This window comes from Nonomuraea sp. IBHARD001, from assembly GCF_056106265.1.
Genome location: NZ_JBWBBW010000002.1, coordinates 2,267,991 through 2,379,113 on the forward strand (window position 1 = coordinate 2,267,991; position 111,123 = coordinate 2,379,113).

Annotated in this window: 107 protein-coding genes, 1 tRNA gene and 1 pseudogene (2 of these 109 running past the window's edge); 60 read left to right on the forward strand and 49 right to left on the reverse strand. The window is 70.7% G+C overall.

What is annotated here, in order from left to right; translation table 11 throughout:
• The 4 genes from ACTWNK_RS12510 to ACTWNK_RS12525 all read right to left on the reverse strand — a co-directional run.
• A protein-coding gene (locus ACTWNK_RS12510) for an FtsX-like permease family protein (RefSeq protein ID WP_474304077.1) crosses the window boundary here: on the reverse strand, positions 1–851 show its 5' portion. It extends 1,612 nt beyond the left edge of the window; 851 of the gene's 2,463 nt are visible here — the first part of the coding sequence; it begins with the start codon at positions 849–851; its stop codon lies beyond the left edge, outside the window.
• Positions 848–3,943: an FtsX-like permease family protein gene (locus ACTWNK_RS12515; RefSeq protein ID WP_474304078.1), complete on the reverse strand. Its 3,096-nt coding sequence runs from the start codon at positions 3,941–3,943 to the stop codon at positions 848–850. Before ACTWNK_RS12515 ends, ACTWNK_RS12510 begins: the two co-directional genes overlap by 4 nt.
• 303 nt (positions 3,944–4,246) lie before the next feature.
• The gene (rpsT, locus tag ACTWNK_RS12520) at positions 4,247–4,519 is read right to left on the reverse strand and encodes a 30S ribosomal protein S20 (protein ID WP_474304079.1); all 273 of its coding nucleotides are present in this window, start codon (positions 4,517–4,519) and stop codon (positions 4,247–4,249) included.
• Between the two features lie 140 nt (positions 4,520–4,659).
• Entirely contained in the window at positions 4,660–5,658 is a 999-nt protein-coding gene (locus ACTWNK_RS12525; RefSeq protein WP_474304080.1) for a glycoside hydrolase family 18 protein, read from the reverse strand.
• Between the two features lie 73 nt (positions 5,659–5,731).
• Between ACTWNK_RS12525 and lepA the strand changes: the two genes are divergently transcribed.
• On the forward strand, positions 5,732–7,558 hold the full coding sequence (gene lepA, locus ACTWNK_RS12530; RefSeq protein ID WP_474304081.1) for a translation elongation factor 4: 1,827 nt from the start codon (positions 5,732–5,734) through the stop codon (positions 7,556–7,558).
• A 5-nt stretch (positions 7,559–7,563) separates the two neighbouring features.
• On the opposite strand, the gene ACTWNK_RS12535 is transcribed toward lepA, so the two are convergent.
• Positions 7,564–8,523, reverse strand: a complete 960-nt coding sequence (locus ACTWNK_RS12535; protein WP_474304082.1) for a GlxA family transcriptional regulator — start codon at positions 8,521–8,523, stop codon at positions 7,564–7,566.
• Positions 8,524–8,607: 84 nt separating this feature from the next.
• Here ACTWNK_RS12535 and ACTWNK_RS12540 point away from each other — a divergent pair, with 84 nt between their 5' ends.
• A complete protein-coding gene (locus tag ACTWNK_RS12540; protein WP_474304083.1) occupies positions 8,608–9,057 on the forward strand; it encodes a nuclear transport factor 2 family protein in 450 nt (149 codons plus the stop codon).
• A 301-nt stretch (positions 9,058–9,358) separates the two neighbouring features.
• Here the strand turns inward: ACTWNK_RS12540 and ACTWNK_RS12545 are convergent, their stop codons facing one another.
• Positions 9,359–10,615 (reverse strand): glycoside hydrolase family 18 protein, encoded by a 1,257-nt coding sequence (locus ACTWNK_RS12545; protein ID WP_474304084.1) that lies wholly within the window; start codon positions 10,613–10,615, stop codon positions 9,359–9,361.
• A gap of 142 nt (positions 10,616–10,757) precedes the next feature.
• On the opposite strand from ACTWNK_RS12545, the gene hemW reads away from it, so the two are divergent.
• Positions 10,758–11,975 carry a radical SAM family heme chaperone HemW gene (gene hemW / locus ACTWNK_RS12550; protein ID WP_474304085.1) on the forward strand — a complete coding sequence of 406 codons (1,218 nt, stop codon included), beginning with the start codon at positions 10,758–10,760 and terminating at the stop codon, positions 11,973–11,975.
• A 136-nt stretch (positions 11,976–12,111) separates the two neighbouring features.
• Here the strand turns inward: hemW and ACTWNK_RS12555 are convergent, their stop codons facing one another.
• Genes ACTWNK_RS12555 through ACTWNK_RS12565 form a run of 3 tightly spaced genes read right to left on the reverse strand, consistent with a single transcriptional unit; the run spans position 12,112 to position 14,529 of the window.
• Complete coding sequence (locus ACTWNK_RS12555) at positions 12,112–12,792, reverse strand: DUF4870 domain-containing protein (protein WP_474304086.1); 681 nt, start codon at positions 12,790–12,792, stop codon at positions 12,112–12,114.
• A gap of 33 nt (positions 12,793–12,825) precedes the next feature.
• Positions 12,826–13,644 carry a DUF3097 domain-containing protein gene (locus ACTWNK_RS12560; RefSeq protein ID WP_474304087.1) on the reverse strand — a complete coding sequence of 273 codons (819 nt, stop codon included), beginning with the start codon at positions 13,642–13,644 and terminating at the stop codon, positions 12,826–12,828.
• A gap of 24 nt (positions 13,645–13,668) precedes the next feature.
• Positions 13,669–14,529 (reverse strand): hypothetical protein, encoded by an 861-nt coding sequence (locus ACTWNK_RS12565; protein WP_474304088.1) that lies wholly within the window; start codon positions 14,527–14,529, stop codon positions 13,669–13,671.
• Between the two features lie 180 nt (positions 14,530–14,709).
• On the opposite strand from ACTWNK_RS12565, the gene hrcA reads away from it, so the two are divergent.
• From hrcA to ACTWNK_RS12580, 3 genes are all read left to right on the forward strand, one after another.
• Entirely contained in the window at positions 14,710–15,726 is a 1,017-nt protein-coding gene (hrcA, locus tag ACTWNK_RS12570; protein WP_474304089.1) for a heat-inducible transcriptional repressor HrcA, read from the forward strand.
• 11 nt (positions 15,727–15,737) lie between these two features.
• Positions 15,738–16,871 carry a molecular chaperone DnaJ gene (gene dnaJ / locus ACTWNK_RS12575; RefSeq protein WP_474304090.1) on the forward strand — a complete coding sequence of 378 codons (1,134 nt, stop codon included), beginning with the start codon at positions 15,738–15,740 and terminating at the stop codon, positions 16,869–16,871.
• 100 nt (positions 16,872–16,971) lie between these two features.
• Complete coding sequence (locus ACTWNK_RS12580; protein ID WP_474304091.1) at positions 16,972–17,709, forward strand: 16S rRNA (uracil(1498)-N(3))-methyltransferase; 738 nt, start codon at positions 16,972–16,974, stop codon at positions 17,707–17,709.
• Positions 17,710–17,736: 27 nt separating this feature from the next.
• Here ACTWNK_RS12580 and ACTWNK_RS12585 read toward each other — a convergent pair whose 3' ends face one another.
• Positions 17,737–18,366 (reverse strand): hypothetical protein, encoded by a 630-nt coding sequence (locus ACTWNK_RS12585; RefSeq protein ID WP_474304092.1) that lies wholly within the window; start codon positions 18,364–18,366, stop codon positions 17,737–17,739.
• Positions 18,363–18,842, reverse strand: a complete 480-nt coding sequence (locus ACTWNK_RS12590; RefSeq protein ID WP_474310899.1) for a SigE family RNA polymerase sigma factor — start codon at positions 18,840–18,842, stop codon at positions 18,363–18,365. Before ACTWNK_RS12590 ends, ACTWNK_RS12585 begins: the two co-directional genes overlap by 4 nt.
• Positions 18,843–19,221: 379 nt before the next feature.
• Between ACTWNK_RS12590 and ACTWNK_RS12595 the strand changes: the two genes are divergently transcribed.
• The 9 genes from ACTWNK_RS12595 to ACTWNK_RS12635 all read left to right on the forward strand — a co-directional run bounded on the left by ACTWNK_RS12595 (position 19,222) and on the right by ACTWNK_RS12635 (position 26,387).
• Positions 19,222–19,566, forward strand: coding sequence for a histidine triad nucleotide-binding protein (locus ACTWNK_RS12595; protein WP_474304093.1), 345 nt, complete (start codon positions 19,222–19,224; stop codon positions 19,564–19,566).
• Between the two features lie 117 nt (positions 19,567–19,683).
• Positions 19,684–20,721, forward strand: coding sequence for a PhoH family protein (locus tag ACTWNK_RS12600; protein WP_474304094.1), 1,038 nt, complete (start codon positions 19,684–19,686; stop codon positions 20,719–20,721).
• The gene (gene ybeY / locus ACTWNK_RS12605; protein ID WP_474304095.1) at positions 20,718–21,194 is read left to right on the forward strand and encodes an rRNA maturation RNase YbeY; all 477 of its coding nucleotides are present in this window, start codon (positions 20,718–20,720) and stop codon (positions 21,192–21,194) included. Before ACTWNK_RS12600 ends, ybeY begins: the two co-directional genes overlap by 4 nt.
• Positions 21,191–22,492: a hemolysin family protein gene (locus ACTWNK_RS12610; protein WP_474304096.1), complete on the forward strand. Its 1,302-nt coding sequence runs from the start codon at positions 21,191–21,193 to the stop codon at positions 22,490–22,492. The genes ybeY and ACTWNK_RS12610 overlap by 4 nt, the downstream gene beginning before the upstream one ends.
• Positions 22,493–22,912: 420 nt before the next feature.
• The gene (locus tag ACTWNK_RS12615; protein ID WP_474304097.1) at positions 22,913–23,572 is read left to right on the forward strand and encodes a hypothetical protein; all 660 of its coding nucleotides are present in this window, start codon (positions 22,913–22,915) and stop codon (positions 23,570–23,572) included.
• Positions 23,573–23,627: 55 nt separating this feature from the next.
• A complete protein-coding gene (locus ACTWNK_RS12620) occupies positions 23,628–23,960 on the forward strand; it encodes a cytidine deaminase (RefSeq protein ID WP_474304098.1) in 333 nt (110 codons plus the stop codon).
• Positions 23,961–23,967: 7 nt separating this feature from the next.
• Entirely contained in the window at positions 23,968–24,447 is a 480-nt protein-coding gene (locus ACTWNK_RS12625) for an NUDIX domain-containing protein (RefSeq protein ID WP_474304099.1), read from the forward strand.
• A gap of 49 nt (positions 24,448–24,496) precedes the next feature.
• Positions 24,497–25,417, forward strand: coding sequence for a GTPase Era (gene era / locus ACTWNK_RS12630; RefSeq protein WP_474304100.1), 921 nt, complete (start codon positions 24,497–24,499; stop codon positions 25,415–25,417).
• Positions 25,418–25,457: 40 nt separating this feature from the next.
• Positions 25,458–26,387 carry a TAXI family TRAP transporter solute-binding subunit gene (locus ACTWNK_RS12635; protein ID WP_474304101.1) on the forward strand — a complete coding sequence of 310 codons (930 nt, stop codon included), beginning with the start codon at positions 25,458–25,460 and terminating at the stop codon, positions 26,385–26,387.
• Between the two features lie 41 nt (positions 26,388–26,428).
• On the opposite strand, the gene ACTWNK_RS12640 is transcribed toward ACTWNK_RS12635, so the two are convergent.
• The 6 genes from ACTWNK_RS12640 to ACTWNK_RS12665 all read right to left on the reverse strand — a co-directional run bounded on the left by ACTWNK_RS12640 (position 26,429) and on the right by ACTWNK_RS12665 (position 32,951).
• Positions 26,429–27,781, reverse strand: a complete 1,353-nt coding sequence (locus tag ACTWNK_RS12640; RefSeq protein ID WP_474304102.1) for a sensor histidine kinase — start codon at positions 27,779–27,781, stop codon at positions 26,429–26,431.
• A complete protein-coding gene (locus ACTWNK_RS12645; protein WP_474304103.1) occupies positions 27,778–28,443 on the reverse strand; it encodes a response regulator transcription factor in 666 nt (221 codons plus the stop codon). The genes ACTWNK_RS12640 and ACTWNK_RS12645 overlap by 4 nt, the downstream gene beginning before the upstream one ends.
• 9 nt (positions 28,444–28,452) lie before the next feature.
• Positions 28,453–29,763, reverse strand: coding sequence for an MFS transporter (locus ACTWNK_RS12650; RefSeq protein WP_474304104.1), 1,311 nt, complete (start codon positions 29,761–29,763; stop codon positions 28,453–28,455).
• Positions 29,764–29,857: 94 nt separating this feature from the next.
• Positions 29,858–31,666 (reverse strand): serine/threonine protein kinase, encoded by a 1,809-nt coding sequence (locus ACTWNK_RS12655; protein ID WP_474304105.1) that lies wholly within the window; start codon positions 31,664–31,666, stop codon positions 29,858–29,860.
• A 48-nt stretch (positions 31,667–31,714) separates the two neighbouring features.
• The gene (locus ACTWNK_RS12660; protein ID WP_474304106.1) at positions 31,715–32,674 is read right to left on the reverse strand and encodes a GNAT family N-acetyltransferase; all 960 of its coding nucleotides are present in this window, start codon (positions 32,672–32,674) and stop codon (positions 31,715–31,717) included.
• Between the two features lie 31 nt (positions 32,675–32,705).
• On the reverse strand, positions 32,706–32,951 hold the full coding sequence (locus tag ACTWNK_RS12665) for a DUF2630 family protein (RefSeq protein WP_474304107.1): 246 nt from the start codon (positions 32,949–32,951) through the stop codon (positions 32,706–32,708).
• 200 nt (positions 32,952–33,151) lie between these two features.
• Between ACTWNK_RS12665 and leuA the strand changes: the two genes are divergently transcribed.
• Positions 33,152–34,858 (forward strand): 2-isopropylmalate synthase, encoded by a 1,707-nt coding sequence (gene leuA, locus ACTWNK_RS12670; protein ID WP_474304108.1) that lies wholly within the window; start codon positions 33,152–33,154, stop codon positions 34,856–34,858.
• Between the two features lie 105 nt (positions 34,859–34,963).
• On the opposite strand, the gene ACTWNK_RS12675 is transcribed toward leuA, so the two are convergent.
• The gene (locus ACTWNK_RS12675) at positions 34,964–35,656 is read right to left on the reverse strand and encodes a TetR/AcrR family transcriptional regulator (protein WP_474304109.1); all 693 of its coding nucleotides are present in this window, start codon (positions 35,654–35,656) and stop codon (positions 34,964–34,966) included.
• Positions 35,657–35,725: 69 nt separating this feature from the next.
• Here ACTWNK_RS12675 and ACTWNK_RS12680 point away from each other — a divergent pair, with 69 nt between their 5' ends.
• Genes ACTWNK_RS12680 through ACTWNK_RS12690 form a run of 3 tightly spaced genes read left to right on the forward strand, consistent with a single transcriptional unit; the run spans position 35,726 to position 37,862 of the window.
• Positions 35,726–36,070, forward strand: coding sequence for a YrdB family protein (locus ACTWNK_RS12680; protein WP_474304110.1), 345 nt, complete (start codon positions 35,726–35,728; stop codon positions 36,068–36,070).
• A 2-nt stretch (positions 36,071–36,072) separates the two neighbouring features.
• Positions 36,073–36,975 (forward strand): NAD-dependent epimerase/dehydratase family protein, encoded by a 903-nt coding sequence (locus ACTWNK_RS12685; protein ID WP_474304111.1) that lies wholly within the window; start codon positions 36,073–36,075, stop codon positions 36,973–36,975.
• Positions 36,972–37,862 carry a Gfo/Idh/MocA family protein gene (locus ACTWNK_RS12690; protein WP_474304112.1) on the forward strand — a complete coding sequence of 297 codons (891 nt, stop codon included), beginning with the start codon at positions 36,972–36,974 and terminating at the stop codon, positions 37,860–37,862. Before ACTWNK_RS12685 ends, ACTWNK_RS12690 begins: the two co-directional genes overlap by 4 nt.
• On the opposite strand, the gene ACTWNK_RS12695 is transcribed toward ACTWNK_RS12690, so the two are convergent.
• From ACTWNK_RS12695 to ACTWNK_RS12710, 4 genes are all read right to left on the reverse strand, one after another.
• Positions 37,855–38,841: a trypsin-like serine peptidase gene (locus tag ACTWNK_RS12695; RefSeq protein ID WP_474304113.1), complete on the reverse strand. Its 987-nt coding sequence runs from the start codon at positions 38,839–38,841 to the stop codon at positions 37,855–37,857. The genes ACTWNK_RS12690 and ACTWNK_RS12695 overlap by 8 nt on opposite strands.
• Before the next feature lie 126 nt (positions 38,842–38,967).
• Positions 38,968–39,978 carry an acetamidase/formamidase family protein gene (locus tag ACTWNK_RS12700; RefSeq protein ID WP_474304114.1) on the reverse strand — a complete coding sequence of 337 codons (1,011 nt, stop codon included), beginning with the start codon at positions 39,976–39,978 and terminating at the stop codon, positions 38,968–38,970.
• Entirely contained in the window at positions 39,978–41,348 is a 1,371-nt protein-coding gene (locus ACTWNK_RS12705; RefSeq protein ID WP_474304115.1) for an APC family permease, read from the reverse strand. Before ACTWNK_RS12705 ends, ACTWNK_RS12700 begins: the two co-directional genes overlap by 1 nt.
• A 70-nt stretch (positions 41,349–41,418) precedes the next feature.
• Positions 41,419–42,504: a substrate-binding domain-containing protein gene (locus tag ACTWNK_RS12710; RefSeq protein ID WP_474304116.1), complete on the reverse strand. Its 1,086-nt coding sequence runs from the start codon at positions 42,502–42,504 to the stop codon at positions 41,419–41,421.
• A 56-nt stretch (positions 42,505–42,560) separates the two neighbouring features.
• Here ACTWNK_RS12710 and ACTWNK_RS12715 point away from each other — a divergent pair, with 56 nt between their 5' ends.
• Positions 42,561–42,989, forward strand: coding sequence for a MarR family winged helix-turn-helix transcriptional regulator (locus tag ACTWNK_RS12715; protein WP_474304117.1), 429 nt, complete (start codon positions 42,561–42,563; stop codon positions 42,987–42,989).
• 63 nt (positions 42,990–43,052) lie between these two features.
• On the opposite strand, the gene ACTWNK_RS12720 is transcribed toward ACTWNK_RS12715, so the two are convergent.
• Positions 43,053–44,330 (reverse strand): Glu/Leu/Phe/Val family dehydrogenase, encoded by a 1,278-nt coding sequence (locus ACTWNK_RS12720; protein ID WP_474304118.1) that lies wholly within the window; start codon positions 44,328–44,330, stop codon positions 43,053–43,055.
• A 184-nt stretch (positions 44,331–44,514) separates the two neighbouring features.
• Here ACTWNK_RS12720 and ACTWNK_RS12725 point away from each other — a divergent pair, with 184 nt between their 5' ends.
• The 3 genes from ACTWNK_RS12725 (at position 44,515) to ACTWNK_RS12735 (ending at position 47,793) form a co-directional block, all read left to right on the forward strand.
• Complete coding sequence (locus tag ACTWNK_RS12725; protein WP_474304119.1) at positions 44,515–46,047, forward strand: alkaline phosphatase D family protein; 1,533 nt, start codon at positions 44,515–44,517, stop codon at positions 46,045–46,047.
• Positions 46,048–46,136: 89 nt separating this feature from the next.
• Positions 46,137–46,760: an RNA polymerase sigma factor gene (locus tag ACTWNK_RS12730; RefSeq protein ID WP_474304120.1), complete on the forward strand. Its 624-nt coding sequence runs from the start codon at positions 46,137–46,139 to the stop codon at positions 46,758–46,760.
• Positions 46,753–47,793 (forward strand): hypothetical protein, encoded by a 1,041-nt coding sequence (locus ACTWNK_RS12735; RefSeq protein WP_474304121.1) that lies wholly within the window; start codon positions 46,753–46,755, stop codon positions 47,791–47,793. The genes ACTWNK_RS12730 and ACTWNK_RS12735 overlap by 8 nt, the downstream gene beginning before the upstream one ends.
• A 62-nt stretch (positions 47,794–47,855) precedes the next feature.
• On the opposite strand, the gene rocD is transcribed toward ACTWNK_RS12735, so the two are convergent.
• The 4 genes and pseudogenes from rocD to ACTWNK_RS12755 form a co-directional block, all read right to left on the reverse strand.
• Positions 47,856–49,064: an ornithine--oxo-acid transaminase gene (rocD, locus tag ACTWNK_RS12740; RefSeq protein WP_474304122.1), complete on the reverse strand. Its 1,209-nt coding sequence runs from the start codon at positions 49,062–49,064 to the stop codon at positions 47,856–47,858.
• A 25-nt stretch (positions 49,065–49,089) separates the two neighbouring features.
• Positions 49,090–49,884 carry a dimethylargininase gene (ddaH, locus tag ACTWNK_RS12745; protein ID WP_474304123.1) on the reverse strand — a complete coding sequence of 265 codons (795 nt, stop codon included), beginning with the start codon at positions 49,882–49,884 and terminating at the stop codon, positions 49,090–49,092.
• 277 nt (positions 49,885–50,161) lie between these two features.
• Positions 50,162–50,596: pseudogene (locus tag ACTWNK_RS12750) on the reverse strand (Lrp/AsnC family transcriptional regulator); the annotation flags it as partial.
• 21 nt (positions 50,597–50,617) lie between these two features.
• Positions 50,618–51,601, reverse strand: coding sequence for an isopenicillin N synthase family dioxygenase (locus ACTWNK_RS12755; protein WP_474304124.1), 984 nt, complete (start codon positions 51,599–51,601; stop codon positions 50,618–50,620).
• A 111-nt stretch (positions 51,602–51,712) separates the two neighbouring features.
• Between ACTWNK_RS12755 and ngcE the strand changes: the two genes are divergently transcribed.
• The 4 genes from ngcE to ACTWNK_RS12775 are packed head-to-tail and all read left to right on the forward strand — an operon-like array spanning position 51,713 to position 55,825.
• On the forward strand, positions 51,713–53,149 hold the full coding sequence (ngcE, locus tag ACTWNK_RS12760) for an N-acetylglucosamine/diacetylchitobiose ABC transporter substrate-binding protein (RefSeq protein WP_474304125.1): 1,437 nt from the start codon (positions 51,713–51,715) through the stop codon (positions 53,147–53,149).
• A gap of 28 nt (positions 53,150–53,177) precedes the next feature.
• On the forward strand, positions 53,178–54,368 hold the full coding sequence (locus tag ACTWNK_RS12765; protein ID WP_474304126.1) for an ROK family transcriptional regulator: 1,191 nt from the start codon (positions 53,178–53,180) through the stop codon (positions 54,366–54,368).
• A 2-nt stretch (positions 54,369–54,370) separates the two neighbouring features.
• The gene (locus tag ACTWNK_RS12770; RefSeq protein ID WP_474304127.1) at positions 54,371–55,192 is read left to right on the forward strand and encodes a PIG-L deacetylase family protein; all 822 of its coding nucleotides are present in this window, start codon (positions 54,371–54,373) and stop codon (positions 55,190–55,192) included.
• Positions 55,193–55,219: 27 nt separating this feature from the next.
• On the forward strand, positions 55,220–55,825 hold the full coding sequence (locus tag ACTWNK_RS12775; RefSeq protein WP_474304128.1) for an ASCH domain-containing protein: 606 nt from the start codon (positions 55,220–55,222) through the stop codon (positions 55,823–55,825).
• On the opposite strand, the gene ACTWNK_RS12780 is transcribed toward ACTWNK_RS12775, so the two are convergent.
• On the reverse strand, positions 55,738–56,172 hold the full coding sequence (locus ACTWNK_RS12780) for a MerR family transcriptional regulator (protein ID WP_474304129.1): 435 nt from the start codon (positions 56,170–56,172) through the stop codon (positions 55,738–55,740). The two genes, ACTWNK_RS12775 and ACTWNK_RS12780, sit on opposite strands and share 88 nt — an antisense overlap.
• A gap of 82 nt (positions 56,173–56,254) precedes the next feature.
• Here ACTWNK_RS12780 and ACTWNK_RS12785 point away from each other — a divergent pair, with 82 nt between their 5' ends.
• Complete coding sequence (locus tag ACTWNK_RS12785) at positions 56,255–57,649, forward strand: MFS transporter (RefSeq protein ID WP_474304130.1); 1,395 nt, start codon at positions 56,255–56,257, stop codon at positions 57,647–57,649.
• A 41-nt stretch (positions 57,650–57,690) separates the two neighbouring features.
• Here ACTWNK_RS12785 and ACTWNK_RS12790 read toward each other — a convergent pair whose 3' ends face one another.
• Positions 57,691–58,494 (reverse strand): hypothetical protein, encoded by an 804-nt coding sequence (locus tag ACTWNK_RS12790; RefSeq protein ID WP_474304131.1) that lies wholly within the window; start codon positions 58,492–58,494, stop codon positions 57,691–57,693.
• Positions 58,495–58,538: 44 nt separating this feature from the next.
• Here ACTWNK_RS12790 and ACTWNK_RS12795 point away from each other — a divergent pair, with 44 nt between their 5' ends.
• On the forward strand, positions 58,539–59,372 hold the full coding sequence (locus ACTWNK_RS12795; RefSeq protein ID WP_474304132.1) for an alpha/beta hydrolase family protein: 834 nt from the start codon (positions 58,539–58,541) through the stop codon (positions 59,370–59,372).
• Between the two features lie 58 nt (positions 59,373–59,430).
• On the opposite strand, the gene ACTWNK_RS12800 is transcribed toward ACTWNK_RS12795, so the two are convergent.
• Together ACTWNK_RS12800 and ACTWNK_RS12805 are read right to left on the reverse strand one after the other, a co-directional pair.
• On the reverse strand, positions 59,431–60,150 hold the full coding sequence (locus ACTWNK_RS12800) for a DUF5941 domain-containing protein (RefSeq protein WP_474304133.1): 720 nt from the start codon (positions 60,148–60,150) through the stop codon (positions 59,431–59,433).
• The gene (locus tag ACTWNK_RS12805; protein WP_474304134.1) at positions 60,147–61,628 is read right to left on the reverse strand and encodes a CDP-alcohol phosphatidyltransferase family protein; all 1,482 of its coding nucleotides are present in this window, start codon (positions 61,626–61,628) and stop codon (positions 60,147–60,149) included. The genes ACTWNK_RS12800 and ACTWNK_RS12805 overlap by 4 nt, the downstream gene beginning before the upstream one ends.
• Before the next feature lie 141 nt (positions 61,629–61,769).
• Here ACTWNK_RS12805 and recO point away from each other — a divergent pair, with 141 nt between their 5' ends.
• Both recO and ACTWNK_RS12815 read left to right on the forward strand, forming a co-directional pair.
• Entirely contained in the window at positions 61,770–62,507 is a 738-nt protein-coding gene (recO, locus tag ACTWNK_RS12810; RefSeq protein WP_474304135.1) for a DNA repair protein RecO, read from the forward strand.
• Entirely contained in the window at positions 62,504–63,277 is a 774-nt protein-coding gene (locus tag ACTWNK_RS12815; protein WP_474304136.1) for an isoprenyl transferase, read from the forward strand. Before recO ends, ACTWNK_RS12815 begins: the two co-directional genes overlap by 4 nt.
• A gap of 4 nt (positions 63,278–63,281) precedes the next feature.
• Here the strand turns inward: ACTWNK_RS12815 and ACTWNK_RS12820 are convergent, their stop codons facing one another.
• The 6 genes from ACTWNK_RS12820 to ACTWNK_RS12845 all read right to left on the reverse strand — a co-directional run bounded on the left by ACTWNK_RS12820 (position 63,282) and on the right by ACTWNK_RS12845 (position 67,295).
• Entirely contained in the window at positions 63,282–63,830 is a 549-nt protein-coding gene (locus ACTWNK_RS12820) for a CGNR zinc finger domain-containing protein (RefSeq protein WP_474304137.1), read from the reverse strand.
• Between the two features lie 147 nt (positions 63,831–63,977).
• Entirely contained in the window at positions 63,978–64,367 is a 390-nt protein-coding gene (locus ACTWNK_RS12825) for a Fur family transcriptional regulator (protein WP_474304138.1), read from the reverse strand.
• Complete coding sequence (locus ACTWNK_RS12830; RefSeq protein WP_474304139.1) at positions 64,364–65,197, reverse strand: metal ABC transporter permease; 834 nt, start codon at positions 65,195–65,197, stop codon at positions 64,364–64,366. The genes ACTWNK_RS12825 and ACTWNK_RS12830 overlap by 4 nt, the downstream gene beginning before the upstream one ends.
• Positions 65,194–65,937 (reverse strand): metal ABC transporter ATP-binding protein, encoded by a 744-nt coding sequence (locus ACTWNK_RS12835; protein ID WP_474310901.1) that lies wholly within the window; start codon positions 65,935–65,937, stop codon positions 65,194–65,196. Before ACTWNK_RS12835 ends, ACTWNK_RS12830 begins: the two co-directional genes overlap by 4 nt.
• A 20-nt stretch (positions 65,938–65,957) precedes the next feature.
• Entirely contained in the window at positions 65,958–66,905 is a 948-nt protein-coding gene (locus ACTWNK_RS12840) for a metal ABC transporter substrate-binding protein (protein WP_474304140.1), read from the reverse strand.
• Positions 66,906–66,947: 42 nt separating this feature from the next.
• Positions 66,948–67,295 (reverse strand): DUF6703 family protein, encoded by a 348-nt coding sequence (locus ACTWNK_RS12845; RefSeq protein ID WP_474304141.1) that lies wholly within the window; start codon positions 67,293–67,295, stop codon positions 66,948–66,950.
• A gap of 100 nt (positions 67,296–67,395) precedes the next feature.
• On the opposite strand from ACTWNK_RS12845, the gene ACTWNK_RS12850 reads away from it, so the two are divergent.
• The 3 genes from ACTWNK_RS12850 (at position 67,396) to ACTWNK_RS12860 (ending at position 70,342) form a co-directional block, all read left to right on the forward strand.
• Positions 67,396–68,541 carry a BtrH N-terminal domain-containing protein gene (locus ACTWNK_RS12850; protein WP_474304142.1) on the forward strand — a complete coding sequence of 382 codons (1,146 nt, stop codon included), beginning with the start codon at positions 67,396–67,398 and terminating at the stop codon, positions 68,539–68,541.
• 13 nt (positions 68,542–68,554) lie between these two features.
• Positions 68,555–68,848 (forward strand): antibiotic biosynthesis monooxygenase family protein, encoded by a 294-nt coding sequence (locus ACTWNK_RS12855; RefSeq protein WP_474304143.1) that lies wholly within the window; start codon positions 68,555–68,557, stop codon positions 68,846–68,848.
• A 108-nt stretch (positions 68,849–68,956) separates the two neighbouring features.
• The gene (locus tag ACTWNK_RS12860; protein ID WP_474304144.1) at positions 68,957–70,342 is read left to right on the forward strand and encodes a glycine--tRNA ligase; all 1,386 of its coding nucleotides are present in this window, start codon (positions 68,957–68,959) and stop codon (positions 70,340–70,342) included.
• A gap of 46 nt (positions 70,343–70,388) precedes the next feature.
• Here the strand turns inward: ACTWNK_RS12860 and ACTWNK_RS12865 are convergent, their stop codons facing one another.
• A complete protein-coding gene (locus ACTWNK_RS12865) occupies positions 70,389–71,069 on the reverse strand; it encodes a DUF4190 domain-containing protein (RefSeq protein ID WP_474304145.1) in 681 nt (226 codons plus the stop codon).
• On the reverse strand, positions 71,066–71,650 hold the full coding sequence (locus tag ACTWNK_RS12870) for a hypothetical protein (protein ID WP_474304146.1): 585 nt from the start codon (positions 71,648–71,650) through the stop codon (positions 71,066–71,068). The genes ACTWNK_RS12865 and ACTWNK_RS12870 overlap by 4 nt, the downstream gene beginning before the upstream one ends.
• Before the next feature lie 302 nt (positions 71,651–71,952).
• Between ACTWNK_RS12870 and ppdK the strand changes: the two genes are divergently transcribed.
• Positions 71,953–74,586 (forward strand): pyruvate, phosphate dikinase, encoded by a 2,634-nt coding sequence (ppdK, locus tag ACTWNK_RS12875; protein ID WP_474304147.1) that lies wholly within the window; start codon positions 71,953–71,955, stop codon positions 74,584–74,586.
• A gap of 48 nt (positions 74,587–74,634) precedes the next feature.
• Here ppdK and ACTWNK_RS12880 read toward each other — a convergent pair whose 3' ends face one another.
• Positions 74,635–76,110: a M48 family metallopeptidase gene (locus tag ACTWNK_RS12880; protein WP_474304148.1), complete on the reverse strand. Its 1,476-nt coding sequence runs from the start codon at positions 76,108–76,110 to the stop codon at positions 74,635–74,637.
• Between the two features lie 167 nt (positions 76,111–76,277).
• Between ACTWNK_RS12880 and ACTWNK_RS12885 the strand changes: the two genes are divergently transcribed.
• Together ACTWNK_RS12885 and ACTWNK_RS12890 are read left to right on the forward strand one after the other, a co-directional pair.
• Positions 76,278–77,501, forward strand: a complete 1,224-nt coding sequence (locus ACTWNK_RS12885; protein WP_474304149.1) for a deoxyguanosinetriphosphate triphosphohydrolase — start codon at positions 76,278–76,280, stop codon at positions 77,499–77,501.
• 60 nt (positions 77,502–77,561) lie between these two features.
• The gene (locus tag ACTWNK_RS12890) at positions 77,562–78,713 is read left to right on the forward strand and encodes an NAD(P)/FAD-dependent oxidoreductase (RefSeq protein WP_474304150.1); all 1,152 of its coding nucleotides are present in this window, start codon (positions 77,562–77,564) and stop codon (positions 78,711–78,713) included.
• On the opposite strand, the gene ACTWNK_RS12895 is transcribed toward ACTWNK_RS12890, so the two are convergent.
• On the reverse strand, positions 78,710–79,585 hold the full coding sequence (locus ACTWNK_RS12895) for a M23 family metallopeptidase (RefSeq protein WP_474310902.1): 876 nt from the start codon (positions 79,583–79,585) through the stop codon (positions 78,710–78,712). The two genes, ACTWNK_RS12890 and ACTWNK_RS12895, sit on opposite strands and share 4 nt — an antisense overlap.
• 211 nt (positions 79,586–79,796) lie before the next feature.
• Between ACTWNK_RS12895 and dnaG the strand changes: the two genes are divergently transcribed.
• Positions 79,797–81,650, forward strand: a complete 1,854-nt coding sequence (dnaG, locus tag ACTWNK_RS12900; RefSeq protein WP_474304151.1) for a DNA primase — start codon at positions 79,797–79,799, stop codon at positions 81,648–81,650.
• A gap of 201 nt (positions 81,651–81,851) precedes the next feature.
• A complete protein-coding gene (gene rpoD / locus ACTWNK_RS12905; protein ID WP_474304152.1) occupies positions 81,852–82,955 on the forward strand; it encodes an RNA polymerase sigma factor RpoD in 1,104 nt (367 codons plus the stop codon).
• Positions 82,956–83,034: 79 nt separating this feature from the next.
• Here rpoD and ACTWNK_RS12910 read toward each other — a convergent pair whose 3' ends face one another.
• Positions 83,035–83,454 (reverse strand): VOC family protein, encoded by a 420-nt coding sequence (locus ACTWNK_RS12910; RefSeq protein WP_474304153.1) that lies wholly within the window; start codon positions 83,452–83,454, stop codon positions 83,035–83,037.
• A gap of 119 nt (positions 83,455–83,573) precedes the next feature.
• Between ACTWNK_RS12910 and ACTWNK_RS12915 the strand changes: the two genes are divergently transcribed.
• The 3 genes from ACTWNK_RS12915 (at position 83,574) to ACTWNK_RS12925 (ending at position 86,533) form a co-directional block, all read left to right on the forward strand.
• The gene (locus ACTWNK_RS12915) at positions 83,574–84,530 is read left to right on the forward strand and encodes a phosphotransferase family protein (RefSeq protein ID WP_474304154.1); all 957 of its coding nucleotides are present in this window, start codon (positions 83,574–83,576) and stop codon (positions 84,528–84,530) included.
• A 199-nt stretch (positions 84,531–84,729) separates the two neighbouring features.
• The gene (locus ACTWNK_RS12920) at positions 84,730–86,022 is read left to right on the forward strand and encodes an amylo-alpha-1,6-glucosidase (protein WP_474304155.1); all 1,293 of its coding nucleotides are present in this window, start codon (positions 84,730–84,732) and stop codon (positions 86,020–86,022) included.
• 34 nt (positions 86,023–86,056) lie between these two features.
• The gene (locus ACTWNK_RS12925; RefSeq protein WP_474304156.1) at positions 86,057–86,533 is read left to right on the forward strand and encodes a hypothetical protein; all 477 of its coding nucleotides are present in this window, start codon (positions 86,057–86,059) and stop codon (positions 86,531–86,533) included.
• Between the two features lie 148 nt (positions 86,534–86,681).
• Here ACTWNK_RS12925 and ACTWNK_RS12930 read toward each other — a convergent pair whose 3' ends face one another.
• Complete coding sequence (locus ACTWNK_RS12930) at positions 86,682–87,011, reverse strand: YtxH domain-containing protein (protein WP_474304157.1); 330 nt, start codon at positions 87,009–87,011, stop codon at positions 86,682–86,684.
• A gap of 124 nt (positions 87,012–87,135) precedes the next feature.
• Here ACTWNK_RS12930 and ACTWNK_RS12935 point away from each other — a divergent pair.
• Together ACTWNK_RS12935 and ACTWNK_RS12940 are read left to right on the forward strand one after the other, a co-directional pair.
• A tRNA-Asn gene (locus tag ACTWNK_RS12935) sits at positions 87,136–87,208 on the forward strand.
• 354 nt (positions 87,209–87,562) lie between these two features.
• Positions 87,563–88,726 carry a nitric oxide synthase oxygenase gene (locus ACTWNK_RS12940; RefSeq protein WP_474304158.1) on the forward strand — a complete coding sequence of 388 codons (1,164 nt, stop codon included), beginning with the start codon at positions 87,563–87,565 and terminating at the stop codon, positions 88,724–88,726.
• Positions 88,727–88,732: 6 nt separating this feature from the next.
• Here ACTWNK_RS12940 and ACTWNK_RS12945 read toward each other — a convergent pair whose 3' ends face one another.
• Complete coding sequence (locus tag ACTWNK_RS12945; RefSeq protein ID WP_474304159.1) at positions 88,733–89,938, reverse strand: hypothetical protein; 1,206 nt, start codon at positions 89,936–89,938, stop codon at positions 88,733–88,735.
• 286 nt (positions 89,939–90,224) lie between these two features.
• Between ACTWNK_RS12945 and ACTWNK_RS12950 the strand changes: the two genes are divergently transcribed.
• From ACTWNK_RS12950 to ACTWNK_RS12980, 7 genes are all read left to right on the forward strand, one after another.
• Complete coding sequence (locus tag ACTWNK_RS12950) at positions 90,225–91,646, forward strand: amidase (protein ID WP_474304160.1); 1,422 nt, start codon at positions 90,225–90,227, stop codon at positions 91,644–91,646.
• Positions 91,647–91,665: 19 nt separating this feature from the next.
• Positions 91,666–92,439, forward strand: coding sequence for an enoyl-CoA hydratase-related protein (locus ACTWNK_RS12955; RefSeq protein WP_474304161.1), 774 nt, complete (start codon positions 91,666–91,668; stop codon positions 92,437–92,439).
• A 168-nt stretch (positions 92,440–92,607) separates the two neighbouring features.
• Positions 92,608–93,531: a glutathione S-transferase C-terminal domain-containing protein gene (locus ACTWNK_RS12960; RefSeq protein ID WP_474304162.1), complete on the forward strand. Its 924-nt coding sequence runs from the start codon at positions 92,608–92,610 to the stop codon at positions 93,529–93,531.
• Positions 93,532–93,579: 48 nt separating this feature from the next.
• Complete coding sequence (locus tag ACTWNK_RS12965) at positions 93,580–95,211, forward strand: ABC transporter substrate-binding protein (protein WP_474304163.1); 1,632 nt, start codon at positions 93,580–93,582, stop codon at positions 95,209–95,211.
• Positions 95,208–96,224, forward strand: a complete 1,017-nt coding sequence (locus tag ACTWNK_RS12970) for an ABC transporter permease (protein WP_474304164.1) — start codon at positions 95,208–95,210, stop codon at positions 96,222–96,224. The genes ACTWNK_RS12965 and ACTWNK_RS12970 overlap by 4 nt, the downstream gene beginning before the upstream one ends.
• Complete coding sequence (locus ACTWNK_RS12975; RefSeq protein WP_474304165.1) at positions 96,221–97,069, forward strand: ABC transporter permease; 849 nt, start codon at positions 96,221–96,223, stop codon at positions 97,067–97,069. The genes ACTWNK_RS12970 and ACTWNK_RS12975 overlap by 4 nt, the downstream gene beginning before the upstream one ends.
• Positions 97,066–98,685, forward strand: coding sequence for a dipeptide ABC transporter ATP-binding protein (locus ACTWNK_RS12980; RefSeq protein ID WP_474304166.1), 1,620 nt, complete (start codon positions 97,066–97,068; stop codon positions 98,683–98,685). Before ACTWNK_RS12975 ends, ACTWNK_RS12980 begins: the two co-directional genes overlap by 4 nt.
• A 3-nt stretch (positions 98,686–98,688) precedes the next feature.
• Here ACTWNK_RS12980 and galK read toward each other — a convergent pair whose 3' ends face one another.
• The gene (galK, locus tag ACTWNK_RS12985; protein ID WP_474304167.1) at positions 98,689–99,849 is read right to left on the reverse strand and encodes a galactokinase; all 1,161 of its coding nucleotides are present in this window, start codon (positions 99,847–99,849) and stop codon (positions 98,689–98,691) included.
• A gap of 55 nt (positions 99,850–99,904) precedes the next feature.
• On the opposite strand from galK, the gene ACTWNK_RS12990 reads away from it, so the two are divergent.
• From ACTWNK_RS12990 to ACTWNK_RS13000, 3 genes are all read left to right on the forward strand, one after another.
• Positions 99,905–100,687, forward strand: a complete 783-nt coding sequence (locus ACTWNK_RS12990) for a 1-aminocyclopropane-1-carboxylate deaminase/D-cysteine desulfhydrase (protein ID WP_474304168.1) — start codon at positions 99,905–99,907, stop codon at positions 100,685–100,687.
• Between the two features lie 50 nt (positions 100,688–100,737).
• Complete coding sequence (locus tag ACTWNK_RS12995; RefSeq protein ID WP_474304169.1) at positions 100,738–101,241, forward strand: DinB family protein; 504 nt, start codon at positions 100,738–100,740, stop codon at positions 101,239–101,241.
• A 98-nt stretch (positions 101,242–101,339) separates the two neighbouring features.
• Complete coding sequence (locus ACTWNK_RS13000) at positions 101,340–103,709, forward strand: FdhF/YdeP family oxidoreductase (RefSeq protein ID WP_474304170.1); 2,370 nt, start codon at positions 101,340–101,342, stop codon at positions 103,707–103,709.
• On the opposite strand, the gene ACTWNK_RS13005 is transcribed toward ACTWNK_RS13000, so the two are convergent.
• Positions 103,669–104,274, reverse strand: a complete 606-nt coding sequence (locus ACTWNK_RS13005; RefSeq protein WP_474304171.1) for a hypothetical protein — start codon at positions 104,272–104,274, stop codon at positions 103,669–103,671. The genes ACTWNK_RS13000 and ACTWNK_RS13005 overlap by 41 nt on opposite strands.
• Positions 104,275–104,368: 94 nt before the next feature.
• Between ACTWNK_RS13005 and ACTWNK_RS13010 the strand changes: the two genes are divergently transcribed.
• The 3 genes from ACTWNK_RS13010 to ACTWNK_RS13020 all read left to right on the forward strand — a co-directional run bounded on the left by ACTWNK_RS13010 (position 104,369) and on the right by ACTWNK_RS13020 (position 106,732).
• Positions 104,369–104,977 carry a TetR/AcrR family transcriptional regulator gene (locus tag ACTWNK_RS13010; RefSeq protein ID WP_474304172.1) on the forward strand — a complete coding sequence of 203 codons (609 nt, stop codon included), beginning with the start codon at positions 104,369–104,371 and terminating at the stop codon, positions 104,975–104,977.
• 64 nt (positions 104,978–105,041) lie between these two features.
• Positions 105,042–106,187 carry an acyl-CoA dehydrogenase family protein gene (locus tag ACTWNK_RS13015; RefSeq protein WP_474304173.1) on the forward strand — a complete coding sequence of 382 codons (1,146 nt, stop codon included), beginning with the start codon at positions 105,042–105,044 and terminating at the stop codon, positions 106,185–106,187.
• Between the two features lie 56 nt (positions 106,188–106,243).
• Positions 106,244–106,732 carry a hypothetical protein gene (locus ACTWNK_RS13020; protein ID WP_474304174.1) on the forward strand — a complete coding sequence of 163 codons (489 nt, stop codon included), beginning with the start codon at positions 106,244–106,246 and terminating at the stop codon, positions 106,730–106,732.
• On the opposite strand, the gene ACTWNK_RS13025 is transcribed toward ACTWNK_RS13020, so the two are convergent.
• The gene (locus ACTWNK_RS13025; RefSeq protein ID WP_474304175.1) at positions 106,729–107,655 is read right to left on the reverse strand and encodes a LysR family transcriptional regulator; all 927 of its coding nucleotides are present in this window, start codon (positions 107,653–107,655) and stop codon (positions 106,729–106,731) included. The two genes, ACTWNK_RS13020 and ACTWNK_RS13025, sit on opposite strands and share 4 nt — an antisense overlap.
• A gap of 93 nt (positions 107,656–107,748) precedes the next feature.
• Between ACTWNK_RS13025 and ACTWNK_RS13030 the strand changes: the two genes are divergently transcribed.
• The 3 genes from ACTWNK_RS13030 to ACTWNK_RS13040 all read left to right on the forward strand — a co-directional run bounded on the left by ACTWNK_RS13030 (position 107,749) and on the right by ACTWNK_RS13040 (position 110,668).
• Positions 107,749–108,453, forward strand: coding sequence for an MBL fold metallo-hydrolase (locus ACTWNK_RS13030; RefSeq protein WP_474304176.1), 705 nt, complete (start codon positions 107,749–107,751; stop codon positions 108,451–108,453).
• Between the two features lie 1,022 nt (positions 108,454–109,475).
• Positions 109,476–109,751: a hypothetical protein gene (locus ACTWNK_RS13035; RefSeq protein WP_474304177.1), complete on the forward strand. Its 276-nt coding sequence runs from the start codon at positions 109,476–109,478 to the stop codon at positions 109,749–109,751.
• A gap of 473 nt (positions 109,752–110,224) precedes the next feature.
• Entirely contained in the window at positions 110,225–110,668 is a 444-nt protein-coding gene (locus tag ACTWNK_RS13040; RefSeq protein WP_474304178.1) for a DUF6941 family protein, read from the forward strand.
• 80 nt (positions 110,669–110,748) lie between these two features.
• Here the strand turns inward: ACTWNK_RS13040 and ACTWNK_RS13045 are convergent, their stop codons facing one another.
• A complete protein-coding gene (locus ACTWNK_RS13045; RefSeq protein WP_474304179.1) occupies positions 110,749–111,075 on the reverse strand; it encodes a hypothetical protein in 327 nt (108 codons plus the stop codon).
• Positions 111,076–111,112: 37 nt separating this feature from the next.
• Positions 111,113–111,123: the end of a hypothetical protein gene (locus ACTWNK_RS13050; RefSeq protein ID WP_474304180.1), read on the reverse strand. Its footprint extends 166 nt past the window's final position; 11 of the gene's 177 nt are visible here — the last part of the coding sequence; its start codon lies off the right edge, out of view — the gene reads right to left on this strand; its stop codon occupies positions 111,113–111,115.

A 111,123-nucleotide genomic window follows, 5' to 3' on the forward strand; every position in this document is an offset into this window, starting at 1 on the left:
GCGTAACCGCCGGGACCGAGCGGCTCCACCTTGACGGCACGCGCGAAGTCCTGCACGGCCTGGGAGGCGGTCGCGGCCGTCCGCACGTCGGCGGAGACGGGGTCGACCGCGATCACCCAGCTGAGGCCGAACCTGATCTCACCGGGATCGATCGTGGCGTAGGCGGTGTCGGAGACGACGGCGCTGATGTGGTTCTCGTCGTAGCCGCCCTCCGGCACCGAGATCAGCCTGACCTGGGTGACGTCCGCGTTGTGCTGCCAGTAGCGGTCGGCCGGGTCCTTGACCTCGAAGACACCGCTGACCTGGGCGATGAGCCCGCCGGGCGTGCCCAGGGTCACCGTCGAGCCGGTCGGCAGCTTGAGCAGCTCCGACGCCTGCCTGGCCAGCGCCACCTGCAGCGGCCCGCCGCCGCCCGACGAGCCGGGCGGTCCGCCCTCGACCCATCGCACCCGCTCGCCGAGACCGGACAGCCAGGCCGGGTTGACGAAGGTGTGATCGATGCCCTGGCCCTTGATCACGGGAATGTTGGCCGACCTGGCCGCCTGGTGGCTGTGCAGCGGCCGGTCGGTCACCTGGCGCAGCCCGGCGGGCAGCAGCGCCCTGAACCTCGCCTGGAGCGCCGCGAACTGCGACGCGGTGCGCGGCTCGCCGGGCTGGCCGTAGGCGCGCATCGACACCGTGAGGTCCGAGCGCGCGGCCTCGGTCGTGCTCAGCAACCGGCCCAGCGCCTCGTCGTATGCGCCCTGCGCGGCCCTCGGCAGCGCGCCGACGAGCAGGGACGCGCTCAGCACCAGGACGGCCAGCACGGCCGCCGCGCCCGCGTGCGTCCGCAGCAGCAGCAGCGCCTTCACTTGTCCTCCCCGATGAGCAGCGCACCGCCGAGCCCGCGCCTGCGCAGGTTCCCGGCGAGCGCGGCGACGATGAGCAGCAGCACGGCCGCGACGGCGGCCAGCATCGCGAGCGTCCAGGTCAGCGGGATGTCCAGCAGCACCCCTGGCGTGACGGCCGCGGCCTGGCCGGTGAGCACGATCCTCGGCACCACGAGCGCGGCCACCACGACGGCCAGCCCGCTCCCGGCCACCAGCGACAGCCCGATGACGAACGTCTGCTCGATCGCCAGCAGCCCGAACACCTGACGGAAGCTCACCCCGAGCGCCCGCAGGATCGCGAACTCGCCGAGCCGTTCGCGCGCCGCCACGGTCGCGTTGACCAGGAAGCCGAGCGCGGCGAAGATCAGCGCGGCCAGGAAGCCGAGCACCAGCGCGCCCTGCAGGCCACCGGCCAGCGGGTCGTCGCGCAGTTTGACGGTCAGCTCGCCGAGGCTGACCACGGAGGCGCTCCACTCGGGATGGCCGCGCACGGCCTCGGCCGCACGCTCGTCGCCGCCGGTCGCCAGCCACCACTCGGTCGCGGGCCGCACCCTGCTCAGCAGCGTCTCCCTGGCCTGCAGCGTGGTCCAGTCGGCCAGGACCGCGGGCTTGCCGGTCGGCGCCGCGGGCAGCGAGTCGACGATGCCCGCCACGCGCACACTGGTCGGCACCCGGTCCAGCGTGACGCGTGCGGTCTGGCCCCGGATCAGCTTCAGCTCGGCGGCGAGTTCGGCGCTCAGCACGACGGGCAGGGGAGCGGCGAGTGTGTCGGCGAACGAGGCTCCGGCCAGCACGTGCACCGGACGCGGATCGGCCGAGGTGCGGCCGCCTGCCGCGTCGAGGGTGAAGCCGTCAGGCTCGCGCACGAGCTGGTCGCGGCCGGGCGTGAGGCTGCCGTGCGTCCACTGGGCGCCCTGCGGCGAGCCGATGCCCTCGACCGTGACGCTCAGCGGGCCGCGCACGGCGTGGAAAGTGAAGCCGCGCACGGTCAGCGCCTGCGCCGGGCGGCCGGACCTGCCGCTCAGCTCCTTGAGGTCGAACGTGTTCACGCCCGGCCGCAGCCTGATCTCGCGCCACACGCCGAGCGCGTCGGTCACGGTGAGCGCCATCTGCGTGCCCTCGTAGCCGGTGTTCAGCCGCACGGTGAGGCGTTCGGGCAGCGGCAGTCCGGCCGGGGGCGTCCTGGCCGTGCCCAGCGCCCTGCCGAGGTCGGCGACCGAGTCCTGCGACAGGTCGGGGCGCAGGCGCATGAGGCCGTCGAGCTTGGCGGCGTCGAGTGCGACCAGCGTCGCCTCCTCGCCGCCGAAGTCGGCCGCGCCCCTGAAGGCCGGGCTGATCGCCCGGACGCCCGGCAGCGCCGCGAACGTCGGGCCCCGGCCGAACACCCCCAGCTCGGGCCCCTCGGGCAGGTCGGCGATCCGCAGGTCGGCCCCGGCCTGGTGCCTGGCCTGGTCGGCCTGCGAGGTACGCCAGGTGGCGGTCGTCGCCAGCGACACCACGCCGATCGCGATCGCCATCGTGAGCAGCAGCGCGGGCCCCGCGTACCTGAGCGGCCTGCGGCTGACCTGCCACGCGCCGAGCGCGGGAGCCAGCGACGCGCCCTTGGAGGTGATCTTCTCGGCCAGCGCCGAGATCCGCGGCACCAGCCTGAGCCCGAGCATGCCCCCGCACAGCAGCGCCAGCGCCGGACCCGAGATGATCAGCGGGTCGATCCCGAGCTCCCCGCCCGCCGTCGCCGTGACCGGCGCCCCGTAGTGCCGCAGTTGCCAGATCGCCAGCCCCGCCACCCCGAGCAGGATCACATCGGCCCCCGCCCGCTGCACCAGCCCCCGCGCCCCGCCCCGCCCGCGCGCGGTCTGCTCCTCCACATAGGTACGGCGAGCCCCGCGCAACGCCGGAAGCGCCAGCAGGGCCGCCGCGGCGACGGCCACCCCGAACGACACGGCGAACGCGGCCGGATCCACGCCGGGCGTCAGCCGTACCCCGGTGGCGGCCAGCCAGGGCGCCTGCCCGACCAGGGCCAGCAGGGGCGGCGCGAGGAAGGGCGCGACGAGCGCGCACGGCAGGGCGACCAGGAGCATCTCGGCGGCGGCCAGTGCGGCCAGCCTGCCGGTCCCGGCGCCGCGTGAGCGCAGCAGCGCCACCTCCATGCGCCGATGGTCGGCCAGCAGCCTGGCGGTCAGCATCAGCGCGTACGCGGCCAGCAGGAGGAGCTGCACCACGGGGATGAGCATGGTCGAGCGGGCCACGAGCGCGGCGGTGTAGAGCTGGCCGAGCATCTCGGGCAACCGGCTGCTGGCCCCGCAGTTGCCGCATCCCGCCTGGTCGAGACGCTGTTTGAGCGAGCCGACCTCGGCGGCGAACGAGCGCAGCCGCTCGTGGTCGAGTGCGCGCAGGTCGGGGACGACCAGCCAGGTCGGGCTCAGCGAGGCGGTGTCGAAACGGCTCAGGAAGGTGGCGCGCGGCACGACGAGCGGTCCGTGCGTGGTGTACCCGCCGACCTCGATGCCCCTGGCCAGCAGCGGTTCGGTGAGCCAGCGGTCGTCGTGCGGGTCGGTGAGCTGGTAGACGCCCGAGACCAGGACGCGCAGCGGCTCGTGGCTGATCCTGCTGTCGGTGGTGATGCTCTGCCCGGCCTTGAGACCGAGTGCGGAGGCGGCGGGCTGGGAGATCGCGGCCTGGAGCACCTCGCCGGGCGCCGACTCGGCCGGCCATGCGCCTTCGAGCAGTCTGGCCCGGTCGGCGAGGCCGTCGTGGCTGGCGAAGCGCAGCAGTTCGGGCGTCTGGCGGCTCTCGTGGCCGGGCACGACGTAGGACTCCGACATCACACTGGTCGTGGTCTCGACGGGCACGCCCGCGTACGTCCGGGCGACCTGGGCCCTGATCAGGGCGTCGACCTTCGCGAAGTCCTGCGCGCGAACCGGCGCGGTCAGCACTGCCGAACTCGTCGCCACCGATGCGCTCGCCATCGTGTGCCTGACGCCCGCGGAGGTGACGGAACCCGCGTACATGGTCAGGGCGACGAGCGTGGTGGTGGCCAGCAGAATGGAGCCGAAGGCGGCCAGGAGCAGCATGGGCTCACTGAACGCACGTCTCACCAGAAATGGAACTCGCCCCCGCATACGGTTACTTTTGGGACTGGAGGCGGCTCACGGCAAGAGGTCCTGGAAAACGGTGATGGACCCGGAACCCAGGCGTGATGTTGAAATCGTGACATCACATTGATCGAATCGGCATGCGCGGCTGTCATGCGGCCCGTCAACCGGGGGGCGACATGCGAAAAACGCCGCACCCCGGAATCGGAGTGCGGCGCTCGGAGCTCGCGTCAAGCGGGCCCTTGAGGCCGGAGCGGCCTGGTGGACCTGCCTGGCGTGGACCTACTTGGCGGCCGTGAGGGCCGCGGCCTGCTGCGCGATCGCGGACTTGCGGTTGGCAGCCTGGTTCTTGTGGATGACGCCCTTGCTGACGGCCTTGTCCAGCTGGCGGGCGGCAGCCTGCTGCAGAACCTTGGCCTCGTCGGCGTTGCCCTGCTCGGCGGCCTCGCGGAACTTCCGGATGGCCGTCTTCAGGGAAGACTTGACAGCCTTGTTGCGCAGACGAGCCTTCTCGTTCTGCTTGTTGCGCTTGATCTGGGACTTGATGTTCGCCACGAAGAAGCCTCGGTGAAGGTCAGATGTCGGATGGGGCGCGCGGGCTCGTGAGAGGGCGCGCCACACGCAGTTGAACAGGTTACCAAAATTCCAGGTCGGTGCTCAAATCAACGGCCCGGGCATAAGCCTGCGATGCGAGTCTACCCGGCCCTGAACCAGCCTTCGTCGTACTCCGCCCAGTCCTCCTCGGTAGCCGCGAAGTCGACATACATCGCAAGACCGAACGAAACTCTCGATCTACCTCGGTCGGTGACGGCCAGCCTGGTCGCCTCCGCCGCGATCGCGACGCTCTCGGCCGCGTCCAGATAGGCGACGCCGTGGTCGTGGTAGGCCGGGGCGCCGATGAGCAGGGTCTTGTCCTCGGGCACCAGGTCGAGGCCGAGCGCCGCCTGCCGTACGACGTGTCCGCCGTACAGGCCGCCGGTCGGCATGAAGGAGTCGTAGGTCATGACGGCGACCTGGTCGACCCGGGCGACGACGTCGGAGAAGTAGCCCTGGGACCAGTACTTGTCGTGGCCGGTGACGACGCGGGCGGCCGGGCGCATCAGGGGATAGGGCTCGATCTGCGGTGTCGAGGTCGACAGCAGCCGGGTCAGCGGCCTGGTGCGCTCCAGCAGGTCGAGGAACTCCTCGTCGTCGTCGCCGATCGGCTCGAAGTTGTAGTGGACGCCGTCGAAGCCCAGAGCCGTCACGGCCTTGACGCCGGTGAGGATGTTCTGCCGCGTGGTGGCGTCGTCGAGGTCGAGCACGCCGTTGACCTTCTGCCCGAGCCAGGCCGACACCCGTACGCCCGGCAGATGGCGGCGTACGGCGGCCAGGAACTCGGCCGCCTTCGGGTAGCGGCTCTCGCCGAGCGTCCCGTCCCGGTTGAAGGGACCGGCGTGCACGTAGAGATCCTTCACCCCCGTACGGCTCAGCCGCGCGGCGAGCGCCCGCACGTCCTCGTCGTTCTTGCGGCCGTCCACCCACATGTGTCCCATCCACAGGGCGTCGTTGCCGGTGCTCTTCGCCCATGTCGCGGGACTGCCGGTAAACTGCAGGAGGTGCGTGGCGGCCAGCAGGCCGGCCGACGCGACCACGAGGGCCACGACCAGCGCGATCAGGCGCAGGGCGTGGCGAACGACGGTCCGGATTCTCATCCGGACATGTCACCATGAAGATTGGCTGGCTTGCCAGCCATGATCGTCATCAATCCTGTCGAAACGGACTTCGGTGCGCACTCAGCCTGGCCAGACCGATCCTTCGGTGATCCGCAACTTCTGCATCATCGCGCATATCGACCACGGCAAGTCCACGCTTGCCGATCGGATGCTGCAGATCACCGGCGTGGTCGACGACCGGTCCATGCGCGCCCAGTATCTCGACCGGATGGACATCGAGCGCGAACGCGGCATCACGATCAAGTCGCAGGCCGTGCGGCTGCCGTGGGACGGCCATGTGCTCAACATGATCGACACGCCGGGTCACGTCGACTTCACCTACGAGGTCTCGCGCTCGCTGCAGGCGTGCGAGGGCGCGATCCTGCTGGTCGACGCCGCCCAGGGCATCGAGGCGCAGACGCTGGCCAACCTCTACCTGGCCATGAACAACGACCTCACGATCATCCCGGTGCTCAACAAGATCGACCTTCCGGCCGCCCAGCCGGAGAAGTTCGCCGACGAGATCGCGGGCCTCATCGGCTGCGACCCCGCCGACGTGCTCAAGGTCTCGGGCAAGACCGGTGTGGGCGTGCGGGAGCTGCTCGACCACGTCGTGGCGACCGTGCCCGCGCCCGTCGGCGTCGCCGACGCGCCCGCGCGTGCGCTGATCTTCGACTCGGTCTACGACACCTACCGGGGCGTCGTCACCTATGTCCGGGTCGTCGACGGTCATCTCGGCAAGCGCGAGCGCATCCTCATGATGTCGACCGGCGCCACGCACGAGACGCTGGAGATCGGCGTCATCTCGCCCGAGCCCAAGGTCGCCGACAAGGGGCTCGGCGTGGGCGAGGTCGGCTATCTGATCACCGGCGTGAAGGACGTGCGCCAGTCGCGGGTGGGCGACACCGTCACCTCCAGCGTGAAGCCGGCCCCCGAGGCGCTGGCCGGATACGACCATCCCAAGCCGATGGTGTTCTCCGGCCTCTACCCGATCGACGGCGACGAGTACCCCGAGCTGCGCGAGGCCCTGGACAAGCTCCAGCTCAACGACGCGGCCCTCATCTACGAGCCGGAGACCTCGGCCGCGCTCGGCTTCGGCTTCCGCGTCGGCTTCCTCGGCCTGCTGCACATGGAGATCGTCAGGGAGCGACTTGAGCGTGAGTTCGGCCTGTCGCTGATCTCCACCGCGCCCAACGTGATCTACCGGGTCGTCATGGAGGACGGCAAGGAGCTCACCGTCACCAATCCGTCGGAGTTCCCGTCCGGCAAGATCGACAAGGTCTTCGAGCCGGTCACCAAATCGACGATCCTGGCGCCCGCCGAGTTCATCGGCGCGATCATGGAGATCTGCCAGGGCAGGCGCGGGCAGTTGCTCGGCATGGACTACCTGTCGGAGGACCGGGTCGAGATCCGCTACACGCTGCCGCTCGGCGAGATCATCTTCGACTTCTTCGACCAGCTCAAGTCGCGCACGCGGGGCTACGCCTCGCTCGACTACGAGCCGTCGGGGGAGCTGGAGTCCGAGCTGGTCAAGGTGGACATCCTGCTCCAGGGCGAGGCCGTCGACGCCTTCTCCGCCATCGTGCACAAGGACAAGGCCTATGCCTACGGCGTGGAGATGGCCAAGAAGCTGCGCGAGCTGATCCCCAGGCAGCAGTTCGAGGTGCCGATCCAGGCCGCGATCGGCGCCAGGGTCATCGCACGCGAGAACATCAGGGCCATCCGCAAGGACGTCCTGGCCAAGTGCTACGGCGGCGACATCTCGCGTAAGCGCAAGCTGCTGGAGAAGCAGAAGGAAGGCAAGAAGCGGATGAAGATGGTGGGCCGCGTCGAGGTCCCCCAGGAGGCCTTCGTCGCCGCCCTCTCCACCGACTCCAGTGCGGACAAGACCAAGAAGTAACCCGCTCAGCCCTCCCGGGCCGTGCGGAAGCGGGCGCGGTAGGCCGACGGCGTGACGCCGAGGTGGCGGACGAAGGCGCGGCGCAGGGACTCGTCGCTGCCGAGCCCGGAGCGCCAGGCCGCCTCGGTGACGCCCGCGCCCTGCGCCAGCAGGGTCTTGGCCGCCTCCACCCGCACCTGTTCGACGTACGCGCCCGGCGTGCTGCCGATCCGCTCGCCGAACAGCCGGGTCAGATGCCTGACGCTCAGTCCGCCGCGTGCGGCCATGGCGGGCAGGGAGTGGTCGGCGGCCGGATCGGCGGCCACCGCGTCGAGCAGGACGCGCAGCCCGTCGTGCCGTGGGCTCGGCGTGCGCGAGGCCACGGAGAACTGCGACTGCCCGCCCGGCCGCCGCAGGAACACCACCAGGTCGCGGGCCACCTCCCTGGCCAGGTCCGCCCCCTCGTCCGCCTCCACCATCGCCAGGCTCAGGTCGATGCCGGCGCTCACCCCCGCCGAGGTGAGCACGTGCCCGTCGCGCACGTAGATGGCGTCGGGTTCGACGCGCACCGAAGGATGCAGGGCCGCCAGCGCCGCCGCGTGCCGCCAGTGCGTGGTCGCGCGCCTGCCGTCGAGCAGGCCGGTCCGCGCCAGTGCGAACGCGCCCGTGCACACCGACGCCACCCTCGCCTTCCCCCGTGCCGCCTCCGACACCGCGGGCACGAGCGCGTCGTCGTCGGCCATGCGCGGCAGCCTGGGCGAGCCCGGCACGATCAGCGTGTGCGCCTCCTCCAGGTCGGCCACCGACCCCGCCACCTCGATCCGCAGCCCGGCAGCCGTCGTCACCGCCGCGCCCGTCGGCGAGTACACCGCCACCTCGTAGGGCCCGCCGAGCGACGCCGCCGTGCTGAACACCTCCAAGGGCGCGCTCACGTCCAGCAACCGCACACCGTCGTAGCCGAGCACCGCGATCCGCCTCGTCGTCATGCGGTCCAGCCTATGGCCGAATCTGTGGGATGTACGGCCTGATGGCCATGGAGGCGGATGTCCGCCGGCGGCAGGCTTGTCACCATGAACACGAACATCACGCCCTTCACCCTGCACAGCGCCAAGGCCAAGGTCCAGGCGGCCGAGAACGCATGGAACACGCGAGATCCGCAACGGGTCGCGCAGGCCTACTCCCTGGACTCGGTCTGGCGCAACCGGGATCGTCTGGTCACCGGCCGGGCCGAGATCGAGGCGTTCCTCACCGAGAAGTGGCAGCGGGAGGCCGACTACGCCCTGCGCAAGGAGCTGTGGGCCTTCGGCGACGACAGGATCGCGGTCCGCTTCCAGTACGAATGGCGTGACGCGCAGGGGGAGGGCGGCTGGTGGCGCAGCTACGGCAACGAGCTGTGGGAGTTCGACGCCGACGGCCTGATGCGCAGGCGCGAGGCGAGCATCAACGACGTGTCCATCGACGTGACCGACCGCCGCATCTTCGGGCCGCGCACGCAGGAGGAGACGCTCCCGCTGTGGTAGCGGGCCGGGCCCTGGCGGAGGAACGCCAAAGCCCTGCGCGTGGGCGCGGGCACACGCAGGGCTTGTCTTGGGTGTCCTGCCGCCCGCGACCGAAGGGCCGCGGGCTTGGAAACGCGGGGGGCGGAGAGAACCCAGTGCCTCCGCCCCCCGCGTGTCTGGGGGTCCGCCGACCGGGGCTGGGGGGTGAGGCCCCGGGCGGCGGAGGTGGCCGGGTCGCGACAACCCGGCCACGGTGTCCGGCGGCGGCGGGAGCGCACCGGACTGGTCCGTCAGGCGCGAGAGGCGCCGGTCGTGCGGCCCGCTAGCGCAGGATGCGCCAGAGGGCGGTGGTGAGGGAGGCCTTGTTGTCGTCCTGGTCGATGGACCACATCATGGAGCCGCCGAGACCCTTGACGCGGACGTACAGGGCCTTCGCGCTGACGGTCGTCGGGTCGTCGTAGGACCAGAACTCGTTGCCGTCGTAGATCCAGTTGGTGCCCGAGAGAATGTCGCGGTAGCGCTTGCCGGGCTTGTTGACGAGGTCCTTGTAGTCCTCGGCGCCTGCCGCCCACTTGCCGGGGGCGGGGCCGGTGGCCGGACGGTAGAGGCCGTCGCCGCCCTTGACGCCGGTCCAGCCCTGGCCGTACGCGGGGACGCCGACGACGAGCTTGCGGGCGGGCGCGCCGCGCTTCAGGTAGTCGCGCACCGTCTGGTCGAGGCTGTAGCGCACCGGGTTGGGGTCACGCCTGTCGGTGAACAGGTTGCCGTTGTGCCCGGTCTGCTTCTCCCACGTGCCGTGCAGGTCGTAGCCCTGGACGGTGGCGAAGTCGAAGTGCTTGAACAGCTTGCTGACCTCGAAGCCGGCGTCGATCTTGGCGGCGGCGGCGGGCAGGTAGGCCGTCAGCTCGTTCTTGCGCGAGTGCGCGTTCATCTGGGAGCGGAGCTCGGCGACGAAGGCGGTGAAGTTCTGCTTGTCCTCGGGCCTGATGACGTTGCCGTCGTTGCCGGAGGAGCCGGGCCACTCCCAGTCGAGGTCGATGCCGTCGAACACACCCGCGCCCGCGCCGGGCGCGGCGCCGGGCAGGTTGCCCTTGAGCCAAAGGTCGATGCAGGAGGCGGCGAGCTTGGAGCGTCCCTCGGCGGTGAGCACCGCGTCGGAGAACCACTTCGAGCCGCTCCAGCCGCCCAGGGAGATGAGGACCTTGAGGTTCTTGTGCTTGGCCTTGAGCTTCTTCAGCTGGTTCATGTTGCCGCTGATCGGCTGGTCGGCCACGTCCTCCTTGCCGTCAACGCTCTGGTCGGCGGGGACCGGGCGCTGCCAATCGGCCCACGGGTCGGAGGAGTAGCAGTTACCCTCGGCGTTGACGAAGCCGAACGCGTAGTTGATGTGGGTCAGCTTCGCCGCGGCGCCGCTCACGTCCATGTCCTTGACGTGGTAGTTGCGGCCGTAGATGCCCCACTGGATGAAGTAGGCCACACGCTTGAAGCCGTGGCCGCCGGTGGACTGCTGCGCCTCGGCGGGCACCGCGACGGCCGTGAGGCCGACGGCGAGGGAGATTGCTAAGAGAACCTTTTTCACGGGCTGCTCCCAGGGGGGTACTTATAGGAAACTTTCCTTTAAGTTTCACCGGATGCTAAGGCCGGTCGATCGGCCCGTCAATGGCTAACGGGCATGCGTCCGCACGGTCGGCGCATCACCGCTGGAACGGCAGACTTGAGGGGTGCCATCCACCCTTCCCGACGGCGAGCGGGCCCCAGAATCCGGCGAGTTGCCCGCCGCCTCCACGGCCGGTCTCGGCGAGCGGCCGTTCGGCTTCTATGTCCACGTGCCGTTCTGCGTGACCCGCTGCGGCTACTGCGACTTCAACACCTACACCGCCTCCGAGCTCGGCCCCGGCGCCTCGCACCGCGACTACGCCGACACCGCCATCGAGGAGGTACGGCTGGCGCGACGCGTGCTCGGCGAGCGGGAGCTCCCGGTGCGGACGGTGTTCTTCGGCGGCGGCACCCCGACCCTGCTGCCCGCGGCCGACCTGACCAGGATCCTCGCGGCCATCGACGAGGAGTTCGGTCTCGCGCCGGGCGCCGAGGTCACGACGGAGGCCAATCCCGAGTCGGTCGACCCCGCCTACCTCGCGCACCTGCGCGCCGGAGGGTTCAACCGGGTCAGCTTCGGCATGCAGAGCGCGCGCGAACACGTCCTGAAGGTCCTCGACAGGCACCACACGCCCGGCCGCGCCGCCCAGGCCGTGGCCGAGGCGAAGGCGGCGGGCTTCGAGCACGTCAACCTCGACCTGATCTACAGCACGCCCGGCGAGAGCGACGACGACTGGCGCGCCTCCCTGGCCGCGGCGATCGCGGCCGGGCCCGACCACGTCTCCGCGTACTCCCTCATCGTCGAGGACGGCACCAGGCTGGCGGCCAGGATCAGGCGCGGTGAGCTGCCGATGCCCGACGACGACGTCGCGGCCGATCGCTACCTCATCGCCGAGCGGATGCTGAGCGAGGCCGGGTTCGAGTGGTACGAGGTGTCCAACTGGGCCACGTCGGAGGCCGGGCGCTGCCGCCACAACCTGTTGTACTGGACGGGCGGCGACTGGTGGGCCGTCGGGCCCGGCGCGCACAGCCATGTCGGCGGCACCCGCTGGTGGAACGTCAAGCATCCGGCCGCCTACGCCCAGCGCATGGCCGCGGGCCTCTCGCCCGCCCACGCGCGCGAGGTGCTGTCGGAGCAGGACAGGCAGGTCGAACGGCTGATGCTGGAGGTCAGGCTGATCTCCGGCTATCCGCTGGCCGACGTGGCGCCGGAGGCGCGCACCGCCGTCGCGTCGGCGCTGGCCAAGGGCCTGCTGCAGGTCGAGCCGTTCAAGGCCGGGCGCATCGTGCTCACGCTCGAAGGCCGCCTGCTGGCCGACGCGCTCATCCGCGACCTGACCTAGACACGCGAAACCTGGACACGCGAAACCTGGACACGCGAAACCTGGACACGCGAAACCTGGACACGCGAAACCTGGACACGCGAAACCTGGACACGCGAAGGCCCCCTCGGCCGAGGGGGCCTTCGCGTGGTGGCGCTCAGCTGACGAAGCGGAAGTTGATCGGGTAGCGGTAGTTCGCGCCCTTGTTGGCGGCGACCGCAGCCATGATCATGAAAATCAGCGAGCCGATCCACACGATCGGGAAGAGGATCATGCCGATCAGCACGAACGACAGCAGGAAGGAGACCATGTACGCGATGAAGAGCGTGATCTGGAAGTTCAGCGCCTCGGCCGACTGGTCGCGCACATAGGGCGACTCGTCCTTCTTCACCAAGTACAGCACCAGCGGGCCGACGAACGAGGTCAGCAGGCCCAGCAGGTGGGCGAGCATCGCCATCATCGTGTCGTCGCTGCCCGGCCTGGGCCCGTACCTGCCGGGCACGTGCGGCTGGCCGTACCCGGCGGGCTGTGCGCCGTAGCCGGGAGGCTGCTGGTAACCGGGCTGGCTGTAGCCCTGCTGGCCGTATCCGGGCTGGCCGTATCCGGGCTGGCTGTAACCCTGCTGACCGTAGCCCTGCTGGCCGTAACCGGGGGCGCTCGGGGGCTGCTGGCTGTAGCCGGGGGGAGGCGGGTAGGCCTGCTGGCCGTAGGAGGGGGCGCTGGGGGGCTGCTGGCCGTAGGCGTAGGGCTGCTGCGGGCCGCTCTGCTGGTACGGGGGCGGCGCCTGGCGAGTGGCGTCGTCGTCCGGGATGTCGGGGCGATCCTGGCTCTCGCTCATGGCTGTGCTCCTAAATACGAGGTCACTTCGAGGCTATCCCGCTTCGTCCGGGGTTGTGACGAAGTCAATGAGTTCTTCCACCCGGCCCAGCAGCTCAGGCTCCAGGTCCGAGTACGTCGACACCGAGCCGAGAATGCGCCGCCACGCCTGCGCGGGCTCCATCCGCCAGCCGAGCGCCGCGAGCACGCCCTCCTTCCACGGCACCCCGCGCGGAACGTCCGGCCAGGCCGCGATCCGCAGCACCGAAGGCTTCACCGCCTGCCACACGTCGATGTACGGATGCCCGGCGACGAGCACGTACGGGGAGGTGACACGGGCGGCGATCCTGCTCTCCTTGGAGCCGGTCACCAGATGGTCGACCAGCACGCCGAGCCTGCGTCCGGGGCCGGGCTCGAACTCCTCGACGATGGCGGGCAGGTCGTCGACCCCTTCGAGGTACTCCACGACCACGCCTTCGACCCTGAGGTCGTGGCCCCAGATCTTCTCCACCAGGGCGGCGTCGTGCACACCTTCGACGTAGATGCGGCTCTCCCTGGCCACCCTGGCCCGATGGCCCTCGACCACGGTCGAGCCCGACGCGCTGCGCCTGGCCCCGGCGGGCGCTGGCGCCGCCGGGCGTACCAGCGTCACCACCTTGCCCTCCAGCAGGAAGGCGGCGGGCTCCAGCGGGAACAACCGCCGTCGCCCGAACCTGTCCTCCAGCGTCACCGCGGCCTTGTCACAGGCCACCACGGCGCCGCAGAAGCCGCTGTCGGCGTCCTCGACGACGAGATCGGGCTCGGCGGGCACCTGCGGGATCTGGCCACGCTTCGGTCGCCGCCAGTCGCCGGCGAGAACGTCACGGTCGTACATAACCGGGCACGCTAGCAAACCGGCTTACAACCGGCCTGCAAGCCGCTTGCGCGCGTTGTTGCGCCTGACCACGATCACGATGTTGAGCACGATCGCGAACACGATGCCGGCCAGCGGGATCGCGAACAGGGCGATCGTGCCGCCGACCAGGCCGCCCGCCGCCGTCGCCGCGAGCTCGCGGCCCATGCCGAACCGCGTGTCGCCCTGCTCCTGGGTGACGCACGTGACCTGGTACTCGCCCTTGCTCGGCACGCCGACGCGAAGGATCATCTCCCAGGTGTCGCCGTTGAGGGACACGGTCTGGTCGGTGGTGGTGTTCTCCAGTTCGCCCTTGTCGATGCGGCACTCGTAGTGCACGACCGAGCTGCTGCTCAGGTAGAGCGCCGGGCTGTCGGCCGGGTCGAGCGTGAGTGTGACCGTCTCGCCCGAGGCGAACGTCCTGGTCGGCGCCGCTCCGCTGACCGAGCTGACCAGACCGGTGACGAAGCCGACGATGCCCAGGATCACGCAGACGACCGCGACGCCCCACCCGACCGCGATCCACCAGGCGGCCGGCTTGACCTTGGGGGCCGGGGCCCCGCCGTAGGGGTTGTGGCCGAACTGCGGCGCGCCGTACGGAGGCTGCTGGCCGTATTGCGGCTGACCGTAAGGGCCCTGCTGGTAGGCGCCCTGCTGCTGGTAGGGGCCCTGCTGGCCGTAGCCGGGCGCGCTCGGGGGCTGCTGGCCGTACTGCGGGGCGCCGAACTGGGGCTGCTGCTGCGGGGGAGGGGCGTAGCCGGGCTGGCCGTACGGCTGGCCCTGGGGGGCGCCGGGGGCCGGGTTCTCACCCGAGGATGGAGGGAAGCGGCGGGTGGAGTCGTCCACCGGCTGAGAATCGTCGGTCATGGGCAAATTGTGCTGCCTGGGGCTTGTGGCTGGATAGCAGGTGACTTATCGCCTACGGGTTCCGTGTTATCGCACCTTGTGGGCGAGAGCCGTACACTTGGCACTCGGGAACACAGAGTGCTAGGGCAGGCGTTTTCCCAGGACCTGAAGTTCCCGGCGTCTAGGCAAGGAGGTGGGCACGTGCTCGACGATCGCAAGCTTGCGGTGCTCCGGGCCATTGTCGAGGACTACGTCTCCACCAACGAGCCGGTCGGGTCCAAGGCACTGGCCGAGCGCCACAACCTGAACGTCTCCCCGGCCACCGTGCGCAACGACATGGCCGCGCTGGAGGAGCAGGGCTACATCGCCCAGCCGCACACCAGCGCGGGGCGCGTGCCGACCGACAAGGGCTACCGGCTCTTCGTCGACAGGCTCTCGCAGGTCAAGCCGCTGTCGGGGGCCGAGCGCCGGGCCATCGAGACCTTCCTGGCCGGTGCGGTCGACCTCGACGACGTGGTGATGCGCACGGTGCGGCTGCTCGCGCAGCTCACCCGCCAGGTCGCCGTCGTGCAGTACCCCGCGCTGACGCACTCCACGGTCAGGCACGTCGAGCTGGTGCCGCTGACCGAGCGCAGGCTGATGTTCGTCCTGATCACCAACACGGGACGGGTCGAGCAGCGGGTGGTCGAGCTCTACGAGAGTTTCGACGAGTCGCGCATCGCCCATCTGCGGGCCATGCTCAACACCTGCCTCGACGGGTGTGCGCTGAGCGGTGTGCCCGAGGTGATCGCCGACCTGCCCGAGCGTCTTCCCGCCGCCGACAGGCCGGTCGCGGCGACGGTGCTCTCGGTGTTGCTGGAGACCCTGGTCGACCGGCACGACGAGAAGATCGTTTTCGCCGGTGCGGCCAATCTCGCGGGGGCCGACTTCACCACCGGGCTCCGCGACGTGCTGGAGGCGCTGGAGGAGCAGGTCGTGCTGATGCGCCTGCTCGGCGAGACCTCCGACGCGCCGTCCGCGCTCACCGTGCGGATCGGCTCGGAAAACCCCTACACCGGTCTACGCGGCACGTCCATCGTCGCGACCGGATACGGTTCAGGCGACAAGCAACTGGCACGTCTCGGCGTGCTGGGGCCGACGCGGATGGACTACCCCGTGACGATGGGCGCCGTGCGCGCAGTGGCACGCTACGTCAGCCAGATCCTGGCTGCTTCATAAGAGGGCGATAAGTGGCAAACAGCGACTACTACGGCACCCTCGGGGTGCGTCGTGACGCCAGTCCGGACGACATCAAGAAGGCGTACCGGCGACTGGCTCGCGAGCTGCACCCCGATGTGAACCCCGACCCTGCGACCCAGGAGCGGTTCAAGGAGATCACCCAGGCCTACGAGGTCCTGTCCGATCCCAGCAAGCGGCAGATGTACGACATGGGCGGCGACCCCTTCGGCGGCTCCGGTGCGGGCGCGGGAGGATTCGGTGCGGGCTTCCCCTTCAGCGACATCATGGACGCCTTCTTCGGCGCGGCCGGTGGCACCAGGGGCCCGCGTTCCAGGGCCAGGCGAGGCCGCAACAACACGATCAGGCTCGAACTCGACCTGAACGAGACCGCTTTCGGCTGCACGCGTGAGCTCCAGGTCGACACGGCCGTGACCTGCGAGGTCTGCCAGGGCGTCGGAGCCGCCGCGGGCACCCACCCCGACACCTGCGACATGTGTCAGGGCCGGGGCGAGATCCAGCAGGTCACCCGGTCCTTCCTGGGCCAGGTCATGACCTCGCGCCCCTGCCCCCAGTGCAACGGCTTCGGCTCGATCATCCGTCACCCCTGCCTGGAGTGCTCGGGCGAGGGCCGGGTGCGCACCCGTCGCACGATCAAGGTCCGCATCCCCGCGGGCGTCGAGGACGGCACCCACATCCAGCTCGCGGGCGAGGGCGAGGTCGGCCCCGGCGGCGGACCGCCCGGCGACCTGTTCCTTGAGATCGTCGAACGCCCGCACGAGATCTTCGAGCGCCGTGGCGACGACCTGCACTGCACGGTCCAGATCCCGATGACCGCCGCCGCGCTCGGCACCATCCTCACCGTCGAGACCCTCGACGGCTCCGAGGAGATCGACGTGCGTCCCGGCACCCAGTCCGGCCAGGTCATCTCCATGTACGGCCGGGGCGTGCAGCGCCTCACCGACACCAGCAGGGGCGACCTGCTGATCCACGTCAATGTGGAGACGCCCGCGCGCCTGGACGCCGAGCAGGAGGAGCTGCTGCGCCAGCTGTCGGTGCTGCGCGGCGAGGAGCGCCCGCCCGGCAAGTTCGCACCCGGGCAGCAGGGCTTCTTCTCGCGCCTCAGAGACGCCTTCAACGGGCGCTGAGTACCTTTCGATCCATGGGTGACGCCCCTGCCGGGTGGGCGGGGGAGTCGCCCATCGTCGTTTCTTCGTGGTTGTCGCATCGGGTCTGGTGGGGGTCGGCGTGAGCGTTCCTGTGTTTCTGGCCGAGCGGGCGCAGTTCGCGTCCGAGGTGTTCGTCCTGGGCGGGCCCGAGGGCAGGCACGCCGCCGCCGTACGCCGGATGCGGGCGGGCGAGCGGCTCGACGTGACCGACGGGGCGGGAGCGGTCGCCGAGTGCGTGGTGCGCACGGCGGCCAAGGACGGGCTGGAGCTGGAGGTCGTCGGCAGGCGTGAGGTGGCGCCGCCGTCGCCCCGGCTGGTGGTGGTCCAGGGGCTGCCCAAGGGCGAGCGTGGCGAGCTCGCGGTGGAGATGATGACCGAGGTGGGCGTCGACGCCGTCGTGCCCTGGTCGGCCTCGCGCTGCGTCACCCAGTGGAAGGGCGAGCGCGCGGCCAGGTCGCTGGCCAAGTGGCGTGCCGCCGCGCGTGAGGCCGGTAAGCAGGCCAGGCGCTTTCACGCCCTGCACGTGTACGAACCGGCGAGCACCGCCCAGGTGGCGACCCTGCTCAAGGGCGCCGGGCTCGGCCTCGTCCTGCACGAGGAGGCGAGCACGGGCCTGTCGGGCGTGCCGCTGCCCGGCCCCGGACAGGGCGACGTCGTGCTCGTCGTGGGGCCCGAGGGAGGCATCGCCGACGACGAGCTCACCGCGTTCGCCTCGGCCGGAGGCGTGGCGACGCTGCTGGGCGACACGGTCCTGCGCACGTCGACGGCGGGTGTGGCGGCGGCGGCCGTACTGCTGGCGCGCACCGGGCGCTGGTAGGCCCGGTCCGGCGGTGCGGCGGCGGGGTCAGCCGCCGGTCAGGATCGGGGTGGCGATCTCCGAGGGGTCGGGGGTCGGGTCCTCGGCCGGGCACTCGTCGGCGGGGCAGCCGCCGCGCGGGTCGACCAGGGACTCCGAAGGCGTGGGCGTCGGGGCGGCCGGGCACTCGGGGGCGAGCGGCGGATCGGGCTCGATCTGCGGCAGCTCGTCCGTCGGGCAGGACGGCGTGGGCTTGGGCGTCGGCTTGGGCGCGGGACGGGTCGTGGACTCGCTGGTCGCGCCCGGCTCGGGAGCCTTGCTCGTCTGCAGGGGCGCCACGATCGCCGGGTCGCTCGGCTTGGGCGCCTGCCTGCTGGGAGGCGGCGGCTTGTGCGTGGCCGACTTCTCCTTGGGCGTCTCGGAGGTGCCTTGGTCGGCGGGTGCGATCCTGACGATGTTCTCGCGCAGTTGCGGGACGGCCATCACGATCGTGGCCGCGACGACTACCGCACCGGCGGCCGCTGCGGCGGCCCGCCACCAAAACAACCCCCGCAGGCCGCGACGCTCGATGCGGGCGCGGATGATCCCCAGCCCTTCGGGAGAGGGCACAACCGCGTCCGCCTCCGCGCGGAGCACACGGCGCAGGATGTCGCCGTGCTCGTCAGAGGGATAGGTCATGAGATCTTCTCCAGTACGGAACGCAGTGCGGCCATCCCCCGTGCGGTATGGCTCTTGACTGCGCCCTTGCTGATCCCCATCGCGTTGGCGATCTCCGCCTCGGACAGGTCACCGTAGTAACGAAGGACGAGGGCCTCTCTCTGGCGCGTCGGCAGGGTCCTGAGCGCCTCGATGACGGCCGAGCGCTCGAGCTCGCCGATGGCGCCGTTCTCGGCGCTCGGGGCGTCAGGAAGGCCCTTGGGTGCGTACTTCTCGACTACCGCGCGGTGACGCAGCACGGAACGAGACCGGTTGACGACAGATTGCCGCAGGTAGGCCAGTGCTTTGTCGGGGTCGCGAAGCCGACGCCAGGCGCCATGGATGGCGACGAACGCGTCTTGCACGACTTCCTCCGCAGTTGCTATGTCACGTACTAGCAACACAGCGAGACGCACCAATGACCGAAAGTGCGCACTGTAAAGCGCAGTAACAGCCATATCGGCGTCCCACCCGACTTGCACCGCCCCCAGCGACCTGTCGGCCAGAAGGGTTTCGGTGGTCACATCAGTGGGACGCGTAGCCTTGCCAGAGGGTTTACGCTCTTCCGGTTCCTTAGGGGGCATGACCCAGTCGTGTCCTCGCCAGGTGGCCTCGCCCGACCCTGAGTTGTCTGGTTTTTCGGTGAAGTGTCGCACACACACCCTAACCGGGGGGATCTTTGCTTGCATCTGAGGATGCATTACCGATTGGCAACATGGTCCTTGATACGCGGAATGTTTGAGTGCTGTCTTACATGCCGTCTCTTTGGCGGGGTTTGAGGTCATGGAGAGAGGCGGGAGATGGAGGCGGCGAACGCCGTCCCGATAGGGTGCCCGGGTGACCGACTGTCTCTTCTGCAGGATCGTGGCCAAGGAGATCCCGGCCGACATCGTCCACGAGACCGACCGGGTTCTCGCCTTTCGCGACATCAACCCGCAGGCGCCCACGCATGTGCTCGTGATACCCAAGGCGCACCACGCCGACGCGGCGGCGCTCGCGGCGGCCGACGACGGCCTGGCCGACGCCGTGCTCAAGGCCGCGCACGCCGTGGCCGAGCTCGACGGTGTGGCGGGCGGCGGCTACCGGATCGTGTTCAACACCGGCGAAGGGGCGGGGCAGACCGTCTTCCACGTGCACGCCCACGTGCTCGGCGGACGCTCGCTGACCTGGCCTCCCGGCTGAGTCCCGGGCGCGGTGGGCGCGGCCGATATCCAGAGGAGTTGTGTCGGTCGGCCCGGCTACCATGGACGCAGGAAGACCTCAAGACGAGACCGGAGGCATCAGGCCCCAGGCCTGCCCATGTCCGAGCCACACGATTCCCGCCGCACCGCACCGCCTTCGCGTACCCAGGCCAAGGTGGTCATCCCGGACGGATACCCGATGGTCACCCTCCTCGGCTCGCGTGACGAGTTGCTGAAGGTGATCGAGAGCGCCTATCGCGCCGACATCCACGTCCGTGGCAACGAGATCACCATCACCGGCAGCCCCGAGGAGAGCAGCGCCGTCGTGCGCGTCTTCGAGGAGCTGGTCGAGCTGCTCGGCAACGGCACCGAGCTGAGCCCCGACTCCGTCGAGCGGGTCATCGCGATGCTTCGCATGGCCTCCGACCGGCCCGCCGAGGTGCTCTCCCTCGACATCGTCTCCTCGCGGGGACGCACGATCCGGCCCAAGACGGCCAACCAGAAGCGCTATGTCGACGCGATCGACAAGCACACCATCGTCTTCGGCATCGGCCCGGCCGGCACCGGCAAGACGTATCTGGCCATGGCCAAGGCGGTGCGCGCCCTGCAGAACAAGGACGTCAACCGCATCATCCTGACGCGTCCGGCCGTGGAGGCGGGCGAGCGTCTCGGCTTCCTGCCGGGCACGCTCTACGAGAAGATCGACCCCTATCTGCGCCCGCTCTACGACGCGCTGCACGACATGGTCGACCCCGACTCGATACCCAAGCTGACCGCGGCGGGCACGATCGAGGTGGCCCCGCTGGCCTACATGCGAGGGCGCACGCTCAACGACGCCTTCATCATCCTCGACGAGGCGCAGAACACCTCGCCCGAGCAGATGAAGATGTTCCTGACCAGGCTCGGCTTCAACTCCAAGATCGTCGTGACCGGCGACGTGACCCAGATCGACCTGCCGAGCGGCACCCAGAGCGGCCTGCGCGTCGTCCAGGACATCCTCGAAGGCATCCCCGACATCCACTTCTCCCAGCTGACCAGCGCCGACGTCGTGCGGCACCGCCTGGTCGGCGACATCGTCGACGCCTACGGGCGCTTCGACGCCCAGCAGGAGCTGGAGCCCAAGCCGATCAGGCGAGGCACCGGAGGCCGCCGATGAGCGTCGAAGTGGCCAACGAGTCGGGCGTCGCGGTCGACGAGGCCATGCTGGCCGAGCTCGCCACGTTCGTGCTCGGCGAGATGGGCATCAACCCGCTCGCCGAGATGTCGATCCTGGTGGTCGACGAGGAGGCGATGGCGGACCTGCACGAGAAGTGGATGGGCGAGCCCGGCCCCACCGACGTGCTGGCCTTCCCCATGGACGAGATCAGGCCGGGAGGCGGCGCGCGGGGCGAGTCCGACGCGCCCGCCGACCCCGCCCTGGTCGGCGACGTCGTGCTCTGTCCCGCCGTCGCCGCCCGCCAGGCCAAGGAGGCGGGCCACAGCACCCAGGACGAGCTCGAACTGCTCTGCACCCACGGCATCCTGCACCTGCTCGGCTACGACCATGCCGAGCCCGAGGAGCACAAGGAGATGTTCGGGCTGCAGGGCGAGCTGCTCAAGGCGTGGCAGGAGGTGCGCACCCAGCGGTGAGTCCCTGGTTGCCCTCGGCCGTCGTCCTCGTGGTGATCGGCGGCCTGATCGCTAGTGCGGAGACCGCTCTCACGCGCATCTCCAGGGTGCGCGCCGAGGAGTTCGCCCGCGAGGGCAGACGCGGCGCCCGGCACCTGCAGCTCATCGTCGCCGACCCGCCCCGCTACCTCAACCTGCTGCTCCTGCTCAGGCTGACCTGCGAGCTGGTCGCCACGGTGATCGCCACCCTGCTCTTCATCGACCTGCTGGGCGACCAGGGCTGGGCCTATGCCGCAGCCGCGGGCGTCATGGTCGTGGTGAGCTATGTCATCGTCGGCGTCTCGCCGCGTACCCTCGGCCGTCAGCACGCCGAGCCCATCGCCCTGGCCAGCGCGCCCGTCGTCTACGGGCTGACCCGTATCTTCGGGCCGCTGCCCAAGCTGCTCATCCTGCTCGGCAATGCCGTGACGCCGGGCAAGGGTTTCCGCGAAGGGCCCTTCACCTCGGAGGCCGAGCTGCGCGACCTGGTCGACCTGGCCGAGGAACGCAGGGTGATCGAGCCGGACGAGCGGGAGATGATCCACTCGGTGTTCGAGCTCGGCGACACGCTCGTGCGCGAGGTCATGGTGCCGCGCACCGACATGGTCTTCATCGAGCGCGGCAAGACGCTGGAGCAGGCGCTCTCGCTGGCCCTGCGCAGCGGCTTCTCCCGTATCCCCGTGGTCGGCGAGAACGAGGACGACGTCATCGGCATCGCCTACCTCAAGGACATCGTGCTGCGCGCCCAGGACTCGGGCGAGGACGGCATGGGCGCCCGCGTCGACTCGCTCATGCGCCCGGCGACCTACGTGCCGGAGAGCAAGCCGATCGACCAGCTCCTGCGCGAGATGCAGGCCCGCCAGATCCACCAGGCGATCGTCATCGACGAGTACGGCGGCACCGCCGGTCTGGTCACGATCGAGGACGTCCTCGAGGAGATCGTCGGAGAGATCGCCGACGAGTACGACCAGGAGGCGCCGCGCGTCGAATGGCAGGGCGACGGCTCGGTCAGGGTGACAGCGAGGATGCCGGTGAGCGAGCTCGGCGAGCTGTTCGACCTGGAGATCGAGGTCGACGACGTCGAGACCGTCGGCGGCCTGCTGGCCCACGCGCTCGGCCGGGTGCCGATCGCCGGGTCGACGGCCGTGGTCCAGGGCCTGTCCCTCACGGCCGAGAGCCTGGCCGGACGGCGCAACCGGATCAGCACGGTCGTGGTGCGCAGGGTGACCCCGCCGAGGGCCGAGTCCGACGAGGAACCGATAGCCGCAGACCAGGACTGATCACTCCATGTGCTGCAATTGCCACTCGATTGGCGAAAAGCCGCGAATCACGCAAGCGTTCTACAAGTGCTTTGCAAGCGGGTCCGTGCATCCTTGAGACATGGCACCCGGTGCGGTGGGTGCCACCGAAGAAGTCACCCGATCGCCGGGAGGGGTTCGCGGCGAAAGGGTGACGGCTTGGGGGGGAAGCGGCGTCCGATCTGCTAGCCGATCGTGGCGTTGCTTGACTTCAGGGCTCGCGTTTACCGGGTGTTTTGCCCGGCGACGCGGGCCCTAAGTGCTTTCTGGGGTTCTCTCGAACTCTTAGCGCTTTCTGTCACTGATGTGTCGTCTTAACGGACTATTGGCGACTGTGGTGGATTGCCGTATTCGGTGGCCGGGCAGGTACGTCATCGGCGTGAGCGATCATCGGGGGAGATCATGACGCGCGGACTGCGGACCATCGGCCTGGCTCTGGCCACGATGTTGCTCGCCGGCAACCTGGCCGGATGCGGCTCGGGCGAGAGCGGATTCGCCGACGCCGGCGCGAGCGCGGAACTCGTGGCGCTGCGCGGCATCCTCAAGGCCAGGCCCGCCCTGCCCGACGGCTTCTCGCTGCGGGCGCGTGACGCCTGGACGGCGCCTTTCAAGCCGGCGGGCAAGGACTGCAGGGCGCTGCTCGACCCCGCCACCGGCCATCCGCCCCTGCGCGCCCTCCAGGCGACGGCGGCGGCCAGCTACCAGGGCGACGTGCTCGGCGAGGTCGCCGCGGTCGGCCTGGCCACCTACTCGGGCGAGGAGGCGGCCTGGCACCTTGAAGACCTGGGCAAGGCGATGGCCAAGTGCGTCTCGGCAGGCACCGGCGCGCCCGGCGCGAGCACGGAGTTCACGGTGAGCGACCTGGCCGTGCAGGGCGTGGGCGAGCAGGCCGTGGGACGACGCCTCCGGGGCCGGCTCAACGGGTATCCGTACGAGGTGAACGTCATCCTGGCCCGTACGGGGGACCGGCTGGTGTCCGTCGTGCACACGGGGCTGGCCAAGGCGGACCCGGCCCGGACGCAGGCGCTGGCCAGGAGCGTGGTGGGCGAGGCCTCCTCCTGAGGCCGTGCCCCGGCTCGGGTGATTCTCCGGCTGGGCGGAGCCGTAGGCTTGGGGGGTGACTGAGACTGCGGCGCTCGACCCCGAGGACAACAAGATCATTGTGCTGGCCCGTTCGGCCAGGGCGCGCAACGGCGCCGAGCAGGGTGCGGCCGTGCGTGACGAGACCGGGCGCACCTACGCCGCCACGAATGTGGCACTCGACTCGCTCACCCTGTCGGCCGTGCAGGTCGCCGTGGCCACCGCGGTCTCCAGCGGTGCGCGATCGCTGGAGGCGGCGGCGCTGGTCGTGGCCGACGGAGGGCCGAGCGAGGCGGACACGGCGGTGGTGCGCGAGCTCGGGGCCAAGGAGCTGTTCGTGGCCGGTCCCGACGGCGTGCTGCGCGGCTGACATGCCCATGTCGCCCTACCTCGCCGACCTGCGCACCATCGTCGGCGACGCGCTGCTGCTCCTGCCCGCCGTCACCGGATGCGTCTTCGACGCCGAAGGCAGGCTGCTCATCGCCAAGCACGCCGACGGGGGCGGCTGGGCCCCGCCGGGCGGCGGCATCGACCCGGACGAACGCCCGATCGACGCGGTCGTGCGCGAACTCCAGGAGGAGGTCGGCCTCGACGTGACCGTCGAAGGGCTGATCGGCGCCTACGGCGGGCCGGAGTTCAGGACCGTCTACCCCAACGGCCATCGGGTCGCCTATGTCAACACCGTCTACGCCTGCACGGTCGGCGGCGGCGCACTCACCCCGGACGCGGTCGAGATCACCGATGCGCGCTTCGTGCACGAGGCCGAGATCGGCGACTTCAGCATGCCGTCGTGGACGCCGCACGTGCTGCCGGACGCGTTCGCCTGGCAGCGCGCCCACCTGGCGGACCGGGCGTGAGGGGGTGGCGTGGCCCGAGCGCAGGCCCGGATGGGTCACAATTTAAGACGTGACTTCGCCAGACAGTGATCAGCCTGCCCACCGCGCCGGATTCGCCTGCTTCGTGGGTCGGCCCAACGTAGGCAAGTCCACGCTCATGAACGCCCTGGTCGGCACGAAGGTGGCCATCACCTCGTCCAAGCCGCAGACCACCCGCCGGGTGATCCGCGGCATCGTGCACCGGCCCGACGCCCAGCTCATCATCGTCGACACGCCGGGCCTGCACCGCCCGCGCACCCTGCTCGGGGAGCGGCTCGACAGCCTGGTGCTGTCGACGCTCACCGAGGTCGACGTGATCGGCTTCTGCGTGCCCGCCAACGAGGCCATCGGCAAGGGCGACAGGTTCATCGCCGAGAAGCTCGCCGCCGTGAAGAAGACGCCGGTCGTCGCCGTCGTCACCAAGACCGACCTGGCCTCGCGTGAGCAGATCGCCGAGCAGCTTCTCGCGGTCTCGCAGATCGCGGAGTTCGCGGCCATCGTCCCGGTCTCGGCGCAGGCGGGCGACCAGCTCGACGTCGTACGCGACCTGCTCATCGAGCACCTGCCGATCTCGCCTCCGCTCTACGAGGGCGGGCAGCTCACCGACGAGCCCGAGCAGGTGCTGGTCGGCGAGCTGATCAGGGAGGCGTCGCTGGAGGGCGTGCGGGACGAGCTGCCGCACTCGATCGCGGTCGTCGTCGACGAGATGCTGCCGAGGGAGGGGCGCGACGACCTGCTGGACATCTACGCGCACATGTTCGTCGAGCGGCCCTCGCAGAAGGCGATCATCATCGGGCACAAGGGCGAGCGGCTGCGTGACGTCGGCACCCGTGCGCGCAAGCAGATCGAGGCCCTGCTCGGCACCCGGGTCTATCTCGACCTGCGCGTGAGTGTGGCCAAGGACTGGCAACGCGACCCCAAGCAGCTACGCCGCCTGGGCTTCTACGACTGATCGACGCCTGCCGCCTCCGATGCGGGGCTAGCCTGGTGGGGTGGTGGTGACCCGCAGGGTGGTGCTGGGTGCGGCGGTCGTGCTCGCCGGGTGTGCGGCGGCGCCCTACGCGGGGCCCGAGTTGCGGCTGGCCACCGGGCCGCCGGGCGGGCCCTACGGGATTCTCGGGGAACGGCTGGCCGCCGAGCTGCGCAGGGGCGGGCTGCCCGTGCGGGCGCGCGCCACGGCCGCGAGTGTCGAGAACCTGACCATGCTCGCCGACGGCCGGGCCGACCTGGCCTTCGCCCTGGCCGACAGCGCCGCAGACGCCGTCGCGGGCGCGGGCCCCTTCCGCGGGCCGCAGCCGGTCGCGGCCCTGGCCAGGATGTACCTCAACTACGTTCACCTGCTCACGCCGGCGACCTCGTCCCTGCGCACGCCCGCCGACCTGGCCGGGCACGCGGTCTCGGTCGGCGCCGAAGGATCGGGTACGGCACGCACGGCCGAACGGGTGCTCACCGCCGCCGGGCTCGCCGAGCCGATCGTCACGCATCGGCTGGGGCTCGACCCGTCGATCAAGGCACTGGTGTCCGGGCGGGTGGCGGCGTTCTTCTGGTCGGGCGGCGTGCCCACTCCGGCCGTGGCCGCCCTGGCCCGGCGCACCGCCGTACGCCTGGTGCCGCTGGGTGACCTGGTGGGGCCACTGCGCCGGGCGCACGGTCCCGTGTACGAGAGCGCGTCGACCCCCGTCGGCGCGTACGGCCAGAGCGCCCAGGTGGCGACGATCGGCACGCCGAGCTACCTGGTGTGCCGTGCCGCGCTGCCCGCCGACGTCGCCGGGCGCGTCACCGAGGTCCTCTTCGAGAGCCGCGACCGCCTGGAGGCCCCCGACGCCCCCGGCAGCAGACTCGACCGGCGCTACGCCATCGGCACCGGCACCGTCCCCTTGCACCCGGGCGCGGCCGAGTACTACCGAGGGGTGTACGGCTAGACCCGACTCCACGAGCGGACCCTGTGCTGCGGAAAGCCCGGCTACCCCCGAGGCAGCCTCAACACGACGGTCAGCCCGCGAGGCCGTCCCGCCTCAAGTGCGAGCGACCCCCCGCACGCCTCGGCCAGTGAGGCGGCGATGGCCAGCCCGAGCCCGCTGCCCGGGATGTTGTGATGCCCCGCCGAGCGCCAGAACCGGCCGAGCGCCGACGAAAGGTCGGGTTCGGGCAGGCCGGGCCCGTCGTCGGCGATGCGCAGGACGGCCTCGCCCGCCTCCTCGGTGAGCGAGAGCGCCACCGTCCCGCCGTACGGTACGAACTTGTGTGCGTTGTCCAGGGCGATGTCGGCGATCCTGGCCACGGCGTCGGGCACGGCACGTGCGGGCAGGACGGCGGGCAGCGACTCCCGCAGGGTGAGGCCCTGGGCGGTGTAGACCTCGTGCCAGCCGTCGAGCCGTGGCATGAGCTCGGCGACCAGGTCGACGTCGCCCGTCGCCGCGCCCGCCTCCACCCTGGCCAGGGCCAGCAGATCGGCCACCAGTCCGGCGAGCCTGTCGACCTCGGCCAGCGCCTCGGCGTGCTCGGCCCCGCCGCCGGGCACGAGGTGTGGCTCCAGGTTCTCCAGCCGCAGGGACAGGACGGCGAGCGGTGTGCCCAGTTCGTGCGAGGCGTCGGCGACGAAGGCGCGTTGCCGTTCCATCGCGCCGGAGACGGCGTCGGCCATCGCGTTGAAGCGTTGTTCGAGCCGCCGCAGCTCGGACGGCCCGCCGTCGCCCTCGCGCGCACGCGCGTCCATCCGGCCGGAGGCGATCGCCGTCGTGGTGCGGTCGAGTTCGGTCACCGGACGCAGGATCCAGTGCGCCAGCCGCCTGGCCGCCACCACCGCGCAGCCCAGCGCGGCCGAGGCGCCGAGTGCCAGCGCCGCCCACACCAGCGCCACGTCGGTGCGCGCGGCCGAGGTCGGCGCCGACAGCAGGACGGCCCCGGTGATCTGCGCGTCCTGCCCGGCGGGCTCGGCGACGAGAACCTGCGAGGGGCCAAGGGGAGTGATCGCGGGCAGGTCCTCGGTCACCCGGCCGGACAGCGCCAGCCGCGTCGCCTGCTCGTCGGGCAGGAGCGGCCCGGCCTGGGCCAGGACCCGGCCGTCACGTGAGCGCACGCGTACGCCCGCACGGTACAGCCAGGCGTAGCGTGCGACCTCGGCGGCGAGGCCGGTCCCGTCGCCGTCGTGCACGGCCTGGTCGGCCAGCTCGGCGAACCTGGTGGCGTCGGCCCGCCGGTCCAGCAGCAGCCGGTTGCCCCGATGCTGGGCGTAGAAGGCGCCGAGCGGCACCGCGAGCGCCGCCACCAGGAAGAAGATCAGCGTCGTGAACGTGACGACCAGCCTGGCCCTCACGGCGGCGAGCCGAGCCGGTAGCCGGTGCCGCGCAGCGTCTCGACCAGCCAGGGCCTGCCGGTCTTGGCCCTGATCCCGGCCACGTGCACGTCCAGCGAGCGCGAGGCCGACAGCAGCGTGTCGCCCCACACCTTGGACAGGATCTCCGCACGCGTGCGCACCATGCCGGGCTCGCGCGCCACCAGGGCGAGCACGTCGAACTCGCGCCTGGTCAGCACGACGACGGCATCGGCGACCAGGACCTGCCTGGCGCCGAGGTCGATGCACACGTCCCCGGTCTCGACCGTGCGCCCGATCGCGGGCATCGGCCGGGTGCCGCGACGGACGACGGCCTCCATCCTGGCCATGAGCTCGGCCGTGCGGAACGGTTTGACCAGGTAGTCGTCGGCGCCCGAGCGCAGGCCGCGCAGCACGTCACGCTCCTGGCGGCGCAGGGTGACCACGATGAGCGGCACCGCCGACACCTCGCGAACCCGGCGCAGCGCCTCCAGGCCGTCCATGTCGGGCAGGCCCAGGTCGAGCAGGATGAGGTCGACGTATCCGGCCAGCCGCATGGCGTCGATCCCGAGACCGGTGCGCTCCACGCGGTGGCCGTGCCGCGTCAGGGCGGTCGTCAGGGCAGCGGCGAGCTTGTCGTCGTTCTCGACCAGCAGAACACGCATGGCGTCAGGCTAGACGTCGGCCGTGACGGGCGCAGCGCTCTGCTCGGTTCGCGACAGCGGCAGGTCCCGCGTCTCGCGCATGGTCAGGTACACCACCAGCGACACCGCCCCACATCCTGCGACATACCAATAGAAGCCGGACTCCACTCCCGCGTCCTTGAACCACAGCGCGACGTACTCGGCCGTCCCGCCGAACAACGCATTGGCGATCGCGTACGGCAGCGCCACGCCGAGCGCCCTGACCTGGGTGGGGAACAGCTCGGCCTTGACCACCGCATTGATCGACGTATAGCCGGTAATGATCACCAGCCCGGCCAGCGACAGCACCAGCGCCCCCCAGAACCCGTCGACCCCCGACAACGCGGTCATCAGCGGCACCGTGCCCAGCGTGGACCCGATGCCGAACGCGATGAGCAGCGGCCTTCGCCCGATCCGGTCCGACAGCGCTCCGGCCAGCGGCTGCAGGAACACGAACACCAGCAGCGCGCAGAAGCTGACCAGCGTCGCCGTCTGCCTGGGCAGGCCAGCGGTGTTGGACAGGTACTTGGTGAGATAGGTGGTGTAGGTGTAGTAGGCCACGGTGCCGCCCATGGTCAGGGCGATGACCAGGGCGAACTCCCGCCTGTGCCGCAGCAGCTCCCGCAGCGTGCCGCGTTCGCGCCCTTCGCCGCCCTCGCCGTACACCTCGGTCTCCAGCAGGTTGCGCCGCAGCCAGAACACCACGGCCGCGCCGACGGCCCCGACGAGGAAGGGGATGCGCCAGCCGTAGGAGTGCAGGGCCTGCTCCGACATCGTGCGCTGCAGCACGATCTGCAGGCCGAGGCCGAGAAGTTGGCCGAGTGTCATCGAGACGTACTGGAAGCTGGAGGCCAGGCCGCGCCTGCCCGGTGGGGTGGCCTCGGTCAGGTACGTGGCGCTGGCGGCGTACTCACCGCCGACCGACAGGCCCTGCAGCAGCCTGGCCACCAGCAGGACGGCCGCGCCGAGATAGCCGACGCTGTCGTAGGTGGGTGCGATCGCGATGAGCAGCGCGCTGGCCGACATCAGCGTCACGGTGAAGGTGAGCGCCGCCTTGCGCCCGCGCCTGTCGGCGTAGCGGCCGAGCAGCCAGCCGCCGACCGGTCGCATGAAGAAGCCGACCGCGAAGATCCCGGCCGTGTTGAGCAGTTGGGCGGTGGCGTCCCCTTCGGGGAAGAACGAGGCGGCGAAGTAGGTGGCGAAGCTCGCATAGACGAACCAGTCAAACCACTCGACCAGATTGCCGACAGAGCCGCCGAGCACGGCCTTCCACGGCATGCGCGCGGGAGCGGGTGCAGTCACGGTGAGACCTCCTGGGGGACGGGCGCAGCCGCAGCCTTTCCGCAGGAGAGGGGAGCGGCAAGGGCGGGCCCGGGAGATCTAACGCGCGCTTAACCTACTTCACCTCGAAGGAGTCGAACCTGACCTTCAGCCCGCCCTGGTCGGGCCACGAGTAGGTGTGCACGCCGACCGGCCCGTAGGCGATCGTGCGCTTGGCGTCGGTGCGCTTGACGACCGTCTTGCCGTTGACCTTGAGCGTCAGCTTGACCGACTTCTCGCCGCCCTTGCAGCTGGCCTGGAGCGTGGTCCAGCTTCCCGGGTCGAACCCGGAGACCGGAATGTGCTCGGGGTGGTCCTTGAGGCCGCTGTAGACCTTGGTGATGTAGGCGTTGCCGTTGCTGGTCAGGGAGAACTCGTAGCGCTTGGAGCTGTCGCCCTGGCCTCTGCAGAAGACGCCGTAGTTGCCCGTGCCCTCGTCGAACCTGACCTTGGTGGTGATCGTGACGTCGCCCGTCTCGTAGGGGAGGGGCGCGAGGACCGGTTCGTAGACGTCGGCGTCGCTGGTGACCTTCAGATGCCCACCGGAGATCTTGAAGGAGCCGTCGGCCCACTTCGGCGCCTTCCAGCCGCGCTTGGCCTTGGCGAAGTTGTCGCGGAAGGGCAGGCCGGTCTCGGCCTTCTCCTCCTCCTGCGGCTGGAGCTCCTGGGGCTGGCGGGTGGTCGCGGTGTCGGCCAGCTTGGCGACCGGGGTGGCCTGCCGTACGACGGGGCTCGTGCTCGCCGTCGGGGGCGGGGTCGGGTCGGGGGTGACCTCGCGTAAGGCCAGGTCGGCGGCCACGACGGCGGTGCTCAGGCTGGGCGCGGGCACGGAGGCGCTGGCGGCGAGCATCGCGGGCGGCGGCGGTGGCTCCTGGCCGAGCAGCACGTAGGTGCCCGCGCCGAGCGTGGCCACGACCGACGCCGCCACCGCGACCGGCAGCACGAGCGCCCTGCGGCCACGCCGGGGCGCGACGGCGACGGGCTCGGGAGCACGATCGGGTACGGCGACGGCCGGATCGGCGTAGTAGAAGGGCAGCTGGCCGGGCTGGGAGTCGTCGCCGTCACGCCAGACGTAGACCGGCCTGGGGGCGGGCGTTGCCTCGGCGCCGGTCAGCTCCCGCAGGATCTCCTCGACGGACGGCCGCTCGCCCGGCTCCTTGGCCAGGGCTCTTCCCACCAGGTCACGCAGTGCGCCCTGCATGCCGCTGAGGTCCGGCTCGCCGTGCACGAGACGGTAGACCACCTCGGCGACGTTCCCCCGGCCGAACGGCGGCGAGCCCGTCGCGGCGTACAGGACGACGCCGCCCCAGGAGAAGACGTCGGAGGCGGCGGTGACGGGCAGGCCCTGCGCCTGCTCGGGCGACATGTAGGCGGGCGTGCCGGTGACCACGTTCGTGACGATGCCCGACTGGTCGGCCAGCTGGGCGATCCCGAAGTCGATCACCTTGGGCCCCAGCGCGCCGAGCAGGATGTTGGACGGCTTGAGGTCGCGGTGCACGATCCCGGCCGCATGGACGGCCTGCAGCGCGACGGCCATGGACACGGCCAGCCCGTCCAGTCCCGACCCGGTCAGCGGGCCGCCCTCCTCCACGCGGGTGCGCAGGTCGGGCCCCTCGATGTACTCGGTGACGAGATAGGCGTGCTCGCCGTCGAGGTCGGCGTCCAGCAGCGGCGCGGTGCAGAACCTCGCCACCCGGTGCGCCGCGTCGACCTCGCGGTGGAATCGCCGGGCGAATCCGGCCTCCTGGGCCAGGGCCCGATGGATCACCTTGACCGCGACCTCGTGACCGTCCCTGTCGGTGGCCAGGTAGACGGTCCCCATACCGCCTTCACCGAGCCGCCTGACGATGCTGTAGGGCCCCACCTGCTGCAGCGCGTCGGACATGCTTCCCAACCCATCATGATCGAGTAATCGGGATCATATCGGACAGAACTAAACAGTGCGTTGCCACTGCTCCCATTCGTCGAGCGGCTCGAAGCCCATCCGCTCGTTGACCGCGATCATGTGTGTGTTGGACGCGGCGTTCCAGGTGAGGACGCGGGTGACGCCCGGGTGGTGGGCGAGCGTCCACTCCAGATTGGCCAGCTTCAGCGCCAGGCCGAGACCGTGGCCGCGATGGCCCTGGGTGACCGCCGTGTCGGCCTGCAGACCCCAGTGGCCTTCGGCCGTCGGGTCGACCACCATGCGGGTGTACCCGGCCGCCTGCCCGTCGGCGACCCTGCGGGCCAGGGTGATGTAGGTGCCCAGGCCGATCGCCGCGCCCGCCGCGTCCGCGGTCTCGATCCTGGAGGGGTCCCACTGCCTGTCCTCGACGCCCTCCTGCTGCGGCGCGTCGTTCATGGCGCCGGTGAGCGCGGCCAGGTCGCCCAGCACCCCAGGTGGAGTACGGCCGGCCCAGCGCTCCAGCGTGTAGCCGGGCGCCACGTCGGCGGCGGGCAGGGGAGAGGGCACCTGGAGCACCCGTCTGGCCTCACGCAGGGTGGGCTTGAAGCCGTGCTTCGGGGCGAAGTGCGATCCGCTGCCCGTCGTGTCGGTCTCGACCATGAGCAGCCGCCTGCCGTCGGCCCGCAACCGGTCGACCGCATGGGCGAGCAGCCCGCCGCCCAGACCGCGCCGCCCCTCGGCCGGATGCACGACCAGCGGGCGCAGCTCGGCGGTGTGGGTGTTGTCCGCCTGCGGGAACGACAGCCCGTAGCCGCCCACGACCCGCCCCGCGGCGCGCGTCACCCACAGCTCCTGCCTGGTGCCGCCGAAGCCGTGCGTCAGCAGCCCGGAGAAGTACGGCAGCGACAGCAGCGGGCCGGGATCGCTCGCATTGGCCGCGACGTACACCTCGTGCAGTGCGGCGACGAGCTCGGCTGGGTGGTCGAGATCGACCTGCTCGATGTCCATGACGTCAGGCAATCACCCCGTGCAACCGGTTTTACTGCTGGTACCCCTCGACCTCGCTCACCGGGCGCACGTCGGCGACGTCGGGGTTCTCGCCGAACTCGCGACGGGCCCGGCGCTGGCGCAGCAGATCCCAGCACTGGTCGAGCGCGACCTCGAGCTCCTTCACCCTGGCGCTCTCCTCGGCCGATGAGACCTCGCCCGCCGCCAGCCGGTCGCGCAACTCGTGCTCCTCGGCGACGAGGGCATTGATCCTGGTGAAAATCTCGTTGTCCTGCATGAGGCCGACTCTAACCCGGCCTGTTCTCACCATCTGAGACCGGGCACGGTGTGGCGCGAGACGTCTGGTAGCGTGCTTAGCGTGCTGCATGGACTGCTTCTTAGCTGCCGCGGCGGGGGCCTCTAAAGGCCGGCTCCCTCGTCGCGGAGCGAGTCATGCGCGTCGGCCGTTCTGATCGAGACCGACGAGGAGCACCGACCATGACCGCTCAGCAGCCCAGTTCCATGCCTTTCCACCGCTACGAGGCCTACGCGCCCGTACGTCTGGCCGACCGCACCTGGCCCGACAAGGTCATCACCGAGGCGCCGCGCTGGTGCGCCGTCGACCTGCGTGACGGCAACCAGGCCTTGATCGACCCGATGGACGCCCACCGCAAGCTGAAGATGTTCGACCTGCTGGTCGCCATGGGCTACAAGGAGATCGAGGTCGGCTTCCCGGCGGCCTCGCAGACCGACTTCGACTTCGTCAGGCAGATCATCGACGAGGGCCGGATCCCCGACGACGTCACGATCCAGGTGCTGACCCAGGCCAGGGCCGAGCTGATCGAGCGCACCTTCGAGTCGATCCAGGGCGCCAGGCAGGCCATCGTGCACCTGTACAACTCGACCTCGACGTTGCAGCGCCGCGTGGTGTTCGGCCAGGACCGCGACGGCATCACCGCGATCGCGGTCGAGGGCGCCAAGCTGGTCAAGAAGCTGGCCGAGGCCAGTGACGTGGACGTGCGCTTCCAGTACAGCCCCGAGTCCTTCACCGGCACCGAACTCGACTACGCCGTCGAGGTGTGCGACGCGGTCAACGACGTCTGGCAGCCCACGCCCGAGCGCAAGGTGATCATCAACCTGCCCGCGACGGTCGAGATGGCCACGCCCAACGTCTACGCCGACCAGATCGAGTGGATGCACCGCAATCTGGCCAGGCGCGACTCGATCGTGCTGTCGCTGCACCCGCACAACGACCGGGGCACCGCGGTGGCCGCGGCCGAGCTGGGCTACCAGGCGGGCGCCGACCGCATCGAGGGCTGCCTGTTCGGCAACGGCGAGCGCACCGGCAACGTCTGCCTGGTCACGCTCGGCATGAACCTGTTCTCCCAGGGCGTCGACCCCGAGATCGACCTCAGCGACATCGACGAGATCCGCCGCGTCACCGAGTACTGCAACCAGCTGCCCGTGCACCCGCGCCACCCGTGGGGCGGCGAACTGGTCTACACCGCCTTCTCCGGCTCCCACCAGGACGCCATCAAGAAGGGCTTCGACCACATGGCGGCCGACGCCGCCGCGGCCGGTGTGCCGGTCGACCAGCACACCTGGGCGGTGCCGTACCTGCCGATCGACCCCAAGGACATCGGGCGCACCTACGAGGCGGTCATCAGGGTCAACAGCCAGTCGGGCAAGGGCGGCGTGGCCTACATCATGAAGGCCGACCACCAGCTGGACCTGCCGCGCAAGCTGCAGATCGAGTTCTCGCGCGTGGTGCAGGCCCGCACCGACGAGCAGGGCGGCGAGGTGACCCCGGCCGAGATGTGGGACGTCTTCACCGACGAGTACCTCCCCAACCCGGCCAACCGCTGGGGCAGGCTGGGCCTGATGGCGCACCGCCACGTCTCCACGGTCGACGAGAAGGACCGCATCAGCGCCGACGTGCGCGTCGACGGTGAGATCCGCGAGATCGAGGGCGTCGGCAACGGCCCGATCTCCGCCTTCTGCGACGCGCTGGCCGGAGTCGGGATCACCGTGCGAGTGCTGGACTACGTCGAGCACGCGATGAGCGCGGGCGCCGACGCCAAGGCGGCCTCCTACATCGAGTGCGACGTCGAGGGCAAGGTGCTCTGGGGCGCCGGCATCGACGCCAACACCACGACGGCCTCGCTGAAGGCGATCATCTCCTCGGTCAACCGCGCCACGCGCTGACCCGGGCGGCACCCGAGCCGGGAGCGGGCCGACGAGGCCCCTCCCGGCTCCGTCGTGTCCGGGTCGGGCCGACCTGGTGGGCCGGGATCCGGATCGCGTGGTCCGTCAGGTCAGGCCGACCTGGTGGGCCAGGATCCGGATCGCGTGGTCGAAGGCCGCCCTGCGGTCCATGACGACATTGTTGAACTGCCCGAACAGCTCGAACGACAGCCAGCCGAACAGCCCCGTCCAGGCCGACATGGCCCGGAACAGCACGTCGTCTGGCACCTCCGGCATGATCGCGCGTACCCGTGAGGCGTCGTCGGCCAGCAGTGCGGGCGGCACGGGCCCGCCGGGATCGGTGAGCGCGCCCAGCTGCCACGCCTCGGCGACGATGCGCCCGTAGACGACGGTGTCGCGGATGGCGGCCTCGACCGTGGTGACGGGCGCCTGGTAGCCGGGCACGGGCGAGCCGTACAGCAGCGTGTACTCGTGCGGGTGGGCCAGGGCCCAGTCGCGCAGGCCGTGGCAGACCGCCAGCCATCGGCCGAGGTGGTCGTGCCTGTCGACGGAGGCGTCGGCCCGCTCCACGGCCTCGCCGATCGCGTTGTACCCGTCGATGATCAGCGCGGTCAGCAGGTCGTCGCGCGAGGGGAAGTAGCGGTAGATCGCGGAGGAGACCATCCCCATCTCCCGCGCCACCGCGCGCAGCGACAGTCCCGCCGCGCCGTCGGTGGCCAGCTGCCTGCGGGCGATGTCGGTGATCTCCTGGGTCAGCTCGGCGCGGACGCGCTCTCTGGCGGTACGGCTAGCACTCATGGAAGCACTGTAGCAAATCGAGAGCACCGCTCTTGACGATCGCTGCTCTCATGCGAGAGCATTGCTCACATGAACGGTGTGAAGAACGCGAACCTGCTGCTGATGTTCCTGCTCGAACTGGGTGTGCTGGCCTCGGCCGGATATTGGGGTTTCACCCTCGACGCCGCGTGGTGGGTCCGGGTCCTGGCGGCTGTCGTGGCCGTCGCGTCGTTCATCGCCGTGTGGGCGCTGTTCGGGGCCGCCAACGGGGCGCTCTTCCCGCTGACCGGACTCGCCAGGGCGGCCCTGGAGATCGTCTGGTTCGGCGGGGCCGCGGCCCTGCTGTACGCCTCGGGGGCCGTGACCCCCGCACTGATCTTCGCCGGACTCTTCGTCGTCAACGCCGCGCTGCGGCTCGTCTGGAACCAGGTGTGACCATGGGAAAGCACGTCGTATTCGGAGCAGGCCAGGTCGGCGGCCATCTCGCCGCCAAGCTCGCGGGAAAGGGCCACGAGGTCCTGCTCGTCTCGCGCTCGGGCAAGGGCGAGCACGGTGTGTCGGCCGACCTCAACGACACCAGGGCCGTCCTCGACCTGGCCAAGGGGGCCGACGTCCTCTACAACTGCGTCAACCCGCAGTACCACCGCTGGCTCACTGACTGGCCGCCGATGGCCGACACCCTGCTGACCACCGCCAGGTCGACGGGCGCCGGGCTCGTCATGCTCGGCAACCTCTACCCCTACGGCCCGCCGAGCGGCCCCATGCGGGAGGACAGCCCGCTGACCTCGGCCAGTCCCAAGGCCCAGGTCAGGGCCAAGATGTGGCAGGACGCGCTGGCGCTGCACGAGGCGGGCCACATCAGGGCGACCGAGGTACGCGGCTCGGACTTCTTCGGGCCGGGCGCCAGCGACCAGTCCTACCTGGGCGAGCGCTTCCTCGGTCCGCTGCGGGCCGGCCGTACCATCCGCACCGTGTGGCCGGCCGACGTGCCGCACACCTGGACCTATCTGCCCGACGTCGCCGAGGCGCTGGCCGTGGCCGGGTCCGACGAGCGGGCCTGGGGCAGGCCCTGGCACGTGCCGAGCACCGAACCGCGTACGTTCAGGGAGTTGGCCGTGGCGATGGCGGCGATCCTCGGCAGGCCGGCACCCAAGGTCAAGGCGTTGCCGTACTCGGCGATCAAGGTGGGTGGGCTGTTCTCGCCGATGATGGGGGAGTTGGGGGAGGTGCGCTACCAGTTCACCGAGCCGTTCGTGATGGACTCCTCGGCCTTCCAGGAGACGTTCGGGATGCGGCCGACGCCGATGGAGCAGGCGCTACGCCGTACGCTCGGCGTATGAAGATCGCCATGATCGGCCTCGGCGACATCGCGGAGAAGGCCTACCTGCCCGTGCTGTCCGCCCTTCCCGGCCTCGACCTGCATCTGTGCACGCGCAAAAAGGACACGCTCGACCGGCTCGGCGCCGCGCACCGGGTGGGCTCGCTGTCGACGTCGGTCGAGCAGGTGCTGGAGGCGGGGGTCGACGCGGCGTTCGTGCACGCGGCGACGTCCGCGCATCCGGAGATCGTGGAGCGGCTGCTGCGCGCGGGGGTGCACGTCTATGTGGACAAGCCGCTGGCCGACAACCTGGCGCAGAGCAGGGCGCTGGCGGCACTGGCCGAGGCCGAGGGGCGCTCGCTGATGGTCGGGTTCAACCGCAGGCACGCGCCCGGTTACGCGGGCCTGCTCGATCTGCCGCGTGAGCTGGTCGTGCTGCAGAAGCACCGCGACCGCCATCCCGACCTGCCCAGGCGTGCGGTGTTCGACGACTTCATCCACGTGGTCGACACGCTGCGCTTCCTGGCGCCGGGCGAGGTGCGCACGACGAGGTTCGGCACCAGGGTGCGCGACGGCCTGCTCGAACACCTCACGCTGGAGCTGTCGGGCGACGGCTTCACCGCATACGGCGTGATGAACCGCGTCGGCGGCCTGGCCGAGGAGACGTGCGAGGTGATGGGCGGCGGCAGGAAGCGCACGGTCGTCAACCTCGGCGACGTCATCGACCAGGAGGGCGGCAGGCAGACGCTGACCAGACGGCCGGACTGGACGCCCGTGGCCAGGCAGCGCGGCATCGAACAGGTCTGCCTGGCCTTCCTCGACGCCGTGCGCGAGGGCCGCACGCTCACGGCGGACGACGCCCTGCGCACGCACGAGATCTGCGAGGAGATCGTCGCCTCGGTCAGCTGACCGAGGCGCAGCGCGCCGCCGTACGGCAGGCCCAGCGGCGCATGTCGGCATCGGCCCTGGCCAGCATCGAGCCGAACGGCTTGGCCGACAGCCGGGTCAGCACCGTGAAGCCGGAGGGGTCGCGCAGCGGGTTGGACGAGGAGACCACCGCGGCCACCCCGCCGCCGCGCAACGCGGGCCCGCCGCTGCTTCCCGCCGCGACCTGGCAGTTGCGCGTGACGAGAATGCCGGGTCCGGGCAGCCCGCCCTCCTCGGCGTCGCCCAGGCAGCGGTACATCTCGTCGCCCGGGTACCTGCTGCCGAAAGGGAAGCCGAGCAGGTCGAGCCCCTTGGCCGCCGCGCCGCGCCTGCTGAGCACCGGCTTGAGGCCGGGCCCCGTCACCGCCTCCAGCGCCCTGGCGCCCAGCACCACACCGGCGATCCCCAGGTCGTAGGGCAGCAGGTCGACGGTGTAGGACCGCGTGCGCCACTTCTTGGGCACCCACGTCCGTACGGCGGGCCACACGCTCGGCCTGGCATCGGCCATGCCGCTCGCCGGAAGGAAGGCGACGTGCTCGAAGGCGCGGCGCGAGCGGCCGTGGTTGTCGTAGAGGCAGTGCGCCGCCGTCAGGACCAGGGCGCGGCTGGCCGATCTGAGCACCGAGGCGCCGCACACCAGGTCGATGCCCGCGGCCGGGTCGTGGCTGAGCAGGACGCCGGTCAGCCGGTGCGCCCCGGTGTAGGGCGTGGGCACCTTGGCGTAGCCGAGCCGGTCGCCGCCGGGGGTGAGCACGTCACGCCTGGGCACCGTGCGCAGCGCCGTACGGGCGACGGCCGCGCGGGGGCGCACGGCGGGCAGGTCGGCGGGGTGCGCGTTCTGGATGCGTTCGGGGATCCAGTAGTCGGCGACGTCCTGCGGATCCTCGGGCGGCTCGGGCGGCGGCTCCCCGCCGACGAGCAGCGCACCTGCCAGCACCTGTGCCATGAGCAGCCTGAACACCCCGGGCCCCCTTCGAGTTGATCATCTCAAACCCTAGGCCGGAGGGCGGCCCGCAGCCCACCCGCCGTGCCGCGACGAGGTCGACAATCGCGGCTCCGAGTCACGACGGGTGGGCGGTTCAGGGGGTCAGCGGCCCGCCAGGTAGCTCCTGCCGAGTGCGCGCAGCCGTTCGTGCGCGGACTCGTAGACCTGTGGCGAGCCCAGATAGGCCTTGGGCAGCTTGGCGACCATCGTGTAGTTGGTGTCGACCACATTGCCCACCGGCGCCTGCCCGCCCTGGCTGACGAGCTGGTAGGCGTCCAGCGTGTCGAGCCCGGTCAGCTCGGCCGACCAGGTGACCAGGTCGTGCTGGCTGATGCGGTAGGCGTCCTCCAGCGGTCTGGCCGAGCCGGTGGACATCAGGTGCAGGTCGTCCTCCAGGCGGGGCCACGGCGTGCCGACGCCCTTGATCAGCTCGACCGCCACGACGGTGTTCATCGCCGCCTCGACGGCCGTGCCGCACACCTCGCCGTGGCCCTGCAGGCAGTGCCCGTCGCCGACGCCGAACAGCGCGCCCTCGACATTGACGCCCAGGTAGACGGTCGTGCCCGCACGCAGCTCGGGGGTGTCCATGTTGCCGCCGTGCGCGTCGGGTGTGATCGTCATCCTGGCCTCGTTGGCGCCGGGCGCCACGCCGACCGTGCCGTGCATGGGGTCGAGCGGCAACTCCACGCTGTAGTCGCCGCGCCTGGCGTGGTAGACGGCCACGCCACGCTCGACGTCGATGTCGTAGCGCCACACGACCTCGTCCAGCGGCGGGTGCAGCATCGCCGTGTTGTGGGTGGCGGTCAGCGCGCCGAAGTGCGGGAACGTCGTGGAGACCGCCCAGTCGCGTGCGGGCGTGATCGAGACGAAGTGCAGGGCGATCGTGTCGCCGGGCTCGGCGCCCTCCAGGTCGAACGGTCCTGTGACCGGGTTGAGGTAGGGGAACTCGCAGACCGCCGAGGGCAGGTCGTCGACGGTGCGGACCTTACCCCCGAAGCAGTCCTCGGTGTACATCTCGATGATCGTGCCCGGCCGTACCTTCCGCACCGGGGCACGGCCGCCGAAGGTGTAGCTCAGGTCCTCGGGGGACGGGCGGAAGGAGAGGACGTCCACTACTTGACCTCCGAAGGAAGGGTGGGCCTGCGGCCGAGAAGGTAGGAGCCGACGAGGACGACCAGGCCGATGCCGAGCCAGGCGAAGCCGAGCAGCTGGGCCGCGACCTTGGCGTTGATCACCACGACGAGCAGGATGAGGAAGCCGATCGCCGGGGCGACCAGATGGGCCAGCAGGTCCTTGCTGCCCTGGCGTACGACGTAGTGCACGACCACGGCCACGTGCAGGATGAGGAAGGCGGTCATGGCGCCGAAGTTGACCAGCGAGCTGAGCAGCGGGACGCCGTCGGGGCGCGTGCTCATGTAGATGCCGAGGCCGAGCGAGATGAGCGCGACGGCGAGCGTGGCGTTGACCGGCACCTGGTGCTTGGGGTGCACCTTGGCCAGGAACGAGGGCAGCTGGCGGTCGCGGCCCATGGCGAACAGCAGGCGCGAGGTGGCCGCCTGGGCGACGAGCGAGTTGGCGAAGCCCCAGGCCAGTGCGGTCGCGACCGCGGTGAGCACACTGAGCCAGTGGCCTCCGGCGAACTCGGCCATGTCGTAGAAGGCGGTGCCCGCCGGGTCGCCCTCGGTGATGAGCTTCTGCCTGTCGGGCGTGAGCAGCGCGGCCACCCAGGTCTGCACCACGAACAGGATCGCGGCCAGGCCGAGTGCGACGACCATGGAACGGCCGATCCGGCGCGAGTCCTCCTTGCTCTCCTCGGCGAGGGTGGAGATGCCGTCGAAGCCGAGGAAGGACAGCACCGCGATCGAGGCGGCGCCCAGGACCAGCGACCAGGAGAAGGTGTCGGCGCTGAACAGCGGGCTGAGCGCGTCGGCCTGGCCCTTGCCCTGGGCCAGGGCGACGCCGCCGATGACCAGGAAGATCGCGAGCACGATGAGCTCGCCGACCAGGAAGACGCGGGTGATGAGCGCGGTCATCTGGATGCCCAGGTAGTTGACCGCGGTGTTCAGCGCGACGAAGACGATGACCCAGCCCCAGATCGGGATGGCCGGGACGAAGGAGTTCATCGCGCCCGCCGCGATGAGGTAGAGCAGGGAGGGCACGAGGATGTAGTCGAGCAGGATCGCCCAGCCGGCCAGGAATCCGGCGGGCGCTCCGAGCCCGCGCCCCGCGTAGGTGTAGACCGAGCCCGCCATCGGGAAGGCCTTGGCCATCTGCGCGTAGGACAGCGCGGTGAAGGCCATGGCGAGAAGGCCGATGATGTAGGCGAGCGCGACCATGCCGCCCGATGCCTGGAAGACGGCGCCGAAGATGCCGAACGGTGCGATCGGCACCATGAAGATCAGGCCGTAGATCAGCAGGTCGCTGAAGCTGAGCGTGCGCCGCAGCTCCTGCTTGTAGCCGAACCTCTCGACTGTTTCGCTCACGGGTGCTCCTAAATGTGCAGGGGGGCAGGCCCGTACCTTAGAGCGAAAACTTCCAAACGAAAAGGTTTCACTAGAAAGAAATAATGTCGAAGCCCAGTCCGTCGGCCCTGCCGAGGTGTACCCGCTGCCTGGCCTCCCGGCCCACCAGCGTCAACGGCCCGCGCGCACTCGTGATCGTCGCCCCGTCGGCGAAGGCGTCGACCACGGGTACGGCCAGCGTCCCGGCACGCGCCGCCAGGGCCGCGAGCATCGCCACGGCCTCGTAGCAGCCCTGGCCGTGCCCGTTGAGCATCGGGGCATGCGGGCCGAACCTCGCCACATAGCGCTCGCCGAAGGCCAGGCCCGCGTCGGTGGCCAGCGAGCCGAAGAAGCCCATCGCGGAGTACAGCTCGCCGCTGTCGTCGCCGCCGATGCCGAGCAGGCCGTGCTCCTCCAGCGCGCCGCACAGCCTGGCCGCCTCGATGCCGCTGGCGGCGAAGGCCCGGTTGAACTCCACCAGGTCGCTGCCGATCAGGCTGAGCAGGATGGCGTCCGGCTTGAACGCGGCGATCTCCTCGATCGCCCGCCAGGCCTGGCCGTGCCCGACGAAGCGCTCGCCGATGACGGCGGCGCCCTTGGCGTGCAGGCGCGGCTTGGCCGCCGCGTGCACCAGACGCGGCCACACGTAGTCGTTGCCCAGCAGGAACCACCGCCTGGCCCGGCGCCGCTCCACCAGCCAGTCGATGCCAGGCTCCAGCTGCCTGGCCGGGCTCTCGCCGAGGAAGTAGACGCCGGGGCCGTGCCCGTCGCCCTCGTAGGGCGGGGCGTAGACGAAGGGCACCCTGCCGCCGATCGCCCGCACCACGGCCACCCGGACGTCGCTGGCATGGGTGCCGCTGACCGCCTGGACGGCGTCGGCGTCGATCAGCTCGGCGACCTCGGCCGCGACCGTGCGGGCGTCCCTGCCGCCGTCGACGAGGACCAGCTCGACCTGTCTGCCGAGGATGCCGCCCGCCTCGTTGGCCTCTTCGGCGGCGAGTACGGCGCAGTTGATCGCGCAAGGCCCGACCAGGCCAAGCACTCCGGAGACTGGGACCACCAGCCCGATGCGCAGCGTGCCGGCCTGGATCAGCCGGGCTTCGAACGGGTCGATGATCGGCGAGACGGCGTCTGCCACGGAAACGAGTATCCTCCATGCCAGACCCACGGCGAAAGGACCCCGCGCTCATGGTGATGACGACGGGACTTGACTCATCTGTCGCCTACTTGCTCAGCAGAGCCGAGCGCAGCGTCAACCGCGGCCTCGCATCGGCTCTGACCTCGGAAGAGATCGGCGTCGAGCAGTGGCGGATCCTGCGGGCGCTGGCCGACGGAAGGGGGCACTCGATGGGCGAGCTCGCCTCGGCCGTCCTGATGCCGCACCCGACCCTGACCAAGGCCGTCGACAGGCTCATCGAAAGGGCGCTCGTCTACCGGGGCCACGACTCCGCCGACCGCAGGCGGGTGGCCGTCTACCTGTCCGACAGGGGTGCGGCCCTGCTCAACCGGGTCGAGGGCGAGGTCGCCGGGCACCATGCGGTGATCACGGCCGCCTTCGGGCGGGAGCGGACCGAGCGCCTCATGCACGAGCTGGAGGCGCTGGTCCAGGCCCTGGGCGACTGAGCCCTCCCTACGGGCACAGGCCCGGGCTGTGGCGAACCGTCATCAGGGACGGCTGAGCCCGCCTTACGGGTACAGGCCCCGCATCCGGTGGGCCTCGGCGACGCGGCCCACGCCGATGACGTGCGCGGCCTCGCGCAGCGTGACACCGCGATCGGCCGCGACCGAGCTGACCTCGGCGAACGCGTCCAGCATCAGCTCGCGCAGCTTCGCCTCCACCTCGTCGGCGCTCCAGGAGCAGGCCTGCATGTTCTGCGCCCACTCCAGGTAGGACACGACCACCCCGCCGGCATTGGCCAGGATGTCGGGCACCACCACGCGACCCGCGTCGGCGAGAATCTCGTCCGCCTCGGGCGTGGTCGGGCCGTTGGCGCCCTCCACGATCAGCCGTGCCCGCACCCTGGGCGCGTTGTCGGCGGTGATCACGCCTTCGAGCGCGGCGGGCACCAGCACGTCCACGTCCAGCTCGAACAGCTCCTCGTGGCCCATCTCGTCGGCATGCGGGTAGCCGCGCAGGCCGCCGTGCTCGGCCGCCCACGCCCGCAGGGCCGCCACGTCGAGGCCCTGGGCGTCGTGCAGGGCGCAGGTCACGTCCGACACCGCGACGACGCGGCATCCGGCGTCGGCCAGGTACTGCGCGGCCAGGGCGCCCACCTTGCCGAAGCCCTGCACCGCGACCGTCGCGCCTTCGGGTGAGCGCTCCATCGCGGCCAGCGCGGTGATCTGCACGCCGCGCGAGGTCGCGCCCGCCCGGCCGAGCGAGCCGCCCAGTGTCGTCGGCTTGCCGGTCACCACGCCCGGCACGCTGTATCCGGCGTTCACCGAGTACGTGTCCATGATCCAGGCCATCGTCTGCTCGTCGGTGCCGACGTCGGGGGCGGGGATGTCGCGCTCGGGGCCGATGAGCGGCAGGATCTCGTTGACGTAGCGCCTGGTCACGCGTTCGAGCTCGCGGGTGGTCAGCGAGGCCGGGTCGACCGAGACGCCGCCCTTGGCGCCGCCGTACGGGATGCCGACGAGGGCGCATTTCCAGGTCATCCACATGGCCAGGGCGGTGACCTCGTGGATGTCGGTCGAGGGGTGGAAGCGGATGCCGCCCTTGGCGGGTCCACGGGTGATGTTGTGCTGGACCCGGAAGCCCTGGACGACGTCCATGCGCCCGTCCTCGCGGCGCACCGGCACGGCGACCGTGAGCGAGCGGCGGGGGGTGGCGAGCATCGCGAGCAGGCCGTCGTCGAGGCCGAGCCGCGCGGCGGCCTGGTCGAGCTGGAAGAGCGCGGAGTCGAGGGCCTGTCGTCCGGGAGTGATCAGGGCCGGCGTCCTTGACGGCACCATGACGGTCATGGAAGGAGTTCCTCCTGTTTCGGACGCCCGCAATGGGGGAGTGGCGCCTTTGCCATACCCCTTGTGGGCGTTTCGTCTATTCCTAGCCGCTGATCACGCGACTGGGAACGTGACAGTGTGGCAGGCTCAACTCAGCGAATGTGCCTCGGTGTCACATTCGGTCGTCGTCACTGGGAGCAACTGCGTGCCTGAACTGGTGGTCGGTCCGATACTGCGTTACGTCGACACGGCGAGCGCGGCCATCTGGGTCGAGACGAGCGAACCCTGTACGGTCACCGTCGAGGCGGGAGGCGTGCGCGCCGATGCCGCGACCTTCACGGTGCACGACCATCACTACGCGATCGTGGACCTCTTCCTCGACGCCGACGCCGACTACACCGTCACGCTGGGTGACACCCCGGTGTGGCCGCTCGACGGCCAGGCGCCCAGCCGGATCAGGCTGATGCCGCAGCAGGGCCCGCGCACGGTGCTGTTCGGCTCGTGCCGTACCAGCGTGCCGCACGACGCCAAGCACGTCGCCACCCACGGCGAGGACGCCCTGCGCGCCCACGGCATGCGCCTGGCGACCAAGGCGGCCGACGACGAGTGGCCCGACCTCATCCTGCTGCTCGGCGACCAGGTCTACGCCGACAACCCCTCGCCCGAGATGCTGGAGTTCATCGCCTCGCGCCGCACCTCCTCGCCGCTGCGCGAGATCGCCGACTACGAGGAGTACGCCGAGCTCTACCGCCAGGCCTGGACCGATCCCGAGATCAGGGCGCTGCTGGCCACCGTGCCGACCGCCATGATCTTCGACGACCACGACCTGCGCGACGACTGGAACACCTCCAAGGACTGGCGCGCCAAGATGGCCAAGGTGGAGTGGTGGCAGCGCCGTGTCGTCGCCGGACTCGGGGCGTACTGGGTCTACCAGCATCTGGGCAACCTCTCGCCCAAGGAGCGCGCCGAGGACCCGCTGCTGGCCGAGCTCATGGCCGGAGGCGGCGCCCAGGCGCTCGACGCCTTCGCCGCCCAGGCCGACGCCGAGCCGAGCAGCAACCGATGGAGCTACTCGCGCGACCTCGGGCACACCCGGTTGATCATGGTGGACACGCGCTGCGCCCGCCAGCTCACGCCGAGGAACCGCAGGATGCTCGACCCGGGCGAGTGGGAGTGGCTGCTCGAACAGGTCGGACAGGCCGAAGGGCGCATCATCATCGGCTCCTCGATCCCCTTCATGCTTCCCGAAGGCGTGCACTTCGTCCAGAACTGGAACGAGGCCCTGTGCGACGGCAAGTGGGGCAGGCTGGTGGCCAAGGCGTCCGAGGCCTTCCGGCAGGCCTTCGACCTGGAGCACTGGGCCGCCTTCCGGCGTTCGTTCGACGAGCTGGCCACCCTGTTCGTCAAGGTGGGCAGGCCGGTGCTGATCCTCTCCGGCGACGTGCACTACTCCTATGTCGCCAGGTCGGGGCAGATCGCCCAGGTCGTCTGCTCGCCGATCCGCAATCCGCTCAGCAGGACGCTGCGCCTGGCCAACGTCTTCACCCAGTTCGGCATCGCCACGCTGGTCGGCAGCGCGCTGGCCAGGCTGGCCCGCATTCCCAGGCCGCCGATCCACTGGCGCATCACCGACGGGCCGTGGTTCCAGAACGCGGTGGCGGCCCTGGAGTTCGACGACGACCGGGTCGTCGCCGTGTGGCACGGCGCCGGAGGCGAGATCGGGCGCGTCCGGTTGTAGGCGCGAGGGGCGGCCGCGGATCGGCCGGAGATCGGCCGGAGAAAGGTGGGAACCGGGGCACGGCATGCGGCCAAGTACGGGGTGACCGCATGACAACCCCGGAGAGGAACCCGCACGTGGTGAGTGCCCAGGCACTGCTCGACGGTTCCGCGCTCGACGACTCGACGCTGATCGGGCACTCGCAGCGCGAGCCCGAGCTGTTCGCGCTGCTGTTCGACAGGCATGCCGATGAGATCTACCGTTTCGCCGCGAGAAGGCTCGGCCCCGAACTGGCCGAGGACGTGACGGCGGAGGTCTTCCTGGCCGCCTTCCGCGCCAGGGCGCGCTACGACCGTGGCCGCCCCGACGCCAGGCCCTGGCTGTACGGCATCGCCACCAACGTCGTCTCCCAGAACCGCAGGGCCGAAAGGCGGCGTACCAAGGCCATGGCCCGCTACGCGCCCGAACGGCCTGGGAGCTTCGACGAGCGCAGCGCCGACAGGGTCACCGCCGAGCTGCTGCAACCCAGGCTGGCCAAGGCACTGGCCAGGCTGTCGGCGGCCGAGCGCGACCTGCTCGTGCTGGTGGCGTGGGCCGACCTGACCTACGAGGAGACCGCCCAGGCGCTGGGCATCCCCGTCGGCACGGTCCGCTCCCGCCTGCACCGTGTGCGCGCCAAGGCCCGCAGGGCGCTCGGCGCCGACCCGTTTCGTGAGGAGCCCCAGCATGGATGACGAGATCGACCTGTTCCGCGAGGGCCGCCCGAGCGCGCCCGCCTACCCCCTGGTGGCCCGTGAGCGGGCACGACGGCGCCTGCTGGCCGAGGGCGCGCGCGGCAGGAGCTTCAGGCTGCCCAGGCTCGGCTGGCAGAGCGTGGGCGCGTTCGGACTGACCGTGGCGCTGGTCGCGGGCGTGAGCGTCGCACTGGGCGGGCAGGGCGCACGGGGCGGCGACGTCACCACGGCCAGCGATCCCGCTCCGGCGGTGGAGCAGGCGGTGATCGCCGCCACCGCGTTCGAGGAGCTCGCCCCCAGACCCGGCCAGTACATCCGCTCCGAGACCGTGACGATGTACACCTCCGAGGGCGGCGGCGGGCACTGGCTGTATCGCACCAAGCGCCAGTTCTACCGTGACGTGTCGGGCGAGCGGCCCGGCCTGCTGTTCATCGAGGGTCTTGAGCCCAAGGCATGGCCGGGCGAACGCCTGCCCGCCGAGGCGCTGCGACAGTCGCAGGAGGGCGTGTCGGCCAACGAGATCGTGCCGTTCTGCCCGCAGTGGCCGCAGTCGAAGCGTCGCGACCACACCTACCTGAGCGGTCTGCCGACCACGACCGAGGGCATGCGCGCCCATCTGGCCGGGATCGACAAGAACATCCCGCAGGCCGCCGAAGACCTGATCAGGGAGACCTACCTGCCCAAGGCCCAGCGCGAGGCGCTCGTGCAGGTGCTCAAGGCGGAGCCGGGCGTCGAGATCGCCGAGGGCGTCGAGGACTCGGCCGGGCGCAAGGGGCTGGCGATCGGCAGCAGGTCGGGCTACGGCACGCTGCGCCAGCTCATCTTCGACCCGGCCTCCTCCGGCCTGCTGGGCGAGCGCGAGACGGTCGTCGACGCGGCCAAGGCCAAGGCGCCCGAAGGCAGTGTGCTGGCGCTGACGGCCGAGCTCGGCTTCACCGTCGTCGACGCGCTGCCGCCCGCCGCCCAGGTGAGCAAGGACAGCAGCTGCGAGATGGCCGACCAGAGCGAGGCCGAGCAGAAGCTCTCTTCCTGAAGGGGGACGGCCAGGCCGGGGCGTGTGGCGCCCGGCCTGGCCGTGCTCGTGGGGCGGATCGCTCAGCGGAAGGAGGCGATGGCCTCGGCCAGCGTGTCCACCGCGTGCAGCAGGTCCTCCTCGGAGATCACGATCGGCGGCGCAAGCCGGATCGTCGAGCCGTGCGTGTCCTTGGCCAGCACACCGCGCTCCATCAGCGCCTTGGACACCTCGCGGCCGGTGGCCAGCGACGGGTCGATGTCGACGCCCGCCCACAGCCCGCGCCCGCGTACGGTCACCACGCCCTTGCCCACCAGCGCGCCGAGCCGCTCGTGCAGCAGCGCGCCGAGCTGCTTGGCCCTGGCCTGGTACTCGCCGGTGTTGAGCAGTTCGACCACGGCCACGCCGACCGCGCACGCCAGCGGGTTGCCGCCGAACGTGGAGCCGTGCTGGCCGGGCCTGATGACGCCGAGCACGTCGGCGTCGGCCGCGATGGCCGAGACCGGCACCACGCCGCCGCCGAGCGCCTTGCCCAGCACGTAGATGTCGGGCACGACGCCCTCGTGGTCGCAGGCGAAGGTCTCGCCGGTGCGGCCGAGCCCGGACTGGATCTCGTCGGCCACCATCAGCACGTTCTGCTCGGTGCACAGCTCGCGGACCTGGGTGAGGTAGCCGTCCGGCGGGACCAGCACGCCGGCCTCGCCCTGGATCGGCTCGATGAGCACGGCCACGGTGTTGGCGTCGATGGCCTCGCGGATCGCCTCGACCGAGCCGTACTTCACGATCTTGAAGCCGGGCGTGTAGGGGCCGAAGTTGTCGCGGGCGTCCGGGTCGGTGGAGAAGCTGACGATCGTGGTGGTGCGACCGTGGAAGTTGTCCTCCATGACGATGATGTTGGCCTGCTCGGGCGCTACGCCCTTGACCTCGTAGCCCCACTTGCGGGAGACCTTGATCGCGGTCTCGACGGCCTCGGCGCCGGTGTTCATCGGCAGGATCATGTCCTTGCCGGTGAGGTCGGCGAGCGCGGCGGAGAACTCGGCGAAGCGGTCGTTGTAGAACGCCCGGCTGGTCAGCGTCAGCGTGGTGAGCTGCTTCTGCGCGGCCTCGATGATCTTCGGATTGCCGTGGCCGAAGTTCAGCGAGGAGTATCCCGACAGGAAGTCGAGGTAGCGCTTGCCCTCGACGTCGGTGACCCAGGCCCCGTGGGCCTCGTGGATCACGACGGGCAGCGGGTGGTAGTTGTGCGCGCTGCGGCGCTCGGTCACTTCGATCAGCTCGGCGCTGGTGCTCATATGGATCTCCCCCTTTGAACTGGTGTTATGCCCGGATCTCGAGCGTGCAGCACTTGGGTCCGCCTCCGGCCTTGCGCAGCTCGGACAGCTCGACGGGGACCACGTCGTAGCCGGCGGCGGCCAGCTGCTCGCCCAGCCTTTTCGCCTCTGCCCCGATGACCACGCTACGTCCGTCGCTGACCGCGTTGAGACCGAGGACCTCCGCGTCGGCGGCCCCGGCGATGACCGCGTCGGGGAACATCCGGCGCAGCACCTCCTGGCTGCCGGGCGAGAACGCCTCCGGGTAGTAGGCGACATTGCGCCCGTCCAGCGGGAACAGCGCGGTGTCGAGGTGGTAGAAGCGCGGGTCGACCAGCTTGAGCGTGATCACCGGCCGGCCGAGGAACTCCTGCGCCTCCCGGTGCGCCTCGATCGAGGTACGGAAGCCGGTGCCCGCGAGCACGTAGTCGTCGAGGGTGAGGAAGTCGCCTTCGCCCTCGTTGACGTGCTCGGCCTCGACGCTCTTCTCGAAGCCGTGCTCGGTGAGCCAGCGCAGGTAGGCCGGGCCTTCGGCGGCGCGTTCCGGGTGCGCGAACCGCGCGCCGTAGACCCTGCCGCCGACCACCAGGGCGCCGTTGGCCGCGAACACCATGTCGGGCAGGCCGTCGATCGGGTCGATCAGGCTGACGGTGTGGCCCAGCCGTTCGTAGGCCGCCTTGAGCCCTTCCCACTGCCGGATCGCGAGCTCGCGATCGGCGCCGCTCGCCGGGTCCATCCACGGATTGATGGCGTATTCGACCGCGAAATAGTCGGGACGGCACATGAGAAAGTGCTTGGGCATGGACGGCTCCATCGTCGTCGAGGGGACGCCAGCCAGCCTAGGAACCACGTTTCAGCAGGCCAAGCGGCCGACATTGCGTGTGTACGCGGGTTCGTTGCGTCCTTCAGCCCGACGGCCGGGATCCGTTGCGCGTTCCCGGCACGGCGGCCCTGATGACCTCCGTGCGCGTCCCGCGCCCCGCGCTGCGCACGACCGAAGGCCGCGGCGAGGCGGGCGCGATGTCGCTCTCGTGCGCGCTCGCGACGGCGTCGAGCGGCTCGGGCACGGCGGTGCCCGGCGGCGCCTCGATGAGCCTGGACAGCACGATCGAGCTCTTGGTCCGCACCACGAAGGGCAGTGCGGCGATGCGCTCGATGACCCGCTCGACATGGCGGACGTCGGTGGCCCTGACGTGCAGCAGGGCGTCGGCGTCCCCGGTGATCGTGCAGGCCGACACCACCTCGGGATGGCGGCTGACCGCTATGCCGATCTCGGCCGGTGACGTCCTGCCCTCGCAGAACAGCTCCACATAGGCCTCGGTCGTCCAGCCGAGCGCCTGCGGCGAGACCTTGGCCGTGAAGCCGGTGATCGCCCCTGCCTCGCGCAGCCGGTCGACACGCCGTTTCACCGCCGACGCCGAGAGCCCGACCTGTTGCCCGATTTCCGCATATGTCGCCCGAGCATCCTCGACGAGTGCGGCGATGATGTCCCGGTCGAGCCGATCCAGTTCCACGCGACCTGTATACCGCCTTCCTCAGCCGAGCACGTCGGCGCGCAGCACCGGAAAGACCTTGGCCACCTTGGCCAGCAGGTACTCGCCGTAGGTCCCGGAGAAGGCCCGCAGGTCCTGCCCGTCCCACCGCGCCCTGCCCCCCTCGGTGTACGGCAGCGGCGGCACCTCGCTGTGCCAGCCGGGATCGAAGAAGAACGGGAAGCTGAGCCGTTCGTTGCCGCTGAGATTGCGGACCCGGTGCGGCGTCGAGCGATAGAGGCCGCCGGTCAGTTTGTCCAGCATGTCGCCGATGTTGCAGACGAATGTGCCGGGGATCGGCGGCGCGTCGATCCAGCCGTCGGCCGAGTGCACCTGCAGTCCGCCGTTGTCGTCCTGCAGCAGCAGGGTGAGCAGGCCGTAGTCGGTGTGCTCGCCCACGCCCCAGCCGTCGTCGCCGGGCCCGGCCGGAGGGTAGTGGAAGATGCGGAACAGCACGGTGGGGTCGGCGGTGCACCCGGCGGCGAAGTAGTCACGCGGCAGGCCGAGGCTGAGGGCGATGCCGCCCATCACGGCCTGGGCCAGCGCGGTCATCGTCCCCAGATAGGCGAGCACGGCCGTACGCAGCCGCGGCACCTGGGCGGGGAACAGGTTGGGGCCGTGCAGCGGCAGCTCGCTCGCGGGGAGTTCGGCGCCGAAGTACACGCCTTCCTTGAGGTCGGGACGGCCCGAGGTGAGCTCGCCGCCGACGGGGAAGAAGCCGCGCCAGGCCCGGCCGCCGTGCTCCATGGCGATCTCGTTCTTGAGCGGGAGCGGCAGCTCGAAGAAGGCGCGTGCGGCGGCGTCCAACGAGGTGAGCAGCTCGGGCGGCACGCCGTGCCCGGTGACGTAGAAGAAACCGCTGTCGCGGCAGGCGTCCCCGATCCGCCCTGCCACCTCCGCCACGCCCGGACCGCCGCCGGTGTCGCCGCTGTCGCCGGTGAGCAGGGGGCTGACGTCGATCACGGGGAGGCGGGCGGGTGTGCTCATGGCGACATTGTGCGACATATCCGGTCTTGACGGTGGGGGCGGGCGTGCCTAACATCGCTCGCTAACCGTCTGGATACTTTCCAGACGGTTCGATTTCCTGGAGGACCCCCCATGTCCGGAGACATCTCTCGCCGCCAGCTCCTGCGCCGTGCGACCCTGACCGCCCTTGTCGTCGGTCCCGCCGGTGGGCTGCTCGCCGCCTGCGCCACCACGGGCGGCCAGGCCGCCGGCACGCAGAGCGCGGCGCCCGCCGCCGTGCCCACCAGCCCGGCCAACCCCTTCGGTCTCGACCCGAAGAAGCCGCTGGAGGTCGTCATCTTCAACGGCGGCAACGGCGACGCCTTCGCGACCGCCCTGCACGAGCCGCTCTACAGCAAGGCGCACCAGGGCGCCCCTGTCGAGCACGTGGCCACCCAGAAGATCGGCACCCAGCTCCGGCCGAGGTTCGTCAGCGGCGACGTGCCCGACATCGTCAACAACTCCGGCCCCGAGACGCTCGACCTGGCCGCGCTCGCGGGCGAGGGCCATCTGGCCGACCTCACCGCGCTCTTCGACGCGCCCTCCTTCGACGACCCGGCCAAGCGCGTCAGGGACACGCTGACGCCCGGCGTCATGCCGAACGCGCTGATCAACGGCGCCCCGCACGTGCTGAACTACACCGTCGGCCACCGCGCGCTCTGGCACAACACCAAGCTGTTCGCCGCCAAGGGCTGGACGCTGCCGACCACCTGGGAGGAGTTCAAGGCGCTCGGCGAGAAGGCCAAGGCCGAAGGCATCGCCCTGTTCGCCTACCCCGGTCAGGTGGGCCCGTTCTACCAGGTGTGGAACCTGCTCTACACGGCCGCCAAGATCGGCGGCAACCAGGTGCTCGTCGATGTGGACAACCTCGCCGACGGCGCGTGGACCAACCCCGCGATGATCCAGTCGGTCACCGCGTGGGCCGAGATCCAGCGCCTGTACGGCGACAAGGCCTACTTCGGCCTCGACCACACCCAGACCCAGGTCAAGCACCTTCAGGACAAGGTGCTCTTCTACCCGGTCGGTTCCTGGATCGAGAACGAGATGGCCAAGGAGATCCCCGACACCTTCGAGTACGGCATCGCCCCGGTGCCCTCGGTGACGGCCGCCGACGTCATGCCGTACGGCGCGATCTTCGTCGGTGTGGCGGAGGGCTTCTTCGCCACCGCCAAGGGCGGCAACCCGCAGGGCGCGCTGGAGTACCTGCGCGTGATGCTCTCCAAGGAGGGCGCGCGCGGCTACACCGAGCGCACCAGGAACCTCACCGTCGTCAACGGCGCGGCCGAGGGACTCGACCTGCCGCCCGCACTCAAGAGCGCCGCCAAGGCCCAGGACGCGGCCGGGCAGAACATCATCACCGACATCCGCTTCGAAGCCTGGTACAAGGAGTTGTTCGACCACGCCCAAACGCAGACCAATGCCGTCATGTCCGGCCGAATCTCGGCAGAGCAGTTCGGTACGGCCATGCAGAAGAAGGCGGATGCCGTCAAGGCGGACTCCTCGGTCACCAAGCAGACCAGGACCGTCTGAGCGGCGTCGCCGCCGAGAGGAATCCGCCGTGCAAGCCTCACCGCCACCGTCGTCCGGCAGCCCGCGCGTCCTTCGCACGCTCAACGAGCGCGCCGTGCTCGAACTCCTGCTCACCACCGGCCCGCACACCAGGGCCGAGCTCGAAGCGCTGACCGGCCTGTCCAAGGCCGCCGCCGCCGAGGTGCTGCGCAGGCTGGAGGCGGCCTCGCTGGTGCGCAAGGGCGGGCGCAAGCCGGGCGCGGCCGGACCGGCGGCGCACATGTGGGCGCTGGACGGCTCGGCGGGCCATGTGGCGGGTGTCGACATCACGCCCGAGGCGATGGACGTGGCCGTGGCCGACCTCACCGGCCGCGTGCACGGCGCCCACAGCGTACGCACCGGGCCGGGACACGACCCGGTGCGCGCGCTCGCCGACGCCGTGGCGGGCGCGGCAAAGGCGGCCGGGATCGGCATGGGCGACCTGCGCCAGGTGGTGATCGGCATGCCGGGCATCGTCGACGTCACCGGCGAGCGGCTCGACGAGGTCATGCAGATGCCCGCCTGGGCGCACGTCCACGACCTGGCCCCGGTGCGTGAGGCGCTGGGCCTGCCTGCCGTACGCATGGAGAACGACGTCAACCTGGTCGCCGTCGAGGAGCAGGCGCACGGGGCCGCGGCCGGAGTGGCCGACTTCGTCCTGTTCTGGCTCGGTCAGGGGATCGGCGCCGGGGTGGTGCTCGGCGGCAGGCTGCGGCGCGGCGCCACCAACAGGGCGGGCGAGATCGGCTCCATCACCGTCGCCGACCCGGCCCGCACCGGTCGCGTGCTCGGCCCCGAGGGCGGCAGGCTCGACGCCGTGCTCAGCACGCCCGCCGTCGCCGCGCTCGCCAGGGCGCACGGCGTGCGGGCCGACGGCGTCGCCGAGGCCGTCGCCTCCGGGCACCCGGCCTTCCTCGACGACCTGGCGGCCAGGATGGCCTCGGGCGTCAGCGCCGTCGTCGGCGTGCTCGACCCCGACCTCGTCGTACTCGGCGGGCCGCTCAGCCAGGCGGGAGGCGAGGACCTGCGTGCCAGGGTCGCCGCCCGTCTCACCGGTTCGCTCGCCGCCACCCCCTTGGTCTGCAGCGCCGTCACCGGCAACGCCGTACGCGCCGGAGCCGTCGAGCACGCGCTGACGCTGGCCAGAGAGACCGTCTTCCAGGCCGGGACCGCCGGCCGTCCGACCCCTTCCTTGGAGTGACCTTGCTGAAGACCCTTGTCGTCGCCGCCCACCCCGACGAGGCCGAGATGTACGCGGGAGGCGTCAGCGCGCTGCTGGCCCGCAACGGGCACGCGGTGAAGTTCGTCTCGCTGACCAACGGCGACGCCGGACACTTCTCGATGGACCGTGAGCCCCTGGCCAGACGCAGGGCCAAGGAGGCCGTGGCCGCGGCGGAGGCGCTCGGCGTGCTGGAGTACGACATCCTCGACATCCACGACGGCGAGCTGGAGGCGTCGATCGCCCTGCGCAGGACCGTCGTCGAGCTCGTCAGGCGCTGGCGTGCCGATGTCGTGATCACCCTGCACGGCGAGGGGCCCGGCCATCCGGACAACCGGGCCGCGGGGCGCGTGGTCGCCGACGCCATCGCCTTCAGCACCACGCCGAACGTCGTCCCCGGTGTGCCCGCGCTGGAGCGCCAGCCGTTGTGCCTGCACATGGTGGACTACGCCTCGCCCGGCTACCACCGGGCCGATCTGGCCGTCGACGTCGACGAGGTCATCGAGGCCAAGGTCGCCTCGTGCGTGGCACACGCCACCCAGTTCTTCGAGTACTCGCCCGCCGCACGCGACCTGGCCCACCTCGTGCCCGACGCCTCCGACGCCGCCGGGCGCGCCGAGTTCGTGCTGACCCACTGGGCCGAGTACATGCACGTGCCCGAAGGTGCCCGCGAGGCCCTCACCACCTGGTACGGCCCCGGCCGCGCGGAGAAGGTACGGCACGCCGAGACCTTCCAGTTCGCCGCGTTCGGCCGTGCGGTCACCGACGAGGCCGAGCTGAGGCGCCTGCTGCCGGTCTTCGACTGAGCGGCACCCGCCGGGCACAATGCAGGTGTGCTCTTCAAGCAGGCCACGCTGGACGGCATCGCCAGGGGCGAGGTGGACCTGGCGTTCAGGCGCTGGCGCGCACCGCGTGCCAAGGCGGGCGCCAGGCACCGCACGGCCGTCGGCATCGTCGAGATCGTCGCCGTCGACGAGCTCACCTCGGCCACGGCCCTCGACGAGCTCACCGAGCGGGAGGCGCGCAGGGCGGGCTACACCTCGGCCGCCGCACTGCGCACCGACCTCGAAGGCCGCGACGGCGTGCTGTACCGCATCACGCTGAGCCACGCCGGGGCCGACCCGCGTGAGGCGCTGCGCGAGGAACTGCCCGACGCCGAGGCGATGGCCGCGCTCGCCGCACGCCTGGACGCGCTCGGCCCGTGGAGCCGGCGGACGCTGGCGCTCATCGCCGAGCATCCTGGCGTGCGGGCGGCCGACCTGGCCGCCCTGCTCGGGCGTGAGCGGCTGTCGTTCAAGGCCGGGGTGCGCAGGCTCAAGGAGCTCGGCCTGACCGAGAGCCTGACGACCGGCTACCGGCTCTCGCCGCGCGGCGAGGCGCTGCTGGAGACGCGCGTGCCGTCCGAGGAGCCTGGCGAGCTCGGGGAGCCCGGGGAGTAGGCCGCCTCGATGACGTCGTCGAGCACCTCACGCGAACGCACCAGATCGGCGATCATCCGGTCGATGCGGGCACGCTCGGCGGTGAGGTCGTCGACCAGGCGTGGGGTGGCGATGTCGGAGGCGCCTCCGTCGGCGTCGCGCATGCAGGGCAGCAGCTCGGCGATCTTCACACTGTGCAGCCCGGCCGCGAACAGCTCCTGGATGCGGATGACCCGGTCGATCGCGCTGTCGCGGTACTCGCGGTGCCCGCCGGAGGTGCGTTCGGCGACCAGCAGGCCCTGCTTCTCGTAGTAGCGCAGCGACCGTTCGCTGACGCCGGTGCGCCTGGCGAGTTCGCCGATGCGCATGCCGTACTCCTTCGGCGGTTCGGGACTTGAAGGCGGTTCGGGACTTGAATCTGACATTGGTGACAAGTTCTACCGTACCGGGATGTCGTACAAAGCGTCTTCCTCTCGGGCGGGGTGGGTTCTGGCCCTGCTGGCGTTCGCGCAGTTCGTCATCGCCATCGACTACAACATCGTCTATGTCGCGCTGCCCGACATCGGCAGGGAGCTCGGCTTTCCCGGGCACAGCCTGCAGTGGGTGGTCAGCGCCTACGCGGTCACACTCGGCGGGTTCATGCTGCTCGGCGGGCGTGCGGCCGATCTGCTCGGACGGCGTCGCGTCTTCGTGCTCGCGCTGGTGCTCTATGCCGTGTCCTCGCTCGTCGGAGGGCTGGCGGGCAGTCCGGGTGTGCTGATCGCGGTGCGCGCGGTGCAGGGGCTCGGCGCGGCGCTGCTGTTCCCGACCACGCTGGCGCTGATCGGCGCCCTGTTCGCCGAGGGGCCCGCGCGCAACCGGGCGATGGCCGTGTGGGCCGCTATGGGCGGCGCGGGGCTGGCGGCCGGTGCCCTGCTCGGCGGGGTGCTCACCGAGGTGTTCGGGTGGGAGTCGACCTTCTACGTCTTCGTGCTGCTGGCCGTGGTGGCCCTGGCCGGGGCCTTCGCCCTGCTGCCCGCCGACGGGCGAGCCGCGCTCGCCGCGCGGGGGCGCAGGTTCGACCTGCCGGGCGCGCTGAGCGCCACGGCGGGGATCACCCTGCTGGTGTTCGTGCCCGCGCAGGGGCCGGAGTGGGGCTGGACGTCGGCGCCGGTGCTCGGGTCGCTGGGGCTCGGCGTGCTGCTGCTGGTGCTGTTCGCCGTCATCGAGTCACGCAGCCGCGATCCGCTGGCGCCGCCCCGCATGCTCGGCAACCGCAGTCTGGTGGCGGCGATGGCGATCACAGCGGTCTTCGGGGCCGGGCTCGGCGCGCAGTACTACCTGCTCACCGTCTACCTCCAGGACGTCCTTGGCTACGACCCGTTGCGGGCCGGGCTGGCCTATCTGCCGCTGACCCTGCTCAACATCGCGGGGACCAAGCTCGCCGAACGCCTGATCACCAGGGCGGGCATGCGCACCGCCCTGTCGGCCGGACTGGTCGCCGGGGCGGCGGGCATGGCCCTGCTCGGCCTCACGCTGGCGCCCGGCGCGTCGTTCGCCGTCGTCCTGCCCGGCATCATGGTGACCGGTCTCGGCATGGGCATGGTGTGGACATCCATGTGGATCGCCGCGGGCAACGGCGTCGCGCCCGCCGAGCAGGGCGTCGCCTCGGGCCTGGCCTCCGTCACCCACCAGAGCGGCCTGGCCGCGGGCACCGCCGTCATGGTCGCCCTCACGCACGCCGCCTCCACGCTGACCACCGGCCTGAGCCTGTCGTACTACCTGGCGGCCGGGGTCACGCTCGCGGGGGTGCTGGTCACGGGCCTGGCCCTGGGCGCCGCACGGCGAGGGGCGCTCGCGGGGTGAAGGGCGGGGCCGCCCGCGCGTGCGGGCGGCCCGGCGGATGATCAGGGAGTCCGGAACGGCAGGAACTTCAGGACGGGAGCCAGGGTGAACAGCGGCTCGCCCGCCTTCAGCGCAGGCTCGCCGACGATGGCGTTGACGGCGTCGGCCAGCGGCTTGGCGACATTGAAGTGCCACGGCGTGATGCCGCCGCCGAAGCCGCCGTCCTTGATCCCGGCGACCGAGAGCAGGACCTCGGGGGCGAAGCAGGTGGCCAGCTGGATCTCCGTGGCCAGCCGCACCCCGTTGATGACCGGCCTGCCGTACGCGCCGCAGGGGGCGATGCGCACGGCGAAGCCGTCGTCGACGCGGAAGTGCCGACCGGCGTCGGGAAGGGTGAGCGCGAAGCCGCCCGGGTAGCAGATGCGCCCGTCCAGGCCGATGCTGTCGTACTGCATGCCGATCGGCATCTTGATGCCCGCGTCGGCGCCCGTCTGGTCCAGCAGCCGGGTGACGGGCTTGAACGCCTCCCACTGGGCCTCGTACTTCTTCACCAGCTGCCTGAGCTTCGGCGACCACAGCACGGTCGCCTCGCCCCACGGGGAGAAGTACAGGCCGCCCTTGGTGCTGGAGCAGTACTCCCCCTGGGGGGAGGGCGGCGGCACGGAGGCCGAGGCGGGCGCGACCGGCAGCGAGCACGCCAGGGCGGTGGCCAGGGCGGCGGCGAGTGTGCGGGCGATACGCATGATGGTGTTTCCCCTCATGATCTTCATGGGGGGAACGATCACAGTATGCACGTGCGGGAGCGCCGTGGCGACGACCGCCGGTTCGCCGTCGGCGTAGACCGGGAGGCGGGTGGTGTCGGCCATCCGGCCTACTGTGGTGGCGGAGGCCGAGGAGCGGGGAGGCGCGCATGTCCGAGGTGATCACCGGCACGGCGACGGGTGGAGTTCCGTTCACCGCGTTGCCTCCGGCCGTTCCGCTCGCCGGGCCGGCGCCGCTGGTGGTGACCTGGCACATGATGGACGCCCCGCGCACCGACGCCGCCTTCGCCGCCGCACTGCCGATGACGGGAGTGCAGGCCTGGCGCGTGCATCTGGGCATGCCGTGGTGCGGGGCCAGGCAGTGGGACGGCGGTCTGGCCGCGGCCAGGCGCGATCCCATGATGGGCTACCTCGACCCGGTGATCGGCCAGGCGGCGGGCGAGCTGCCCGCGGTGCTGTCCTACCTGCGTCAGCGCTTCCCGCTCGACGACGGCCCGATCGGCGTCGCCGGTGGTTCGCTGGGCGGCGCGGTCGCGCTGAGCGTGCTGGCCAGGCTCGGCGGGCAGGTGCCGATCGCGGCGCTCGCCCTGGTGAACCCGGCCGTCAGGGCGCGTTCGGTGGTCGGCCTGTTCGAGGGCATGGAGGGCGGCGGCCCCTATCCCTGGAGCGAGGAGTCGAGCGCCGCGGCCGATCGGCTGGACTTCGTCGAGCTGGCCAGGCAGGGGCGGGTGTCGGGGCCGAGCGGCCCTCCGGTGCTGGTGGTGAGCGGCGAGCAGGACCTGCCGCCGTTCCGGACCGACGCCGTGGCCCTGATCGACGCGTTGCGCGAGCAGCACGCCTACACCCGGCTCGTCCAGGTGCCCGGCCTGGGCCATGCCCTGGCCGAGGAGCCCGGCCTCGAACCCGCCCCCCAGCTCCCCGCCACCCGGACGGTCGACCAGGCCATGACCTCCTGGTTCCGCCTGCACCTGCCGCTACGCTGAGCGCCCTCCCGTCCGCACGGCGGAGGAGAGGGCGCGAAAAGCGAGTCGGGGGAGCGGGTCAGGCCTTCTCGGCCTCGCCGGTGGCCTGCTCAAGGGCCTCTTCGGGCGAGGCCTCCAGGTCCTGCTCCGCGTCGGCGCCTGCCTGCGCCGACGCCTTGTCCAGCCGTACCCAGCTGGTGACGCTCTCCACCGCGAACAGCACGAGCAGATAGGCGGTCAGAACGGCCAGCACGGGCGTCAGGACGCCGAGCGCCGCGCCCACGCCGATGATGATCAGCCGCAGCTCCCACCCGAGTCCGGCCTGGAAGACCCACTTGGGCGGCCAGATGCTCTGCCTGGTCCGGTAGACGGTGTCGTAGGTGTGGTAGCCGATGACATAGAGCAGCACGAACAGCAGCCACTTGGGCGCCTGCGCACTCAGCCCGACGAGAATGATCGTCAGGAACTCGGTGCCGCGCAGCAGCGGCGGGGTGAGCCAGTCGAAGCGGCCGAGATGGTCGCGCGGCGCGGTCGGCAGCACCAGCAGGACCATGATCGCCACCGGGACCAGCAGGATCGGGCCGCTTTCGAGCACGCCGGTGACGGCGACGGCGATGATGGCCAGCAGGGCGGCCAGGGTGGCGGGCACGGGCGGAAGGCCCTTGCCCAGGCGGCGGCCGACGGCTTCGACCAGCGGGCCGTCGTCGCGGTAGGCGAGCAGGCGCGCGGTCTGGATGCGCCTGCGCTCCTCGTCGGGGTCGGGGGTTGCTCCGGGAGTGGTCTGCGGCTGGGTGATCATGCGAGCGACCTCATGAGACGTCCGGTGAGGGTGTAGGCCGAGGCGACGGCGCCCCAGATGACCAGCGTGAGGAAGGTGACGCGGGCGTCGAAGAAGGCGGCGGTGATCGCGATGACGCCGAAGCGCTCGCCGATCGGGAAGACCACCATCTTGCGCGCCCAGTGCACGGCGCGGAACCTGCCTGCCCTGGTCCACATCTTCAGCAGACCACGGACGCCGGTGTTACGCGAGGCCCTTCGCTCCTCCAGCGCCTTGCGCAACGACTGGTCGCTGTCGACGGTGAAGGCGAGCTGCGGCAGCGGCGACGGCGGCTTGCGCCGGTTGGCGGCGCCGAAGGAGAAGTCGAGCAGGTGCTTGACCGACTGCATGGCCAGCGCGATGAGCGCCAGCGTCCACACGTCGCCCTGCCCGGAGACGGCGAAGCCGACGGCCAGCCCGGCGAAGACGACATACTCCTTGAACCGGTCGAACGTCGCGTCCAGCCAGGCCCCCAGCACCCCGAACTGCCGGGCGTAGCGCGCAACCTGCCCGTCGACGCAGTCGAAGACGAAGGCGAAGTAGATCAGCACACCGCCCGCGACCATCCAGGGCCGCTCACCGGTGGCGAAGCATCCGGCGGCGAGCACGCCCAGGGCGATCGAGATCAGCGTCACCTGGTTCGGCGTGAGCCCCCGCCTGGCCGCCCAGCGTGCGATGAAACGTGAGTACGTGCTGACGAAGTAGGTGGTGAAGAAGCCGTCGGCCCCCTTGACGGCATTGTTCAGCCTGGCCCTGTCCTCGTCGAAGGTGGCGAGCTCGGCGACGGCCTCGTCGGCCTCGGCCTGGGTGGCGACCCTGCGGTAGTACAGGTCGCGGCGACCGCGCAGGCCGAGCGAGACGCCCCGCCTGACCAGGCCGAAGGCGACGACCTGCACCAGGTCGTCCTCGGGCCCGAACAGATGGGCGAGCTCGGCCAGGTCACGGCAGGCTTCGGCGAGCGTCTGGGCGTGCTGGGCCTTGATGTGCAGCGGGCCGAGCAGGACGGCGTTGGGCCTGGTGACGGCGTGGTGCGCGCTGCCGACCGAGACGATGCGCGAGCGACCGGCCCGCACCCTGACCGGCAGCCCTTCGAGGAAGCGCGCGCCGATCTCCGGCTCCGCCTCGTCGATGGGGATCTGGTCGACCTCTTCCTCGGCGTTCTCGGGGCGTGGTTCCTTGGCCACGAGCGCGATGGCGCCGCGCTTGGCCTTGGTGATCTGGTAGATCAGCTCGTCGTGGATGACCGAGCTCGACGGCATGATCAGGAGGTTGTCCTGGGCCGATTCGGCGATCTCGGCGAGTGCGCGGAGCTCGGTGGCGAGGTCGGCGCTCTGTATGGTGGCAGGCTGCGGGTCGAGCGAGACGAGCTGCGAGCGCAGCCGTTCGGAGACCGAGGGGGAGCCTGGCAGAGCGGCAAGGCGAAGGCCGGGCGGAGAGCCCAGCAGGACCACGCGGGTCATGTCACCCTTTCGACGCGGATAACGCGAGTAACTGGGGGCCGAACAACTGATGAAGCACGGGCAGACGTCAAAGTCTAGTGAGCTTCGGGTAAAGCCGATCCATCCGAGGTTTGCGGAGCCGGGAATCCATAGGATGAGCAGGTGAGTCTGTACCGGGACGAAGGTGTCGTGCTGCGCACGCAGAAGCTGGGCGAGGCCGACCGCATCGTCACCATCCTCACGAAACGCACAGGAAAGGTACGCGGCGTAGCAAAAGGCGTCCGCCGTACCACCTCGCGCTTCGGGGCGCGGCTGGAGCCGTTCACCCACGTCGATCTGCAGCTGCACACCGGCCGCTCGCTCGACATGGTCACCCAGGCCGAGACCATCCGTCCGTACGGCGAGGCACTGGCGAGCGACTACCCGCGCTACACGGCGGGCAGCGCGATGCTGGAGACGGCCGACCGGCTGACGGCCGGGGAGAAGGAGCCGGCGTTGCGCCAGTTCCTGCTGCTGGTCGGAGGGCTGCGCACGCTGGCCGACGGCACGCACGAGGCCAGGCTGGTGCTCGACGCCTACTTCCTGCGCTCGCTGGCCGTCGCCGGGTACGCGCCCGCGCTCGACCTGTGCGCCCGATGCCAGACCGGGCACGTGCGCGCCTTCGCCATCGTCGCGGGCGGCGCGGTCTGCGGGGCGTGCAAGCCCGCCGGCGCCAGCGTGCCAGCGGGGGAGACGCTCGACCTCATGGTGGCGCTGCTGCGCGGCGACTGGGTGGCGGCGGACAAGTCCGAGCCTCGTCACCGCAACGAGTGCAGCGGGCTGGTCGCGGCATACCTGCAGTGGCACCTCGAACACGGCATACGCTCTCTTCGACACGTCGAAAGGGAGCCCGCAAGGTGAATGTCCGTCCCCCCGCACCCCATCCGTCCGGCGCGGTGCCGCCGCCCATCCCGCGCGAGTTCGTGCCCAAGCACGTCGCGATCGTCATGGACGGCAACGGCCGCTGGGCCAAGGGGAGAGGCCTGCCCCGCACCGAAGGGCACAAGGCGGGCGAGGCGTCGCTGTTCGACGTCATCGAAGGCGCGATCGAGCTCGGCGTCCCGTACCTGAGCGCCTATGCCTTCTCCACCGAGAACTGGAAGCGCTCGCCCGACGAGGTGCGCTTCCTCATGGGCTTCAACCGCGACGTCATCCGCCGCCGCCGCGACGAGCTCAACGCCATGGGCGTGCGGGTGCGCTGGGCGGGCAAGCCGGGCAGGCTGTGGAAGAGCGTCATCGCGGAGCTGCAGGACGCCGAGGAGATGACCAGGGCCAACCGCACGCTGACCCTGCAGTTCTGCGTGAACTACGGCGGCAGGTCGGAGATCGTCGAGGCCGCCCTGCGCCTGGCCGACGACCTGGCGGCCGGCCGGGTCAAGCCGGGCAAGGTCAACGAGAAGGTCTTCGCCCGCTACCTGGACGAGCCAGACATCCCCGATGTCGACCTGTTCCTGCGCTCGTCGGGCGAGCAGCGCTTCTCCAACTTCCTGCTGTGGCAGTCGGCCTACGCCGAGATGGTGTTCCTCGACCGCCTCTGGCCCGACTTCGACCGCCGCGACCTGTGGCACGCCTGCGAGATCTACGCCAGCCGCGACAGAAGGTACGGCGGCGCCGTGCCCAACAAGGTCTGAGGGCTCAGCCCCGGCGGCGGGCGCGGTAGGCGGCCACGTGCATGCGGTTGCCGCACGTGCGGCTGTCGCAGTAGACGCGGGAGCGGTTGCGCGACTCGTCGACGAACACGCGCTCGCAGTCGGGCGCCGAGCAGGTGCGCAGGCGCTCGCGCTCGCCGAGCACCAGGAGCTGGGCCAGCGCGACGCCGCAGTCGGCGGCGATGTGCTCCGACAGCGAGGCGTCGGGTGCGAAGTAGTGCACGTGCAGCGGGTGCCCGTCGTGCTCGGTGAGGCGCGGCGTGATGCGCGTCTCGCCGAGCAGGGAGTTGAGCAGGTCGACGGCCAGGCGCTGGTCGTCGCAGGTGAAGACCTGGTGGAAGGCCTCACGAAGGTCGCGCACCCGCACCAGGTCCTGCTGGGTCAGCATGCTGATGCCGCTGACCTTGCGCTCCTCCACGAATGCGCGAAGGTCGTCCAGGCTGGTCAGGCCGTCGTCTGATCCCGTCGACGGTGAGGTGTTGACCAGCTCGACCACGGTGGCGAGTGAATACACCATGTCATGGCCAAACGACATGTTGACTCCTGTCCAAGCCCGGTTCCGGCGTGGAGGCAGCGTATCTCCCTCCAGGGCTCCAAGGGTCCTTCCGCCGCGTCCTCATCGGTGTTACGCGCGAACGCGGCCGATCTTTCTTCCGGCCGCACGCCCTCGCGGGGTCGCGCCTCAGCCCGCCTTGGCCGCGGCCGAGCAGGACGAACAGGTGCCGAACACCTCGACCGTGTGCGTCACCTCGGCGAAGCCGTGCTCGGCGCCGACGGCCTCGGCCCAGCGTTCGACATCGGGCCCCGCCACCTCCACCGTGTGGCCGCAGCGGCGGCAGACCAGGTGGTGGTGATGGTCGTCGCTGGCGCAGGCCCGGTAGACGGACTCGCCGTCGTCGGTGCGCAGCACATCGACGAGACCGCCGTCGGCCAGCGCCTGGAGCGCCCGGTAGACGGTGGTCAGGCCGATCTTGGCGCCGTCCGAGCGCATCTCGGCATAGACGTCCTGGGCGCTGCGGAACCCCTCGCTACGGCGAAGGGTGTGGTGCACGGCATCACGTCGGGTGGTCACACGGCCTCCTTGGCTCGGCTCCGCCGTACGAATGTACCGACACCGAGGGCCAAGACGAACCCGGCGAGCGACACGAGCACGATGCTGGCGCCCGAGGGGGCCTTGGCCGACACCGTCGAGACGAGCAGCCCGCCCACGGCGGCGATGACGCCGAACAGCATGGCCAGGCCCATCGTGGCCTTGAAACTCCTGGTGAACTGCTGGCTGGTGGCCACGGGCACCACCATCAGCGCGCTCACCATCAGCAGCCCGACCACCCGCATCGCGATCACCACGGTCAGTGCGGCGACCACGGCGGTCAGCAGGCTGAGGAAGCGCACCGGCAGGCCGCTGGCCTTGGCCATCTCCTCGTCCTGGCAGAGCACGAACAACTCCCTGCCGAACACCGCGACCACCCCGATCACCACCACGGCCAGCACGCCGATGACCACCAGGTCCTCGGGCTTGACACTGGTGATCGCGCCGAACAGGTAGGAGGTCAGCGTGGCGTTGCTGCCGCCCGGCGCCAGGCTGATCAGCAGCACGCCGCCCGCGATGCCGCCGTAGAACATCAGCGCCAGCGCGACGTCACCACTGGTACGGCCGCGCGCCCGGATCAGCTCGATGGCCACCGCCCCGGCGACCGAGACGACGACGGCGGTCAGCACGGGCGCGGTGTTGGTCAGGAAGCCGAGCGCGACGCCGGTCAGCGCGATGTGGCCGATGCCGTCGCCCAGCAGCGACAGGCGGCGCTGCACGATGAAGGTGCCGACGGCGGGCGCGCACAGGCCGATGAGGAGCGCGGCGATGAGCGCGCGCTGCATGAAGCCGTACTGCAGGAGTTCGATCACGGGTTGGCCATCCAGGTCGTGGCCGGTTCGTCGGCGTGGGGATGCACATGGACGTGGTCGGGCTTGGCGCAGTCGCCCTCGGGCTCGACCGGGGGGCCGTCGTGGGCCACGAGGCCGTCGCTGATCACCACGGCCCTGGTGATCAGCGGCTCCATCGGGCCGAGTTCGTGTGCGACGAGCACGATGGTGCGACCGGCCGCCACCAGGGTCGCGAGCGCCCGCGCCAGATGCCGCTGGCTCTCGGCGTCGACGCCCGCGGTCGGCTCGTCCATGACGTAGACGTCCGGCTCCCCGGCCAGGGCACGGGCGATCAGCACCCGCTGCTGCTGGCCGCCGGACAGGGCGTGCACGGGGTCGCCCGCGCGATCGGCCAGGCCGACGCTGTCCAGGGCGGCGGACACGGCGGCGCGGTCGGCCGCGGAGGCCGGTCGCAGCCTGCTCTGGCGGGCGATGCGGCCCGAGCCGACCACCTCGCGCACGGTCGCGGGCACGCCGCCGCCCACGGCCAGGCGCTGCGGCACGTAGCCGATGCGCCGCCAGTCGCGAAAGCGCGAGGGCGGGCTGCCGTAGATCAGGGTCTGCCCGGCCGACAGCGGGCGCAGGCCGAGCAGCGCGCGGACCAGCGTCGACTTGCCCGAGCCGTTGGCGCCCATCACGGCCACCACCTCGCCCGGCTCGACGGTGAGGTCGATGCCGCGCAGCACGGGGCGCCGGTCCAGGCTCACCTGGCCGCCTGTCATCGTGAACGGTGTCTGTCGCGTCAAGAAGTGCACCCCAGTGCGCTCTGCAGGGTGGCGAGGTTCTGCCGCATGGCCGTGGCGTAGTCGCCGGTCTTGGGCAGGCTCTCCAAGGGATCGAGGACGGCGGTCCTGGCGCCGACCTCGGAGGCGAGGACCTCGGCGACCTTGGGGCTGACGAGGGCCTCGGTGAAAATGGTAGTCACCTTCTCCTGCTTGGCGACCTTCGCCACCTCGGCCAGCCGGGTGGGCGAGGGCTCGGCGTCGGGGTCGATGCCGGTGACGCCGACCTGCTTGAGGTGGTAGCGGTCGGCCAGGTAGCCGAACGCCTCGTGCGAGGTGACCAGCGTCTTGCTGGCACAGGTGGCCAGGCCCTTGGCGTACTCGGCGTCGAGCGCGGTGAGCGCGGCGGCGGTGCGGGCCGCCCTGTCCTTGTAGGCCTGGGCGTGCGCCGGGTCGACGGCGCCGAGGCGCTCGCCCAGCCGGGTGGCGACCTGGGCGAACCTGCTGGGGTCGAGCCACAGGTGCGGGTCGTAGGCGACCTCGTGCTCGTGCGCCTCCTCGTCCTCCTCGTGCTCGTGGCCCTCGATCGTCCGCACGCCTTCGGCCGCGTCGAATGTGCGCTCGCCGCCGACCTGGCCGAGCGCCTCGTCGACGGCGGGCTGCAGGCCCTTGAGGTAGACGGTCAGGCTCGCCTGTTCGAGCTCGGCGACCTGCTGCGGGGCGAGTTCGAGGTCGTGCGGCTCGACGCCGGGCGCGGTGAGCGGGGCGACGGCGAGGTCGGGGCCGCCGACCTGCTCGGTCAGCCACTGCAGCGGGTAGAAGGCGGCGACCACCTTGGGCTTGCCGTTCTCCGTGGCGCCACCGGTCGCGGCGGCGCCCGCACCGCAGGCCGCGGTGCTCAGCAGGGTGGCGGCGGCAGCGGCAGCGAGGGTGCAAATGCGGATACGTCGGGAGGAGTCTGGCGTCACCTCCCCAGTATCGGCAAAATGAAAACGGTTGTCAAAATCAGGTCAGAAGGCCCCGAACCGGTCGGCCACCAGGATCAGCAGGAAGGCCAGCAGCACCAGCCGCAGCAACCCGCCACGCAGCCCCAGCGAAGGCCACGACATGTACGCCAGCCAGCCGACGAACGCGGCCACCGGAAGCGCGGCGAGCCCGCCGAGCCAGCCGGGCACCGCGAGCGCCGTCAGCAGCAGCACGACGAGCGCGACGGGCAGAATCCAGCGCGGCAGCTGGAACAGATAGACCAGAGGGGCGGCGCTGCGCTGCTCGACGGCCTTGCGCAGGCCGGTCGCCCCCGGGGTGAAGAACTCCTCGCCGGGTGGCAGTGGACGCGCGGACTTCTTACGAGTGGCCACGCCGAGAGCCTAGACTGCACCCTGCGGCGCGCACCAGCGCCCGCGACCGTCTTCAGCGCACCGCCACACCACGGCGCGCGTGCCGCGAGCGGAGTCGACCATGGCGGACAACCGGCAGCTCAAGCCCCATGACGGGTCCTGGACGTTCAACGGCGGACGCCACCCGTCGACGGCGGTGATCGCCTCCCTGACCGGGGTGCCCGAACCGCTGGTCTTCCTCGCGGGAGGCGGCGTCGGCGCGGGCTACATCCTGTGGGAGTTCAAGCACCACAGCGCCGCCACGCTCACCCTGGGCTTCACCAACCAGTGGCAGTACTACCAGCGCTGGATGGACAAGACGCTGACCAGGCTCGGCGCCGAGTACACCGAGCACACCACGTCGGGCGCCAAGGGCGCGGCCCAGCGCCTGGCCGACGAGCTGGCCGCCGGGCGGCCCTGCATCGTGCTGCCCGACCGCCACCTGCTGGGCTACTGGCACCTGCCCGCCCATCTCGACGGCCACGGCGGGCACCCGGTCATCGCCTACCGGCTGGAGGACGGCATGGTGTCGGTCGACGACAGGGGACAGGTCCCGATCCTGGTGCCCGTCGCGCGGATGGACGCGGCCAGGGCCAGGGTCTCCTCGTACAAGAACGTGCTGTACGTCGTGGAGACGCCCGAGGAGCTCACCGTCGGGAGTGCGGTGCGCGAGGGGCTGCGCGACTGCGCCGAGCATCTGTCGAGCTCGTCGGACTCCTTCTCGCTGCCCGCCTGGCGCAAGTGGGCGCGCATGCTCACCGACACGCGCAACGCCAAGGGCTGGCCGCAGGTCTTCCCCGGAGGCGTGGGGCTCACCGGGGCGCTGCTGTCGGTGTGGGAGGGCGTGGAGCCGGTCGGGATGGAAGGCGGCAACCTGCGCGACCTCATGGCCGACGGGCTCGCCGAGGCAGCCGTCCTGCTGGAGGAGCCCGAGCTCGCCGTGCTCGGCGAGGAGTACCTCCGGATCCACCGGCTGTGGCACGACTTCGCCGAGGCCGCGCTGCCCGTCGAGCGCTACGGCAGGATGCGCGAGCTCACCACGGCGATCCGCGAGTCGCTGCTGCGTGAGGGCCAGGCGTCGGCCGCCGACTCCGAGGAGCTGTGGCGGCTGCGCGCCGAGGCCGACGAGCGCAAGCAGGAGGCCGATCTGGGCGCGCTCGCCGAGATGCTCAAGGACATCGTCGCGGCCGAGAGCGCCGCGACAGCGCGTTTGCGCGAGCTCGTCTGACATTCTGGAGCGCGTGCTCGCACTCATCCGCTACACCGTCCCCGAGGCCCAGTCGCGCGACTTCCTCACCCAGGGGCAGGCCATCGTCAACACACTCGCCGCGCAGCCCGGCTACGTGCGCGGCCGTCTCGCCCGTTCGGTGGACGAGCCCAACCTGTGGGCGGTCGTCACCGAGTGGGAGGGCGCCGGCTTCTACCGCAGGGCGCTGTCGGCGGCCCGCATGGACATGTACCCGCTCATGACGCTGATGCTCAACGAGCCCAGCGCCTTCGAGGATGTGTACACACCAGACCTTTCCTCCCACTGATCCGTTCTCCCTGAGCGGTATCAGCGCGCGGGGTCCCTTTGACGTCCCCTAAGCTGGGATCTCATCAATTTCCCCTCGCCGACCTCCAGCCGGAAAGAGACTCATTCAATGGCACGCCGGACCGACGTGATGGACACCATCGTCAGCCTCGCCAAGCGCCGCGGGCTCGTTTACCCGTCGAGCGAGATCTATGGAGGCCTGCGGGCGTCGTGGGACTACGGTCCGCTGGGCGTCGAGCTGAAGAACAACGTCAAGCGGCAGTGGTGGCTGTCGATGGTCCAGGCCCGCGAGGACGTCGTCGGCCTCGACTCCTGCGTCATCCTGGCCCGTGAGGTCTGGCAGGCCAGCGGCCACGTCGAGACGTTCACCGACCCGCTGACCGAGTGCCAGTCGTGCCACAAGCGCTACCGGGCCGACCACCTGGTCGAGGGCTACGAGGAGAAGCACGGCAGGCCCCCGGAGAACGGCCTGGCCGACATCACCTGCCCCAACTGCGGCAACAAGGGCGCCTTCACCGCGCCCAAGCAGTTCAGCGGCCTGCTGAAGACCTACCTCGGCGCTGTCGAGGACGAGTCCGGCCTGGCCTACCTGCGCCCGGAGACCGCGCAGGGCATCTTCATCAACTACCTCAACGTGCAGCAGTCGGCGCGTAAGAAGGTGCCGTTCGGCATCGGCCAGATCGGCAAGTCCTTCCGCAACGAGATCACGCCGGGCAACTTCATCTTCCGCACCCGCGAGTTCGAGCAGATGGAGATGGAGTTCTTCGTCAAGCCGGGCACCGACGAGGAGTGGCACCAGTATTGGATCGACGAGCGCTTCCGCTGGTACTCCGACCTGGGCATCAACAAGGACAACCTGCGCCTCTACGAGCACCCGAAGGAGAAGCTGTCGCACTACTCCAAGCGCACCGTCGACGTGGAGTACCGCTTCAACTTCACCGGCTCGGAGTGGGGTGAGCTCGAAGGCATCGCCAACCGCACCGACTTCGACCTCACCGCGCACGGCAAGGCCTCCGGCGTCGACCTGAGCTTCTTCGAGCAGGACACCGACACCCGCTTCGTGCCCTACGTCATCGAGCCGGCCGCCGGTGTCGACCGCGCCACGCTGACCTTCCTCATCGACGCCTACACCGAGGACGAGGCGCCCAACGCCAAGGGCGTCATGGAGAAGCGCACGGTCATGCGCCTGGACCACAGGCTGGCCCCGGTCAAGGCGGCCGTGCTGCCGCTCTCGCGCAACGCCGACCTCTCGCCCAAGGCCCGCGACCTGGCCGCGCAGCTGCGCAGGCGCTGGAACGTCGAGTTCGACGACGCCGGTGCGATCGGCCGCCGCTACCGCCGCCAGGACGAGATCGGCACGCCGTTCTGCATCACGGTCGACTTCGACACCCTTGAGGACCACGCGGTGACGATCCGCGAGCGCGACTCGATGGGCCAGCAGCGCATCGCACTCGACCAGGTCGAGCCCTACCTGCGCCAGCACCTCAACGACTGACGCCACCTCGGCTCCCGCCCCCTGTGTGTAGGGGGCGGGAGCCGTTTCACTTGAGCATGGGGGCCAGCAGCGGGATGTCGGCCGACGCCCTGGCCACGCAGTACGCGCGGCGGTATCTCGGCCACTCGCTGACGACCGGCGGCAGCGCGGCCCAGACGGCGCCGCGCTTGAGCCTTCTCGCCTCGGCGCGTGCCCTGATCTTGCAGCCCTTCAGCCCGGCGACGGTGGCGCTGCGCGTGCCGGGCCAGGGACCGCCAGGCAGCACGTAGGTGGTGGCGAACTCGTAGTCGTGCGGCAGGTAGCAGTTGACCAGCCGTACGTACGCCGGATGCGCCGTCACCCGCAGGCAGTCGCCCGGTCGCAGGTCCTCGCGGTGCGTCGAGCCCTTGGGTGCGGCGGCGAGTTCGGCGGCGGGCACCCCGGGCGGCGCGGTGGCCGGAGGGGAGTACCTCGGCTCGACCGGCTCGGCGCCGACCGCGGCCACACCGATCGTGACGGCCGCGCCGATCACCACCCACAGCAGCGAGGCGACGATCCCGCCTATCGCCATGCCGAGCCCGCGCTCCCTGGAACGCGCGATCTGCCAGGCCGAGATCATCCCGAGCGCCAGCCCCGAAGGCGCGCACATGAGCACGCCCGCGATGAGCGCGGGAAGCGCCAGCCGGTTGACGGGCGGCTCGGGCGGCAGCCCGGAGACAGGCGCCCTGCCGGGGGCGTCCAGGGTCACGGGCGAACCCGGCCCTTGAGCGTGCCGCCCTCCTGGTCCCAGTGGACCGCCAGGCACACGACGATCCGCTCGCCCGGCCATCCGGCCCTGGTGGGGGTCAGCCAGTCCGAGACGACCTCTTCACCGCGCACGGTCCCACCCCTGAGCCTGTCGGCCGTCCTGGCGGCACATCCCGTACGGCCGAGCCGGTCCACGGCGGCGGCGCCCGGCCAGTCGCCCTTCGGCAGCGTGAACCTGGCCAGCACCTCGGCCTGGTGCGCCCGGTCGCAGCGCCTGGGCCGCAGTGAGGTCGCCCGCAGGCCGTCGACGCAGTGTCCCTTGCGCAGATCGGCGAGCGCGATCCCCGGCACGGGCTTGGGCGACGGGCTGGCGGCCGGTGCGGTCGCGCGTACGACCGCGCTCTCGGTCTCCGGCTCGGGCGCGGCGGCCAGAGAGGACTGGATCTGCCCGAGCAGCCGTACGCCGAGGAAGCCCATCGCGGCCAGCAGGAGCACCAGGAAGGCGCCCAGCGCTGTGGCGAGCAGACTGCCCTTCTGGCGCGACATTTCCGGCGAAGGCGGCGTAGGCGGCTGAATGGTCACTCGGTGACGATCTCATGCTCGACGACCGGCCCGCCACCGTATCGCCGACGGGCATGACGGCTTCCGGGGTTACGGCCCCGATTACCCGCGCCCCGCCGGAAACCGCCAAGAATTCTCCTCGAATTGGTTTATACCAATTGGTGTAAACCAATTAATGTTCGGCAGATTTTTCATTGGATTAGACCGCGAAACCCTACTTGAGCTGGGTAAACATGAACTTAACGGGTAGGTGCAGTTTGTTCATCTTCATCGTCGGTAGAGTCCGGATTGAGGCGTTCATTGAAGTCGCAGAAGGAGCTGTGGTGGCCAAGTACGTTTACGACTTCACCGAGGGCAACAAGGATCTGAAGGACCTGCTCGGCGGTAAGGGTGCCAATCTCGCGGAGATGACGAATCTCGGCCTGCCCGTGCCGCCCGGATTCACGATCACTTCCGAGGCCTGCCGTCACTATCTGACGGCGGGCGCGGCCCCCGAAGGGCTGGAAGCGGAGATCGCCGAGCACCTGTCGGCGCTGGAGCGCGAGATGGGCAGGAAGCTCGGCCAGGCCGACGACCCGCTGCTGGTCAGCGTGCGCTCGGGGGCCAAGTTCTCCATGCCCGGCATGATGGAGACGGTTCTCAACATCGGCCTCAACGACGAGTCCGTGCACGGCCTGGTCAAGCAGGCGGGCGGCAACGAACGCTTCGCCTGGGACTCCTACCGTCGCCTCATCCAGATGTTCGGCAAGACGGTGCTCGGCATCGACGGCGAGCACTTCGAGCACGCGCTGGAGCGGCTCAAGGGCGCCCGCCAGGACACCGACCTCGGCGCCGGCGAACTGCGCGGCCTGGTCGAGACGTACAAGACGATCGTGCGCGAGCAGACGGGCAAGGACTTCCCCGGCGACCCGCTGGAGCAGATGCGCCTGGCCGTCATGGCGGTGTTCGACTCCTGGAACGCCCCGCGCGCCATCCTCTACCGCCGCCAGGAGCGCATCCCGGCCGACCTCGGCACCGCGGTCAACATCTGCTCGATGGTGTTCGGCAACTGCGGCGACGACTCGGGCACCGGCGTCGCCTTCACCCGCGACCCCGGCAGCGGGCACCAGGGCGTCTACGGCGACTACCTGCAGAACGCCCAGGGCGAGGACGTCGTGGCCGGCATCCGCAACACGCTGCCGCTGCAGGACCTCGAACGGCTCGACGCCTCCTCCTACGCCGAGCTCATGGCGATCATGGAGAAGCTGGAGAACCACTACCGCGACCTGTGCGACATCGAGTTCACGATCGAGCGCGGCAAGCTGTGGATGTTGCAGACCCGGGTGGGCAAGCGCACGGCGGGAGCGGCCTTCCGCATCGCGGTGCAGCTGGCCGACCAGGGGCTGATCGACATCGACGAGGCCGTCACCCGGGTCACGGGCGAGCAGCTGGCCCAGCTCATGTTCCCGCGCTTCGCCAAGGACGCCGAGGCCAGGCGGTTGACCAAGGCCATGAACGCCTCGCCCGGCGCCGCCGTCGGCAAGGCGGTCTTCTCCTCCGAGCGCGCCGTCGAGCTGGCCGCCGTGGGCGAGCGGGTCATCCTGGTCAGGCGTGAGACCAATCCCGACGACCTGTCCGGCATGATCGCCGCCCAGGGGGTGCTGACCTCGCGGGGCGGCAAGACCTCGCACGCGGCCGTCGTGGCCAGAGGCATGGGCAAGACCTGCGTGTGCGGCGCCGAGGAGCTGGAGGTGTCGGTCGCCGACCGGCGCTTCACCGCACCGGGCGGCGTCGTGGTCGAGGAGGGCGACCTCATCTCCATCGACGGCAGCTCCGGCGAGGTCTTCCTGGGTGAGGTGCCCGTCGTGGACTCCCTCGTCGTGGAGTACTTCGAAGGCAGCGCGCCCGACGACGAGCTGGTCAAGGCCGTCGACCGCATCATGCGCAGGGCCGACGAGGTACGCCGCCTCGGGGTCAGGGCCAACGCCGACAACCCCGAGGACTCAGCACGCGCCCGCAGGTTCGGCGCCCAGGGCATCGGGCTGTGCCGTACCGAGCACATGTTCCTCGGGGAGCGGCGTCAGCTGGTCGAGGACCTGGTGCTGGCCGGGTCGGACGAGGAGCGCCAGGCCGCGCTCGACGCGCTCGCGCCGCACCAGCGGAGCGACTTCGCCGGGATCTTCAGGGAGATGAACGGTCTTCCGGTCACCATCCGCCTGATCGACCCGCCGCTGCACGAGTTCCTGCCCGACCTGATCGAGTTGTCGATCAAGGTCGCGACCGGCGAGGCGGACGACAAGGACCGGAGGCTGCTGGTCGCGGTCAAGCGCCTGCACGAGCAGAACCCGATGCTGGGCCTGCGCGGAGTACGCCTCGGCCTGGTCATCCCCGGCCTGTTCGCCATGCAGGTCAGGGCCATCGCCGAGGCCGCCCTCGAGGTGCCCGGCGCCCGGCCGGAGATCATGATCCCGCTGGTCGGCGCCGTGCAGGAGCTGGAGCTGGTCAGGGAGGAGGCCGAGCGCATCCTCGCCGAGGTCGGCGTCCAGGCGCTGATCGGCACGATGATCGAGGTGCCGCGCGCCGCGCTCACCGCCGGTCAGATCGCCGAGGCGGCCGAGTTCTTCTCCTTCGGCACCAACGACCTCACCCAGATGACGTGGGGCTTCTCCCGCGACGACGTCGAGGCGGCGTTCTTCTCGCGCTACCTGGACCTCGGCGTGTTCGGCGTCTCGCCGTTCGAGTCGCTCGACCGCGACGGCGTGGGCAGGCTGGTGCGCATCGCGGCGGAGGAGGGCCGCAAGACCAGGCCCGACCTCAAGCTCGGCATCTGCGGCGAGCACGGCGGTGACCCGGACTCGGTGCACTTCTGCCACCAGGTCGGCCTGGACTACGTCTCCTGCTCACCGTTCCGCATCCCGGTGGCCAGGCTGGAGGCGGCCAGAGCGGCCCTCGCCCAGAACGACTCCGACACCCGCTGAAGACCCCCGGGTACGGCACCAGCCACGCCGTGCCCGGGATTCCCCCGTTCAGGGGCGCACCGGGGTGTAGTCCGGCTTGACGCCCATCTCGGCCAGCCAGTCCCGCATGCCGGGCACGCCGGACGGATCGGCCACCACCTTGGCCGCGTACTCCGTCACCGTGACCTCCTCGCCGTCGGTGAACAGCAGTCTGGCCGGGCTCGACCACGACAGCGTCCATCTGGCCTGGCCGTGCTGGATGAGCGTGGCCTCGAGCGCCTGGCCGAGCACACCGGCCAGCAGGTTGGCCGAAGGGCTCCACTCCAGGGCGTGCAGCTCGTTCTCCAGCTCGGCGTGCCTGCCCCTGGCCATCGCCTCGAACGCCGCGTCCAGATAGGGCTGCGGCGTGCCCATCACCCGCTGACCGGCCGCGGCCAGGTCGTACAGGGCCTCGGCGTTGCGCGCGGCGAACATGCCGCGCTCGACGAGCTCCTCCCACGACACCGGGGTGAGCTGCAGGGCGGCGGGCGCCCAGAGCGCGCTCTCGACGGCGTCGGAGGCGGCCTGAGGCTCGCGCAGCAGGACGGTCGCCGGTCTGGTGTCGGGCGTGAGCGCGGGCTCGGGCAGCCTGCCGATCGCCTCAAGGCGCTGCTGCAGCCCGGGGTGGGAGTCGTAGGGCGACTGCGGCGAAGGCTCCTGGCCGAGTGCGGTGATCTCCGCCTGCCTGGCCGGATCGCCGATCAGCGCATGGAACCCGGCGAACACGTGCGCGGGGCGGTTGCCGCCCATGCCGGTCATCGCCAGGTACCCGGACTCGAACGCCTCCCAGGCGATGGCGGTGTGGTGGATCTTGATCAGCGCCTCGCCCATGGCGGCACGGCCGGACACGGCGACCGCGAGCTCGTCGGCCTCCAGCTCCTGCCTGCGCGAGACGGCCTGGGTGATGCGCAGGTACATCTTGGCGTACCAGCGGAACAGGATCTGGATGAGCGGCTGGCCCTCCAGGCCCTGCACGGTGGCGATCAGCGCGACCCGGCCCCGGTAGACCGGCGCGCCGAGCCTGGTGTGCGCCCCGCTGTAGTGGCCGAGCTCGTGGCCGAGCACCGCGCGCATCTCGTCGACGGTCAGCGACTGCAGCAGCGGCAGGCCGATGTACATCCGGCGCCTGGTCGCCCGCAGGCCGAGCAGCTTGGTGTCTTCGGAGACCGCCGCGTTGACCTCGGCCACCAGCCTGATCTCGGCGGGAGGCGCGGTGCGCACGTGCCTGGCCAGGTCGTGCACGGTCTGCCACAGGACGGGCTCGTCGGCCGGGGTGACCACGACGCCCGGCTCGGCGTCCTCGCCGCCCCGGCTGACCTTCCATAGCGCCCACACCAGGGCGCAGGCCCCGATGCTGGTCGCCACGGCCAGTTTGAGCAGGCCCGCGCTGAAGTTCAGGTACAGCATGACGTCGAAGTACACCGCCCCGGCCACGACCAGGCCGACCAGCACGTAGAAGCCGGCGAGCAGGACGAAGGCCAGGATGGCGCGTAGCGCGGTGGTCATGTGGCTGGAGCTCCGAAAGGGGGACGGCACTCGACACGCATGACCCTAGTGGAGGGGTTTGGATGGATGAGCCCCTGATGTCGTCGCGATCAGGGGTTGACGGGCGCGTCGTGATCCTGGGCATTCGCGCATGTCCCACCGGTAGCGGGATACCATCACAAGCACATATGTCTCACTACGACGAGCACGACCAGGCGCGCTGGGTTCCCGAACCTCCCGGCAACCCGGAACGCGGCGCGTTCGAACGCGACAGGGCCAGGGTGCTGCACAGCTCGGCCCTGCGCAGGCTCGCCGCCAAGACCCAGGTGGTCGGCCCCGGCGACACCCTGCACGGCGGCCAGCACACGCCGAGGACCCGCCTGACGCACTCGCTGGAGTGCGCCCAGGTCGGCAGGGAGATGGGCGCGACGCTCGGCGTCGACCCCGACCTGGTGGAGACCGCCTGCCTGGCCCACGACCTCGGGCACCCGCCCTTCGGCCACAACGGCGAGACCGCGCTGCACGACCTGGCCGCCACCTGCGGCGGCTTCGAGGGCAACGCGCAGAGCCTGCGCCTGCTGACCAGGCTGGAGGCCAAGGTCCTCACCGAGGACGGCAGGAGCGCCGGACTCAACCTGACCAGGGCCAGCCTGGACGCGGCCGTGAAGTACCCCTGGACCAGCGAGCACGGCAGGAAGTTCGGCGTCTACGACGACGACCTGCCGGTCTTCGCCTGGATCAGGGACGGCGCGCCCGAAGGCCGGGTCAGCTTCGAGGCGCAGATCATGGACTGGGCCGACGACGTCGCCTACTCCGTGCACGACCTGGAGGACGCCCTGCACTCGGGCCACGTCACGCCCGAGGCGCTGCGCGACGGGGCCGAGCGCCGCGACCTGTGCGAGCTGACCCGGGCCTGGTACGCCCAGGACGCCGAGTGCGCCGAGCTGGAGGAGGCCTTCGAACGCCTGCTCGCCGACCCGCTGTGGCCGGGCCGCTTCACCGCGACCCTGGCCGACCTGGCCGGCCTCAAGGCGCTCACCAGCGGCCTCATCGGGCGCTTCTGCCGCTCGGCCCAGGCCGCGACCAAGGAGGCCTACGGCTCGCGGCACCGGGCCGACCTCGTCGTGCCCAGGGCGACCAGGCTGGAGTGCGCGCTGCTCAAGGGCGTCACCGCGCACTATGTGATGAGCCGCGAGGACCACCACGTCAACCAGGCCAGGCAGCGCGAGCTCATCACCGAACTGGCCTCGCTGATCATGCTGGGCGCCCCCGCGACGCTGGAGCCCGCCTTCCGGGCCGACTTCGTCGCCGCGCCCGACGACGCCGGACGCGTGCGGGTGGTCATCGACCAGATCGCCTCGATGACCGACACCTCGGCCGTCGCCTGGCACCGCCGCCTCAGCGGAGCCTGATCCTCGGCCGGACCGCCTGTCCGGTGTGCGCGCGACGGCCGGACGGCGGATACTTCCGCTATGGCATACGTGATCATCGGCGCCGGGCTCGCGGGCGCGAAGGCGGCGCAGACGCTGCGCGAGGAAGGCTATGACGGGCAGGTCGTGCTCGTCGGCAGCGAGAGCGAACGGCCCTACGAACGGCCTCCGCTGTCCAAGGGCTACCTCCAGGGCAAATCGGAGCGCGAGAAGATCTTCGTGCACGACGAGTCCTGGTATGCCGACAACGCGATCGACCTGCGACTGGGCACCACCGCCACCGGCCTGGACCCGGCGGCCAGGCAGGTGACGCTCTCCGGCGGCGACGTCCTGCCGTACGAGAGGCTGCTGCTGACGACCGGGGCGAGCCCGCGCAGGCTGGACGGCCCCGCCGCCTACCTGCGCACGGTGGGCGACAGCGACACGCTCAAGCGGCTGCTGGCGGGCGGCGGGCGGCTCGTGGTCGTGGGGGCGGGCTGGATCGGCCTGGAGAGCGCCGCGGCGGCCAGGAAGGCCGGATGGGAGGTCACGGTCGTCGAGCCGCAGCCCACACCGCTGCACGCGGCCCTGGGGCCCGAACTCGGCGAGGTGTTCGCCAAGGTGCACAGGGACAACGGCGTCACCCTGCGCCTGGGCGCCTCGGTGGCCCGGATCGAGGACAAGGGCGTCGTGCTCGAAGGCGGCGAACGGCTCGACGCCGACCTCGTCGTAGCCGGGATCGGCGCCGCGCCGAACCTGGACCTGGCCAGGCAGGCCGGCCTGGAGATCGGCTCAGGCGTGCGCACCGACGAGTCCCTGCGCACCTCGGACCCGAACATCTGGGCGGCGGGCGACGTGGCCGAGTCCTACAACCCGCTGTACGGCAGGCACCTGCGCGTCGAGCACTGGGCCAACGCGCTCAACGGCGGCCCGGCCGCCGCACGTTCGATGCTCGGCCAGGAGGTCGTCTACGACCGCGTGCCGTACTTCTACACCGACCAGTTCTCGCTCGGCATGGAGTTCTCGGGCGACCCGCTCGGCTACGACCAGGTCGTCTACCGGGGGTCGGTGCCCGACCTGGAGTTCATCGCGTACTGGCTGCGCGAGGGCAGGGTCGTCGCCGGGATGAACGTCAACGTGTGGGACGTCGTGGGCGACATCCAGGCCGTCATCCGGTCGGGCGAGGTCGTCGACACCGGGTCGCTGCCCGGCTAGACCGGCTCGACCAGCGGCGTCGGAGTGGGAGTGGGAGTCGGCTTCTTGGTCGGCTTCCGCTCCTTGTCCTTGTCCTGGGGCGGTGTGGCCTTCGCGCTGCACATCGTGGTGCACGGCGGCGTCTCGCCGAGCTTCCTGCGCAGGGCGAACGTCGCCTCCCTGGGGGAGTAGGTCTTGTTGCCCTCGTGCCAGGCGTCGAGGTAGTCCCACGGCTCGACCATGCCGCGCCGTACCCACCAGTAGCCCGGGCCTGTCTTCCACGAGATGGCGAAGTAGAGGTTGGAGGCGGTGTAGCGGGCGTTGCCCGAGGTGCCGATCTGGCCGAGCGGCTGGCCCGCCTTGACCTTCGTGCCCGGCTTGATGCCGGGGAGCACGGCGTCGAGGTGGCCGCCGAGGTAGCGCACGCCGTCCTCGCCGATGAGCGAGACGAACCTGCCCTCGCGGTCCTGGCCCTTGTCGGTCGAGCGGGTCCAGCGGTTCTTGACGTTCACCTCGTCGACGACGCCGTCGACCGGCGAGACGAACGTGCAGCCCTTGCCCGCCCAGATCGTCGTCTTGGGCAGGATGAGCAGCTTGCGGGCGTAGCTGGACTCACATCCCTTGACGGGATAGGCGTAGGTGTACTTCGACACCGTCGGCGGCGGCACCTTGACCGGCTCGCCCGCCTCCGGGCGCAGGCCGACGGGCAGCTGCTCGCCCGAAGGGCCGGGCTCCGGCTCGGGAATCGTCGCCGTCACCGCCGGGGTCGCGCCGACGGGCGCCACGGGAGCCTTGGTACTGATGCCCGCCACGCCGGTCGTCTGGCCACAGGCTCCGGTGAGAAGGACGGCGCCTGCCACCATGGCCAGTCGCCCTATATGCCCCGATCGCATGATCTCCACCTGTGTCACGGTATCTAAAGACGGCCTTTACCTATGCAACCGATACCTTTGTAACCGACTGTCAGAGCGGGTATGAGCCGTTCGCGGTTTTTCCCGCCCGTACGCCACAGGGCGCAGCAGGGCGCTCTCGCAGGGTGGTCGCCCGGCGCCGATCACGGCAAGCCGGTCGGAACTGTCGGTCGCGGCCAATAGACTCGCCGACGTGGCAGGCCGGATTCGTGATGCTGACATCGCGCTCGTACGCGAGCGCTCCCCGATCGCCGACATCATCGGCGAGCACATCCAGCTCCGCAACGCCGGTGGCGGCAATCTCAAGGGCCTGTGCCCCTTCCACGACGAGAAGAGCCCCTCGTTCAACGTCACACCCGAGCGAGGGATGTATTTCTGCTTCGGCTGCGGCGAGGGCGGCGACGTCATCAGGTTCGTCGAGCGCATCGAGCACCTGACGTTCGGCGAGGCCGTCGAGCGGCTCGCCTCGCGCGCCGGCATCCAGCTGCAGTTCGAGCAGGGCGGCTACACCCCCAAGCGCGACCAGGGCGAGCGCGCCAGGTTGGTCGAGGCGCACCGCGTCGCCGCCGAGTTCTACGCCGACAGGCTGCTCGCCCCCGAGGCCGCTCCCGGGCGCAAGTTCCTGTCCGAGCGCGGGTTCGAGCGGGCCGACGCCGCCGCGTTCGGCGTCGGCTATGCGCCCAACGAGTGGGAGGCGCTGTCCAGGCACCTGCTGGCCAAGGGGTTCACGGCCGACGAGCTGGTCAAGGGCGGGCTGGTCAAGGAGGGGCGCAGGGGGCCCATCGACAGGTTCCGGGGGCGGCTCATCTGGCCGATCCGCGATGCCACGGGCGACGTCATCGGGTTCGGCGCGCGCAAGCTGCTCGACGCCGACGACGGCCCCAAGTACCTCAACACGCCCGACAGCCCGCTCTACAAGAAGAGCCAGGTGCTCTACGGCATCGACATGGCCAAGCGCGAGATCTCCAAGCGCTCCCAGGCCGTGATCGTCGAGGGCTACACCGATGTGATGGCCTGCCATCTGTCCGGCATCCCGACCGCGGTGGCCACCTGTGGCACCAGCTTCGGCGAGGAGCACATCAAGATCCTGCGCAGGTTCCTGCTCGACCAGGCCGAGTTCAGGGGCGAGGTCGTCTTCACCTTCGACGGCGACTCCGCCGGGCAGAAGGCGGCGCTGCGCGCGTTCGCCGACGAGCAGAAGTTCGTCACCCAGACCTTCGTCGCCGTGCAGCCCGACGGGCTCGACCCGTGCGATCTGCGGATCAAGCAGGGCGAGGCCGCCGTGCGCGACCTCATCGCCAGCCGTGAGCCGCTGTTCGCCTTCGCCATCCGCACGATGATCGCCCGCTACGACCTGCGCAGCAACGAGGGCAGGCTGGCCGCGCTCGACGCCGCCGCGCCCATCGTCGCCGGGATCAAGGACCGCGCGCTGCGCCAGCTCTACGCCGTCGACCTCGACCGCTGGCTCGGCTTCCAGAACGAGCGCTTCGTCGTCGAGCGCATCACCGAGGTGGCCGCGCGCGGTGACGGCCAGCGCCGTCCGCAGCAGCCCCAGCAGCAGCGCAGGAGCGCCCCGGCCGACCCCAACGTCCGGGTCGAGGGCGAGGTGCTCAAGCTGGCCGTCCAGCGGCCCGCCCTGCTCGGCCCGCGCTTCGACGCGCTCGACGCCCAGGCGTTCACCACCCCCGAGCACTCGGCCATCTACGCCGTCCTGCTGGGCGCCGGCGGCGTCTCGGGCGCCGGGCCGGGCGGGCTGCCGTGGATCGAGCGGCTCTTGGCCCAGGCGCCGGACGAGGCGATGCGGGCGACCGTCACCCGGCTGGCCGTCGAGGAGTTGCGCGCAGAGCTCAACAGCGAGGAGAAGTACGCCTCGGCCATGCTGGCCGCCCTGGAGGCCATCGCGGTCGACCGGGCCATCGCACAGGTCAAGACGCGGCTGCAGCGCCTCAATCCGGTCGATGAGCAGCAGGACTACAACCGCCTCTTCGGGGAGCTGGTCGGCCTTGAGCAGCAGCGTCGCGTGCTGCGCGAGCGCGCGGCGAGCTAGGTGCTCTGACCTGCGAAGTTGTAATTGGCATTACTTTCCAGATCGAACTCCGGCTAAACCTTAATTTGATCTCGATTTGGCCGTGGTGATCGCCTTACCTTCAGTGCCAAAAATAGGTCTGCCATTTTATGGAACCAATACTGCAGACTGTGTCCCGTGGGTGCATCGGTTCTGCCAAGTGGGCCGCCATCGGTAGACCAGGTGGCGGACCTCGTCGCGAAAGGAAGGGAGCGCGGGAGCGTCACGGTCGATGACGTCGCAGCCGCGCTCGACCGATCCGAGCTGCCGTCTGACGCGCTGGAACGCGTCGTCCGCATGCTCGCCGAGAACGGTGTGGAGGTCCTCGAACCGCAAGATACCGAGGAGACCACCCGCGCCGATGAGGAGGATGTCGGCAAACGTGCCCCAACCAGCGATCTCGTGCGCATCTACCTGCGCGAGATCGGCCGGGTGCCCCTGCTCACCGCCGAGGAGGAGGTGGAGCTCGCCAAGTCCATCGAGGCCGGCCTGTTCGCCGAGGACAAGCTGTCCAACGGCGTCTCGCGTCTGGCCTTCCCCGAGTTCAGGGAGCTGGTCTGGCAGGGCACCAGGGCCAAGCAGCGTCTGATCGAGGCGAACCTGCGGCTCGTGGTCTCGATAGCCAAACGGTATGTCGGACGCGGCATGCTCTTCCTGGACCTCATCCAGGAGGGCAATCTCGGCCTGATCCGCGCGGTCGAGAAGTTCGACTACACCAAGGGCTACAAGTTCTCCACCTATGCCACGTGGTGGATCCGTCAGGCGATCACCAGGGCCATCGCCGACCAGGCGCGGACGATCCGTATCCCCGTGCACATGGTCGAGACGATCAACAAGCTCGTGCGCGTGCAGCGCCAGCTCCACCAGGACCTCGGCCGCGAGCCCGCGCCCGAGGAGATCGCGATGGAGATGGACCTGCCGGTCGACCGTGTGGTGGAGATCCAGCGCATCGCCCAGGAGCCGGTGTCGCTGCAGTCGCCGATCGGTGAGGAGGACTCCGACCTCGGCGACTTCATCGAGGACGCCGACGCCGTGGTCCCGATGGAGGCGGCGGCCTTCATCATGCTGCAGGACCAGCTCGACGACATCCTGGCCACCCTGTCGGAGCGGGAGCAGCGCATCATCCAACTGCGCTTCGGCCTGGCCGACGGACACCCGCGCACGCTGGAGGAGGTCGGGCGCGAGTTCGGTGTCACCCGGGAACGCATCAGGCAGATCGAGTCGAAGACGCTGGCCAAGCTACGGCATCCGACTCGGGCGCAGATGTTGCGGGACTACCTGGACTGAGCCCCAGGGCCGATCGTGCTGTCTAGCCGGGAGCTCCCGGCTAGACGGCTGTGGTCCGGGGCTGCCTCGGCCCGCCCGGTCAGAGGACCAGGTCGTCGTGCTCGTCGAAGATCCAGCCGTCCTCGTGCAGGACCTCGAACAGATGGCCGTCGGCGTCGGTGAAGTATCCGCTGTGGCCCCAGGCGTTCGGGGCGGCCGGGCGGGTGACGGTGGCGCCCAGGTCTGCGGCCTTGGCCATCACCTCGTACACCTCCTCGGCGCTGCGGGCCACGTACGCCAGGGCGAAGCCGGCGAAGCCGCCCGGCCCGCGGTCGGGCAGACCGGCGTCGGCCGCGAAGGCGGCACGGGACTGGAACGCGAGCGCGACCCCGCCCAGCTCGAACAGGACGAACTCCGCCGAGCCCGCCGCCGACCTCCGCCAGCCCAGCGCCTGGTAGAAGGCCACCGAGGCGGCGACGTCGCGCACACCGAGAAGAATGAGGTTGAGCCGCTGCCGCATGTCATCGCTTTCCGCCGAGGAGCCGAGAAATCGGAATTCAGCAGGTCATCCTGCCATCCGACTCTTCTTCGGGCGCACGGCCCTAGGATCGCGGGATGTCGAACGGGATGTTGAGCCGTGTGCGGGACGACGAGGGGATCGCGGCGGCCGTCGGCCGACTGCTGGAGGAGCTCGGCCTGAGCGGGCAGCCCGTACGGCGCTACGACGAAGGATCCGTGCCCGTCTACGGGATCGGCGAGAGGCATGTGCTGAAGGTGTTCCCGCCCGACGAGGAGCGGGAGGCGGCGGTGGAGGCCCGGGTGCTCGCCTTCGTGCACGGGCGGCTGCCGGTGGCGACGCCGGAGCCGTATGCCCACGGAACGTGCGACAACGGCTGGCACTACGTCCTGATGGCGCGGCTGCCGGGGGAGGGCCTGGCCGTGGCCTGGGAACGGGCGTCGCGCGGGCAGCGGGAACGCCTGGCCGAGGAGACCGGCGGCATGCTGGCGGCACTGCACGGCCTGGACCTCGCGACGGCGCCGCTCGGCCTGGATCTCGGCACGGCGCCGCCTGGCCTGGATCTTGGCACGGCGTCGCCTGGCGGTCGAGCGGCCCTGCCCGAGGTGCTGGGGCCCGCCGACTGGGCGGGGTTTCTGGCGGGGCAGCGGGCGGGAGTCGTCGAGCGGCAGCGGGAGCGGGGGCTGGCCCGGGAGTGGGTGGAGCAGATTCCCGGCTTTCTCGACTCGGTGCGGCTGGGCGGGGCGCGGCGGGTGCTGCTGCACACCGAGGTGATGCGCGAGCACCTGCTGGTCGATGCCGGGCGATGGCGGCTGAGCGGGGTGTTCGACTTCGAGCCCGCCATGGTGGGGGATCCGGCGTACGACTTCGTGGCGGTGGGGCTGTTCGTGTCCAAGGGGGACGCGGGGCTGTTCGAGCGGGTGACGCGGGCCTACGGGCGGCGGTTCGACGCGCGTGAGCTGCTGGCGCTCACCCTGCTGCACGCCTACAGCAACCTGCCGTGGTACCTGCGCGAACTCCCGCCCCCGCCACACCCCACCTTGGACGCCCTCGCCGAAACCTGGTTCGGCACCCCTTGACGGCCCTTTACGGCAGGCCCTGCCCAGCCCACCGTGGTCACCGCCCGAGCCCCGTCCAGCACGGCACTCCAGCAGGACTCCGGTCACCCGCCGTCACGTCCGCGGCGTAACGGTTTTCATCCCAGGTCTGTTGTCCCGCAGGCATAGCGCGCATAGTAGGGCATGGCGACATGTAGGCAGGGAGCATGTAGGCAGCGGCATGGTGGGTGAGGCCCGGCCGGCCGTGGACGACGCGGCGCTGGGCCGGGAGGCCTGGTCGGTGCTCGACGCGAACTGGAGCGGGGTCGCGACCGTGCCGGCGCCGGGGTTGTATCCGCACCAGTGGAGCTGGGACTCCGCCTTCGTGGCCATGGGACTGGCCAAACGCCGCCCGGACCGGGCCAGGATCGAGCTGCTCAGCCTGTTCGACGGGCAGTGGTCGACCGGCATGCTCCCGCACATCGTCTTCCACCATGCCGGCGCCTACTTTCCCGGCCCGGCCGTGTGGCGCTCGCACGAGCATCCGTCGGCGCCCGCACGCCTGCGGACGTCGGGCCTGACCGCACCGCCGCTGCACGCCTACGCCGTACGGTGGCTGTGGCAGCACACCGGCGACGACGCCTTCGTCCGCAGGGCCTTTCCCGCGCTCGCGGCCCAGCACCGCTACCTGAGCACGGCGCGGGACATCGGCGGCGGCGGGCTCGCGGCCATCGTGCACCCGTGGGAGTCGGGCATGGACGACAGCCCGGCCTGGGACCAGCCACTGTCGGCCCTGCCCGAGGTCAGATACGGCTACCGGAGCGTCGACCTGGACGAACGCCATCCGGACAGCCATCACGACCGCTACGTCTGGCTGGCCATGCGCCACCGCGACGCGGGCTACCGCGCCGAGTACCTCAGCGAGGAGCATCCGTTCGCCGTCGAGGACCCGATGTTCAACGGCATCTGGCTGGCCTCGTGCGAGGCGATGGCGGAGCTGGCCCCCACCGCCGGGGCCGACGCGGCGCCGTACAAGGAGGCGGCCGAGCGGATCAGGCACGGGCTGCTGAGCCGGTTGTGGGACGGCGGGTTCTATGCCAGGGATCTGCGGGCCGATCGGTTGATACCGATCTGCACCGTGGGTGGGTTCGGGCCGCTGCTGGACCCGGGGCTGCCGGGCGAGCACGTCGAGGCGGTCGTGCAGGTGCTGGAGTCGGCGCGGTTCATGGGGGCGACCGGCTATCCGGTGCCGAGTTGCGAGATCAGGGCGACGGCGTTCGACCGTACGAGGTACTGGCGTGGGCCCTCGTGGGTGAACACGAACTGGCTGCTGCGCAGGGCGGCGGTCGTGCACGGCAGGGCGCAGCTGGTGCAGTTGCTGACGGCGGGCACACTGCGGCTGGTCAGGCAGGCCGGGTTCAGGGAGTGTTTCGACCCGTTCGACGGCAGCGGCAGGGGGTGTCGTGACTTCTCCTGGTCGGCGGCGCTGACCCTGGACCTGCTCGCCGACGTGGCGGGCTCGGACGGGCTGTGATGTGGGCGCTCGCGGGACTGGATAGCGTGGTGCCATGAGCCTCTTTCGCCGCCTGCCGGCCGACGTCCGCCGCGCGCTCGCCACGGAGCCCGGTGAGCGGGTGCTCACCTTCGCCCCGGCGGGCGAGGATCATGTGGTGGCCACGAACCTGGCCCTGTACCTGCCCGACGGCGTGCGCGTCCCGTGGGAGAGCGTGGAGGGCGCCCGCTGGGACGAGGACGGCGTGCTGCGCGTGGTCGCGGCGGGAGGCGCGCGGCACACGGTGGCCGTGACCGAGCCCGGCCTGCTGCCCGAGACCGTGCGCGAACGGGTGAACTCCACCATCGTGGTGAACAAGCACGTGCCCCTGCCCCCGCGAGGCGGCGTCCGCCTGGTGGCCAGGCGCAGGCCCGGCGGCGACGTGTTCGGCTGGACGTTCGTGTTCGACGACGGCATGGACCCCGAAGACCCCGGCGTCCGCGCGGCGGCCGAACAGGCCCTTGAGGGAGTACGGCGCAGCATGGGCGTATGAGAGCCAGGAGGGCGTGCGGCCCGGTCCTGCGCGCTGTGGAGTCGGGCGGGCCGGCCTTCCGCGGGATGAGCGGGATGAAGCGTGTGGCCCGGTCTCCCGTCGTGGGAGCCGGGCCTCGCGCATCGTGTTGACGCCCGTGAGCGGTTGCCTAGAAGGGGATCCCGCTCTCGTTGGGCTTGGCCGAGCGGCCGGCGCCGGTCAGTTCGCCGTCGTCGGGCCAGCCGGTGCCGGTCTCCGGCCTGTCCTCCTTGTGGAGGAACGGGATCCGCTTCTGCAGCGTGTCGCCCACCTTGTTCCTGGCCACGCCCGCGACCTTCGACACCTGCGCGCCGACGAGTCCCGCGGCCTCCTGGACCGTGGGGCTGTCGGCCACTCTCTGGGCCGTGCGCTTGATCTGTTCGTAGCGCTCGCGTCCTGCCTTGCTGCCGAGCACATAGCCGACAGCGAGTCCGACGACGAACATCGCCCGATATCGCATGTTCCACCTCCGCCTTCTCGGGCCTACCCCGATGACGATGCGACACGCACCCCAAGAGTGCGCTAATCTATTCCTGCGCCGCTCGAAAGGGCCAAAGGCCCGGCCGACCAGCGCGAAAGCCCGATCCCGTGTAGCTCAATCGGCAGAGCAGCCGGCTGTTAACCGGCAGGTTATAGGTTCGAGTCCTATCGCGGGAGCAAGAGAAGGTCCCCTTCCGACCAGGAAGGGGACCTTCGTCGTTTCCGCCCGTCGTTCCCGGCCACTGCCGCCACCCGACCCCGCCACCCGTCATCACCATACGTGGCAATTTCGATCTTGCGACTACCCAGAGCGATGCATTGATCACGCGGTTTCCGATTTGGGGGACAAGTGATGGTCGGTAGGTGAAGGATGGGATTTGCCGTGCTGGAGCTGGTGCGGCGCCGCGGGACGACATGGCAGCGGCGGGGTGAGGACGCCGCGCATAGGACGGTTCGCCGACCCGGAATCGGCTGGACGGTTCGCAAACAATGGAATGTGTTGGTTGCTGCGTGCGTACGTGGATCCGGTCCTTGCGTCCCTTCGATACGACAGCCGTACCTTCGACGATGCAGAAACACCGCACGACGGTCGACCTGCGGGAGGCCGAAAGGTTCGTCAGGCTCTTTCACCAGGAGAACCCCAAGGCCGGTGACCCTCAACGGCGGCTGCGGGAGGTGGCCAGGGATGTGGCGAGGTACGGCGCCTACACCCATACGGCGGAGGAGCTGGAGTTCGGGGCCAGAGTGGCCTGGCGCAACAACAGCCGGTGCATAGGACGGCTGTACTGGCGCTCGCTCAAGGTGCGCGACAGACGGGAGGTGGAGTCGGCCGAAGGCGTGGCGATGGAGTGCGTCGAGCACCTGCGGGAGGCCACGGCGGGCGGCAGGATCCGCCCGACGATCACGGTGTTCCCGCCCGACCTGCCCGATCGAAGAGCGCCGAGGATACTCAACGACCAGCTCATCCGCTATGCGGGCTACCAGGCCGACGACGGCGGTGTGGTGGGCGATCCCCGCTATGTGAAGTTCACCGCCCGCGTGCAGGCCATGGGCTGGAAGGGCGCGGGCGGCCGGTTCGACGTGCTCCCGCTGCTCATCAGGCCGGGCGACGGCGAGCGGCAGGAGGGCGTCCTGATGTGCGAGGTGCCGGGCGACGCGGTCCTGGAGGTGCCGCTGGCGCATCCGGACTACGCCTGGTTCGCCGAGCTCGGGCTGCGCTGGCATGCCGTGCCCGCCATCGCCGACATGTGCCTGGAGATCGGCGGCATCTGCTACCCGTGCGCGCCGTTCAACGGCTGGTACATGGGCGCCGAGATCGGGGCGCGCAATCTGGCCGACCACGACAGGTACGACCAGCTCCCGGTGATCGCCGAACGCCTCGGTCTCGACATGCGGCGGGAGCGCTCGCTGTGGCGCGACCACGCGCTCGTCGAGCTGAACGTGGCCGTGCTGCACTCGTTCGAGGCGGCGGGCGTGACGATGACCGACCATCACACCGAGGCCAGGCGCTTCCTGACCCACCTGGAGCGTGAGGAGAGCTCGGGCCGGGTCTGCCCGGCCGACTGGACGTGGATCGTGCCTCCGCTGTCGGGCGCCGCGACACCGGTCTTCCATCGCTACTACGACAACAGCCCGCTGCGGCCCGCCTTCGTGCACCACCAGGAGGTGTGCGGCAGGCCCCTGACCACAGGGTGAGAGCGCCTACAGGGTGAGGCGGTAGAGGGTGAGCGGGCGGCCACTGGAGCCGCTGGTCAGATTGCCGGTGCGCTCGGCCAGACCGGCGAGCTCCAGGCGGTGCAGCATCCTGCGGGCCGTACGCTGCTGCACCGCGAGGCGTTCGGCGATCTCGCGGGTGGTCAGCGGCTGGTCGCCCGCGGTGTCCCTGGCCTCGAGCAGCTTCTCCAGCGTGGCCACCGACAGGCCGACCCTGCGGGCCAGTACCGGCAGGTTCTGCTCGCTCACCGGCGGGGCGGCGACGGACTCCAGCACGATGTCGGTGTCGGCGCGCAGCGACAGCACGGCGGCCACGTCGCCGATCCGCCTGGCCCTGGCCAGCGCCCTGCGGGCCAGGCTCTCCGCCTCGGCGGCGCTGCGGCCCAGGCCGAACCCGGCGCGTACGACCTGGCTGTAGACGGCCAGGCGGGCGAGCATCGGCAGGCAGGAGAAGCCGCCGGTGGCGTCGTAGAGCGGACCCCGGGTCGTCACCAGCAGATGGGTGCCGCCCCTGAAGGCGGCCACGGTGCCGCCGAGCGCCGTCGCCTCACGCAGCAGCCCCTCCTCGCCGTCGATCTCGATGAGCCCGAGCGCGATCTGCGCGTCCTCCTGCGCTTGGCCCTCGGCCGAGAGCAGGAGCTGGCGCAGGGCGACCCGCACCGAGTGCACCGAAGGCGCCAGCCGCAGCACGGGCAGCTCGCCGCGCAGGACCTCGTGCACGGAGCTCAGACAGGTGATCACGGCATGCGAGCCGCCGCGCCGGTGGAAGGAGGTGGCCGCCTGCGAGGTCAGACCGCTGCGGTAGGGCAGCACGCGCAGGTCGCCCGTCGGCAGCCCGGCCTCGGTGAACGTCGCGGCGACGTCGGCGCTCGACAGCGTGTCGATGGACAGCCGGGTGACGTCGTGCCCCTGGTGCTGCAGCCGGACGAGGGCGCTGAGCAGGGTGGCGCCGGAGTAGTCGACGAAGGCGGCGGGCCTGATCAGCACATCGGCCTCGTGCGCCAGCATGTAGGGCACGATGCCGGTGAACAGCCAGCCCTCGACCGCGGCCGAGTGCGCCTCGACGATCGTGGGCGCCTGCGACTCGTGGTCGTAGTCGAGCCTGAGCGTGCTGACGCCAGGTTGTTCCTCGCAGGTCGCCGCCACGTCGTCCACCAGGTCGTGGGGCCCGACGACTCCGATGAGGATCCCCACACAGGCCTCCTGGCTAGGTTACGGTCGAGGTGGTGCACGCTCACGCGCTTCCCGCCGTGGCGGGTCGTACCTTCGAACGTGTGCTTGGCTCCGGCCGCCGGGCGTCTCGCCGTCGTCGTGGCGGCACCCGGTCCAGGTGCACCGCCGATCGACGTCGCGGCCGTGGCCTCCCATCTTGGCCTACAACACGGCCGATGTCTTCGCCGACGTAGATCCACTTTCGCCGATCGCGGCCCGGCGGAAAAGCGGTGGCGGCCGTGGCGGCCGGCGGCCGATCCTGGGATATGTGCACGTTCACGACTACGCCGCGCTCGACGCGCTCGGCCTGCGCACCCTGATCGCGACCGGCGAGGTGTCGGCCGCCGAGGTCGAGTCCGCCGCCCGCACCGCGCTGACCTGGGCCGATGAGCGGCTCAACGCCTTGGCCCAGCCGCTGCTGCCCAAGGCGCTCGCGCACGCGGGCGACGGCCGGTTCGGCGGCGTGCCGTTCCTGCTCAAGGACAGCGGGCCGATGGCCGAGGGTGTGCCGTTCTCGATGGGCAGCCGGGCGATACCGGATATACCAGCTTGGCACGACAGCGAGCTTATGGTCCGATTCCGGGCCGCCGGTCTGGCCGTACTCGGGGTGACGACCGTGCCCGAGATGGTGATCAGCTTCGCCACCGAGTCGGTCAGGTACGGCGTCACGCGCAACCCCTGGGACCTCGCGCGCGGCGCGGGCGGATCGAGCGGGGGAGCGGCGGCGCTGGTGGCGGCGGGTGCGGTGCCCGTGGCCTACGCCAACGACGGGGCCGGGTCCATCCGGGTGCCCGCCTCGTGCTGCGGCCTGGTCGGGCTGAAGCCGAGCCGGGGACGCGTGTCGTCGGGGCCCGATCTCGGCGAGCCGATGTTCGGCATGGCCTGCGAGTTCGCCCTCAGCCGTACGGTCGGCGACACCGCCGCGCTGCTGGACGCCGTGCAGGGGCCGGGAGTCGGCGACAAGTACACCGCTCCGCCGCCGCTGCGGCCCTACGCCGACGAGGTGGGCGCCGACCCCGGTGTGCTGAAGGTGGCGGTGACGGCCGAGGCCTGGACGGGCGGTGCGGTCGATCCCGAGGTCGCGGCGGCCGCGCACGCCGTGGGGCGGGTGCTCGAAGGCATGGGCCACCACGTGGAGGCGGCGAGTCCCCGGGTGGACTGGGAGGCGGTGCTCGCCGGGCTGCGGGCCGAGGTCATGGCGATCGCCTCGACGTTCCTGCTCGGGCCGAGGCCGCCCGCGCGCGACCGGCTCGAAGCCGTCTCGTGGCAGGCGATCGAGGCGGTCAGGGGCGCCTCCGCGCTCGACCTGATGGCCTGCTTCCAGGCCCAGAACACGCTCTCGCGCACGGTCGGGGCGTTCTTCACCGGGTTCGACCTGCTGGTGACGCCCACGCTGGCGGCGCTTCCCGCTCCGCACGGCACGCTGCGCTACGACGATCCCGGGCACACGCTGGACAGCTGGCTGGAGTCGATGTTCGCCTACGGGCCGTTCACGCCGGTGTTCAACGTCACGGGACAGCCCGCGATCAGCCTGCCGCTGGGCTGGAGCTCGGACGGGCTGCCGATCGGCGTGCAGCTGGTGGCGGGCTACGGCAGGGAGGACCTGCTGCTGCGGGTGGCCTCGGCGCTGGAGGAGGCCGTGCCGTGGCGGGGCAGGCTGCCGGTCGTCTCGCTTGCGCGCCGACAATAGAACATGCTTCTGTAGGCGTATGTCCGATCTCGTACTCTCCCGTCTCGATGCCGGCGTGCTGACGCTGACCTTCAACCGGCCCGACCGGCTCAACGCCTGGACCGATGCGCTCGGCAGGCGCTATTTCGACCTGCTCGAAGAGGCCGAGCGTGACGCCGGGGTGCGGGCGGTCGTGGTGACGGGCGCGGGCAGGGGGTTCTGCGCGGGCGCCGACTTCGACGTGCTGGCCGGGATCCAGCAGGGGGAGGGCGTGGCCGATGTGGACCGCAGGCCCGCCACCTTCCCCACCACGATCCGCAAGCCGATCGTCGCCGCGGTCAACGGCGCGTGCGCCGGGCTCGGTGTCGTGCACGCCCTGGTCTGCGACGTGGTCTTCACCGCGAGCGAGGCCAAGTGGACCACGGCGTTCACCCGTCGCGGGCTGATCGCGGAGTACGGCCTGTCGTGGGTGCTGCCCAGGCTCATCGGCCAGGCCAGGGCCATGGACCTGCTGCTGTCCGGCCGGGTCTTCACCGGGGCCGAGGCGTCCGAGCTCGGCCTGGTGCATCGCGCGGTGCCCGGCGATGAGCTGCTGGCCGCCGCGCAGGACTATGCCGGGCAGCTGGCCGTGCACAGTTCGCCCGCCTCGATGGCGATCGTCAAGCGCCAGGTCTGGGGGGACTGGGACACCACGCTCGAGGAGTCGTCGAGGGCGGCGGTCAAGGAGATGCTGGCCTCGTTCGGGCGGCCGGACTTCGCCGAAGGGGTCGCCAGCTTCCTGGAGCGCCGGGAGCCGCGATTCCCCCCGCTCTGAGCATCTGGCGTCAAGCTGCCTGAGCGATAGTCTTCTCTTACCCGGAACGCCGCATCCCGCTGTGGATGCGGCGTTTTGTTGTTGTCGCCCATCAGGGTCTTGACAGGGATTCCTGTATTTCCTACCTTTTAACTAGGTTAATCGCGATGGACGGGAGACCAGGACGCCATGTCCGAGACCACGCTCAGCTACGCGAGTCCCGTGGACCACGATCTCCACGGTCACTACCGCCCGGGCAACCGTCCTGGCGAGCGTTACCCCTTCAAGGACTGGATCAGCGAGCCCAGGGCGGGCCGCTACCACCTCTACATCTCGGCCGGCTGCCCGTTCGCGCAACGCGCGGCGATCGTGCGGCTGCTCAAGGGCCTTGAGGACGTGGTCTCGCAGTCCTACGTCGACGACGAGCGCGACGGCAGGGGCTGGGCCTTCCGCGAGAACAGGGGACCGGACCCGATCGAGGGCTTCACCCTGCTGCGCGAGGCATACGAGGCCACCGAGCCCGGCTACGACGGGCACATCTCCGTCCCCGTCCTGTGGGACAGGCACGAACACCAGATCGTCAGCAACGACTACGACATCATCACCCTCGACCTGGCCACCCAGCCGTGGGGCGACCCGGCCGTCGACCTCTACCCGGCGCACCTGCGCGGCGCCATCGACGAGGTCAACTCGCTCATCGCCTCGGGCGTCGACCCGCAGGCCGTCGCCTCGGCCACCACCGAGCAGGAGTACACCGCGGCCAGGCGGCGCCTGATCACCACCTTCGAGGAGCTGAACGGCAGGCTGGAGCGCAGCAGGTTCCTGTTCGGCAACCGCATCACCGAGGCCGACGTCCGGCTCTTCCCGACCCTGGTCAGATTCGACCTGGCGCTCAACCCGCACGCCAGGATCAGCGGCCGTGGCCTGACCGAGTTCGCCAACCTCTGGGGCTACGCCCGCGACCTCTACCAGCGCCCGGCCTTCAGGCGCACCACCGACCTCGCCCTCATCGCCACCCACGCGCCCCGTACGGCGTCGCAGTCGTGGCGCATCCCCGTCGAGCCGGTGCTCGGCGACTGGGACGCCCCGCACGGCCGCGCCCGCCTCGGCTGATCCACCTCTACGACCCCTCCTCGACGTAGCAGCTCGTGTAAGGACACCATGAAGATCCCCCCAGCCAGGTCAGCGTCCGTGTTCGCCGTCGCCGCCATGCTCGTGCTCAGCGCATGTGGCACCACAGAGGCGCCCAGCGCCCCCGTCGGCGGCGGGTCCCTCGTCTGGGCCGTCGAGACTCAGCCGATCACCTTCAATCCACACCAGTGGGGCCAGAACAAGGCCAGGCTGCTCGTGCACAACCAGTTCGACTTCCTGGTGGCGAGGGACGCCAAGGGCGGCTTCACCCCGTGGCTGGCGACGTCGTGGAAGGTGTCGCCCGACGGTCTCGTCTACGACTTCACGCTGCGCGAGGACGTCACCTTCCACGACGGCACCAGGTTCGACGCGGCCGCGGTCAAGGCCAACATCGACAAGCTGCGCGAGCCGCAGTACGCGCCTGGCGTGGCCGCCATCCAGCTCGGCAGGCTCAAGACCGTCGAGGTGGTCTCGCCGTACGTGGTGAGGTTCACGCTGGCCTCGCCCGACGGGGTGTTCCTCGACTTCCTGTCCTCGCCTCCGGCCGGGCAGGTCTCGCCCGCCTCGCTGAAGAGCGCCAAGGACGTCAAGGCGGGCGGGCCCGACCTGGTGGGCAGCGGGCCGTTCATCCTGGACAGGTTCGTGCCGGGCCAGGAGGTGCACTACAAGCGCAACCCGGCTTACGCGTGGGGGCCGTCCAACGCCCTGCGTCAGGGGCCCGCCGCGCTGGACGAGGTCACCTACAGGTTCCTGCCCGAGGCGGCCGTCAGGGTGGGGGCGCTCACCTCGGGACAGGTCCAGGTCATCGAGGGCGTGCCCGCGACCGAGGTGGACCTCATCGGCAAGGACCCCTCGCTCAAGCTCGCCACGAGCCTCAACTCGGGCACCGCCTTCAACTACTACTTCAACCAGTCGCACGCCCCCTTCGACGACAAGAAGGTACGCCAGGCCTTCCGGCTCGGCGTCGACGTGGACGCCGTGCTGCAGGCCGTCTACCGGGGTACGGCCAAGCGCGCCTGGAGCATCGTCAGCCCGGCGAGCCCGTTCTACGACGCCTCGCTCGAAGGCGCGTACAAGAGCGACACGGCCGAGGCGGGCAGGCTGCTGGACGAGGCCGGCTGGTCGCAGCGCGACACGGCGGGCTTCCGGGTCAAGGACGGCAAGCGGCTGACCGTCAGGCTCGTGCAGATCGCCCCGTACGTCCGCGACCGGCGTGACGTGCTGGCCCAGGCCGTGCAGGCCCAGATCAAGCAGAGCGTCGGCATCGACCTGAAGATCGTCTCGCTGGACGCGGGAGCGGGTGAGGCCGCGCTGAAGAACGACGAGTACGAGTTGTTCGAGAACTCGCGCGGCGACACCGACGCGGGCAACGCCCTCAACCTGATCCTGCCGGACAAGGCGCCGATCAACCGCTTCAACTTCACCGACCCCAGGATCGACAAGTGGCTCGCCGAGGCCTCGGCCAGCTCCTCGGTCCCCGAGCGCGCGGAGCTCTACCGCAAGGTCCAGCAGGCGGCCGTCATCGAGCACGCCCTGGTCTTCCCGCTCTACGCGCCCGCCGACCAGATCGCACACCAGGCCTCGGTCAAGGGGCTCGGCTTCGAGGCCGTCTCCGGCACACCCGACAGCGCTTACGCCGTCTCGCTCGGGGGGACGGGGTGAGCGCGCTCTCCCAGGAAGCGGTACGCGCGCCGTACCGCACCGAAGACTCCACCCGGTGGCGGGGGCTGGCCGCCACCGGGTGGATCAGACCGGTCGTGCGAAGGCTGGTGGCGGCGGTGGCCGTCCTCTGGGCCGCCGCCACGGCCGCCTTCGCCGCCCTCTGGCTCACGCCGGGCGAGACCATCGACGTGCTCGTCTCCGGCGGCGGAGGCGGGCTCGACACCCCGCAGATCAGGGCCGCGATCACCCAGGAGTGGGGGCTGGACCAACCGGCGCTCGTGCAGTACGGGCGCTACATCGGGCGGTTGCTCGGCGGCGACCTCGGCCGCTCCTACATCCTGCAGCGCGGCGTCGGCGAGGTGGTCGGGGCGCACGTCTGGGCCACCGCGCAGCTCGCCCTGGCCGCCGCCGCGATCGGGGTCGTGCTCGCCGTCGTGGTCGCCCTGGTCACCGCCGGGCGCACCGGCTGGGGCAGGGGCGCGGCCGACACCCTTGAGGTGGCCGCAGCCTCGGTGCCGCCGTTCCTGACCGGCATTCTGCTGCTGTTCGTCTTCAGCTTCACCCTCGGCTGGTTCCCCGTCTCGGGGGCGCAGGGGCCGGTCGCCCTGGTGCTCCCGGCGCTCGCCCTGTCGCTGCCGGTGGCCGGGCTGCTCGGCCAGGTGCTCAGGGACGGCCTGGAACGCGCGCTCGAACAGCCCTTCGCGATCACCGCGAGGGCGCGCGGGCTGACCGAGCGCGCCCTGCTGGCCAGGCACGCCCTGCGCCACGCCCTGCTGCCCGCCGTCACGCTGACCGGCTGGTTCACCGGCAGCCTGCTCGGCGGTGCGGTGATCATCGAGACCGTGTTCGGCAGGCCGGGGCTCGGCATGATCACCGTGGCGGCCGTCGGGGACAAGGACATGCCGGTCGTCATGGCCGTCGTGCTGCTGTCGGCCGTCGTGTACGTCACGGTCAGCACCGTCGTCGACCTCGTCTACCTGATCATCGACCCCCGACTGAGGAGCGGCCGGTGAGCGCCGTCGCCCTCCTGCGGCGCGGCGCCGCGGCGCGTGCCCCCCGGCGCGCCTCGCTCTGGCCGCCCGCTGTGCCGCTGGTGCTCGCCGCCGTCGCCGCACTGTTCCCCTGGGCGCTCACCTCGGCCGACCCGCTGGCCGCCGACCCCCTGCGCGCCCTGGAGGCGCCCAGCTCCGCCCACCTGTTCGGCACCGACCACCTGGGCAGGGACGTCCTGGCCAGAGTCGTGCACGGCGCCGCCGACTCGCTGGGCATCGGGGTGGCCGCCGTCGTGTTCGCAGGAGTGGCCGGACTGCTGGTCGGCCTCGCGGCGGGCCTGGCGCCCCGTGCCTTCGACGAGGTGCTCACCCGGGCGCTCGACGTGCTCGCCACCTTTCCCGAACTGCTGCTCGCCCTGCTCGTCATCGCGATCACCGGTCCGGGCGCGGGCAATGTGATCCTGGCCATCGGGCTCGCGCAACTGCCCAACTACGCCCGCGTGGTGCGGGCCCAGACGTTCGTGGTGCGGCGCTCCGGCTATGTCGAGCAGGCCGTCACCTTCGGGCTCGGCAAGGGCGCACTGGTCGGCAGGCACGTGCTGCCCAACGTGCTCGGGCCGCTGCCCGTGCTGGCCACCATGGGGCTCGGCACCGCGATCGTCGCCGCGTCGGGGCTCAGCTTCCTCGGCATGGGGCCGCAGCCGCCCGCGCCCGAGTGGGGCGCGATGCTCGCCGAGTCGCGCGGCTATCTGCGGGTGGCCTGGTGGGAGGCGCTGTTCCCCGGCCTGGCCATCACGCTGACCGTCATCTGCCTGACCGTGCTGGGACGCAGGCTGCAACGCCGTTTCGAGAGGAGACGCGCATGATCGACGTGGCCGGGTTACGGGTCGCCTTCCCCGGTGTCGAGGCCGTACGAGGGATCTCCTTCACCATCGAGCAGGGCGAGTGCGTGGCCATCGTCGGCGAGTCCGGTTCGGGCAAGAGCGTCACCGCGCGCAGCCTCGTCGGCCTGGCCGGGCACGGAGCCGTCGTCGGCGCCGAGCGCTTCGAGATCGACGGGCGTGACGCGCTCACCTTCACCGAGGCGGACTGGCGGCGGCTGCGCGGGCGTTTCGCCGGGCTCGTCCTGCAGGACGCGCTCGTCTCGCTCGATCCGCTCCGCCGGGTCGGCGACGAGATCGGCGAGGTGCTCGCCACCCATGACGTGGTGCCGCGCCAGGCCAGAGGGCAGCGTGTGCTCGACCTGCTGACCGACGTGGGCGTGCCCGAGCCGGCCCTGCGTGCGGGGCAGCGGGCCCACCAGCTCTCCGGCGGCCTGCGCCAGCGCGCCCTCATCGCCTCGGCCATCGCGGCGGCGCCCCGGCTGATCATCGCCGACGAGCCGACCACCGCGCTCGACGTCACCGTGCAGGCGCAGATCCTGCGGCTGCTGGCCGCGCGCAAGGCCGAGGGCACCGCCCTGCTGGTGATCAGCCACGACCTGGCCGTCGTCTCCTCCTTCGCCGACCGGGTGCTGGTGATGAAGGACGGCGAGATCGTCGAGCAGGGCCCGACCGGGCAGGTGCTCAGCTCGCCCGAACACCCCTACACCAAGCTGCTGCTGGCCGCCGTGCCGTCGGCCGCCTCCCGGGGCACCCGGCTGGGCGCGGTCGCACCCGGCGGGGTCAGCCTCAGGCCGCCGCTGCCCGGCCGTACGGTCACGTCGGACGTCGAGGTGCTGGCCGCGAGCGGGCTGAGCCTGTCCTACGGCGGGCGGCGCGTCGTCGACGACGTCTCGCTCACCGTCGCCAAGGGCGAGGCGCTCGGTATCGTCGGCGAGTCCGGCTCGGGCAAGACGTCGGTCGCCAGGCTGCTGCTCGGCCTGGTCAAGCCGGACGCGGGCCAGGTCGTGCTGCACGGCGAGCCGTGGTCGGTCCTGCCCGAACGGCGCCGCCGCCCGCGCAGGCCGCTCATCCAGCTCATCTCGCAGAACCCGCTCGACTCCTTCGACCCCAGGCACACCGTCGGCCGCCTGGTGGCCGAGCCGCTCGGCGCACGGCCGGGCACGAGCAGGGCCGAGCGGCGCGAGCGCGTCGTCGAGGTGCTTGAGCGCGTCGGTCTCGGCGCGGCCTTCCTCGGCAGGCATCCCAGGGAGCTGTCCGGCGGGCAGCGCCAGCGCGTCGCCATCGCCAGGGCCATCGGTCCCCGGCCCGACGTCCTGGTCTGCGACGAGCCGGTCTCGGCGCTGGACGTCTCGGTGCAGGCCCAGGTGCTCGACCTGCTGGCCGAGATCCAGGCGCAGGACGGGACCGCGCTGGTGTTCGTCTCGCACGACCTCGGCGTGGTGCACCACGTGAGCGACCGTGTGCTGGTCATGCACGAGGGCAGGGTGGTGGAGTCGGGCGACGTCGACGAGGTGTTCTTCCTGCCGCGCCACGACTACACGCGTGCCCTGCTGGCCGCCGTGCCGCGTCTGACCACGGCGGCCGAAGGGTCGCGCTAGGCGTCAGGCCAGGCGGTGCGCGCCCGCCGACGGGGTGGCGGGCAGGAAACGGGGCTCCTTCCAGCCGCGCTCGGCGTAGGCCTGCCGTACCGAGTGTTCGACCGATGCGGCGCGCTCGTCGGCGACCAGGGCGATGGCCGAGCCGCCGAAGCCGCCGCCCGTCATCCTGGCGCCGCGGGCCCCGCCCCGGACGGCGGCCTCGACGGCCACGTCGAGTTCGGGCACCGACACCTCGAACTGGTCGCGCAGCGACAGGTGCGAGGCGTTGAGCAGGGCGCCGATCTCGGTGACCGCGCCCGCGCGCAGCAGGCCGACCAGCGCCTCCACCCGGTGGTTCTCGGTCACGACGTGCTGAACGCGCTTGCGCTCGTCACCGCGCAGCAGGCCGAGCGCGCCCGCCAGGTCGGTGACGTCACGCAGCGACTCGACGCCGAGCCTGCGCGCGGCGGACTCGCAGTCGGCCCTGCGCCTGGCGTACTGGCCGTCGGCGAGCTCGTGGTGCACGCCGGTGTCGATGATGAGGACGCCCAGGCCCTTGGCGCTCAGCTCCAGCGGCACCGCCCTCGACCCGAGCGAACGGCAGTCGAGGAACAGCGCGTGGCCCTCCTTGCACAGCGCGGATGCGGCCTGGTCCATGACGCCGCAGGGCATGCCGACGAAGTCGTTCTCGGCGCGCTGGGCGAGCAGGGCCAGCTCCATGGGCGTCATGGCCAGCTCGTAGGCGGAGTTCAGCGCGCAGGCCACGGCGACCTCCAGGGCGGCGCTCGAACTCAGGCCCGCGCCCTGCGGCACGTCGCCGTCGATCACCAGGTCCGCGCCGAGCGTCACGCCCGCCTCGCCCGCCGCGAGCATCGCGAACACGCCGACGGCATACCGCTCCCAGCTTTCGGCCTGCGCGTGTGCGGTGATCGTGACAGGATCGGCTCCCGTCTGCAGCGACAGCAGCCTGATCGTGGTGTCCTGGCGCGGGGACAGGGCGACGGTGACGCCCCACGGCACGGCGAACGGCAGCACCAGGCCGTCGTTGTAGTCGGTGTGCTCGCCGATGAGATTCACCCGGCCGGGCGCGTGCCAGACGGTCGCGGGCGCACGGCCGTACGCCGCCTCGAACGCTTCGGCGGCCCGTGTGCCGCGGGCGTGCGGAAAACCGTCAGCATCGCGCATAATTCAACACCTCTCAACAGCGACCCGACCGTAGACTAGCGCCATGCTGGCGGAGATGACGGATCCGAGCCTCGCCGGAGCCGGTGTCAGGCTCTTCCTCAAGCACGACGACAACAAAGCCCGCAAACTCCGCCACAATCTCGGCCACCCCAGGGTGCTGACCTTCGGCGGCGCCTGGTCCGGGCACATCCGGGCGGTGGCCGCCGCCGGCCGTGCGCACGGCTTCGAGACGATCGGCGTCATCAGGGGCGAGGAGCACCTGCCGCTCAACCCCTCGCTGGCCCGCGCCCAGGAGCACGGCATGCGCCTGACCTACCTCGACCGGGCGGCCTACCGGCTCAAACACACGCCCGAGGTGCTCGCCAGGCTGCGCGCCGAGCACGGCGACGCGCACGTGCTGCCCGAGGGCGGCAGCAACGCCGAGGCCGTGCGCGGCTGCGCCGAACTCCCGGCCGAGATCGAGGTCGCCTTCGACGTCGTCTGCTGCCCCGTCGGCACCGGCGGGACGCTGGCCGGAATCTCGGCCGGGCTGCGGCCAAGGCAGCGGGCGATCGGCTTCTCGGTGCTGCGCGGGGGCGGCTTCCTGGCGGGCGAGGTGGCCAGGCTGCAGCGCGAGGCGCTCGGGCGGGTGCTGGACAACTGGTCGATCGAGCTCGGCTACCACTTCGGCGGCTACGCCCGCACCGACGCCACCCTCGACGCCCTGGCCGCCCGGCACGCGCTGGAGCGGGTGTACGTGGCCAAGATGGTGTACGGCGTGCTCGACCTCGCCGGGCGCGGCCGATTCCGGCCCGGCACGCGCATCGTCGCCGTCGTGACCGGGCAGCCGTTCCCGTAGCGGCCGTTTAATGGGAGGAGAACGCTCTCACGGGCGTGAATACTGTCCCGGTGAAACGAACCGACACACCGTCCGACTGGGACGAACGATCCACCTGGACCACCCTGCTCGCCTACGCCCGCGCCACCGCCGTCGCCAAGTGCGACGGGCTCACCGAGGAGAACGCCAGGCGGGCCCCGCTTCCCGGCTCGCCGCTCATGACGATCGCCGGGGTGATCAACCATCTGCGCTGGGTCGAGCACTGGTGGTTCGAGGTCGTGATGCTGGGCGAGGAGGACGGAGGGCCGTGGACCGAGGCCGAGCCGGACAAGGAGTTCAGCATCGGCGTCGAACTGCCCCTGGACCAGGTGCTGGCCGACTACCAGGCCCAGTGCGCCCGCATCGACGAGCGCATCGCCGCGCTCGGCCTGGACAGCCGCGCCACCAGGCCCAACCGCAACGGCGAGCGCGCCACCCTGCGCTGGGTGATCGGCCACATGATCGAGGAGACCTCCCGGCACAACGGCCATCTGGACATCCTTCGCGAACTCGCCGACGACGTAAGAGGTACTTAGTACCCACTCGTCCTGTTTCGCTACCCGCCGGGCCGGGCATCGGTTGACATGACGACTCCAGCCCCCCGACTGGATCGGGGAGTGAGGGGGACGTTGTCATGAGCGCTTCCGATGACGAGCGGAACGTCGTACGGCCGAGCGTGGGGGCCGAGCCGCAGGGACCGCCGAGATCCAGGCGCTACCGGCACCCGGCGGCCGGATGGGGAGCGGCCAGGTCCGTCGGGCGTACCCTGCTCGGCCAGGGCGAACTGGTCGAGGGCAGCCGGGCCATCCTGCGGATGAACCACGAGGACGGCGGCTTCGACTGCCCCGGCTGCGCCTGGCCCGACACCAAGGGCCTGAAGCTGGACATCTGCGAGAACGGCGTCAAGCACGTCACCTGGGAGATGACCGGCAAACGGGTGGGACGCGACTTCTTCGCCCTGCACACGGTCACCGAGCTGTCCGGCTGGAGCGACTTCGACCTGGAGGACCAGGGACGGCTGACCGAGCCCATGGTCTACGACGCGGACAGCGACCGCTACGTGCCGATCACCTGGCAGGCGGCCTTCCAGCTGTTCGGCCGTGCCGTACGGGCGCTGGAGGGGCCCGGGCAGGCGGCGTTCTACACCTCGGGCAGGCTCGGCAACGAGGCCACGTTCCTCTACCAGCTGATGGCCAGGGAGCTGGGCACCAACAACCTGCCCGACTGCTCGAACATGTGTCACGAGGCCAGCGGCAGGGCGCTCACCGCGGCGATCGGCACCGGCAAGGGCACCGTCGACCTGCGGGACTGGGAGGCGGCCGACGCGCTGTTCGTCATGGGCGTCAACGCGGCCTCCAACGCGCCGCGCATGCTCACCTCGCTCGCCGACGCCTTCCGGCGGGGCGCCCAGATCGTGCACGTCAATCCGCTCATCGAGGCGGCGGCCGGGCGCACGATCGTGCCGCACGAGCTGACCCAGATGGCGCTGGGCCGCTCGACCAGGACGGGCACCCTCAACCTGCAGCCGCGCATCGGCGGCGACATGGCGCTGATGCGCGGCATCGCCAAGGCCACCCTTGAGCTGGCCCAGAGCGACCCCGGAGCGCTCGACCACAGATTCGTCGAGCGCCACACCGAGGGGTTCGACGCCTACCGCGCGCTGTGCGAGGCCACCACGTGGCAGGAGATCGTGCACCAGTCGGGGGTCACGCGCGAGGAGATCCTCAAGGCCGCCAGGATCTACCGCGAGGCCGACCGCACCATCATCAGCTGGTGTCTCGGCGTGACGCAGCACGAGCACGGCGTCGACACGATCAGGGAGATCGTCAACGTGCTGCTGCTGCGCGGCAATCTGGGCAGGGAGGGCGCCGGGCCCTCGCCGGTGCGCGGGCACAGCAACGTCCAGGGCAACCGCACCTGCGGGATCGACCACCGGCCGGGCAGCAGGTTCCTCGACCGGCTGGCCGCCGTGTGCGGCATCGAGCCGCCTTACGAGCCGGGCCTGGACACCGTCGCCACCGTCAACGCCATGCATCGGGGCGAGGTGAAGGTGTTCGTCGGCATGGGCGGCAACTTCGCACTCGCCGCGCCCGACACCGCCTACACCGCGCAGGCGCTGCGCACGTGCGAGCTGACCGTGCACGTCAGCACCAAGCTGAACCGCAGCCATCTGGTGCACGGCCGCCAGGCCCTGATCCTGCCCTGCCTCGGCCGCTCGGAGACCGACAGGCAGCGCGGCGGGCCCCAGCGCATCTCGGTCGAAGACTCCATGAGCATGGTGCACCTGTCGGCGGGCATGAAGCGGCCCGCCTCACCGCACCTGCTCTCCGAGCCCGCCATCGTCGCGGGCCTGGCCAGGGCCGCACTGCCCGGCAGCGACACGCCGTGGGAGTGGTACGTCGAGGACTACGACCGCATCCGCGACACCATGGCCGAGGTGCTGGAGGGCTTCGAGGACTTCAACCGGCGGGTCCGGCTGCCGATGGGCTTCCGGATCAAGCAGCCGGCCCGTGAGCTGGTCTTCCACACGCCTTCGGGCCGCGCCGAGTTCTCCACGGCCGACCTGCCCGACGTCGTCCCGGTCGCGGGCACCCTCGTGCTGGGCACGCTGCGCTCGCACGACCAGTGGAACACCACCGTCTACTCGGCCGACGACCGTTACCGGGGCATCTCGAACCTGCGCACGCTCGTGTTCATGAACCCCGACGACATGCGCGTGCGCGGCCTGCGGCAGTTCGACCCCGTCGACGTCACGAGCTTCGCCAAGGACGGCAGCACGCGGACGCTGCAGGGCTTCCTCGCGGTCGCCTACGACATCCCGCGGGGCTGCGCGGCAGGGTACATGCCGGAGCTGAACGTGCTGTGCTCGATCAGCGACTACAGCACGCAGAGCGACCAGCCGCTGATGAAGCACCTGCGGGTCACGATCGCCGCCGCGAGCGCGCGCCGGGTCCCGGCCGAGGTCAGCCGAACTGCTCCAGCACCGGATCCAGAAGGGCGTTGAGCTCACGCACGACGACGGCGAGCGCGCGGTGTGCGCTCTCCTCGATGCCGTCGTGCGGCCCTTCGGGAGCCGGAGGCAGGTCGGCCAGCGGGATCGGCGCCTGCACCAGCAGCGACGCCCGCAGGAACGGCCCTCGGGCGAGGTCCTGCTGCGTCGGCTCGACGTACTGGCCGAACGTCTCCTGCCAGTCGCGCCAGCCCCGGTCGCGCCACCAGGCCCGCGACCTGGTCAGCTCGCCGGGCAGGGGCGAGACGATCCTGACCTCGGCCGTCAGCGTGCCGTCCCAGGTGTTGCGCAGGCACTCGGCGCCGAGGATGCGCCGGTCCCAGCGCACGAACCCCGGCGAGAGGCCCGGCGGGCCGGAGGCGCCCGGTGGTTGCGGCGTCGTGGGAGCGGCCTGCGGGGGAGTGGCCAGACGCCAGGCCGTGCAGGCGAACCTGACCGGCGCGATGTCGCCCCACTCGAACTCCTCGGCGTGCTTGCGCACGTGGAGGCTGTAGCGGCTGAGCCCGTCGTCGGCCCGCTCGCGGTCGTACCCCTGGTCGATCCAGAACGCCTTGCCCATGGGACCCCTTTCGACGCGCCCTCACCACGCTAGGCGTTCGTCGGCCTTCTGAGTTGCGCCGTGAGCGTACTGAGCGAGCGCTTAGGATGGCCTCATGGACACCCCCGGCCTCTGGGCCGACGTCGAGCCGCTCGCGGCCAGGAGACTGCTGGAGGCGGCCGTCGTGCTGTTCGCCGAGCGTGGGTACGGCGGAGCCTCCACGCGCGAGATCGCCGAACGCGCGGGCATGAGCCCCGCCGCCATGTACGTGCACTACGCGACGAAGGCCGAACTGCTGTTCACCATCGTGCGCACGGTGCACGAGGCGGCGCACACGGCCGTGCTGGGCGCGATGGGAGCGGTGCCGGACGCCGACGCCCGCGACGTGCGGATCCGGGCCGCGGTGTGGGCGCTCGCGGGCTTCCACGCGCGGCACCAGCGGGCCGCCAGGGTCACGCAGGTCGAGCTCTCCGCCCTGGAGGACGGCAGGCGCGAGGTGATCCAGGCGATGCGCGACCGCACGGACGCGGTGTTCCGCGCCGAGGTCGAGGCCGGGGCCGCGCTGGGCGTGTTCGACGTGGCCGACCTGCCGGGCACCTCCAGGGCGATCGTGTCGCTCTGCGTCGACGTGGCCAGGTGGTACCGCGTGGAAGGGGCGCGCACGCCCGACGAGGTGGGAGCGCTCTACGCCCATCTGGCCGCGCGTATGCTTGCCGTACACTAAGCGAACGCTTAATTGGGCACCGAGGCGGAACGCCGTTCCCGGTCGGCGGTGAGAGGACGGGACGATGCGGCGCAGGCTGTACGGGGAAGACCATGAGGCGTTCAGGGAGTCCGTGCGGGCGTTCGTCGCGCGTTCGGTCGAGCCCAGGGCCGAGGAGTTCATCGAGCGGCGGCTCATCGACCGCGAGGTGTGGCGCGAGGCCGGGCGGCAGGGGCTGCTCGGGCTCGAGGTGCCGGAGCGGCACGGCGGCGGCGCGGCCGGCGACTACCGGTTCAACGCCGTGCTGACCGAGGAGCTCGCCGGGCAGAGCATGGCGCTGGCCTCGTCGTTCGCCATCCACTACGACGTCTGCGCGCCGTACCTGGTCGAGCTCACCACCGACGAGCAGCGGACGCGCTGGCTGCCCGCCTTCTGCGCCGGAGAGCTGATCACGGCCATCGGCATGACCGAGCCGAGCGGCGGCTCCGACCTGGCGGCACTGCGCACGACCGCCGTGCGCGACGGCTCCGACTGGATCGTCAACGGCTCCAAGACGTTCATCACCAACGGCTACCAGGCCGATCTGGTGATCGTCGCCGCACGGACGAGCCCGGACAAGCGGGCCAAGGGCATCACGCTGTTCGCGATCGAGAACGGCATGCCCGGCTTCGAACGCGGCCGCAAGCTCGACAAGGTCGGCCAGCCCGAGGCCGACACCGCCGAGCTGTTCTTCGACCAGGTCAGGGTCCCCGAGGCGAATGTCATCGGCGAGGTCGACCGAGGCTTCGTCGCCATGATGGAACGCCTGCCCCAGGAGCGTCTCGGCTCGGCGATCACCAATGTCGCGCACGCCTCGGCGGTCCTGCGGGAGACGATCGGGTACGCCAAGGAGCGCAAGGCGTTCGGGCAGCCGATCGGCGCCTTCCAGGCCAACAAGTTCACCCTGGCCGACCTGGTGACCCGCATCGACGTCACCCAGGCGTACGTCGACCAGTGCATCGCCGCCCACGCCGACGGCGAGCTGAGCGCGGTCGACGCGGCCAAGGCCAAACTGTGGACGGCCGACGTGCAGAACAGCGTCATCGACGCCTGCGTCCAGCTCTACGGCGGTTACGGGTACATGCGGGAGTACCGCGTGGCCCGGGCCTGGATGGACGCCAGGGTCACCCGCATCTGGGCGGGTTCGAATGAGATCATGCGCGAGATCATCGGCAGGGACCTGGGCCTGTGATGCCGTTCGACGCGGTCTCGCGTCCCGCCTGATCCGCTTCTCCTACGCTTGGCGGGATGACGCCTTCTCCTCCCTCGGTCGACGCCGCTGTGCTCATGGACGGGTTCGCCGGAGCCGTGCTCGGTGCGATCATCGGCGGGCTCGTCGCGGTGGTGGTCACGCGGCAGCTGATCAATGCCGACCGGCGGGCCAGGGCCGAGGACCGTGAGCGCGAGCAGGCGGCGGCGCTGCTGGCCGCCCTGCTCACGCTCGATCGGGCGTGGCGGGAGGAGGACAGGGGGGAGTCGTATCGGCAGATCTATGCGATCACCCAGCACGGCTGGCCGCTGTCCAGGCCGCGTCGGCGCGACTCCGCCGCGACCGCGCGTTTCCGGGCCTGGCTGAACGACGAGCTGACCACGTTGAGCGCGACCCTGGACGAGCAGGGCGACTCGGTCGGGACGCCGCTGGCGGCGCGGGTGGCTTTCCACGACCGGCTTGCCGGGCTGATCACCGGCGTCGGGGGATGGCAGGTCGACCCACGTGCGTGGCAGCGTGCCCGCTAGGGGGCTTCGCCCAGGTCGGCGGCGGGTAGCCAATGTGAGGCGCCGGGCGGCGTGACCTCCGGCAGCTCGTCGAGCAGCATCCGCAAGGCGGCCCCCGTGTTGCGGCGATGCCAGACCAGCGACCACGGATGCAGCGGCGTCGGCCCGGCGAACGGAATGCGCCGAAGCCCGGTGCCCTCCGGGTCGATGGCGATCTCGCCGACGCCCACCGCGACACGCTCGGCGAGGAGTTGGGCGACGAGGTGCCGCTGGCCGAGCGCCGCAGGTCCGAACCGCAACGGAATCCCGAACTCCGTCGTGAACCGCACCAGATAGTCACGCCACTCCACCGACCCCGCCGGATCCGGCATCGCGATCCCCGCCTCCCGCAGATCCCCGGGCCGCAACGCCGTACGCCCCGCCAGCGGATGCTCCTCGCTCACGAACACCGCCAGCGGCTCCAGCCGTACCAGCCGGTGCGCCAGCTCCTCCGGCCACGGCTCACCCAGCCCGTGCACGCGCCCGAACGCGGCGTCGATCTCCCTGCGCCGTACGGCCGGCAGCGCCGCCGCCAGCCCCTGCCGCATGCTCGGCTCCACCGTGAGCTCCGTGTGCCGGGCCGCGAACTCCCGCACGAGCGCCAGCGGAGTGAACCGCTCGTCGTACACATCCACCCGCAACGGCTCGTCCCGTAAGGCCTGCACGGCCGCGTCGAACGCCGCCAGCGCCCGCACCGCCAGCGGCAGCAGCCGTCGTCCCGCCGGGGTCAGCTCGACGCTGCGCGTGGTGCGCTCGAACAGCGGCGTGCCGAGCGCCGTCTCCAGGCCGCGTACCCGCTTGGACACCGCCTGCTGCGTCAGGAACAGCCGCGCCGCCGCCCGCCCGAAGTGCGCCTCCTCGGCAGTGGCCACGAACACCCGCAAGCCTCGTATGTCCACATCCATCTGCATATTCTGCGGTATTGACCACCAGTGGTTGTCAAAGGCCGTCGAACGGTCGTTGGACGTCGTGGGTGCTCGTCGGCTTGGCTGAGACGCGTGGAACACCTGCACGAGATTCGCCCGAACCTCTATATGATCATGCTCGACTTCGGCCAGGCGTACCTGTGGCGCGATCCGGGCGACCAGCTGACCCTGGTCGACACCGGCATCGACGGGTCGGCGCCGAGGATCCTCACCGCGCTCGCCGCGCTCGGGTTCGCCCCCTCCGACCTGCGGCGCATCGTCCTGACGCACTTCCACGAGGACCACACGGGCGCCGCCGCCGAACTCGCCGCACTCAGCGGCGCCGCCGTCCTGGCCCACCACGCCGAGGCGCCCGTCATCCGGGGCGACGTCGCGGCCCCGCCGCCCGACTTCACCCCCGAGGAGCGCACCCTGCACCGCAGCCTCGGCGCCCACCTGCTTCCCCCCGCTCCGCCGTGCCCCGTCGACGTCGAACTCCACGACGGCGACGTCATCGCCTTCGGCGGCGGCGCCCGCGTGGTCTCGGTGCCCGGCCACACCGACGGCAGCATCGCTGTGCATCTGCCCGGCCATGGCGTGCTGTTCACCGGCGACACGGTGGCGCACGTGGAGGGGCGGGTCCTGCCCGGCGTGTTCAACCTGGACCGGGCTCGCCTGATGTCGTCCTATGAGCACCTCGCCGCCTTCCCCGCCGAGCTCGCCTGCGTGGGACACGGAGCCCCCCTCGTCGCCGACGTGCCCAAGGCCCTGCGCGACGCGCTGAGGCCGTCCGCGTAAGTTCCTCCATATCCCTCGGTATGGGCGACTGGAGGCGTGCGGCATGGAATGATGCTCGACGAGGCGATGAGCGACGCCGGGCGTGGACAGACCTTATGCTCTAGCCTTGCCCTGGGTGTTCACACCGCCGAACACCTTCCACGACGAACTCCGAGAGAGAATCGTCAGTGAGGCACTATCGCCGGCGCCGGATTCCCGCGCAGCGCGAGATCGTGAATACCTACGGCTTGTCCGACGGAGTAGCAGAATCCGTGCTGCACACACCCACCTGCGAAGGCCTGCTTAAGGGCGCCATCGTGTTGGCACATTCGTACGCCTGAAGCCGAAGGTTAGCGTTTGGTCCGTAGTTGGTATCGCGCATCGCAGGGTGGTGGCCCCTTCCGGGCTGAGGTGGAGGCGCAAGGCAAGCGCGGTCATTGGGACGTCGACTCGGAAACCGTAAGGACACTCCTGCGATACAGGTGCGCCTAGGCTTGGAAGATTCTTTCAGCGACGTGTCCAACGTGATGCGAACCGCCCCACATCTTCACCGCTAACACTGAACCAGTCATGCCGTCTGCCTCCTGTGAGCCGTACGATTTGACGAAGGGATACCGGCGGCTTTTTGAGAAGTCGGGCCGCGCACTGGACGGGGTGTGGTGGACTGACCTCATGTGATTGGTGTGACGATTACACATTGGTCGGAGGTGGTTTCCGCTCGTCTCGCGCTGAATGAAGGGGCGCAGTGACTCGGCATGCCGGGCGGGGGCATTGATAATCGCGATCGAGTGCACGTATGTGCCGACGAGAGGCCTGTCGAGACTGCGGACACCTTCCTGCCTGTCGATCACCAGCAGGTGGTCTACGGGGGCAGGTTGAGGACGCTGGGCGACTGCTGGACGTTGGATGGCTTGACCCGGCACGGGGAAGGGCCTGCTTGGGGAAACGCCGCTCATCAGTGAGGACCATGGCGGCCTGCGGTGTGATCGAGGCCTCGCCGAGCCGACTGAAAATGATCTCCCCTTCTGGGAGACTGCTCAACCATGGCACGGGTCTACATCGCAGAGATCAAGATCCCGGACTCCTGCGAGAGGAAGATCCGTGAGAAGCACGGCTGCACGGGCGCGGACGTCAGTGAGGCGCTCATCTATGGCACAGACGTCGAGGTGGAATGGGTTGAGGACGAGGAGCATGGACGGCGCCTTGAGGCGAGGGGTGTCTTCTTCAGTGGTCGTCCGTTCGTGGCCTACATGGACCCAATCAACCCTTACGACCCTGAGGAGGGCACGTTCGTCTTGCGGACGGCCTTCGTCAAGTGATGGGCATCGGAACGGATTCTGGGCATGATGACAGGTGTGAACACGCAACCAGAGCGCCCGAACGCAGATGGCGATGAGTTGACATACCAGCAGGCGGCAGACCGGTTTGCAGCTCGTGGCACCGCGCAGGAGCCGGTTCGCCGGCCTCGGATCGTCGAGATTGAGTTGCGCCAGCTTGGTGACGGATCCTGGCGAGCGACCTCGCAGCAACTGCGCCGCCTGCAGGAGAAGGCCGCTAGCCGAACTTCCTTGAAACGGCAGGTAGAGGCCCGGCTGAATGGGTGGATTGATCCTGCGGTGCGAGTTGCCTACAAGGTGGTGGAGTTGCCGACATCGTCAAGAACCACACAGCCGATCATTGTCAGGGTTGAGGCGGTCGGAGGTGGCCCAAGTGGTGTGACGTTCTCTGGAGCGCATTCTCGGTCTTCCCGGACGTCGGTTGTTGGTCGAATCAACCGCCGTGTGAGCGCACCATGAAGGCATTTCTGGTTCTTTGTGACGCCGCCCAGCTTGACTCCAACGGGAAGATCAACATTCTCGGAGGGGACTGGTCGATCAAGGATCAGGTCCCAGCGAGCACTGCGTTGGCGATCTTCCTGCGTATCGGGTGGGATGAGGTAGGAAATGGCTGCTCGTTCCAACTCAGGCTCGTGAACGATCAAGATGAGCCGGTTGAGTCCGGAGGTGGAGATGAACGACTTCCGCTGGTGTTTGATGGGTCCATTCAATTGAACGAGGACACGGCCAGTCTGAGTCGCGCCGCGAAACTTGTCGATATCCACCACAGTTTCGCAGTGACTCTGCCCAACCTGAATCTCGAACCAGAACGTCGGTTCGAGTGGGTCTTTGAAGCGAACGGTGAGTTGCTCGCTACTGTGGCGTTCGCAGTCGAGCCTGATCCTGAGCTAGTGGACTAGGAGCATCGCTCCTGCTGGAAACTTGCAGTCTTGAAGGCCCTTGGATTGCGAAGTCCGGGGACCGCTGCGGCTGGTGAGTTTCAGATCCGGTCGCCAGGGGGCAAAGCCGTGCGTGCGACTGTTGCGCTCGTCACTGCGCGGCACTGCGGGCCGTATCGGCGCACCATCTCCCTGATCCCGCCGCTTTTGAGGAGCTTGCTGCTGAGGGGGACGTCGGAGTCGGCCGACTCCAGGTTGAAGCGCAGTTGCGCGATGCCGTTCAGGCGTGGGCCGGTGTCCATGAAGACACGGTGCCGCGGCGGTCGTTGAGGGCGCTGCGGGAGCAGGCGGCGGAGAGCGCTCAGGTTCGTGTCCGAGAAAGTCTCGGTGGGGATGTCGGGGATGGTGTCGGGCGATGACGTTTCCATCGAGTGCCACGGTGGTGCGCTCCTTCTTCTTGATCAGTCAGTTGAAGT

Bases quoted from the DNA above. Each gene is read 5' to 3' on its own strand.
- ACTWNK_RS12515 (WP_474304078.1), bottom strand. From the start codon at position 3,943: ATGCTGCTCCTGGCCGCCTTCGGCTCCATTCTGCTGGCCACCACCACG.
- ACTWNK_RS12525 (WP_474304080.1), bottom strand. From the start codon at position 5,658: ATGAGAATCCGGACCGTCGTTCGCCACGCCCTGCGCCTGATCGCGCTG.
- ACTWNK_RS12535 (WP_474304082.1), bottom strand. From the start codon at position 8,523: ATGACGACGAGGCGGATCGCGGTGCTCGGCTACGACGGTGTGCGGTTG.
- ACTWNK_RS12540 (WP_474304083.1), top strand. From the start codon at position 8,608: ATGAACACGAACATCACGCCCTTCACCCTGCACAGCGCCAAGGCCAAG.
- ACTWNK_RS12555 (WP_474304086.1), bottom strand. From the start codon at position 12,792: ATGAGCGAGAGCCAGGATCGCCCCGACATCCCGGACGACGACGCCACT.
- ACTWNK_RS12560 (WP_474304087.1), bottom strand. From the start codon at position 13,644: ATGTACGACCGTGACGTTCTCGCCGGCGACTGGCGGCGACCGAAGCGT.
- ACTWNK_RS12565 (WP_474304088.1), bottom strand. From the start codon at position 14,529: ATGACCGACGATTCTCAGCCGGTGGACGACTCCACCCGCCGCTTCCCT.
- ACTWNK_RS12585 (WP_474304092.1), bottom strand. From the start codon at position 18,366: ATGACCTATCCCTCTGACGAGCACGGCGACATCCTGCGCCGTGTGCTC.
- ACTWNK_RS12590 (WP_474310899.1), bottom strand. From the start codon at position 18,842: ATGGCTGTTACTGCGCTTTACAGTGCGCACTTTCGGTCATTGGTGCGT.
- ACTWNK_RS12600 (WP_474304094.1), top strand. From the start codon at position 19,684: ATGTCCGAGCCACACGATTCCCGCCGCACCGCACCGCCTTCGCGTACC.
- ybeY (WP_474304095.1), top strand. From the start codon at position 20,718: ATGAGCGTCGAAGTGGCCAACGAGTCGGGCGTCGCGGTCGACGAGGCC.
- ACTWNK_RS12615 (WP_474304097.1), top strand. From the start codon at position 22,913: ATGACGCGCGGACTGCGGACCATCGGCCTGGCTCTGGCCACGATGTTG.
- ACTWNK_RS12625 (WP_474304099.1), top strand. From the start codon at position 23,968: ATGTCGCCCTACCTCGCCGACCTGCGCACCATCGTCGGCGACGCGCTG.
- ACTWNK_RS12645 (WP_474304103.1), bottom strand. From the start codon at position 28,443: ATGCGTGTTCTGCTGGTCGAGAACGACGACAAGCTCGCCGCTGCCCTG.
- ACTWNK_RS12655 (WP_474304105.1), bottom strand. From the start codon at position 31,666: ATGTCCGACGCGCTGCAGCAGGTGGGGCCCTACAGCATCGTCAGGCGG.
- ACTWNK_RS12660 (WP_474304106.1), bottom strand. From the start codon at position 32,674: ATGGACATCGAGCAGGTCGATCTCGACCACCCAGCCGAGCTCGTCGCC.
- ACTWNK_RS12665 (WP_474304107.1), bottom strand. From the start codon at position 32,951: ATGCAGGACAACGAGATTTTCACCAGGATCAATGCCCTCGTCGCCGAG.
- leuA (WP_474304108.1), top strand. From the start codon at position 33,152: ATGACCGCTCAGCAGCCCAGTTCCATGCCTTTCCACCGCTACGAGGCC.
- ACTWNK_RS12675 (WP_474304109.1), bottom strand. From the start codon at position 35,656: ATGAGTGCTAGCCGTACCGCCAGAGAGCGCGTCCGCGCCGAGCTGACC.
- ACTWNK_RS12680 (WP_474304110.1), top strand. From the start codon at position 35,726: ATGAACGGTGTGAAGAACGCGAACCTGCTGCTGATGTTCCTGCTCGAA.
- ACTWNK_RS12685 (WP_474304111.1), top strand. From the start codon at position 36,073: ATGGGAAAGCACGTCGTATTCGGAGCAGGCCAGGTCGGCGGCCATCTC.
- ACTWNK_RS12690 (WP_474304112.1), top strand. From the start codon at position 36,972: ATGAAGATCGCCATGATCGGCCTCGGCGACATCGCGGAGAAGGCCTAC.
- ACTWNK_RS12715 (WP_474304117.1), top strand. From the start codon at position 42,561: ATGACGACGGGACTTGACTCATCTGTCGCCTACTTGCTCAGCAGAGCC.
- ACTWNK_RS12720 (WP_474304118.1), bottom strand. From the start codon at position 44,330: ATGACCGTCATGGTGCCGTCAAGGACGCCGGCCCTGATCACTCCCGGA.
- ACTWNK_RS12730 (WP_474304120.1), top strand. From the start codon at position 46,137: ATGACAACCCCGGAGAGGAACCCGCACGTGGTGAGTGCCCAGGCACTG.
- ACTWNK_RS12735 (WP_474304121.1), top strand. From the start codon at position 46,753: ATGGATGACGAGATCGACCTGTTCCGCGAGGGCCGCCCGAGCGCGCCC.
- rocD (WP_474304122.1), bottom strand. From the start codon at position 49,064: ATGAGCACCAGCGCCGAGCTGATCGAAGTGACCGAGCGCCGCAGCGCG.
- ddaH (WP_474304123.1), bottom strand. From the start codon at position 49,884: ATGCCCAAGCACTTTCTCATGTGCCGTCCCGACTATTTCGCGGTCGAA.
- ACTWNK_RS12755 (WP_474304124.1), bottom strand. From the start codon at position 51,601: ATGAGCACACCCGCCCGCCTCCCCGTGATCGACGTCAGCCCCCTGCTC.
- ngcE (WP_474304125.1), top strand. From the start codon at position 51,713: ATGTCCGGAGACATCTCTCGCCGCCAGCTCCTGCGCCGTGCGACCCTG.
- ACTWNK_RS12780 (WP_474304129.1), bottom strand. From the start codon at position 56,172: ATGCGCATCGGCGAACTCGCCAGGCGCACCGGCGTCAGCGAACGGTCG.
- ACTWNK_RS12785 (WP_474304130.1), top strand. From the start codon at position 56,255: ATGTCGTACAAAGCGTCTTCCTCTCGGGCGGGGTGGGTTCTGGCCCTG.
- ACTWNK_RS12790 (WP_474304131.1), bottom strand. From the start codon at position 58,494: ATGGCCGACACCACCCGCCTCCCGGTCTACGCCGACGGCGAACCGGCG.
- ACTWNK_RS12795 (WP_474304132.1), top strand. From the start codon at position 58,539: ATGTCCGAGGTGATCACCGGCACGGCGACGGGTGGAGTTCCGTTCACC.
- ACTWNK_RS12800 (WP_474304133.1), bottom strand. From the start codon at position 60,150: ATGATCACCCAGCCGCAGACCACTCCCGGAGCAACCCCCGACCCCGAC.
- ACTWNK_RS12805 (WP_474304134.1), bottom strand. From the start codon at position 61,628: ATGACCCGCGTGGTCCTGCTGGGCTCTCCGCCCGGCCTTCGCCTTGCC.
- ACTWNK_RS12820 (WP_474304137.1), bottom strand. From the start codon at position 63,830: ATGTCGTTTGGCCATGACATGGTGTATTCACTCGCCACCGTGGTCGAG.
- ACTWNK_RS12835 (WP_474310901.1), bottom strand. From the start codon at position 65,937: ATGACAGGCGGCCAGGTGAGCCTGGACCGGCGCCCCGTGCTGCGCGGC.
- ACTWNK_RS12850 (WP_474304142.1), top strand. From the start codon at position 67,396: ATGGCGGACAACCGGCAGCTCAAGCCCCATGACGGGTCCTGGACGTTC.
- ACTWNK_RS12860 (WP_474304144.1), top strand. From the start codon at position 68,957: ATGGCACGCCGGACCGACGTGATGGACACCATCGTCAGCCTCGCCAAG.
- ACTWNK_RS12880 (WP_474304148.1), bottom strand. From the start codon at position 76,110: ATGACCACCGCGCTACGCGCCATCCTGGCCTTCGTCCTGCTCGCCGGC.
- ACTWNK_RS12885 (WP_474304149.1), top strand. From the start codon at position 76,278: ATGTCTCACTACGACGAGCACGACCAGGCGCGCTGGGTTCCCGAACCT.
- ACTWNK_RS12890 (WP_474304150.1), top strand. From the start codon at position 77,562: ATGGCATACGTGATCATCGGCGCCGGGCTCGCGGGCGCGAAGGCGGCG.
- ACTWNK_RS12895 (WP_474310902.1), bottom strand. From the start codon at position 79,585: ATGCGATCGGGGCATATAGGGCGACTGGCCATGGTGGCAGGCGCCGTC.
- ACTWNK_RS12910 (WP_474304153.1), bottom strand. From the start codon at position 83,454: ATGCGGCAGCGGCTCAACCTCATTCTTCTCGGTGTGCGCGACGTCGCC.
- ACTWNK_RS12920 (WP_474304155.1), top strand. From the start codon at position 84,730: ATGGTGGGTGAGGCCCGGCCGGCCGTGGACGACGCGGCGCTGGGCCGG.
- ACTWNK_RS12925 (WP_474304156.1), top strand. From the start codon at position 86,057: ATGAGCCTCTTTCGCCGCCTGCCGGCCGACGTCCGCCGCGCGCTCGCC.
- ACTWNK_RS12930 (WP_474304157.1), bottom strand. From the start codon at position 87,011: ATGCGATATCGGGCGATGTTCGTCGTCGGACTCGCTGTCGGCTATGTG.
- ACTWNK_RS12955 (WP_474304161.1), top strand. From the start codon at position 91,666: ATGTCCGATCTCGTACTCTCCCGTCTCGATGCCGGCGTGCTGACGCTG.
- ACTWNK_RS12960 (WP_474304162.1), top strand. From the start codon at position 92,608: ATGTCCGAGACCACGCTCAGCTACGCGAGTCCCGTGGACCACGATCTC.
- ACTWNK_RS12965 (WP_474304163.1), top strand. From the start codon at position 93,580: ATGAAGATCCCCCCAGCCAGGTCAGCGTCCGTGTTCGCCGTCGCCGCC.
- ACTWNK_RS12980 (WP_474304166.1), top strand. From the start codon at position 97,066: ATGATCGACGTGGCCGGGTTACGGGTCGCCTTCCCCGGTGTCGAGGCC.
- galK (WP_474304167.1), bottom strand. From the start codon at position 99,849: ATGCGCGATGCTGACGGTTTTCCGCACGCCCGCGGCACACGGGCCGCC.
- ACTWNK_RS12990 (WP_474304168.1), top strand. From the start codon at position 99,905: ATGACGGATCCGAGCCTCGCCGGAGCCGGTGTCAGGCTCTTCCTCAAG.
- ACTWNK_RS13000 (WP_474304170.1), top strand. From the start codon at position 101,340: ATGAGCGCTTCCGATGACGAGCGGAACGTCGTACGGCCGAGCGTGGGG.
- ACTWNK_RS13005 (WP_474304171.1), bottom strand. From the start codon at position 104,274: ATGGGCAAGGCGTTCTGGATCGACCAGGGGTACGACCGCGAGCGGGCC.
- ACTWNK_RS13010 (WP_474304172.1), top strand. From the start codon at position 104,369: ATGGACACCCCCGGCCTCTGGGCCGACGTCGAGCCGCTCGCGGCCAGG.
- ACTWNK_RS13015 (WP_474304173.1), top strand. From the start codon at position 105,042: ATGCGGCGCAGGCTGTACGGGGAAGACCATGAGGCGTTCAGGGAGTCC.
- ACTWNK_RS13020 (WP_474304174.1), top strand. From the start codon at position 106,244: ATGACGCCTTCTCCTCCCTCGGTCGACGCCGCTGTGCTCATGGACGGG.
- ACTWNK_RS13025 (WP_474304175.1), bottom strand. From the start codon at position 107,655: ATGGATGTGGACATACGAGGCTTGCGGGTGTTCGTGGCCACTGCCGAG.
- ACTWNK_RS13035 (WP_474304177.1), top strand. From the start codon at position 109,476: ATGGCACGGGTCTACATCGCAGAGATCAAGATCCCGGACTCCTGCGAG.
- ACTWNK_RS13040 (WP_474304178.1), top strand. From the start codon at position 110,225: ATGAAGGCATTTCTGGTTCTTTGTGACGCCGCCCAGCTTGACTCCAAC.
- ACTWNK_RS13045 (WP_474304179.1), bottom strand. From the start codon at position 111,075: ATGGAAACGTCATCGCCCGACACCATCCCCGACATCCCCACCGAGACT.